84 protein-coding genes and 1 pseudogene are annotated in these 80,781 nt (G+C 64.4%); 57 read left to right on the top strand and 28 right to left on the bottom strand.

All coding sequences use genetic code 11. The features are described from left to right. The 4 genes from N826_RS28725 to N826_RS28710 all read right to left on the bottom strand — a co-directional run. The coding region (locus N826_RS28725; RefSeq protein WP_044434516.1) for a Rieske 2Fe-2S domain-containing protein at nt 1–326 on the bottom strand (326 nt) is incomplete at its 3' end. A gap of 71 nt (nt 327–397) precedes the next feature. After that, complete coding sequence (gene catA / locus N826_RS28720) at nt 398–1,312, bottom strand: catechol 1,2-dioxygenase (protein WP_044434514.1); 915 nt, start codon at nt 1,310–1,312, stop codon at nt 398–400. A gap of 50 nt (nt 1,313–1,362) precedes the next feature. Continuing rightward, nucleotides 1,363–1,659 (bottom strand): muconolactone Delta-isomerase, encoded by a 297-nt coding sequence (gene catC, locus N826_RS28715; protein WP_373866635.1) that lies wholly within the window; start codon nt 1,657–1,659, stop codon nt 1,363–1,365. A gap of 9 nt (nt 1,660–1,668) precedes the next feature. Continuing rightward, nucleotides 1,669–2,829 (bottom strand): muconate/chloromuconate family cycloisomerase, encoded by a 1,161-nt coding sequence (locus tag N826_RS28710; RefSeq protein WP_044434511.1) that lies wholly within the window; start codon nt 2,827–2,829, stop codon nt 1,669–1,671. A gap of 102 nt (nt 2,830–2,931) precedes the next feature. Between N826_RS28710 and N826_RS28705 the strand changes: the two genes are divergently transcribed. The 3 genes and pseudogenes from N826_RS28705 (at nt 2,932) to N826_RS28700 (ending at nt 5,384) form a co-directional block, all read left to right on the top strand. Beyond that, on the top strand, nt 2,932–3,852 hold the full coding sequence (locus N826_RS28705) for a LysR family transcriptional regulator (RefSeq protein WP_044434509.1): 921 nt from the start codon (nt 2,932–2,934) through the stop codon (nt 3,850–3,852). Next, nucleotides 3,809–4,012 (top strand): annotated as a pseudogene (locus N826_RS46015) (hypothetical protein); the annotation flags it as partial. The gene N826_RS28705 and the pseudogene N826_RS46015, both read left to right, overlap by 44 nt. A 76-nt stretch (nt 4,013–4,088) precedes the next feature. Beyond that, nucleotides 4,089–5,384: a M20/M25/M40 family metallo-hydrolase gene (locus N826_RS28700; RefSeq protein ID WP_044434507.1), complete on the top strand. Its 1,296-nt coding sequence runs from the start codon at nt 4,089–4,091 to the stop codon at nt 5,382–5,384. A 136-nt stretch (nt 5,385–5,520) separates the two neighbouring features. On the opposite strand, the gene N826_RS28695 is transcribed toward N826_RS28700, so the two are convergent. After that, entirely contained in the window at nt 5,521–6,219 is a 699-nt protein-coding gene (locus tag N826_RS28695; RefSeq protein ID WP_044434505.1) for a GntR family transcriptional regulator, read from the bottom strand. Between the two features lie 262 nt (nt 6,220–6,481). On the opposite strand from N826_RS28695, the gene N826_RS28690 reads away from it, so the two are divergent. From N826_RS28690 to N826_RS28640, 12 genes are all read left to right on the top strand, one after another. Beyond that, nucleotides 6,482–7,222 (top strand): SDR family NAD(P)-dependent oxidoreductase, encoded by a 741-nt coding sequence (locus N826_RS28690; protein ID WP_044434502.1) that lies wholly within the window; start codon nt 6,482–6,484, stop codon nt 7,220–7,222. Nucleotides 7,223–7,258: 36 nt separating this feature from the next. Continuing rightward, complete coding sequence (locus N826_RS28685; protein WP_044434501.1) at nt 7,259–8,110, top strand: sugar phosphate isomerase/epimerase family protein; 852 nt, start codon at nt 7,259–7,261, stop codon at nt 8,108–8,110. 16 nt (nt 8,111–8,126) lie between these two features. Beyond that, nucleotides 8,127–9,158 carry a TRAP transporter substrate-binding protein gene (locus N826_RS28680; RefSeq protein WP_044434499.1) on the top strand — a complete coding sequence of 344 codons (1,032 nt, stop codon included), beginning with the start codon at nt 8,127–8,129 and terminating at the stop codon, nt 9,156–9,158. A gap of 128 nt (nt 9,159–9,286) precedes the next feature. Further along, nucleotides 9,287–9,556, top strand: a complete 270-nt coding sequence (locus N826_RS43440) for a hypothetical protein (RefSeq protein ID WP_147040652.1) — start codon at nt 9,287–9,289, stop codon at nt 9,554–9,556. 125 nt (nt 9,557–9,681) lie between these two features. Beyond that, nucleotides 9,682–10,704 (top strand): TRAP transporter substrate-binding protein, encoded by a 1,023-nt coding sequence (locus N826_RS28675; RefSeq protein ID WP_044434497.1) that lies wholly within the window; start codon nt 9,682–9,684, stop codon nt 10,702–10,704. Nucleotides 10,705–10,760: 56 nt separating this feature from the next. Further along, the gene (locus N826_RS28670) at nt 10,761–12,050 is read left to right on the top strand and encodes an alpha-hydroxy acid oxidase (protein WP_044434494.1); all 1,290 of its coding nucleotides are present in this window, start codon (nt 10,761–10,763) and stop codon (nt 12,048–12,050) included. Further along, a complete protein-coding gene (locus N826_RS28665; protein ID WP_044434492.1) occupies nt 12,047–12,952 on the top strand; it encodes an NAD(P)-dependent oxidoreductase in 906 nt (301 codons plus the stop codon). The genes N826_RS28670 and N826_RS28665 overlap by 4 nt, the downstream gene beginning before the upstream one ends. A gap of 50 nt (nt 12,953–13,002) precedes the next feature. Then, nucleotides 13,003–13,932, top strand: coding sequence for a dihydrodipicolinate synthase family protein (locus N826_RS28660; RefSeq protein ID WP_044434491.1), 930 nt, complete (start codon nt 13,003–13,005; stop codon nt 13,930–13,932). Between the two features lie 143 nt (nt 13,933–14,075). Continuing rightward, nucleotides 14,076–15,107: a GntR family transcriptional regulator gene (locus tag N826_RS28655; protein ID WP_044434553.1), complete on the top strand. Its 1,032-nt coding sequence runs from the start codon at nt 14,076–14,078 to the stop codon at nt 15,105–15,107. A 215-nt stretch (nt 15,108–15,322) separates the two neighbouring features. Further along, the gene (locus N826_RS28650; protein ID WP_044434487.1) at nt 15,323–15,997 is read left to right on the top strand and encodes a hypothetical protein; all 675 of its coding nucleotides are present in this window, start codon (nt 15,323–15,325) and stop codon (nt 15,995–15,997) included. An 83-nt stretch (nt 15,998–16,080) separates the two neighbouring features. Further along, nucleotides 16,081–17,913 carry a hypothetical protein gene (locus tag N826_RS28645; RefSeq protein ID WP_044434486.1) on the top strand — a complete coding sequence of 611 codons (1,833 nt, stop codon included), beginning with the start codon at nt 16,081–16,083 and terminating at the stop codon, nt 17,911–17,913. Nucleotides 17,914–18,023: 110 nt separating this feature from the next. Continuing rightward, on the top strand, nt 18,024–18,257 hold the full coding sequence (locus tag N826_RS28640; protein WP_147040654.1) for a hypothetical protein: 234 nt from the start codon (nt 18,024–18,026) through the stop codon (nt 18,255–18,257). 21 nt (nt 18,258–18,278) lie between these two features. On the opposite strand, the gene N826_RS28635 is transcribed toward N826_RS28640, so the two are convergent. Beyond that, entirely contained in the window at nt 18,279–19,799 is a 1,521-nt protein-coding gene (locus N826_RS28635; RefSeq protein WP_052832221.1) for an amidohydrolase family protein, read from the bottom strand. Nucleotides 19,800–19,996: 197 nt separating this feature from the next. Between N826_RS28635 and N826_RS28630 the strand changes: the two genes are divergently transcribed. The 8 genes from N826_RS28630 to N826_RS28595 all read left to right on the top strand — a co-directional run bounded on the left by N826_RS28630 (nt 19,997) and on the right by N826_RS28595 (nt 26,004). After that, nucleotides 19,997–20,608 (top strand): TspO/MBR family protein, encoded by a 612-nt coding sequence (locus N826_RS28630; protein WP_052832219.1) that lies wholly within the window; start codon nt 19,997–19,999, stop codon nt 20,606–20,608. 57 nt (nt 20,609–20,665) lie between these two features. Continuing rightward, on the top strand, nt 20,666–21,421 hold the full coding sequence (locus N826_RS28625) for a (Fe-S)-binding protein (protein ID WP_044434484.1): 756 nt from the start codon (nt 20,666–20,668) through the stop codon (nt 21,419–21,421). Next, nucleotides 21,405–22,805 carry a LutB/LldF family L-lactate oxidation iron-sulfur protein gene (locus tag N826_RS28620; RefSeq protein ID WP_044434482.1) on the top strand — a complete coding sequence of 467 codons (1,401 nt, stop codon included), beginning with the start codon at nt 21,405–21,407 and terminating at the stop codon, nt 22,803–22,805. The genes N826_RS28625 and N826_RS28620 overlap by 17 nt, the downstream gene beginning before the upstream one ends. Further along, on the top strand, nt 22,802–23,422 hold the full coding sequence (locus tag N826_RS28615; protein WP_044434480.1) for a LutC/YkgG family protein: 621 nt from the start codon (nt 22,802–22,804) through the stop codon (nt 23,420–23,422). Before N826_RS28620 ends, N826_RS28615 begins: the two co-directional genes overlap by 4 nt. A 72-nt stretch (nt 23,423–23,494) precedes the next feature. Further along, a complete protein-coding gene (locus N826_RS28610) occupies nt 23,495–24,388 on the top strand; it encodes a glycine betaine ABC transporter substrate-binding protein (RefSeq protein WP_063772335.1) in 894 nt (297 codons plus the stop codon). A gap of 24 nt (nt 24,389–24,412) precedes the next feature. Further along, on the top strand, nt 24,413–25,216 hold the full coding sequence (locus N826_RS28605) for a class I SAM-dependent methyltransferase (RefSeq protein WP_044434478.1): 804 nt from the start codon (nt 24,413–24,415) through the stop codon (nt 25,214–25,216). Nucleotides 25,217–25,333: 117 nt separating this feature from the next. After that, the gene (locus N826_RS28600; RefSeq protein WP_044434476.1) at nt 25,334–25,585 is read left to right on the top strand and encodes a type II toxin-antitoxin system Phd/YefM family antitoxin; all 252 of its coding nucleotides are present in this window, start codon (nt 25,334–25,336) and stop codon (nt 25,583–25,585) included. Further along, on the top strand, nt 25,585–26,004 hold the full coding sequence (locus tag N826_RS28595) for a type II toxin-antitoxin system VapC family toxin (RefSeq protein ID WP_044434475.1): 420 nt from the start codon (nt 25,585–25,587) through the stop codon (nt 26,002–26,004). Before N826_RS28600 ends, N826_RS28595 begins: the two co-directional genes overlap by 1 nt. A 277-nt stretch (nt 26,005–26,281) precedes the next feature. On the opposite strand, the gene N826_RS28590 is transcribed toward N826_RS28595, so the two are convergent. Together N826_RS28590 and N826_RS28585 are read right to left on the bottom strand one after the other, a co-directional pair. After that, on the bottom strand, nt 26,282–27,481 hold the full coding sequence (locus tag N826_RS28590; RefSeq protein ID WP_052832216.1) for an MFS transporter: 1,200 nt from the start codon (nt 27,479–27,481) through the stop codon (nt 26,282–26,284). Continuing rightward, a complete protein-coding gene (locus N826_RS28585; protein ID WP_044434545.1) occupies nt 27,478–28,026 on the bottom strand; it encodes a TetR/AcrR family transcriptional regulator in 549 nt (182 codons plus the stop codon). The genes N826_RS28590 and N826_RS28585 overlap by 4 nt, the downstream gene beginning before the upstream one ends. Nucleotides 28,027–28,052: 26 nt before the next feature. Here N826_RS28585 and N826_RS28580 point away from each other — a divergent pair, with 26 nt between their 5' ends. From N826_RS28580 to bchJ, 3 genes are all read left to right on the top strand, one after another. Then, on the top strand, nt 28,053–28,307 hold the full coding sequence (locus N826_RS28580; RefSeq protein ID WP_044434473.1) for an ATP-binding cassette domain-containing protein: 255 nt from the start codon (nt 28,053–28,055) through the stop codon (nt 28,305–28,307). 113 nt (nt 28,308–28,420) lie between these two features. Next, nucleotides 28,421–30,067 (top strand): magnesium-protoporphyrin IX monomethyl ester anaerobic oxidative cyclase, encoded by a 1,647-nt coding sequence (bchE, locus tag N826_RS28575; RefSeq protein ID WP_044434470.1) that lies wholly within the window; start codon nt 28,421–28,423, stop codon nt 30,065–30,067. Beyond that, nucleotides 30,039–30,629 (top strand): bacteriochlorophyll 4-vinyl reductase, encoded by a 591-nt coding sequence (gene bchJ, locus N826_RS28570; protein WP_044434543.1) that lies wholly within the window; start codon nt 30,039–30,041, stop codon nt 30,627–30,629. The genes bchE and bchJ overlap by 29 nt, the downstream gene beginning before the upstream one ends. Nucleotides 30,630–30,765: 136 nt before the next feature. Here the strand turns inward: bchJ and N826_RS28565 are convergent, their stop codons facing one another. The 5 genes from N826_RS28565 to N826_RS28550 all read right to left on the bottom strand — a co-directional run bounded on the left by N826_RS28565 (nt 30,766) and on the right by N826_RS28550 (nt 33,783). Further along, on the bottom strand, nt 30,766–31,419 hold the full coding sequence (locus N826_RS28565; protein WP_044434468.1) for an RraA family protein: 654 nt from the start codon (nt 31,417–31,419) through the stop codon (nt 30,766–30,768). 87 nt (nt 31,420–31,506) lie between these two features. Beyond that, nucleotides 31,507–31,827, bottom strand: coding sequence for a hypothetical protein (locus tag N826_RS28560; protein ID WP_044434467.1), 321 nt, complete (start codon nt 31,825–31,827; stop codon nt 31,507–31,509). 106 nt (nt 31,828–31,933) lie between these two features. After that, the gene (locus N826_RS28555; RefSeq protein WP_044434465.1) at nt 31,934–33,016 is read right to left on the bottom strand and encodes an enolase C-terminal domain-like protein; all 1,083 of its coding nucleotides are present in this window, start codon (nt 33,014–33,016) and stop codon (nt 31,934–31,936) included. A 95-nt stretch (nt 33,017–33,111) separates the two neighbouring features. Next, nucleotides 33,112–33,279 carry a hypothetical protein gene (locus N826_RS43435; protein WP_157599374.1) on the bottom strand — a complete coding sequence of 56 codons (168 nt, stop codon included), beginning with the start codon at nt 33,277–33,279 and terminating at the stop codon, nt 33,112–33,114. A gap of 255 nt (nt 33,280–33,534) precedes the next feature. Further along, on the bottom strand, nt 33,535–33,783 hold the full coding sequence (locus N826_RS28550) for a hypothetical protein (RefSeq protein WP_044434463.1): 249 nt from the start codon (nt 33,781–33,783) through the stop codon (nt 33,535–33,537). A 188-nt stretch (nt 33,784–33,971) separates the two neighbouring features. Between N826_RS28550 and N826_RS28545 the strand changes: the two genes are divergently transcribed. Further along, nucleotides 33,972–34,430: a DUF4112 domain-containing protein gene (locus N826_RS28545; RefSeq protein ID WP_044434461.1), complete on the top strand. Its 459-nt coding sequence runs from the start codon at nt 33,972–33,974 to the stop codon at nt 34,428–34,430. Nucleotides 34,431–34,440: 10 nt separating this feature from the next. On the opposite strand, the gene N826_RS28540 is transcribed toward N826_RS28545, so the two are convergent. Next, the gene (locus N826_RS28540; RefSeq protein ID WP_052832214.1) at nt 34,441–36,039 is read right to left on the bottom strand and encodes a glycoside hydrolase family 88 protein; all 1,599 of its coding nucleotides are present in this window, start codon (nt 36,037–36,039) and stop codon (nt 34,441–34,443) included. 358 nt (nt 36,040–36,397) lie between these two features. Between N826_RS28540 and N826_RS28535 the strand changes: the two genes are divergently transcribed. Beyond that, nucleotides 36,398–36,736, top strand: coding sequence for a hypothetical protein (locus N826_RS28535; protein ID WP_044434459.1), 339 nt, complete (start codon nt 36,398–36,400; stop codon nt 36,734–36,736). A 45-nt stretch (nt 36,737–36,781) separates the two neighbouring features. Here N826_RS28535 and N826_RS28530 read toward each other — a convergent pair whose 3' ends face one another. Next, a complete protein-coding gene (locus N826_RS28530) occupies nt 36,782–37,402 on the bottom strand; it encodes a DUF1989 domain-containing protein (protein ID WP_244619588.1) in 621 nt (206 codons plus the stop codon). Then, on the bottom strand, nt 37,399–38,142 hold the full coding sequence (gene gntA / locus N826_RS28525) for a guanitoxin biosynthesis heme-dependent pre-guanitoxin N-hydroxylase GntA (protein WP_084721256.1): 744 nt from the start codon (nt 38,140–38,142) through the stop codon (nt 37,399–37,401). Before gntA ends, N826_RS28530 begins: the two co-directional genes overlap by 4 nt. Nucleotides 38,143–38,651: 509 nt before the next feature. Here gntA and N826_RS28520 point away from each other — a divergent pair. The 15 genes from N826_RS28520 (at nt 38,652) to N826_RS40615 (ending at nt 54,043) form a co-directional block, all read left to right on the top strand. Continuing rightward, the gene (locus N826_RS28520; RefSeq protein WP_169789428.1) at nt 38,652–39,698 is read left to right on the top strand and encodes an extracellular solute-binding protein; all 1,047 of its coding nucleotides are present in this window, start codon (nt 38,652–38,654) and stop codon (nt 39,696–39,698) included. A 42-nt stretch (nt 39,699–39,740) separates the two neighbouring features. After that, nucleotides 39,741–40,790 carry an ABC transporter substrate-binding protein gene (locus N826_RS28515; protein ID WP_044434455.1) on the top strand — a complete coding sequence of 350 codons (1,050 nt, stop codon included), beginning with the start codon at nt 39,741–39,743 and terminating at the stop codon, nt 40,788–40,790. A gap of 14 nt (nt 40,791–40,804) precedes the next feature. Continuing rightward, nucleotides 40,805–41,902, top strand: coding sequence for an SIS domain-containing protein (locus N826_RS28510; RefSeq protein WP_147040656.1), 1,098 nt, complete (start codon nt 40,805–40,807; stop codon nt 41,900–41,902). A 3-nt stretch (nt 41,903–41,905) separates the two neighbouring features. Beyond that, nucleotides 41,906–42,802 carry a carbohydrate kinase family protein gene (locus tag N826_RS40620; RefSeq protein ID WP_052832212.1) on the top strand — a complete coding sequence of 299 codons (897 nt, stop codon included), beginning with the start codon at nt 41,906–41,908 and terminating at the stop codon, nt 42,800–42,802. 2 nt (nt 42,803–42,804) lie between these two features. Further along, complete coding sequence (locus N826_RS28500) at nt 42,805–43,848, top strand: ABC transporter ATP-binding protein (RefSeq protein ID WP_044434451.1); 1,044 nt, start codon at nt 42,805–42,807, stop codon at nt 43,846–43,848. After that, the gene (locus tag N826_RS28495; RefSeq protein ID WP_052832210.1) at nt 43,845–44,756 is read left to right on the top strand and encodes an ABC transporter permease; all 912 of its coding nucleotides are present in this window, start codon (nt 43,845–43,847) and stop codon (nt 44,754–44,756) included. The genes N826_RS28500 and N826_RS28495 overlap by 4 nt, the downstream gene beginning before the upstream one ends. After that, the gene (locus N826_RS28490) at nt 44,753–45,586 is read left to right on the top strand and encodes an ABC transporter permease (RefSeq protein WP_044434449.1); all 834 of its coding nucleotides are present in this window, start codon (nt 44,753–44,755) and stop codon (nt 45,584–45,586) included. Before N826_RS28495 ends, N826_RS28490 begins: the two co-directional genes overlap by 4 nt. A gap of 36 nt (nt 45,587–45,622) precedes the next feature. Next, on the top strand, nt 45,623–46,750 hold the full coding sequence (locus N826_RS28485; RefSeq protein WP_044434447.1) for an SIS domain-containing protein: 1,128 nt from the start codon (nt 45,623–45,625) through the stop codon (nt 46,748–46,750). A gap of 5 nt (nt 46,751–46,755) precedes the next feature. Further along, a complete protein-coding gene (locus tag N826_RS28480; protein WP_052832208.1) occupies nt 46,756–47,823 on the top strand; it encodes a carbohydrate kinase family protein in 1,068 nt (355 codons plus the stop codon). Then, on the top strand, nt 47,820–48,620 hold the full coding sequence (locus N826_RS28475) for a BtpA/SgcQ family protein (RefSeq protein ID WP_211099410.1): 801 nt from the start codon (nt 47,820–47,822) through the stop codon (nt 48,618–48,620). The genes N826_RS28480 and N826_RS28475 overlap by 4 nt, the downstream gene beginning before the upstream one ends. Continuing rightward, entirely contained in the window at nt 48,617–49,555 is a 939-nt protein-coding gene (locus N826_RS28470; RefSeq protein ID WP_044434445.1) for a polysaccharide deacetylase family protein, read from the top strand. Before N826_RS28475 ends, N826_RS28470 begins: the two co-directional genes overlap by 4 nt. After that, on the top strand, nt 49,552–50,451 hold the full coding sequence (locus tag N826_RS28465; protein ID WP_044434443.1) for a polysaccharide deacetylase family protein: 900 nt from the start codon (nt 49,552–49,554) through the stop codon (nt 50,449–50,451). Before N826_RS28470 ends, N826_RS28465 begins: the two co-directional genes overlap by 4 nt. After that, nucleotides 50,451–51,140, top strand: a complete 690-nt coding sequence (locus tag N826_RS28460; RefSeq protein WP_044434441.1) for an aspartate/glutamate racemase family protein — start codon at nt 50,451–50,453, stop codon at nt 51,138–51,140. The genes N826_RS28465 and N826_RS28460 overlap by 1 nt, the downstream gene beginning before the upstream one ends. Then, on the top strand, nt 51,137–52,675 hold the full coding sequence (locus tag N826_RS28455) for an amidohydrolase family protein (RefSeq protein WP_044434439.1): 1,539 nt from the start codon (nt 51,137–51,139) through the stop codon (nt 52,673–52,675). The genes N826_RS28460 and N826_RS28455 overlap by 4 nt, the downstream gene beginning before the upstream one ends. Before the next feature lie 225 nt (nt 52,676–52,900). Next, nucleotides 52,901–54,043, top strand: coding sequence for a hypothetical protein (locus N826_RS40615; RefSeq protein ID WP_052832207.1), 1,143 nt, complete (start codon nt 52,901–52,903; stop codon nt 54,041–54,043). A 32-nt stretch (nt 54,044–54,075) separates the two neighbouring features. Here the strand turns inward: N826_RS40615 and N826_RS28445 are convergent, their stop codons facing one another. Then, nucleotides 54,076–55,047 (bottom strand): tripartite tricarboxylate transporter substrate binding protein BugD, encoded by a 972-nt coding sequence (locus N826_RS28445; protein WP_044434437.1) that lies wholly within the window; start codon nt 55,045–55,047, stop codon nt 54,076–54,078. Nucleotides 55,048–55,102: 55 nt separating this feature from the next. Next, complete coding sequence (locus N826_RS28440) at nt 55,103–56,179, bottom strand: tartrate dehydrogenase (protein WP_044434434.1); 1,077 nt, start codon at nt 56,177–56,179, stop codon at nt 55,103–55,105. 197 nt (nt 56,180–56,376) lie between these two features. On the opposite strand from N826_RS28440, the gene N826_RS28435 reads away from it, so the two are divergent. Continuing rightward, nucleotides 56,377–57,078 (top strand): GntR family transcriptional regulator, encoded by a 702-nt coding sequence (locus N826_RS28435; protein WP_044434432.1) that lies wholly within the window; start codon nt 56,377–56,379, stop codon nt 57,076–57,078. 218 nt (nt 57,079–57,296) lie between these two features. Continuing rightward, a complete protein-coding gene (locus N826_RS28430; protein ID WP_044434430.1) occupies nt 57,297–57,494 on the top strand; it encodes a hypothetical protein in 198 nt (65 codons plus the stop codon). Nucleotides 57,495–57,807: 313 nt separating this feature from the next. On the opposite strand, the gene N826_RS28425 is transcribed toward N826_RS28430, so the two are convergent. Continuing rightward, nucleotides 57,808–58,971: a Gfo/Idh/MocA family protein gene (locus N826_RS28425; protein ID WP_211099409.1), complete on the bottom strand. Its 1,164-nt coding sequence runs from the start codon at nt 58,969–58,971 to the stop codon at nt 57,808–57,810. Nucleotides 58,972–59,084: 113 nt separating this feature from the next. Between N826_RS28425 and N826_RS28420 the strand changes: the two genes are divergently transcribed. Then, nucleotides 59,085–59,714, top strand: a complete 630-nt coding sequence (locus N826_RS28420) for an SGNH/GDSL hydrolase family protein (protein ID WP_044434427.1) — start codon at nt 59,085–59,087, stop codon at nt 59,712–59,714. 122 nt (nt 59,715–59,836) lie between these two features. On the opposite strand, the gene N826_RS28415 is transcribed toward N826_RS28420, so the two are convergent. From N826_RS28415 to N826_RS28400, 4 genes are all read right to left on the bottom strand, one after another. After that, nucleotides 59,837–60,724: an O-methyltransferase gene (locus tag N826_RS28415; protein WP_052832206.1), complete on the bottom strand. Its 888-nt coding sequence runs from the start codon at nt 60,722–60,724 to the stop codon at nt 59,837–59,839. A 694-nt stretch (nt 60,725–61,418) separates the two neighbouring features. After that, nucleotides 61,419–62,264 carry a calcium-binding protein gene (locus tag N826_RS40610; RefSeq protein WP_147040660.1) on the bottom strand — a complete coding sequence of 282 codons (846 nt, stop codon included), beginning with the start codon at nt 62,262–62,264 and terminating at the stop codon, nt 61,419–61,421. Between the two features lie 148 nt (nt 62,265–62,412). Further along, entirely contained in the window at nt 62,413–62,676 is a 264-nt protein-coding gene (locus N826_RS28405; protein ID WP_044434425.1) for a hypothetical protein, read from the bottom strand. A gap of 144 nt (nt 62,677–62,820) precedes the next feature. Continuing rightward, nucleotides 62,821–63,270, bottom strand: coding sequence for a MarR family winged helix-turn-helix transcriptional regulator (locus tag N826_RS28400; protein WP_044434422.1), 450 nt, complete (start codon nt 63,268–63,270; stop codon nt 62,821–62,823). Between the two features lie 163 nt (nt 63,271–63,433). Between N826_RS28400 and N826_RS28395 the strand changes: the two genes are divergently transcribed. Both N826_RS28395 and N826_RS28390 read left to right on the top strand, forming a co-directional pair. Further along, a complete protein-coding gene (locus N826_RS28395) occupies nt 63,434–63,883 on the top strand; it encodes a hypothetical protein (RefSeq protein ID WP_052832204.1) in 450 nt (149 codons plus the stop codon). A 191-nt stretch (nt 63,884–64,074) separates the two neighbouring features. Then, nucleotides 64,075–64,467: a hypothetical protein gene (locus N826_RS28390; RefSeq protein WP_044434420.1), complete on the top strand. Its 393-nt coding sequence runs from the start codon at nt 64,075–64,077 to the stop codon at nt 64,465–64,467. A gap of 57 nt (nt 64,468–64,524) precedes the next feature. Here N826_RS28390 and N826_RS28385 read toward each other — a convergent pair whose 3' ends face one another. Then, nucleotides 64,525–65,598: an NAD(P)H-dependent flavin oxidoreductase gene (locus N826_RS28385; protein ID WP_044434415.1), complete on the bottom strand. Its 1,074-nt coding sequence runs from the start codon at nt 65,596–65,598 to the stop codon at nt 64,525–64,527. A 109-nt stretch (nt 65,599–65,707) separates the two neighbouring features. Between N826_RS28385 and N826_RS28380 the strand changes: the two genes are divergently transcribed. From N826_RS28380 to N826_RS28370, 3 genes are all read left to right on the top strand, one after another. Next, nucleotides 65,708–66,643, top strand: coding sequence for a LysR family transcriptional regulator (locus tag N826_RS28380; protein ID WP_044434413.1), 936 nt, complete (start codon nt 65,708–65,710; stop codon nt 66,641–66,643). A 177-nt stretch (nt 66,644–66,820) separates the two neighbouring features. Next, entirely contained in the window at nt 66,821–67,531 is a 711-nt protein-coding gene (locus N826_RS28375; protein ID WP_044434411.1) for an SDR family NAD(P)-dependent oxidoreductase, read from the top strand. 51 nt (nt 67,532–67,582) lie between these two features. Next, nucleotides 67,583–67,813: a tautomerase family protein gene (locus tag N826_RS28370; RefSeq protein WP_044434409.1), complete on the top strand. Its 231-nt coding sequence runs from the start codon at nt 67,583–67,585 to the stop codon at nt 67,811–67,813. A gap of 81 nt (nt 67,814–67,894) precedes the next feature. Here the strand turns inward: N826_RS28370 and N826_RS28365 are convergent, their stop codons facing one another. Then, nucleotides 67,895–68,863, bottom strand: a complete 969-nt coding sequence (locus tag N826_RS28365) for a DMT family transporter (RefSeq protein WP_084721253.1) — start codon at nt 68,861–68,863, stop codon at nt 67,895–67,897. Nucleotides 68,864–69,361: 498 nt separating this feature from the next. Between N826_RS28365 and N826_RS28360 the strand changes: the two genes are divergently transcribed. Genes N826_RS28360 through N826_RS28350 form a run of 3 tightly spaced genes read left to right on the top strand, consistent with a single transcriptional unit; the run spans nt 69,362 to nt 72,182 of the window. After that, nucleotides 69,362–70,387 carry an ABC transporter substrate-binding protein gene (locus N826_RS28360; RefSeq protein WP_044434407.1) on the top strand — a complete coding sequence of 342 codons (1,026 nt, stop codon included), beginning with the start codon at nt 69,362–69,364 and terminating at the stop codon, nt 70,385–70,387. Beyond that, the gene (locus N826_RS28355; RefSeq protein WP_044434405.1) at nt 70,384–71,424 is read left to right on the top strand and encodes a FecCD family ABC transporter permease; all 1,041 of its coding nucleotides are present in this window, start codon (nt 70,384–70,386) and stop codon (nt 71,422–71,424) included. The genes N826_RS28360 and N826_RS28355 overlap by 4 nt, the downstream gene beginning before the upstream one ends. Next, the gene (locus N826_RS28350; protein ID WP_044434403.1) at nt 71,421–72,182 is read left to right on the top strand and encodes an ABC transporter ATP-binding protein; all 762 of its coding nucleotides are present in this window, start codon (nt 71,421–71,423) and stop codon (nt 72,180–72,182) included. The genes N826_RS28355 and N826_RS28350 overlap by 4 nt, the downstream gene beginning before the upstream one ends. Nucleotides 72,183–72,658: 476 nt before the next feature. On the opposite strand, the gene N826_RS28345 is transcribed toward N826_RS28350, so the two are convergent. Continuing rightward, the gene (locus N826_RS28345) at nt 72,659–73,258 is read right to left on the bottom strand and encodes a LysE/ArgO family amino acid transporter (protein WP_044434402.1); all 600 of its coding nucleotides are present in this window, start codon (nt 73,256–73,258) and stop codon (nt 72,659–72,661) included. Between the two features lie 96 nt (nt 73,259–73,354). Between N826_RS28345 and N826_RS28340 the strand changes: the two genes are divergently transcribed. Both N826_RS28340 and N826_RS40605 read left to right on the top strand, forming a co-directional pair. Further along, the gene (locus N826_RS28340) at nt 73,355–74,239 is read left to right on the top strand and encodes a LysR family transcriptional regulator ArgP (RefSeq protein ID WP_044434401.1); all 885 of its coding nucleotides are present in this window, start codon (nt 73,355–73,357) and stop codon (nt 74,237–74,239) included. Between the two features lie 142 nt (nt 74,240–74,381). Continuing rightward, complete coding sequence (locus tag N826_RS40605; protein ID WP_052832202.1) at nt 74,382–77,150, top strand: DUF4214 domain-containing protein; 2,769 nt, start codon at nt 74,382–74,384, stop codon at nt 77,148–77,150. A gap of 142 nt (nt 77,151–77,292) precedes the next feature. Here N826_RS40605 and N826_RS28330 read toward each other — a convergent pair whose 3' ends face one another. Continuing rightward, nucleotides 77,293–78,300 (bottom strand): zinc-dependent alcohol dehydrogenase family protein, encoded by a 1,008-nt coding sequence (locus N826_RS28330; protein WP_044434399.1) that lies wholly within the window; start codon nt 78,298–78,300, stop codon nt 77,293–77,295. A 112-nt stretch (nt 78,301–78,412) separates the two neighbouring features. Continuing rightward, on the bottom strand, nt 78,413–79,318 hold the full coding sequence (locus tag N826_RS28325; RefSeq protein ID WP_044434397.1) for a hypothetical protein: 906 nt from the start codon (nt 79,316–79,318) through the stop codon (nt 78,413–78,415). A 136-nt stretch (nt 79,319–79,454) separates the two neighbouring features. On the opposite strand from N826_RS28325, the gene N826_RS28320 reads away from it, so the two are divergent. After that, entirely contained in the window at nt 79,455–80,546 is a 1,092-nt protein-coding gene (locus tag N826_RS28320; protein ID WP_063772334.1) for a serine hydrolase domain-containing protein, read from the top strand. Nucleotides 80,547–80,781 lie beyond the last annotated feature (235 nt).

The following is an 80,781-nucleotide window of genomic DNA, read 5'->3' as shown; positions in this document are numbered from 1 at the left end:
GCCTTGTTGGCCCGCTTGTGGCGGCACAGCATGGCGCCGCGATGGCTGCATGCGTTGATGAAGGCATTCAGTTCGTTGTTCTTGTTGCGGGCGATGAAGATCGGCTGCCGCCCCATATAGGTCGTGAAATAGTCGTTCTTGTTGGGGATCTGGCTGTCGTGGGCCAAGTAAATCCAGTTGCCCTCGAAGATATGCTTCATCTCCAGCTCGAACAGCTCGGGGTCGGTGAAGATATCGCGGCGGCAGCGGTAAAGGCCGTTTTCCTTGTCGTCGACGATGGCCGATTCCAGGGACGCGTCGAGCCGTTCCATGAGATGCGTATCCATGGTGTTTCCTCCGTTGATTTTGTCAGGTCTCGCCCCCTCTCGCCGAAAGCGAGAGGGGTGGTCGCAAAGGATCAGGCGGCGGCCCGAGGGCGATCGATCAGGGTGCAGGGCACGCCTTCGACCGCATGCGGCAGCGCGAAGTCGAAGGTGATCGTGGCGAACGGACCATCCACGCCCTTGTCGCGGATCGCTGACTGGTCGGTGTGGTGCGTCACATCGGGGATCAATTCATCACGGGTAGCAAACGCGAAGTCTTCGTAGATGTACTTGTCGCCCTGGATGTTGATCTGCGTCGTGAGCGTCCGGAAGCCGGGGGCCGACACGAAGAAGTGGATATGCGCCGGGCGCTGGCCGTGGCGGCCGAGCTGATCGAGCAGCTTCTGGGTCGGACCGTCGGGCGGGCAGCCGTAACCGGACGGCATGATGCTGCGGAAGCGGTAGCGCCCCTCGGCGTCGGTGACGATCGAGCGCCGCAGGTTGAAATCGCTCTGGGACTTGTCGAAGTAGGAGTAGTTGCCGAGCGTATTGGCGTGCCAGACCTCGACCAGTGCGCCGGCGACCGGCCGTCCCTGTGTGTCGGTTACCTGGCCGTCCATGAACAGGATCTCGCCTTGGTCGGTACCGTCGTCCAGCCGGGCTTCGCCCTGGCAGACCGGCGCTCCGGCTACGTAGAGCGGTCCTTCGATGGTGCGCGGCGTGCTGCCCGGCTCGATTCCAACCTGGGCTTCCTTCTCGTCGAGCCTGACATCGAAGTAATGATCGATGCCGAGACCAGCAGAAAGCAGCGAATATTCGTTACGCTGACCAAGCTCGGTCAGGTAGCTCAGCGCCGTCCAGAACTCCTCCGGCTGGACGTCGAAGTCATCGATGACGTTGAAAAGGTCCAGCAGCATGCGATCGACGATCGCCTTGACCCGCTGGTTGGGCTCCTTGATCTGGGTGCCGGTGATGCGGTCGACGAGCTGCTTGATCTGTTCTTTTTGCATTGTTTCTCTCCCTTGGATTTGAATTGTTGAGTTGTTGGCCGGATGTGACTTCAGGCGTCGTCGTCGCGGATCGATGAGGGATGGCGGCAGAGGGACGTAACCTTCATTGTCATGAAGGGGAAGAGCGGCAGCGACGTCAGGATCGCGTGCAACTCGTCATGGCTCGCCACATCGAAGATGCTGGTGTTCGAGTAGTGACCGACGACGCGCCAAAGGTGGCGCCACTTGCCGTCGCGCATCAACTGCTGCGCGCGTTCGCGCTCGACGCTTTTCAGTTCGTCGGCGGCGTTGGGCGCCATGTCGTGCGGCAGGCGGACTTCCATTTCGACTTGGAACAACATTGTCATCTACCCTTGTCAGATCCGGGCTTTAGCCGGAAAGCTGTGCGTCCGTGTGCGATCGCGGTCGCGGCGGAAGAAGTCGATGCGGTCCGGGTCCAGCTCGACGCCAAGGCCGGGCTTGTCCGGTACCTTCAGGACGAAATCGCCGTAGCCGAGCGGCTCCGTCAGGATTTCCTCGGTCAGGAGCAGCGGACCGAAGAGTTCGGTGCCCCAGGCAAGCTGGGGGAATGTCGCGAAGAGATGCGCCGAGGCGATCGTGCCGACGCCGGCCTCAAGCATCGTGCCGCCGTAGAGACCGATGCCGGCGGCATCCGCGATGGCGCCGACACGGCCTGCCGCCTGTAACCCGCCGGACTGCGCGATCTTGACCGCGAACACGTCGGCCGCTGCCTGGCTGGCGAGGTCGAAGGCGTCATCCGGCCCGTGCAGGGCCTCGTCGGCCATGATCGGGATGATGAACCGGGCTGCCAGCCGCGCCAGTCCGGAGCGGTTCGCCTTGGCGATCGGCTGCTCGACCAGATCCACCCCGGCCGCTTCAAGCATCGCCAAACCGCGTGAAGCGCCGGCCTCGTCCCAGGCCTGATTGACATCGACCCGCACGCTGGCCTTATCCCCGAGCGCCTTCTTGATCGATGCCACATGGGCGACATCGTCGGCCACGGCGCGCTTGCCGATCTTCAGCTTGAAGATATTGTGCCGGCGTAGGCCCAGCACCCGTTCCGCCTCTTCAATGTCCTTGGCGGTGTCGCCGCTGGCCAGCGTCCAGGCAACCGGCAGCTCATCCCTGTGGCGACCGCCCAGCAGTTCGGAGACCGGCAGGCCGACGCGCTTGCCCATGGCGTCGAGCAGGGCAGTTTCCACCGCCGACTTGGCGAAATGGTTGCCGACGACGACGCGGCCGATCCTGGCCATGGTCTGGCCGATCCGGGAGGGATCGCTGATCTTGAGGATGGGTTCGAAGTATGTGTCGATCGCGAGCTTGATGCTTTCTGGGCTCTCGTCGCCGTAGCTCAGGCCGCCGATCGTGGTGCCTTCACCGATACCGACGATACCGTCCGAGCAATGGATGCGAACGATCACGATGGTCTGGCGATACATCGTCGCCATCGAGAGTACATGAGGCCTGATGGTCGGAAGATCGACCAGAAAAGTTTCTATGTTATTGATTTGTAACATCACTCTGTTGTTCCTTGATCTCCCTGGTGAGCAATAGTTAATCCTTGTATATGGAAAAGAAAAATACCAAGTTTGTCTGATACGATACCCTGGAGGTATGGAATGGAGATTCGCCACCTCCGCTACTTCGTCACCGTCGCCCAGGAGCGGAACTTCACCAGGGCCGCCGAGAAGCTGCACATCGCTCAGCCGCCGCTGAGCCGTCAGATTCAGCAACTCGAGGAGGAGTTGGGTATAGTGCTGCTCGACCGGGACAGCCGCCCTCTTCGCCTCACCGAAGCCGGCCGCCTGCTATACGAGCACGCGGCCCAGGTCCTGGAACGCTTCGACGACCTGCGCACCATGATGAAGCGCTTTCGCGAAGCGGAGCGGCCGCGCTTCGTCATCGGGTTCGTCGCCTCGACCATCTACGCGGCCCTGCCGAACCTGATCCGGCGTTTCCGCGCGGAAACGCCGGGGCTCGATGTCAGCCTCGTCGAGATGGTCAGCCTGGAGCAGATCGCGGCCTTGAAGGACGGACGGATCGATGTCGGGTTCGGCCGCATACGCCTTGACGATCCGGCGGTGCGCCGTGACGTCCTGCGCGAGGAACGGCTTGTGGTCGCCCTGCCGCTGAGCCACGCGCTTCTCGAGCGGGAGGGGCCGCTGAGCTTCACCGAACTGGCGGGCGAACCGCTGATCCTGTACCCGCGGGTGCCGCGCCCAAGCTATGCGGACCAAGTGATCTCGATCTTCCGCGACCGGGGTCTGGAGCCGAACATCGCCCATGAGGCCCGCGAGTTGCAGACGGCAATCGGGCTCGTCGCGGCCGAAGTCGGCATCTGCATCGTGCCGACATCGGTGCAGCGGCTGCGCCGGGACGACGTGGTCTACCGCGAACTCGTCGAGCAGACCATCACGTCGCCGATCATCATGAGCCGCCGTGTCAACGACCGGTCGCCCGAGCTGGCCGTCATGTCGCGGGTGATCATCGAAGCGTATCGGGAATGGGGGTGGAAGATACCCGAAGGCCTCGACACTTAGTCTTGTCGCCGAAGGACACGAGAACGACCTTAGGCTGGCGGACCAACAGACGCTGGCGGCGTTGAGGCTCGATCCGCCGCCGACCGCGATCTTCACGGCGGACAACGTCATGACTCATGGCGCCTATCGGGCCTGCCGCGACCTCGGCGTCCGGATACCCGGGGACCTGTCGTTCGGGACATCCGCCGCTCGCGCGTGTTGCACAGGATCGGCACCTCACCGCGTGGGAGAACGCAATGTCCCGAGGCTCGACAGCCTTCATCACCTTGGCCCTTCTGACTTCCCTGGGCGCCATCTCGTCCGAAGCCAGCGCGCAGCAAGCCCAGCAGCCGAAGCATCCTGCGGTCGAACGCGTCATGGCAAGTGCCGGCTATCGGCAGGCGATGGCGTCGTTCGACAGTGGGCATGACCGGATCGTCGAGGAAAACCTGAAGCTTCAGCAGATCCCGGCTCCCCTCAGGCAGGAGCAGCGCAAGGCGGAAGCGTTCGCCGGCATGCTGCGGGCTCAGGGTCTCGCGGATGTCTCGATCGACCCGGAAGGTAACGTCTTGGCCGTCCGCAAGGGGACGGGCAACGGCGAGATGGTTGCGATCGTTTCCCATCTCGACACCGTGTTCGACATGGATACCGACCTCACGCCGAAACGCGACGGTACGAAGATCAACGCGCCCGGCATCGCCGACAACAGCCGCGGATTGGCGGCGATCCTCGCCATGACGCGGGCCATGGATGCGGCCGGCATCAAACATCGGCACGACATCCTCATCGTCGGCAGCGTCGGCGAAGAAGGACTGGGAGATCTTCGCGGGGTCAAGTACCTGCTTCGCCAGGGACAGTACAAGGACCAGATCAAGACGTTCATCACGTTTGACGGGCTCTATCCGGACCAAGTGATGAATACGGCTGCCGGGAGCAAGCGTTACGAGGTGCGCTACAAGGGGCCGGGAGGCCATAGCTACCGGGCATTCGGGACCGTCAACCCGATGTATCCCCTTGGTGCCGCCATGCAGGGACTTGCCGGGATCGAGGTGCCCAAGGGCACGACCCACAGTGTCGGCGTGATCGGCGGCGGTACATCCGTCAACTCGATCCCTACCGAAGCCTGGATGCTGGTTGATATGCGATCGGCTTCACCCGAGGATCTCGGCGCTTTGGAAAAGCGCTTCCTGGACATCGTGAGCAAGGCGGCCGAGGCCGAGAATGCCACCCGCTCGACGAAGAGCGGATCGATCACGGCCGTGACCGAACTCGTGGGCGACAGGCCATCCGGCAAGACAAGCGAGGACCAGCCGATCGTCGGGGTAGCCGTGGCCGCCGTCGCCGCCCATGGATGGACACCCAAACTGGTCTCGGCAAGCACGGATGCGAACGTGCCGATCAGCATGGGCATTCCCACGGTTACCATCGCCTCGGGGATCGGCGACCGCCAGCACTCGCTCGATGAATTTCTGGATGTCGAGAAGAGCGGAAGCGTTCGGCAACTCGGCATGGCGCTTACCACCTTGCTCGCCCTCGCGGACATGACGGAATAACCGGACAGAACCGTCCTGGGGAAAGTCGGGGCAGGCGAGGGCACTTCCGAAACGTGCAGCGCCGGTTCCGGCCTTTCTGGATCTTGGCCAAGCCCGAGCGCCTGAATGGTGAACAGGCAATCCTCCCCCGGACCGGTCAGCTGCCATGCCTCTGGGCGGCTGTTCCCTTGACCAGTCCCATCCGCGTGGCCTCGCCGTATCCGACGCGCATTTTCATGATGTGCGCCCCAAGCACGGCCTCGGCCCGGATCAAATTCGAAGCGCCGAAGGCGTCCACGATTTCCCGATGCTCTTCGATGGATCGGCTGCGGATCGCCGTCGGATGGAGCAGGAGAACGCGGATGGCGCTGATGCGCCCCGAGATCAGGCCATAAGCCTGTACGAGAAACTGGTTTCCGCAGTTGGCGAAGAAAGCGTCGTGGAACGACGCATCGGCCTTGGCGGACGCTTGGTCGTCACCGGCAGCCACGGCGGCTTCCATGGCATCCGCCGCCTCCTGCAACTGGTGGAGCGTCTGCTTCCGGTCGCGCGTATGGGCCAGCCACATCGCGCGCGTTTCAGTCATGACCCGGAATTCGCACAGCTCGGTGACATCGCTTTCGGTCGGTTGGAAGACGAAGCTGCCGCGTTGCGGCTGAATGTTGATGAGGCCCTGGAGTTGCAGCGAGGTCAAGGCTTCGCGGACCGGGGTCCTGCTTACGCCGAGCGTAACCGCAAGCTTGTCCTCGGATACAGCCTCGCCCAGCCCAAGTTCGCCGCTGACGATGGCATCCCGAATTTTTTCGGCTACGACGACGGCCAGTGACGGCTTGCGATGTAGCTCCAAGGGGCGCATTCGGCTTCCGTCCGTTTCTGTATCCTAGCATTCAGAGTTTAGCACATTGCCGCCGTTCCCAAAAGCCGCATAAGCGGTTGCAAGGCAGCACCTGTTCCCAACTGCCATACAATCATGACTTGATCTGCATCAATATTTACAAGAAGTTACATTCCAGGCGCTGCCAATGCAAAACATAGTCGCAAAAGATAGATTGACAGACAGGTCGTTCCGGCTCATTTCTACTGAGGTACTGTATGGTAGTTGATCGGGAACGACGTAAATGGCAGGGAACATCAGAGGGCAAGCGGCTATCGTGACGGGAGCGGCGCGCGGCATCGGCCTTGGCATCGCGCAGCGGCTTGCCGAGGAGGGGTGCCGGGTCATCCTGTGGGATGTGGACTTCTCGCAATTCGACCGGAGGAAGGCCGGCTTCGAGCCCGTGTTGACCCAGGTCGTCGATGTTTCCGATCGTCTTGCCGTGGAAAAGGCGTTTTCCGAGGCGGTAGAGGCTGCCGGATCGATCGAGATTCTGGTGAACAATGCCGGTATCAATGGCCCCGTCGTCGCTGCCTGGGAGTATCCTCCCGATGCCTGGGACCGCGTTATCGCGATCAACCTGAACGGCGTGTTCCATTGCTGCCGGGCCGCCGTCCCGCATATGCGGCAGCGTGGCTACGGGCGCATCGTCAACGTCGCATCGATGGCGGGGAAGGACGGTGTCCAGTACATCTCGGCCTACTCCGCCGCCAAGGGCGGCGTCATAGCGTTCACGAAATCGCTTGCCAAGGAACTGGCCGCCGATGGCGTCCTGGCGAACTGCATCGCACCCGCCATGGCCGAGACGGACCTGCTGCGCGAGATGACGCCGGAGCATATCGCCGCGAGCAAGGCCAAGATCCCGATGGGCCGCTTCCTTCAGATCCCCGAGATCGCGGCGATGGTCGCCTGGATAGCCGGACCCGAATGCAGCTTCACGACTGGCTTCGTCTTCGATCTGAGCGGCGGACGCGCGACGTATTGAGCAGCGTCCCCGGATGGCGCCCATCAGGATATTTCCATGACAGAACTGCCCGCGACTGGACTGCCGTTGTCTCTATCCCACCTCTCCGCTCTCGACATGGCTCCCCCGGACCTTGTGTCCATCGCGGGCGAGGCCGGATACCAGGCGGTGGGGTTGCGTCTGAACCCGGCCGCGCCGGGCGCCATCAGCTATCCGTTGGACAGGGGAACGGCGGCGTTGAGGGAAACGCTTCGGCGGATGAAAGATACCGGCGTCGCTGTATACGACGTCGAGTTCATTCCACTTACCCCCGATATCGACGTGGCACGGTGCGAACCCTTGTTCGAGACGGCCGCCGATCTGGGGGCGCAACGCGTCAACGTCTCCGGCGACGATCCAGATTCCGCGCGGCTGACGGCTCGGTTCGCCGAGATATGCGAACTCGCCGGCAGGTTCGGACTTGCCGTCGACCTGGAATTCATGCGCTGGAGGCAAGTGGGCTCCCTGACGCAGGCGGTGGAAGTCGTGAGGCGTGCAGGAAGCCCCAACGGTGCCGTCCTGCTGGATGCCCTTCATCTCTTCCGCTCGGGCGGTTCGGCCGAGGATGTGGCGGTGCTTGATCCTTGGCTCATCCGCAGCGTCCAGCTATGCGACGCGCCGGCGGAGGCGCCACCGACCGATCGGATCATCGACGAGGCCCGGAACCATCGTCTGGCTCCCGGAGATGGCGGATTGCCTATCGCCGAACTCGTCGCTGGCTTGCCGAAGACCGTCGCTTTCGCGGTCGAGGTCCCGATGCCGCCGGGCACGGGGACGTCGCCGCTTGCCCATCTCCGCCGTCTGCGCGAAGCGGCCCAGACCCTGCTGGCGGCGCGACATGCCGGGACGCCGACGGCTCAATCAAGATGAAAGTGAGGAAACGACCATGAACAAGAAGATACTGAGCAAGAAGAACATCCGAGCGTTCGGGATCGGCATCGGACTCCTGTTCGCAACGGCAGGAGCACAGGCCCAGGACTTCAAGGAGCGCACCTTGCGGTTCGCGTTCCAGAATACCGCCGACCACCCCGTCGGGCTGGGACTCGCGAAGTTCAGCGACCTCGTCAAGCAGAAGAGCGGCAGCAAGATCACGGTCAAATTGTTCCCCGGCGGCACGCTGGGAGGCGATCTCCAGACGGTCTCGGCCCTTCAGGGCGGCACCTTGGACCTGACGGTCCTCAATACCGGCGTCCTGGCCGGCATCGACAAGAACACGGCGATCCTTGATTTTCCCTATCTTTTCAACAGTGAAAAAGAAGCCGACGCCGTTGTGGATGGCCCGGCCGGGAAGAAGCTGCACGAGTTGCTTTCGAGCAAGGGCCTGATCGGCCTCAGCTACTTCGAGAACGGCTTCCGTCAAGTGACGAACAGCCGCCATCCGGTCGCCAAGCTGGAGGATTTTCAGGGTCTCAGGCTCCGGGTTCTTCAGCTTCCCCTGTTCATCGACATCTTCAAGGAACTGGGCGTCAATCCCGTTCCCTTGCCCTTCCCGGAGCTGTATCCGGCGCTCGAACAGAAGGTCGTCGATGGGCAGGAGAACCCGATCAACACGATTTACTATTCGAAGATCCACGAGGTTCAGAAGTACGTTTCCTTGACGAGGCACGTGTTCAATCCCCAATCCGTGCTGATCGGGAAGAAGACCTGGGACCGCTTCTCACAGGATGAGAAGTCCGCCATCCAGGAAGCCGCCTACGAGGCTGCCGTTTATCAGCGGCAGGTATCGCGGGAACAGACCGTCAAGTCGCTGGAAGCGATCAAACAGGCGGGCGTCGCCGTCAATGACGTTTCCCCGGCGGAGGTCGAACGTATCAAGGAGAAGATCAAGCCGGTAATCGACAGGTACACCAAGGACCTCGACCAGGATCTCGTGCAAGAGGTCAATGCCGAAATCGCCAAGGTGCGCGCTGGCAATTGATGCCGGTTGTTCGGCGCGGGTTTGCGCCGATACTTCCGACCCGAGGGGGTGCGCGGCGCCGACCATTGCGGTGCCGCGTACCCCCCGATGCTTCTCCCGAAGCCCTGGACGACCTGGAACGGGCCTGAATGGCCCAAATCCGCGTTCCTGAAAAATGGCTATTGCGCACAAAAGCCAATGGTGTTAAAGGTCTTCCACGCTTGCAGGGAGTGGTGAATACGTTCCAAACGAATTACATGACAGACCTCTCCGCCAACCGACCAGAAAGTGGATGTGCATCTGCTATGCTGTCGTTTTGCACGAAAAAAGAAAATAAAATCTTCAAAGCGCCTCAGAAACACTTACTTCCAGTGCCTATGAAAGCACTTGTGCTTTATTACTATAAGCAAAGCACCTAATTTTTCTTTTGTTGATACTTCCAGTCGACCGCTCGTCCGAGCAAAAATACCAAAAAATGACAAGCAGATATGGCCGATACTGACTTGTTGATCCAAAAACGAACGCTTCTACGAGGAAACGCCTGATGAACATGACCATTAAGACTGCTCTGGCCAGCCTCTTTCTCGCCGGATCGATGTTCGCAACCGGAACGGCTCTGGCGCAGGACGTCAAGTCACACAACTTCAAAGTCGCTTTCGTCCAGAACATCGATCATCCGCATGGTATCGGCGCGAAGAAATTCGGCGAACTGCTGGAACAGAAAAGCGGCGGCAAGATGAAGGCGAAGGCCTTCGGCGGCGGCTCGCTGGGTGGTGACGCCCAGGTTATTTCCTCGCTACAGGGCGGCGTGGTCGAGATGACGCTGGTCAGCCCCGGCCTGTTGACCGGATTGATCAAGGAATTCTCGGTCTTCGACTTGCCGTTCATGTTCACCAGCTACCGTGAAGTCGACGCGGTGATGGACGGGCCGGTCGGTACCAGGCTCCTCGGCATGCTGACGGACAAGGGACTGATCGGCCTGGGGTACTGGGACCATGGCTTCCGGAACATCACCAACGCCCGGCGCCCGATCAACAGGATGGAAGACATCAGCGGCCTCAAGGTCCGCGTGATCCAGATCCCGATCTTCATCGACACGTTCTCCGCCCTCGGCGCCAATCCGGTGCCACTGCCGTTCCCGGAACTCTACACCGCGCTGGAAACTGGCACGGTCGACGGTCAGGAAAATCCCTTCGCATCGATCGAAACCAGCAAGTTCTACGAAGTACAGAAGTATGCCGCCACCACCGGCCACGTCTACAATCCGCTGGTCGCCATCTTCAGTAAGAAGATCTGGGACAAGCTTACCGAGGACGAGCGCCGCATCGTCCAGGAAGCCGCGACCGAAGCCGGCCTTTACGAACGCAAGGTCTCGCGCGAGGCGAACGAGAAGTCCATGCAGACCCTTCGCGGCGAAGGCATGCAGATCACCGAGCTTTCGGTCGAGGAGATCGATCGCATGCGCCAGAAGGTCAAGCCGGTGACCGACAAGTACACCCAGAGCATCGGCCCCGATCTCGTCGCGGAAGTGCAGGCCGAAATCCAGAAGGTGCGCGACGGCAAGTAAGGGTTTCATGGCGTTCGACAGGGACGACGGCACCGGGCGGGTAATCAGAGAGCGAGATGAAACGGCGGCTTTACAAGGGCACGGACTACAGGCGGGCCCATAGCATCGACGAACTGCGGGAAGTGGCCCGCCGCCGTGTCCCCAACTTCTGCTTCGAGTATGTGGAAGGCGGATCGGACGACGAGGTCACGCTGAAGCGCAACCGTTCGGTGTTCGAGGAAATCGGTTTCGTACCGCGCACACTGGTCGACGTTTCCGCGCGCAGTCAGGCGATCGATCTGTTCGGCAAGCCGTCCGCCGCTCCCTTCATGATCGGCCCTACCGGCTTCAGCGGCCTGCTGACCCGGGAAGGCGATCTGGCGCTCGCCCGTGCCGCGGCGTTCGCCGGTATCCCGTATATCCTCAGCAACGCCTCCACGATGCGGCTGGAGGACGTGGTCCGAAGGGCGGGAGGGCGCGTCTGGATGCAACTCTACCTGTACCGAACGCGCGACTACGCGGCACGTCTGGTGGACAGGATGAAGGCCGTCGGCGTCGAGGCGCTGGTGGTGACGACGGACAGCGCGATCTTCGGCAACCGCGAATGGGACCGGCGCAACTATGCCCGGCCGCTGAAGCTGGACCTGCGCAATACGATCGACGTGATGCTTCATCCCCGCTGGATCTTCGACGTGCTCGTGCCGCATGGCGTGCCGCGTTTCGCCAATCTCGGCGACATGCTGCCGCCCGGCCAGGACAGCGTCCAGGGTGCGGCGTCGGCGATATCCAAGGAACTCGATCCCTCGCTCAACTGGTCGGATATCCGGTGGCTTCGCGATATCTGGCCGGGCAAGCTGATCGTGAAGGGCGTCATGTGCGCCGAGGATGCCGTAACAGCCGTGAATACGGGCGCCGACGGCATCGTGCTGTCCAACCACGGCGGCCGGCAGCTGGACGGGGCCGTCTCCTCCATGGAGATCCTTCCCGAAGTGGCTGCCGCGGTCGGCGGCCGGTTGACCGTGATGCTGGACGGCGGCTTCCGGCGCGGTTCCGATATCGTGAAGGCCCGTGCGCTGGGAGCCGACGCGGTGCTGCTCGGACGTGCGACCACCTATGGTCTGGCGGCCGGCGGGGAAGCCGGGGTCGCCCATGCGATCAACCTGCTGAAGACCGAGGTCGACCGGGTCGTCGGCCTCCTCGGGTGCTCCGACCTGTCCCAGCTCGACGCCGGCTATATCCGCTGGCCCGGACATCCCGAGGTTTCCGGCAATTCCGCCCCTCGCTTCGAGGAGAAGAAACGCGTGACACTGGCGCCGGTGCGGCGGTTCCCGGCGGAAACGCCTCTTGAAAAGGAAGTGCTCTCATGAGCCAGACGACGCGGGTAGGCTTCATCGGCCTCGGACTGATGGGCGCCGCCATGGCGACGAACATCCTCCGCAAGGGTTTTCCGGTTACCGTTCTGGCGCACCGCAACCGCCAGCCGGTCGAGGTGCTCCTGGCGGAGGGCGCCGTCGAGGCCGCCAGTGCCGCGGATCTGGCTCGCGGATCGGATGTGGTGATAGTCTGCGTTACGGGCACGCCTCAGGTGCGCGACGCGCTCTTCCGGGAGAACGGCATCCTGGAAGGCGTGCATGACGGACTGATCGTCATCGACAGCAGCACGGGAGACCCCGATTTCGCCGCCGAGGCGGACGAAGCGATCCGCGCGCGGGGCGGGCTCTTCATGGACGCTCCCGTCAACCGCACGCCCAAGGAAGCGGCCGAAGGCCGGCTCAACGTGCTGGCCGGCGGGAACGAGGCGGTTCTGGACCGGGTGCGCCCGGTGCTGGAGACCTATTCCGAAACCATCCACCACGTCGGTCCGCTCGGCTCCGGCTACAAGGCCAAGCTGATACACAACTTCATCGCCCAGGGTACGACCGTGCTGCTCGCGGAGGCTTTCTGCACCGCCGCCAAGGTCGGTCTGGACCTGCGCGCCTTCGCCGATCTGTGCCGCCTCAGCGGCGCCCACAGCCGAACCTACGACCGGGTCGTCCCCTTCGTCCTGGACGGCGACGATTCCGGGCAGAAGTTCACCCTGCGCAATGCGGTCAAGGACATGCGTTCCTACACCCGCCTTGCGGAGTCGGCGCCGACGACGGCCTTCGCGGCCCAGGCCGTCCACCAGACCTATCTGCTCGCCGCCAATCTCGGGCATGGCGACAAGTACGTTCCTCACCTTTTCGACGTCCTCGGACAGGTCAACGGCGTCAAGGTACGCGCCGACTGACCGATACCCCGGCACCGGCAAATCAATTTCAGCAAGGATGGGACGACCCCATGACAGCAGATCCGCAACCTCGTTTCCGCGGCGTCTTTCCGGTGATGCCGACCACTTTCGACGATCGCGGCGAACTTGATCTGGACAGCCAGAAGCGCTGCACCGACTTCATGATCGATGCCGGGTCCGACGGCCTCTGCATCCTCGCCAATTTCTCCGAACAGTTCGTTCTGACCGACGATGAGCGCACGCTCCTGATCGATACCATCCTCGATCACGTGGCCGGTCGCGTTCCGGTGATCGTGACCACCACGCATTTCAGCTCGAGGGTCTGCGCCGAGCGCAGCCGCAGGGCGCAGGAGGCCGGCGCCTCCATGGTCATGATCATGCCGCCCTACCACGGGGCTACGATCCGCGTGCCGGAGCGAGGCATCTTCGACTTCTTCCGGATGGTGTCGGACGCCATCGGCATTCCGATCATGATCCAGGACGCACCGGTCAGCGGCACGGCCCTGGCCGCGCCCTTCCTTGCGCGGATGGCGAAGGAAATCCCCAACGTCGCCTATTTCAAGATCGAAGTGCCCGGCGCCGCCTCCAAGCTGCGCGAGCTGATCGAGCTTGGCGGCAGCGCGATCGAGGGACCATGGGACGGAGAGGAAGCCATCACCCTTCTCCCCGACCTCGATGCCGGGGCCACCGGAGCGATGACCGGCGGCGGCTATCCGGACGGGATCCGCCAGATCGTCGATGCCTATCGGGACGGACGCCGCGAGGAAGCCGTTGATGCCTATAACCGGTGGCTGCCGCTGATCAACTATGAGAATCGCCAGACCGGCCTGATCGCCGCCAAGGCCCTGATGAAGGAAGGCGGCGTGATCGCATCGGAGGCGGTGCGTCATCCCTTGCAGCCGCTTCATCCGCAGACCCGTGCCGGCTTGATGGAAACGGCCAGACGCCTCGATCCGCTGGTTCTGCGCTGGGCGCGGTAGGGCCGGGGCGGCAAATTACGGCTTTCGGCTGATGCCGTGTCGAGGATTTTGCTGATGGCAGGCGTTCGTTGCAGGTATGCTGGCCGGATGGTGGTCCTCGCACGACTACTGCGACAGGAGATTCGAAGGGCCGTTTGAAGACGATGCTGACGACACCGACGCAACTGCAAACCACCCGTCTGGCGGCGAAGATCAAATCGCTTCTGCGCGACGCCATCGTCTCCGGCAAGCTTCCTAAGGGACAGCTTCTGTTGGAGACGCATGTCGCGAACCTTACGGGATCCAGCCGGGGGCCGATCAAGCAGGCTTTCGCGGAATTGCATGGCGAAGGGATGATCAGCCGCTTCGATGGCAGGGGCTTCGTCGTCGGAGGCAGCGCGGACAGCGTGATCCGGGAACCGATCACCGCCCGCTCCCTCGGGCTGGACGACCGGGAGGCCGGAGGGCTCAAGGAGCGGGCATGGGAGAACGTCTACGACCCCGTCGAAAGCGAGCTGATCCGCTGTGCTCTGTATGGCCACTTCCGCATCAACGAGCATGAGCTGGCCAGCCACTACGGTGTCAGCCGGACCGTAACGCACGACGTGCTGATGCATGCCCAGGTCAACGGACTGATCGTCAAGGACGAGCGTTCCCGCTGGTACAGCGTCTCGCTCGATGAGAACCGCGTCAACTATCTGTACGAACTGCGCGAGCATCTGGAACCCGTCGCCCTGTCCAAGGCGGCCGAGGTGATCCCGACGAAGGAACTTGAACAGGTCGACGGTCGGCTGGTCGACGCTTTGCGGCGCTATCCCAACCTGCCGGCGGACGGCCTGGACGAACTGGAACTGGACCTGCATGTCCGCTGCCTGAGCTATTGCCCCAATCCCGAGCTGGTGGAGGCGCTCAAGCGGACCCGCTGCATCATGATCTTCGGCAAACACCTGTTCGGCCGGGAGATCGCCTTCCCCAACGAAGAACCTTTCTTCAACGAGCACCGCCGCATCGTCGATGCCATGATGCGGCGCGACAAGGCGGACGTTGCGCAGGAAGCGCGTGCCCATCTGCTCAAGGCGCGCGAAAAGGTACTGGACCGGGTACGCTATTCCCGCTCGATGAAGACGACGCTTGACCTTCCCTACATCAAGGAAGTGGGGCCAGAAGGTTTGCTGCGGGACGAGTCCAGGCAGTAAACCGACTTCGACCGCAGCCTTGAGAGCAGTCGCAGCCAAAGTTGGCACAGGAACCTGGACGGGTTTCCAGCGTCCACGATAGCCTCGATTCAACTCCCCCTCCTAAATCAACTCTTTGCAGGTAGACAAGACTGTCTGATGATTGAACTGGCTGCGAAATCGGCCACAAAAACAGAAGCCACAGAAACAGAAGAGTGAAAAAAGGGGGGAACGAGATGAAGAGTATTGCACGATTTGGCTTGCCGGCGGCGCTGCTGCTGGTAGGCCTGGGTGCCTGCGCGATGGATCGCCAGGCCGAGGCCGACGACGGCATGAGCTTCTTCGTCACGAGCGTCGGGAGCGGGCGGGGCGCCGATCTCGGCGGGTTGGAAGGCGCCGACCGGCACTGCCAGAAACTGGCTCAAGCGGCGGGAGCCGGAGGCCGGACATGGCGTGCCTATCTCAGCACGCAGAGCATGGGCGGAAATCCCGCCGTCAATGCGCGTGACCGCATCGGGCAGGGACCTTGGCAGAATGCCAAGGCAACGGTCATCGCCCGGAACGTGAACGATCTTCACGACGCCAACAACCTTACCAAGGAAACGGCGCTCACCGAGAAAGGGGATGCCGTCAACGGGCGTGGCGACACTCCGAACACGCACGACATCCTGACCGGATCGCAGCCCGACGGAACGGCGTTCGCCGGGACCGAGGACAGGACCTGCGGCAATTGGACGAAGAGTGGCGCCGACGGCGCCGCAATGGTCGGCCACAGCGACCGCAGGGGGCTGAACGAGGACCCTCCCGCCAAGTCCTGGAACTCGTCCCATCTGAGCCGGGGCGGGTGCAGCCAGGAGGCGCTGAAGGGTACCGGAGGCGCCGGACTGCTGTACTGTTTCGCGGCGTATTGATCCGATCCGACGCCCCGGAGCAGCCGCTCTAGGACGAGCGGCTGCTCCGGGGCGCAGTGTCCCACGACAGAATATGGGGAACCATGCAGAGAACTCACCGCGACAGTGACGACCGTGTCCATGGCCCCTGGAACCCGGGCATACGGTCGGAACTCACCCGCGAACTGCTGGCGCTGTCGACCATCTTCCGGCCGGAGAATGTCTTCCACGATCTGACCCGGGCGATGGAACTCCGGGACGTCACAGGACTTCCTCTGGAGGTCCTCGCGATCTTCCGGCCCGAACGGCTGACGCTGCATGAGCTGCTGGTGCGCGTCACCGCCGATTACGAAATACCGGACCCGGAGGACGCCAGCGTCGGCAGTCTTGGTTTGAACCTGCGGCGCATGGCGCAAACGCTGTCGGAGCGGGCCGTCGATCCGAACCGGTCCGAGATCGACGAACTTTACAAGCGGACGCGGAGCGACCTGGAAACCTTCATCAAAAGCGAACTCGCTTCCGCCTTCGGCCGTCCTTCGGTCAGCTCTTCCAGCCCGTCCAGCGGGCAAGGCAAGGCGTCGCGCGGTCTTTGGTCATGGTTCCGCGGATCGGCCGCGAAACCGGATCGGCCTGCGGTGGAAAGCCAGCGCGACCGCGATGAGCGGATCGTCGGCCAGTGGGCGGTGCGGGCGCATGCGAGCGACGCGGCCTTGGAAAGGGCGGCTTACCGTTCGCTGGCAAGGGTCGCCTCGGCCGTCCGGTTGCATCATGGCCGTATCGTGGGTGAAAACACGTTTCTGGCGTCGCTCGCCACCGACCTCGCCTGCAACGACCATGGCGCCGAGGTCATCAGCCGGTATCTCGAACCGAAAATTCATGAAGTAGCACAGCAGCAAGGATTTCGGGAGCTTCCCCATCAGGCCAAGCCCGTCACCATGCTGACCAAGGGAGCATCGGCATCCGGAAAGAGCACGATGCGGCCGCTGCAAAGGAAGCTGGCCGCGAAGCTGGGCATACAGTGGAACGACTTCGCGCTGATAAGTCCCGATACGTGGAGACGGGCTCTGCTCGACTTCGGTTCGCTGGGACCGCTGTACAAATACGCGGGGATGCTCACCAGTCACGAAGTCACGATCATCGACCGCAAGCTCGACGTGCATCTGGTCCGCAAGGGCGACAAGCAGCAGACCTCGCACCTCATGATCGACCGCTTCCGGTTCGACAGCTTCGCGCTGGATTCGGATGAAAGCAAGCACCTGCCATCCCGTTTCGGCAACCTGCTGTGCTACTCCCTGATGGTCACGCCCCCGCAGGAAACCGTCGAACGCGCGTGGCAGCGCGGCCTGGAACTTGGCCGCTACAAGGCCGTGGACGATCTGCTGGCGCATAACGTGGAGGCGTTCACCGGCATGCAGAACATCCTGTTCGGGCGGGCGCTGAACCCGGACGTTCCCGTTCACTACGAGTTTCTGGACAACAGCGTCCCTCGTGGAGAAGTACCGCTCACGGCTGCCTTCGGCTGGAGCGGCGAGATGAATATCCTCGACGTGAAGTGCATACTCAACCTGGAGCGATACCGGAAGATCAACATCAACGCGAAGGGGCCGGAGGAGGTTTATCCGGACCAGACGGCGATGGCCGCGGAAAACAACACCGAATTCCTCAGCCGGTGTATCCGGAAGTTTCCCGTGGTCAACATTGCCGACCGGGAAACGGGCCGCATCCATGTCCGCTTCGAGGCGGGCCAGCTCAAGTGGATCGATCCGGACGCCCTTGCCGAGGCGGGCAAGGATGAGGAAGTGAGGGTCGCCCTGAGCGGGGCCGCGCCGGAAATCTTCGAGGGAACCGTCCTCGCCGCGACCGTCCCCGAGTTCCTCGATCCTGCTAGATATCACACGATCGGCCGCTGGGCCGCGAAGGCCGGTTCCCCGACATGACGGGGTGTCCGGGGTCCCGCACCGGTATCCGTCAATCATATCTTAAGCGCGCCGTCCGAGAATGGGTGCCTCTCGCCAAGCCACCCATTTACGCTCCGGAACCGATGCGCATGTCCCCGGCTTTCCACTGCACCCTCAAGCGCCTGCGCTTTGGCGCGAACACCGTTGCGATCGCGGTGACCCTGCTGTCGACCGTTGTCACGATCTGCCTCAACGACGAGACGAAGTCGCCGGCATCGGCCCTCCTGGCGGTCGGCTTCTTCTCGTGCTTCGCTCTGCTCTGGCAATTCGTGCGTCAGGACCTTCAGGAACGTGATACCGGCGACGCTCGCGACATCACTTGAACCTCGCCGATAGGCGGGATCTCAGCCGGGTGCGGCGCTCCTGACGAAATCGCTGGCGGCGGCGGCGCGGCGCTTGACCTCCTCCGTGTCGATCGCGGTCAGCCGGCCGCCCTGCTTCAACACCCTCCCGTCCACGATCACGGTATCGACGTCTCCGGGACCGGCCGAGTGGACGATCATGTGCGCCATGTCCGTGACCGGCGTCATCGACAATCCCTGGGAGCGGTCGTGGATCGCGGTCATGATCAGGTCGGCCCGCTTGCCCGCCGCCAGCGACCCGGTGATTGCGGACAGGCCGAGCGAGCGCGCTCCCTCCAGCGTGCCGAGTTCCAGCATCCTGCGCGCGGTCGTGCCGAATTCCGACATGGCCTGACCGTTGAACAGGTTATGGGTGACCTTCATGATGTCCATCATGTCGGCATCTCCCGTCAGCGGCGTGGTGTCCACCGACAGGCCGGTCGCAACGCCCGCGTCCAGGAACGCCCTGACGGGAGGGACGCCGTAGCCGATCGTCATCTCGGAGAAGGGCGACAGCGTCACGACGGCGCCCCGCTTGGCCATGGCCTCGACCTCGGCCGGCGTGATGTGGGTGGCGTGGACGACCTGGAACCCCTCGTGCAGCAGCCCCAGCCGCTCCAGCGCCGCGACGTGGCCATGGTCGGCGGGGGTCGAGTTGGCATGGAGGGAAACGGGCAGGCCGCGCTCCCGCGCCGCGTCGAAATCGGCGCGGTAGACGGCGGGATCGCCCGGCACCAGCTTGGCTGTGCCGCCCGGTTCCTGGACGACCGACTGGACGCCCCGCCAGCCTAGCCCGAGGCTCAGCAGCCCGCCGTTCTCGTAATCCTGCCACTGGTCATGCAGCCGCGTGAAATCCGCGACGTCCAGCGGTTGCCGGGGCGACAGCGGGCGATAGGGACCGTAGGAAAAGCGCCCCCGGATGCCGGCATCCTTCAAGGCCTGGACATCGCTGCGGGCGTGTTCGGGCGAGCGGATGTTGTGGCACCAGTCATGGACGGTCGTGATGCCGGCGTTGATCGCCTCCGCCGCCGACAGCAGCGTCCCGGCATACATGTGCTCGGGCAGGAACGCCGATCCCGTTCTGGTCACCACCAGGAAATAGCCGCTGCCGGGAACGCTGTTGGCCATGTTCCGCATCAGCGAGGTCCACATGTGCCAGTGGGTGTCGACCAGACCGGGCGAGACGATGAATCCGGCGCCGTCGATCACCTCGGCGCCGGGCGCCGCGAGGCTCTCGCCGACCGCGACGATCGTCCCGTCGCGGACATGCACGTCGCCCCTGGGCAGGTCGGCGGCGCCCGGCTCCATCGTCAGCACATACCCGCCGCGAATGACGAACTCGCCCTGCGGCGGCTGCCGGACGAGCGGCCGGGACGACGGCGCCGCTGTCTGGGCCGGAGCGGAGCGCCAGGGCAGCACGGTGGTGCCCAGCGCCAGCCCGCCGAGCGCCAGTCTGCCGAGGAGAGAGCGCCGGCTGACGGCCAGCGGGCTGGAGCCGGTGGGGATGCGGTGATCGTGCGGCATCGCGGGCCTTTCGACGGTGCGGGGCGGAAACGCCAGACCCTTGATCTGAAACTCGACCGCCGCTTTTCCAGTGCTCCGATTTCCAATCCATCGGATACGGCCTGACGACGACGGATGATCCGGCCCGGCGCGGAAAGGCGGAACCAAGACTCCGGGCGTGCTGTTCCAACACGACGATTTGGCTTCTGGAGTTCACGATGGTCACGCGGCAAGCACGTTCCGACGTCGGCAGCGACCGGCGGTACCGCAAGGCGTACCGTGACAAGGATCATGCCCTTTCGCCGGGCAAAGCGGCCCTGATCGTCGGCGGAGTCCAGGTTCTCAGCGGACTGTTCAGCCGGCGCTACAGTCCCGATCCGACCCATCCTGACATCAAGGACTGGTATGAAAGCCTCGAAAAGCCATCCTACAAGCCGCCGGACCCGGTGTTCGGCGCGGCTTGGCCCGTCGTCACGACGCTGCTGGGCATCGGGGCGTACCGGCTGATGCGGCAGCCTCGCAGTCCCGAGCGCGATGCGGCGCTGGCGCTCTGGGCGGCCAACATCGCCATGACGAGCGGCTGGGGCAAGGTCTTCTTCGGTGAACGCAGCATTACCGGCGCCACCGCGGTCGCCGCGGCCATGGTCGGCACCGGCGCCGCCTATGTCGAGCGCGCTTCCCACGTCGACCGGTACGCCGCGGCTCTGGGAGTGCCGTTCACCGCCTGGACCCTGTTCGGCGGCGCTATGACGGAGGACCTGCGCGAGCACAACAGGAGCCTCGACGGCGCTGACCCCGACGGCGCGGACCCTGGACCACAGCACTCCTGACCTTACCTGAGCCGGTGAGATCAGCACCTTGTCCGACAACCCGAAGGGAAACCGCCCGTGCGCGTAGCGCTGTTCATCACCTGCTATAATGACACGCTGTTTCCGCAGACGGGGATCGCCACCGTCAGGCTACTGGAGCGGCTTGGCCATACCGTCGAGTTTCCGGAGAACCAGACCTGCTGCGGCCAGATGCACTCCAACACCGGGTACGGCGACGAGGCCATTCCCCTGATCCGCCGTTTCGTCAAGGCGTTCCGGGATGCCGAGGTGGTCGTATCGCCATCTTCGTCGTGCGTTTCCAACATCCGCACTGCCTATCTTCGAAGCCTTGTCGACACCGGCGACGAGGCATTGAAGCGCGATGTGGCCGATCTGGTGCCGCGGGTGTTCGAGCTGTCCCAGTTCCTGGTCGAGAAACTGGGCGTCGAGGATGTCGGGGCCTATTACCCCCGGCGGGTCACCTACCATCCGACCTGCAATTCGCTCCGCGCGCTGAAGGTCGGCGAGGCGCCGCTGAAGCTGCTGCGGGCGGTACGCGGCCTCGACCTGATCGAGTTGCCCGATGCGCAGGAGTGCTGCGGTTTCGGAGGCACCTTCGCGGTCAAGAACGAGGATACCTCGGTCGCGATGCTGTCGGACAAGATGCGGACCGTCCTCGGCACCCGCGCCGAAATCTGTACCGCCCTGGACAGCTCGTGCCTGATGCATATCGGGGGTGGACTTCACCGGCTCCGCAGCGGCGTCCGCACCGTTCACCTTGCGGAAATCCTGGCATCCACCGAAGGGGACTTCATCCATGGCGAGCGCCGCTGAACGCCACACATTCCCGGAACTGGCGAAGCGCGCCGTCGCGGATACCCAGCTCCGGCGCAACATCGGCAACGCGACGCAGACGATCCGCGCGAAACGCGCCGCCGTGGTCGCCGAGGTTCCGGACTGGGAAGACCTCCGCGAAGCCGGCCGATCGCTGAAGGAGCATACGCTGCGCAGCCTGGACCGCTATCTGGTCCAGCTTGAGGAAGCGGTGACGAAAGCCGGCGGGCAGGTCCACTGGGCGCGCGACGGCGCCGAGGCGAGCCGCATCGTCATCGAGATCGCCGAGCGTCATTCGGTCAAGGAGGTGATCAAGGTCAAGTCGATCACGACCGAGGAGATCAAGCTGAACGAGGCGCTGGAGGCAGCCGGCATCCGGCCATTCGAAACCGATCTGGCGGAACTCATCATCCAGCTCGGCGACGACGTTTCCTCGCATATCCTAGTGCCGGCGATCCACCGCAACCGGGCGGAAATACGTGAACTGTTCATGCGGAAGCTCGGCCTGACCGAGCTGTCCGACCGGCCGTCGGACCTGACGGCCGCGGCGCGCACTTATCTCCGCGAGAAGTTCCTGACCGTTCCCATGGCGGTCAGCGGTGCTAATTTCGGGATCTGCGACACCGGCACGATCTGCGTCGTCGAATCTGAAGGCAATGGCCGCATGTGCCTGACGCTGCCCCAGGTCCTCGTCAGCGTGATGGGCGTCGAGAAGCTGGTGCCGACATGGGAGGACATGGAAGTCTTCCTCCAGCTGCTGCCGCGCTCCTCGACCGGCGAACGGATGAACCCCTACAATTCCTTCTGGACGGGGGTGATGCCCGGCGACGGTCCGCAGGAATTCCATCTGGTGCTGCTCGACAACCGGCGCACCGACGTGCTGGCCGACAGGACCGGACGCCAGACGCTCAACTGCATCCGGTGCAGCGCCTGCCTGAACATCTGCCCGGTTTATTCCCGGACGGGGGGCCATGCGTACCACTCCGAGTATCAGGGGCCGATCGGCGCGATCCTGACGCCTCAGCTCCATGGGATGGAATCGGCCGCCTCGCTGCCCTACGCCTCGTCCCTGTGCGGCGCCTGCTACGAGGTCTGCCCGGTCAAGATCAACATTCCCGAAGTGCTGGTGCATCTGCGGACCCGTGCGGTGGCCCAGAGCGGCTTCACCCTGGAGAAGCTGGCGATGGGAGCGGCGATCCGGATGTTCGACAATCCGCGACTGCTGGAAACGGCGCAGAAGATCGCGCGGGTCGCCCAGCGTCCGTTCGCCAGCGACGGCTACATCACCGGCGGGATCGGGCCGGTGCGCCAGTGGACCAAGGCGCGCGACCTGCCCGCCGTTCCATCCCAGAGTTTCCGCGACTGGTGGAGGACGCGCCGGTGAGCGCCGCACGGGAGGAAGTTCTTGGCCGCATCCGTCAAGCCTTGTCCCGCGACCCGGCGGGCGAGATCGACATCGCGCGGAGCTACCGGCGAACCGCCGCTCTGCACGGAGCCGAACTGGTCGACCGGTTCGCCGAGCGTGCCGAAGCCTACAAGGCGACCGTGCTGCGGGTCGACGCTGCCGGACTGGCGGACGCGCTCGAACGGCTGCGGGGGCGCTTCGTCGTCCCGGACGATCTGCCGGAGGAATGGCTTCCGCCGGAGTTCATCCGCGATCACAGACAACTTGGCCACCGCGACCTGGATGCCGTGGACGGAGTGGTCACCGGCTGCGCGCTCGCCATCGCGGAGACCGGGACCATCGTCCTGGATGCCGGCGTCGGACAGGGGCGCCGGGCGATCACCCTGCTGCCGGACTTCCATGTCTGCATCGTTCCCGTGGAGCGGATCGTCGCATCGGTGCCCGAAGCCGTGGCGGCGCTTCGCACCTCGCTTCCCCGCCCCCTGACCTTCATGTCCGGGCCGTCCGCGACATCCGATATCGAGCTGAACCGGGTCGAGGGAGTCCATGGGCCGCGCAGGCTGGAGATCATCATTCTCGGAGAGACACCCGATTAAATCCGGATGAAGTCTTCAGCATCGTCGGCGAGCGCGGGAAACACATCGTAGATCTATTGGAGGATGCTTGGGATGGGTAGAATAATGTCGGTCGTCGCCGCGACGATCATGGTCTTCGGCCTCCTCGTGCATCCCATTAACGTGCATCCCGTAAGCGCCCAGCAGCGGAACATGACCATCGGCATGACGAACTGGGCTGAAAACATCGCGGTCGCCAATCTCTGGACGATCCTCTTGGAGGAACGGGGCTACCAGCCCGAGCTGAGGTCCGTCGACCGCGTTCTGGCGTTCAGCGGACTGGCCCGGGGCGACATCGATCTTGGCCTCGAGACATGGCTTCCCAAAACAGACAAGTCGGTCATGGACCGCTTCGGCAAATCCATCGAGGTCCATGACTCCTGGTACAAGGGAACGCGGCAGGGGTTCGTCGTCCCCTCCTATGTTTCGATCGACAGCATCCGCGAATTGTCCGAGCACGAGACCGACTTCCCCGCGGCGGGGGAACAGGCGGCCATCGTCGGCATAGATCCCGGTTCCTCTCTGATGCAGATGGCCGAGAAGGTCCTGAAGACCTACGACCTGGACATGAAGCTGATCAACTCGTCCGAAACGGGCATGATGAGCGCACTGGCCCGGGCCTACCGGGACAAGGCCCCGATCGTCGTTACCCTGTGGAGCCCGCATTGGGCCTTCGCGCAGTACGACCTCAAATATCTTGAAGACACCGAGAACGACTTCGGCGGCAGCGACGACATCCATCTCATGAGCCGCGCCGGCTTCGGACAGGATTTTCCGGAAGTCCTCGGCTGGCTGAATGCCTGGGATATGAGCGACGCCCAACTTGGCTCCCTCATGCTGACGATCGAGCAGGCTGGCAATGCCGAGGCTGGCGCCCGCAAATGGCTGAGCGAAAACCGATCCCTCGCCGACGGCTGGCTGGCGGCGAACTCAAAGACCAATCCGTGACCGTCAGGTTCCGGGAGTCCGGCCATGGATGACGCATATCGGGACATCGGCCGGCTATATCTGGCGCTCCTTTCGCCTGAGCAGGTGAGGGGAGATCGTCTTGGCGACGACGCGATGAACCGCTGGATGCTCGACGTCCCGCCCGGTGCCGCTGTCCTGGATGCCTGTTGCGGCATCGGCAACGATGTGCTTGCCCTGCACAGAGGCGGTCCGACGGTCGGAAAGGGCGGTCCCTGGACAGCCTACGGCTCCGATCTTTCGGAAGGCCTGCTTGAGGCGGCCCGGGCCATGACGTCCGATCATGGACTGTCCGGCGACCGCTTTCGGTGTTCGTCCTTTGCAGACCTCGCCTCGATCCCGGAATGGCGTCGGAAGTTCGACGTGGTGATCGCCGCGCACGCGATCTACACGGCTCCGGACGGGATCGGGCAGGGATCCTACGATGACTACCTCACCACGTCCCTGCACGGCATGAAGGCCGTTCTGAAAACCGGCGGATATCTGCTGACGAACACCCGCGATTGGGAAGCTCTTTATGCTGCGGGATTCCTATCGGCTACCGTCGAAAACCGGCATGATGGTGAGGCATTCCGATGCCGCTACGACTGGAAACCAGGACCCACGCCTCATTCGCTGCACCTAGCCACGCTGACCTTCGAGCGCGAGAACTCGGACGAGCGTTCCACCTCGACTGTCCGCTTCATCGGCCGCGGTGTCGAGGATATGCAGAGGCTGTTTCAGTCCGCGGGCTTTCGGGTTGCCCGAACCGGCAGGAGCGGCAGCGCCGCCGATCCGTTCATCAGCTTCATGCTGGAATCCGACGCCTGATCGGGCAGGGATCATCGTCGATCGCAAGCCGATCGTCGGTTTCAGGGCGCGACTTGACCGAAAGCGGGAACGGCACCATGATATGACCAGAAATTCTGGCCAGATTATGGTGCGGCAATGACTTCATGGTCGATCCAAGATGCCAAAACTCGATTCAGCATGGTCGTCGCGGCGGCTCGTCATGAGCCTCAAACAGTCACGAAGCACGGCAAACCCACGGTTGTCGTAATCGATGCCGTGGAATACGACCGCTTGAAGCGGCTGGATCATTTTACGGTACCAGGCTTTACCGACCATTTGCTTGCCATGCCGGCTGACGACGGCGGGTTTGAAAAGCTGAATGGCGCGCTCCGCGATCCGGATCTTTGATGTATCTGCTCGATACGGTGGTGTTGTCGGAATTTCGCAAGCGCAATCGCGACATTGGGGTCTTGACGTGGATTCGATCGGTGGCGCCATCGGACCTGTTCATCAGCGTGGTGACCATTGGCGAAATTGAACTCGGCATCGAGAAACAGCGGGAGATCGATACCCGCTTCGCGGAGGAGCTTAGCCGTTGGCTCGACACGACCTTGCGGATTTATAGCAACCAGATTTTAGGCATGGATATCGGTGTCGCCAAACGTTGGGGACGGCTGGCAGCACGGATCGGTAACAGGGGAATGGATCTCGCAATCGCGGCGACAGCACTTGAAAGCGGGCTGACGGTGGTGACGCGCAACGTTTCCGACTTCGCACCTACCGGAGTCGCGATGCTTGATCCCTTCAGCGGCGTTCGACAGGCCTGATGCTGAACAGCGGGCGCAAGGGGTTCGAAGGAAGAATATAGCGTTCGGCTTTGCGCCTTCTTTTACCAGGAGCCGAAGAGTTTGACCGGCGGTCGGCAAGTGTTGGGCCACGGCCCAACTTACGAAGCAGGAGCCTGTAGGTTGGGCCGTGGCCCAACAAGCACTGTCCACGCTGGTCAATGTCTTCGGCCCCTGGTATTACTGCTCATTGCGAACTCCGCCTCTGCCATCGGCAAACCCAGTCCGCCGGCAGGCGGAAAATGATCCCCCGCCGTCTTCAACGACAATCCGCCGGCGTCTCGGGAAGGGACGTCATGTTCCCAGGCCGGGCAGCCTCCTGTTCGCCCGTCAAGGCAGCGTTTGGCACCCAAAACGCGGCGCTTGCCATGATCGCGGCGAAGGAAAGAAGCGCCGTCCCGCTCCCCGCCGCATCCAATACAATTCCGAACAGCGGGGCTCCCGCCGTCTGGCCCAGCGCTACCATCAGGAACGGCAGGCCCAGGCCGAAATCGGGGCGGTCGGAAAACAGGGCGATTCCCCACAACAAGAAAGCGCCGCTCGATACGATATAGGCGACGCCGAATAGTCCCATCACGCCGAAGGCCATCATCGGAGCGAGGGGTGCTGCGGTAAGCCCGATCAAGGCCAGGGCCATGACGAACGATGCCATGCGATGGACGGGACCGATCCTGAAGCGGAGGGTGAGAAGCCCGGTTCCAGCGCCAAGGAGACCGGCGGCACCCAGGACGCTCCAGGCGAGCGCAATCCGGCCATCGGCAAACCCGAGGTCGCTGCGCAGGATGTTGGCGCCGAAGGTCCAGATCGCGGTGCTGGCGGCGCCCATCAGGAACGCGCCGGCGCACAGCCCCCCGACGCCGGGACGCGTCAGGCCTTCGACGGACAGGCCGCCCGATCTCCGTTCGCCGGAAGCCGCCGGCATGGCGAACCAGAGCCAGACCGTCACCGCAGCGCCGATCACCGCGAACACAGCGTAGAGTTCGCGCCAGCCGCCGGGGAACGCCGTCACCGCGAGGCCGGACAGGATGATCCCGGCCGCCGTGCCGGCGTTGATCGCGCCGTTCGCCTTGGGACGCTCCGCCTCTTCCACACAGTGCGCTACCGCCGCCGCGAGCGGAGGAGACGTCAACCCCGTGCTCAGCCCCGCGAGCGCTATCGCCGCCCCTAGGCTCCAGCCCGATGACGCGATCGTGACGAGCGCCAGCCCCGATGTCGCAGTAAGACCGGAGAGTACCGCAAGACGGCGTTCGCCGAGCTGGCCGCCGACCGCGAACGCCAGGACGATGCCGAAGCAATACGTCGCGAATGCGCTGCCCCCGATCCATCCGGCCGCCGTGGCACTCAGGGAAAGGTCCTGCTGGATGTGGGGAAGCAGGAGCCCATAGGCGAAGCGCCCCAGACCATAGGTCAGAGCGGTGAGCGCGAAGGCGGCCGCGATGAAATTGATCCGCTCCCTCATCGCGACCGGCTTTGCGCCGCCGCCACCAGGACGCCTGCCGCCTGTTTGGCCGCGCCTACGACGGAGAGATCGGAAACGCTCGCGGCCGCGGTCGCGCCCTCGAACAGAAGCCAGATCTGTGTTGCGAGGCGGCCATCGGCGTAGCCCAGCACCGTCTCAACGCGCCGGGCTACCTCCCGTTCGAACTCTTCCTTCTGCCGCCGCACGAGAGCGACGACATCCTCGTTAGCAGCGGCGTATTCGCTGCGGGCTCGCAGGAGCATGCAGCCTCGTGCCCCATGCTCGGTCAGCCAGTGCTCCAGCGTGTCGAACAATTCGCCGATGGGGTCGGCGTGTCCGCTACGCGGTTTGAGCCGGTTCATGAAGTCGCGGTGCCGTTCTTCCAGCACCGCCAGCACCAGCCCGTCGCGCGAGCCGAAGTGCTTGTAGAGCGTACGGGTCGAGGCTCCGGAGGAGGCAAGGATCCCATCGACGCCGATGCCCCGGAAACCCCCGGCATCGAACGCGCGGACCGCCCCGGCGATCATATCGTTGCGCTTGTCCATGACGCACGACTGTATGACCATGGCGGGTGGATGTAAAGCGATCGTTTTACATCTTCCGACGCACGGCGGACGAGTTCGGGAAGACCATCATCCTGGTGCTGCACGACATCAACTTCGCCTCCTGCTATTCCGACCGGATCATCGCCATGCGCGACGGCCGCGTCGCCCGCGCCGGCACGCCGGAGGAAATGATAACCGCCGACGTCATCCGCGAGATCTACGGCATAGAAGCCGATATCCACGAGATCGAAGGCCGCAGGATCACGCTGTATTACAGATAGCGGATGCGATCGCCTCGCCGCACCGGCATCCTGCCGCTCCGCAATTGATCCATGTCATTTATAGCTTACGAATTCATGTGTCATTTTTAGATGACACATGGAGGAGATGACCGTTGCGTATCCTTCTCATTCATCCGAACTACCATTCCGGCGGAGCCGAGATCGCCGGCAACTGGCCGCCGGCCTGGGCTGCCTACCTCACCGGGGCGCTGAAGACTGCCGGGTTCTGCGACGTCCGCTTCATCGACACCATGACGAACGATCTGTCGGATGCGGATCTGCGCGCCATCCTGGCGGACGAGAAGCCCGATGTGGTCGGCGTCACCGCGATCACCCCGTCGATCTACAAGGCGGAGGGCGTGCTCAAGCTCGTCAAGGACCTGCATCCCGGCGCCGTGACCGTCCTGGGCGGGATCCATGGGACGTTCATGTACCAGCAGGTCCTGAGCGAGGCGCCCTGGATCGACGTGATCGTCCGGGGCGAGGGCGAGGAGGTCCTGATCGATCTCATCCGCACGATCGACGAGGGCCGGTGGCCGATGGAGCGTCAGGCCATCAAGGGCATCGCCTTCACGGAGGCAGGCCCGGATGGGACCCGGATCGTCGCGACCCCGGCGGCTCCCACGATCAAGAACCTCGACGCCATCGCGCCGGACTGGAGCATCCTGGAGTGGGAGAAATACAAATACATCCCTCTCAACGCCCGTGTCGCCATTCCCAACATGGCGAGAGGCTGTCCCTTCACCTGTTCCTTCTGTTCGCAGTGGAAGTTCTGGCGGGACTACCGTGTCCGCGATCCGAAGAAAGTCGTCGATGAGATCGAGACGCTGTACCAGCGCTATGATGTCCGGTTCTTCATCCTTGCCGACGAGGAACCGACGATCAACCGGAAGAAGTTCGTCGAGTTCTGCCACGAACTGATCGCGCGCGACCTGCCCGGCAAGGTCCTCTGGGGGATCAACACGCGCGTCACCGATATCCTGCGCGACGAGAAGTTCCTGCCGCTCTATCGCGAGGCGGGCCTGATCCATGTGTCGCTGGGCACGGAAGCGGCGGCTCAGATGAAACTCGACCGGTTCCACAAGGAGACCAAGGTCGCCGACAACAAGAAGGCGATCCGCCTTCTGCGGGAAGCCGGGATCGTCGTGGAAGCCCAGTTCATCGTCGGACTTGAAAACGAAACGGCGGAAACGCTCGAAGAAACCTACCGGATGGCCTTGGATTGGAAGCCGGATCTGGCGAACTGGGCGATGTACACCCCGTGGCCCTTCACGTCGCTGTTCCAGGAACTGCGGGACAAGGTCGAGATCTTCGACTTCGAAAAGTACAATTTCGTGACGCCGATCATCAAGCCTGAGGCGATGGACCGGACGGAACTTCTCGACCGCGTCATGAACAATTACCGGCGTTTCTACATGCGGAAAGCCTTGTTTTCGTATCCCTGGTCGGGAACGGGACAGCGGCGGCGGTACCTGTTCGGCTGCCTCAAGGCTTTTCTCAAATCCGGCTTCGAGCGCAAGTTCTACGATCTGGGCAAGGTCGGCTACTGGGGACCGCAGTCGAAGAAGAGCGTGGACTTCCATTTCGACAAGAGCCGCACCGGCATGCCGATCCAGGCGGCCGATTGGGAATCGAACGCCGAGCGGAGCGAGAAGGCCAAGGCGGCCAAGGGCGCGATGAGGACGGCCGTCAAGGCTTGCGGCGGCGGCACGGAACAGATGGAGGAGGTGGATGAAACCGGCGCCGGCCATCGGACCTAACGCGGTCACCCAGCTTGTTCCGGCGCTGACGCGGCAGGGGTTCGACGGGATGGTGCCGCAGGTCTTCGCCGGGGCCGGAGTTTCCGGGTGGCTTGCCGACCCGCCTGCTGTCATGGTCGACGAACGGCAGGTGGCAGCCCTGCACCGGACACTCCGCGCCGAACTGCCGGCGGAACAGGCATCCCTGGTGCTGGCCGAGGCCGGTCGCCTGACGGCGGACTATCTGCTGGCAGCCCGGATCCCCGCATTGGCGCAAGCCATCCTGAAGCTGCTGCCGGCATCCCTTTCCGCGTCGTTGCTAGTCGGTGCGATCAAGGCCCATGCCTGGACCTTCGCCGGCTCGGGGCGTTTTTCGGCACGCAGTGGAAATCCGCTGATCCTGGAGATAACCAACAACCCGCTCTGCGCGGGCGAACATGCGGCGACACCTATCTGCTTATGGCACGCCGCGGTGTTCCGCAGGCTGTTCGAGGTGCTTGTGTCGCATCACGTGAGGGTCGATGAGATCGACTGCGAGGCCTGCGGCGACGATGCCTGCCGTTTTTCGATCGACTGGTCCTGAGGTGTCGGGCCACTTCAGCCCGACACCTCTTCCGGAATTCAACGGGCAAGCTTAAAGGCCGCTGTTATCAGATCGGCGTTTGGCCAACGGTGGGCGTGTATCCCGTGAGAATGCGGGCAGGCTGCCTGCGGAGCGATCAAGGCAGCCCGAATATCTCGCCGACCCTATCGCCTGCCGTCAGTCGCGCCGTCCACTCGGCCTCAAGCGCCAGCTTGGCTTCCGCCGCGTCGATCAGGCTCGCCAAGTTCGCCGGCGTCAGCGCCGCCAGGCCGTCGCCGTCGCCGATGATCAGGTCACCGGGGTTGACGGTGCAGCCGCCGATATCGACGGCCACATTGACTTCGCCCTTGGCGGCACCCGTCGGCCCACGCGGATTCACGGCGCGGGAGTAGACCGAAAACCCGGTCATGGCCGCCAGACCCGCCGTGTCGCGGATGGCGCCGTCGCAGACGACGCCTGCGGCACCTTTGCGATGAAGATACCCTCCGAGCACGTCGCCGATCATCGCGTGGGCTGCGTGGCCTTCCGCCGCGATCACGAGGACGTTTCCCGGCTCGACGAATTCCAACGACTGCAACACGGAACCGAAGTCCGGCGGATCACAACGGGCGGTGACGGCCCGTCCGAACAGGGCAGGCTGAAGGTCCGCCGGACGCAACGGCTTCACTCCCGGATCGATCTGGCGATCCGGGGCAAGGTCGACGATGACGGAAACGGGAATCCGCCGCCAGCGGGCAAGCAGGCCCTCCGCCAGCGGAGCCGGCTGAGTTGGATGGACGGTCACGGTCATTCGGCGGTTTCCTCCGATTTTTTCAGCTTCATTCTTTTCGCGAATGGTCAGCCCACTCTACTTGGGAAACAGCGGGAAACCAGGGCTTCATGAGCCCGGCGGGTGAAGGGCGGCGAACTCCTGCGGCGACATCGCCGACTGAAGGATTTCCCCGTATTCCGTCACCGGGGAGCCTGCGGGATGGTAGACATAGGCCTCTACCGGCCTGCCGTCCCTGAGTGAAACCGTCGTCAGCGTCATGAGATAGTCGCCGCCCGGCGCCAGCAATTCATGCTGGCGCATGTACAAGGCGACATCGCGGTTGGGGATCCAGGTTCCCTGCCGCTTGACCTCGTTGGCAATGTCGATCGAGGTGAACAGGGCCTTGCGGCCCGTGAACTCCCGCAGCACGGTATCGATTTCCTGCATCAGTCCTCCTGGATCAACCGGATCGTCGATCGCTTCGGTCAGCTTACCGCATTTCCTGCGGCTTTGAACGGGTTGAGGATGAAACCGGCGACCCCGGTGGACAGCTTCAAGCCACCAGGAAGCGTGCTACGGCATCCTCGTTCCATGCCATGCCCAGCCCCGGTCCGCGCGCCGTGATCATGCCGCCGGCCAGAGGCGCCGGTTCGGCCATGACGGCTCCTGCCATATCGAGATGTTCGAGGAAGTGGCAGGTGGGACTGACGGCCAGCACGTGGGCGCTCGCCTCTATGAACAGGTGACTGGAAAGCGGCAGGCTGGCCGCTTCGGCCAGGGCCATCGCGCGCAGCCATCCCGTGATCCCGCCGATCTTGATGAGATCGGGCATCGCCATGTCGCAGGCACCGGCCGCGATCGCGCGGGCCATATCAGACGGGAACCACCAGTTCTCGCCGGTCTGGATGGGAACCGGCGATGCGGCGCGGACGCGCGCGTGCCCTTCCAGGTCCTCGGCGGCAACCGGTTCCTCGACCCAGGTCAGGTCACAGTCGGCCAGCCGGTCGATGCGGCGGATCGCATCGGTGGCGCTCTGCGACTGGTTGAGATCGACCATGAGCTGGATGTCGGCCCCGATGATGTCCCGGACGGCGCGGACCATGGCCGCGTCCTCGGCGGCACCGCCCTCACCGATCTTGATCTTGATGGCCCTGAAGCCGGCGCCGATGGACTGCTCCAGCATCGCCCGGTCGGCGACCGGATCGACAAGGCCGAAGCTGTCGTAGGCCGGTATGGGCGTGGCGGTCCCGCCCAGCAGTTCGACGACCGGCCGGTCGGCGGCGCGGCCCAGCGCGTCCCACAATGCCATGTCCAGCCCGGACAGCGCCATGCCGACGAGGCCCTGTCGCCCCAGCAGGCGGAACGTCCGTGACAGATCGTGGAAGCGGTCGGCAGGCGCTACCGGTTTGCCGGCGATCAAACCTTCGATCTCTTTCAGGATCGCCGAAACCGGTTTCAGCATCAGCGGCGTGTAGCAGAAGACATAGGCGCGTCCGACGACGTCCTGATCGGTTTGAACGTCGATCAGGACCAGGGATGCCGCCGGAATCGCACCGGAGGCCGTTCGCAAGGGTCGCGGCATCGGGGCCAGCACAGACCGCGCGCGGAGCGATCGAATGGTTGGCGGCGTGGTCATGGCTGGCTCCCTGGAAACGTTGATTAATCCGGCTTCGGGAAATCAAATGCCTTGCGGGGCCTTCGTGCAAGCGCCGATCAGGCGCAGGGTCTCTCCTACTCGGCAAATCTCTGCCAGAGAAGCGCCGCGACCGCCATCGTCATCACGGACCCCCAAACCCCGACCATCTTGTTGTTCTTCTGAAGCGAAGCCTTCATCAGCACGAAGATCGAGCCGAGGGCGACAAGAATGAGGACCGTATCGATGATCCAGTTCGTGGTCATTGGCTATCTCCCATAGTGATTGGGGCACCGGCGGTCTTGACCGACTGCCGGTCTGAACAGCTTCGGAAGCGGCTGTTTCGGTCTCTACATAGGTCGGGATCGATGCATTGCTGGAAAAAACGGCCCTGTTTCGAACATGCCGTTCATCACCAAACCATAAGCAAAAAGAATGAAAACACTATGAGTGGTCGAGCGGGCCGGGCGTAGGCGGCCATAGAGCGCCGATGGGTGCCGTAAACGACGTCGGCGAACGGATCAGCGGACGAGCGCATCGAGACCGAACCGAAGGGCGGCGAAAAGAGCCGATAGGGTTGCCGCCATCGCTGCCTGGCTGTTGAGGATCTGGGTTCGGTTGATCGCCACGATGATCCGGTTCAAATCGGCGGCATCGAGTGTCTCGGCCCGGCTGATGCGGCGCACCCGCTGCCGGCTGGACATGAACCAAAGCCACGACGCCGCAAGTGCCGCGACCATGGCCGAGAGATCGAGAACAACGAAAAGCATTCATTCCCCTTGGTAGGTAAATATCTTGATCGTGAACGCGGCGCATACCCTTGTACAGGAGATTGGCCATGGCCATCTCTCGGTCAATGGCTCCGGGCCCCTCTGGCGATCGGCTTTTTATGCTGATCGCGATGTCGGAGCCCTTCACCTGAGCGGATGGTTACTCCATCCCCATCTGGAGGGTTCAAATGACTGCTACCTTTTTATTTTCCGATCAGGACGACTTCAATAGCATATCGGACAGGCGCGCAGCGCGTGAACGGCTGGAGCGGCTTGCCTGGGCGATGGACTCGGCCATCCGCGTGCCGGGCACCAATTTCACCATCGGCGCCGACGCGATGCTCGGCCTCGTGCCCGGTGTCGGCAATCTCGCGACCACCGCCATCTCGGGATACTTGATCCGGGAAGCCTGGCGGCTGGGCGTTCCGCGGGCGACCATCGCTCGCATGATCGGCAATGTGGCCGCGGACAGCCTGATCAGCGCGATCCCTGTCGTCGGCAACCTTGCCGACGTGTTCTGGAAGGCGAACCGGAAGAACATGGCCATTTTGGCGGAGCATCTCGACCCTGCCCGGATGCCGAGGTCCGGAGTGTCCGGCCACGCCTTCGACCGTACCTTCGACCACAGGGGCCGCAGGATGTCATGACCAGCCCCGTCTATCGCCAGTTCTGCAACATCGACTGCTCGTACATGGTGAGGAAGGCGCCCAATCCGTGGATCTCGTTGGTGATCCGGGGACGCGCCAGATAGAAGGCCAAGTTGCCGACACCTGTTCCGGTGCAGATGTTCAGAAGGTTGGTGCGGCCGTCGGTGCCAAGGGAGATCTGGGACAGGACGCCCTGGAACCCCTTGCGCGCCGCGGCCGCCGCGGTGGCGGCCGTGGCCGTGACGTAGCGGCGCTCCAATGCCTTGGAGATGATGTAGACATACATGCAGGAGCAAGACGTCTCCAGCCAGTTGCCGCTGACGGTCGCCTTGTCCACGACCTGGTACCAGCGGCCGGTGGCGGAGTCCTGAAGGCGGACGAAGGCGGCGACGAGACCCTGCACCAGGGTGATCAGCTGGCCGCGCTGGGGATGGTCCGTGTTCAGGACGTCCAGCACGTCGATCAGCGCCATGCCGTACCAGCCGATCGAGCGCCCCCAGAACTCGGGTGAATGCCGGCTGACCGGGTTCGCCCAGGGTGTGTCGCCCTGCTCGTCATAGGCATGGTAGAGCAGGCCGTTGGACGGGTGCTTCAGATGGGCGGCATAGACCAGGAGCTGGTTCACGGCCTCGTTGAAGGAACTGGGGATGGCTCCATACATCTTGCCATAGCGGACCAGGAATGGCAGCGCCATGAAGGTGCCGTCCAGCCACAGCTGGCCGGTGAAACCGGTCGTATGCCAAAATCCTCCGTCGGAGGTTCGGGGATAGGTCTTCAGGGTGTTCTTGATCTTGTCCGCCGCCAGCCGGTACTTGTTCAGCCCGGTTTCGCGGTGAAGGATCAGCAGCAGGTTCCCCGACTGTATGTTGTCGAGCTGGTTGATCGAAATGTCGATATTGCCATCGGCGTCGACATGCCGGTCGACCCAGGCCGTCAGGTATTGCAGGTACCGGCTGTTGCGGGTGCGCTGGTACACTTGGTACTGGCCGAGCAGATAGTAGCCCCTGTAATAGGTCCAGGACCCGAAAGCCGCCGGATCGGGATTGCGGGCGATGGTGGAATCGACCAGGGCCTTGCCCCAGTCGGTCCCGTCGTTGACGTCCAGCAGGTCGATGTTGGGTGCGCCGTTCGCGGTGTTCGACGTCAGCCTGACGGTATTGGAGCCGGCATGAAGCGGCGCCGTCAGGCTGCGCACCGCCCAGCGCGGCCAGCCGCCGGTGGGCGGGAAGGACAGCGCCGGATCGACGACGGCGCCGTTGACCCGGACCGTCATCGGCCGGTTGGCGGTCGTGCCGTTGGCGAAGCGGACGGCAAGGGTTGCCGTTACGGCTCGCGGCACGGTCACCAGCCATTCCACGTAGCTGCCGGCTTCCTGGAAGGTGTTGACATAAGCGGTGCCCGAGAAGCCTGCATGGATGGATTCGAGAACCGCACGGAAGATCCTGGCGGTTTCCGCCTGATACGTGGTCGTCGCCGCCATGGCGGGGGAGGCGAGGAACGGCGCTCCGAGATAGCTGGAGGCGACCCCGAGAGCGGCCGAGCCGCCCGCGGTCTTCAGGAAGCCGCGGCGCGGAATGCCGGCCGGCGGCGTCGAACGCGAGCAATCCATGGCATTCCTCCTCGGCCCGAATTGCGGAAAGCCCGCGTTGCATCGGGAATCTTCAGAGGATTTTACCGCTCCGGCTGGAAACCTGTCGTTGTCTCGACAGGTACATGGCCTTGCTAGACGAAGCCACGGATCGCATGATCAATGCGTTCTGCAGCATAGCCGGCGCATTATCCCATCGAATCGCTGTTCATATAAGATGCAAATAATGTCCTCTTACTGAAGACAATCACTTTCGACATATAAATTTTGACTAGATATTCTTTAGAGATCTTTAGTGTCGTGAACTGATTGTTGAATCATTATTCCTGCACGCGTCACATGGTTGCGCTTATTCGATAACGATTATGAAGCCTGGCAAATGGAGACGAAAAGGATCTACGCGGCGGTGTTGTTGATACTTGCCACCGCTGGACCGGCCGCTGCCCATGACATGTACGAGGGGCTGACGACACGGAACGGCCAAGCATGCTGCAACGACCGCGACTGCCGTCCGGTCGGCCACAGGTATACCGCCCAATCCGGGCATGAAGTCGAGATCGAAGGACAGTGGGTTTCGGTTGCACCGAGCGTAATTCTGCCGACTGCCTCCCCGGATGGTCAGAACCACGCGTGCTACTACCCGGTCTGGTCGACTTACCAATCCACGACCACGGTGACTTATGTCCTGCGTTGCGTGATCCTTGGTGGTCAGTCGTAGGATGGTTGCTGGAACGTCAGATGCCGGACCTTCCTGTATCCGGCATCACTGCGAGTCCTCGGCCCTCCTGACCGAATAATGGATCGGCTTGAAGCTGCCGCCGTTGCTCGCCGGGGCTGAGCAGGCCGTCAGTCCGATGACGAGGTCCATCCGCGCCTTGAAGACGATGCGATCACCTGCCTTGCTCAGGGGCGGCAGCACCCTGAACTTGCCGGTCTGGCCGTCCACCGGCACGTTCATGAAGCAGTTGAAGGCGACGGGGATGGCGTCTTCCTCGATCCCGTAGGGCCGCAGGGCCGCCGCGAGGTTGCCGTGACAGCCCGGATGCGGCGGTTCGTTGTCGTAGCAGAGCCGGAAGGTTGCTTCGCTGCACGGCGTCAGGAGGAAGTCATGCCGTCCGACGGTGTCCTCGACGATCTCCAGCATCACGTTGGAGCGGTTGGAGTAGAGCTTGTCGTGCGTCGTCAGGTAGATCCGCTCGGCATAGTCCAGGGTTCTCCCCGACGAGAGCATCTCGCGGATATCCTCGCGCGAGACCGCAAGAAGGTCGGCGACCTGTCCTCCCTCCGGGTCGATCACCGTCAATTCGTCGCCCGCCTCGAGTTCGAACGCTGCGCCGCTGCGCGGCGGGATGATGCCGACGGGTTCGTTGGATTCAAACATCATGTCCGCCCCAGGAAAGAGTTCAAAGCGGCGAGCGGATCGGGACGCGCTTCCGTGGCAGGCGTCCTGCTGTAAGGGCATGCCCATTCCGGCTCGATGATCCGGCCGCTGTATTGCCGTGCCTCCGAGATCTCGCCATGCCGGGCGAGCATCGGATTGACGTCGCCGGCAAGCTTCACGTCGCGGTCGAGAATGGCCTCCCGCAGCTTCTCGTAGCGGTTCTGGCCGCGCAGCATCTGGAACTGGTCATGAAGGTTGAAGACCATCGTCGGATGGGTAAATCGGCGAGCCGGCCGGCTGGCCTGCGGATGAAGGCCGACGACGAAGAACGCCTGCCCGCCGAAGCTCAGCGCGAAATGAGGATCGTCCGGGTCGGCGCTCACCCGGGGGTCATGATCCTGCCCACGCCAGGAATCCTTGTCGGTCAGCGACTGGACGCGATCCCATAGGCTGCTCTCGAACTCCTCCTCGCCGAGGTGGTCCGGGCCTTCGAAAACGACGGCGAAACTGGTGAAGAGTGCCGGTTCCTGCGTGTAATCCCAAGCAAAGCGCATCAACTTTTCCTGGATGGCGACGTCATCCCATGAACTTTCGATGCTCCGGGCAACGTAAACCGTTAACCTTCCGTTCTGAACGGCCGATTTTGCTCCGACGCACGGAAAGCTCCGCTCCAGGATGAATTCCCTGATACCTTCCTCCAGGGCAGGTCGGTTGATGTTTTTCTCTGAGCTTGGTTGAGGCAACTTTAGAGTCCTTGATCGTGGACACTATAAACTAGTTCGTTCCTAAGAAGTTCCAAATCGGCCGTCGGCAGCCCTGTGTCCCTGCACGATCCGCAGGCAATTGCGGCCCCATAAATGGGCAAAAATAATCGCAAGACTCTCTTGCATGGCTTGCAAGTCTATGCAAGCATCGTCGCTATGAATCCGACGCTCGCACCTGTTGAGATGACCAGCCTGCCGCGCCCCGCGCGGCTTCCCGGCTGCTCGTCCAAACGGCGGCGCAGCGCCCGGTGGCAGTCGCGTTCGAGCCGGCTTTTCGTCGTACTGCTCTCCGCCATAGCGGCGTCGAGACCCTGATATCAAAGGGTTGGCGGATCTTCGATCCGGCCGGACTTCAACTTTCCCTATCGATCCGGGCATCCGCACACCGATCTCTCGACCGATGATCCGGTCCGCCCCTGCTTTACATCGCCCGGCTTCAACTGCCGCGCATGAAGGCCCATGCTTACTTCGTTTCTGGAGAATTCCGCATGGATATTGGTAGAAGGCACGCTCTTTACTTGCTCGGCGCCGGTGCGGCAGCCACCTTCGGCGGTCTGAAGCCGGTAGCGGCACAGGATGCGCGCGAGCTGGTGATCGTGACATATCCCGGCGCCCTGTCCGCACCGCACCGTTGGCTTGCCGACCGGATGGAAGCGCGGCATCCGGGGCTGTCCATCCGCCTCGTGCCGTCGGACAGCCAGGATATCGTCGCCCAGATCAAGGCCGCGCAGGGCTACTCGCCGTTCGACGCCGGGCCGAACGACGAGCCGCCGCATCTGATCGGCATCGGGGAAGGCTACCTTTCCAAGCGCGACGACGCCGCGATCCCGAACCTTGCCAATGCCTATCCTGAGCTTGTCACGAAAAGCGGCGGCGTCGGCGTGCCGGCGACATATTCCCTGGTCGGCATCGCCTACAACACCGATCTGGTGAAAACCCCGCCTGCCAGTTGGGCGGACTTGTGGAAGCCCGAGTATCGCGGGCAGGTCGGGATCGCGCGGACATCCTCCAATCTCGGCCTCGCGACCCTCGCGATAGCCGCCAGGACGTTCGGCGGGTCGGAGGGCGACCTGGAGACGGGCTGGACCAAGCTCAAGGAACTGGAGGCCAAGGCGGCCCGGTCGCCGGCGGCACTGACGCAAATGCTGGAGCGGGAAGAGATCGCCATAGCGCCGCTCTGGAACAACAACACGGCGGCAGCCGCCGGCAAGGGCCTGCCGGTCGCCTTCGTCAAGCCCGCTCCGGGGCCGGTGGCGATCATCTCCTACTTCTCCGGCTTCGCCAGATCCCGCCACCCGGACCTCGTCGCTGAGTGGATGAACGGCATCCTCAGTCCCGAATACCAGACGCGGGCCGCAGCGGCGCCGTTCTACTTCGGGCCGACGGTGCGGGGCGTCGAGATCCCGGCCGATGCCGCACCCTATACCCCCTCGACGCCCGAAGAGGTCACGGCGCTCCAGACCGTGGACTGGTCGAAGATCGTGCCCGTGCGCGGCCAGCTCGTCGAGCGCTTCGACCGTACTTTTGCTTTCTGAACCGCGCCTGCGCCCAGCCCAAGACCTTCCCGGAGTTCCGCCATGTCCCAGATCATCAATCGCCGCCGCTTCCTGCACGGCGCCGCAACGGCAGGCGCCCTTCTCGCGGCGCCCGGCATCGTCCGGGCGCAGGGCGCCCGAGAACTCGTCATCGTCAGCTTCGCCGGATCCCTTCAGGAGCCTCACCAGTGGCTCGCCCGCCGTATGGAGCAGAAGCATCCGGGCCTGACCATCCGGCTGGTCCCCAGCGAGAGCCAGGACGTGGTGGCGCAGATCAAGGCCGCCCAGGGCTATTCGCCGTTCGACGCGATGCCCAACGGCGAGCCGCCCCACCTGATCGCCATCGCCGACAAGAATATCGAGCGTCTCGACCCGGCCAAGGTGCCCAACGCGGCCAACGTCGTTCCCTCCCTGATGGAAAAGAGCCAGGGCTACGGCGTGCCGGCCAGCTATTCGCTGATCGGGATCGCCTATAACTCCGATCTGGTCAAGGCGCCACCGGCATCCTGGAAGGATCTTTGGGCCAGCGAGTTCAAGGGACAGGTCGGGATACCGCGCGCGTCCTCCAATCTTGGCCTCGGCTTCCTGGTGGCGGCGGCCAAGACGTTCGGCGGGTCGGAAACTGATCTGGCGCCCGGCTGGACGAAGCTGAAGGAGCTTCAGCCGCAGGTCGGGCGCTCCCCGACGCAACTACTTCAGATGCTGGAACGCGAGGAAATCGTGATGGCGCCGATCTGGAACAACGATGCGGCGGGTGCGGCGGCCAAGGGCCTGCCGATCCGCTTCGTCAAGCCGGAACCGGGTCCGATCGCCGTCGTATCCTTCATGTCGGCGATCAAGGGGACGCGTCATCCCGATCTGGTAAACGAGTGGATGAACGAGATCCTGTCCGCCGAGTATCAGGCAATGGCGGCCAACGCGCCCTACTTCTTCGGGCCGACCGTCGCGGGCGTCGAGGTTCCCGAGGCGGCACGCGATTACACGCCGGCCAACGCGGGTGAAGTGGCGAAACTCCAGACGGTCGACTGGTCGAAGATCGCGCCGCAGCGCGGCGCCATCGTCGAGGAATTCGACCGCTTGTTCGCATCGTGACCGGCAGTCCCGCCATGAACCCGTCACCGATGCCGGCCCCTATGCTGGAGGATGTCGCACGCCAGCCGGACGTCCTCGCCAGCATGATCGAGCGGTCCGGCGAGTTCCGCCGGGCCGGCAAGGCCCTGGCGGTGGGAAGCGCGTGTCCCCTCCGCCGCGTCCTGGTGACCGGGTGCGGCGACGGGCTGTTCGCGGCTCAGGCGGCGTCGGCCCATGCCGCCGGCCTTGGCCTGGACTGGCGCGCCGTCGGCCCGATGGAGCTTCTGGTCGGCGCCGACACCTTGCATGAGAGCGACCGGGTGGTTGCGATCTCGATGTCGGGCAACGTGGACCGCACGGTGGAAGCGGCGACCCTGGTCCAGGCCAAAGGGATTCCGCTGCTGGCGCTAGTTAACGGTGACGGCGGCAAGCTTGGCAAGCTGGCGGGAACCAAGGTCTCGCTCGACCTTGCCGACGTCGCCGGCTTCCTGTGCGGAACAGCCAGCTACACCGCCACATCAGCGGCTTTGCTGAGCATCGCGGACGGTATCGCCGATGCGGCATCGCCGGCGTTGTCCGACGGGTTGGTCGAAGCGCAGCGGGCGGTGCTCGCGGCTTCCGAAGCCGTGCTGCCCGCCGTGACCGGCATGCCGTTCACGGGCGTCCGGCTGCTCTCGGCCGGCGCCGACACCGGCACGGCGTCCTACGGCGCCGCCAAGCTGGTCGAGCTGACGCGGCTGCCGTCGTGGTCGGCCGATCTGGAGGAGTTCGCCCACAGCCAGTACTGGTCGATGCCGGCGACCGATCTGGTCGTCGTGATCGCCGCGCATCCGGTCCTGGCGGACTACGCCGCCGAGTCCTGCCGGGCGCTGTCGGCCCTCGGCGTCACGACGCTCGTCATCGACACGGCGGCGTCTCCCGTCGAAACGGCGACGCACAGGATCACCCTGCCGCCGATCCATCCGGTCCTGGCGCCGCTGGTTACGGCGCTGCCGCTGCAACTGCTGGCGTATCGCCTTGCCGAAGCGTCGGGGTTGAACCCGAACACGCGGCGGCACCTTAAGGACGACGAGACGCGCTTTCGCGTCAGCCGCCTGCTGACCCGGCGTTCGCTGCTCGGAACGGGGCTCTAGGCGATGGCTGCGGACAAGCTTCTGGTCGTCGGATACCTGTCGATCGACACCGTGACGGATATGGCGGGCCACAGCCGGCGCATGCCGGGAGGTGCCTGCCTTTATGCCGGTCTGGGTGCGCGCCATGCCGGAGCCGAGGTGGCGCTCGCCGCTTCCGTCGGCGCCGATTATCCGGGTTATTGGATCGAGGCGCTGGCATCGGGCGAACTCGACCTGACGCACCTGAGCCGTAAAAGCACCCTGTCGAGGCATGCCGATATCCGGCATTTCGCCGACGGCCGCCGGGTCTCGACCCATTACCGGGACCCGGAATGGTGGGTATCGAGCGCCGAGCATGCGCCGGAATGGCCAGCAGACCTGTCCAGTTTCGGCATGATTGTCGCCGGCCCGATGCCGGTAAGCCAGCTTGCCCGTCTTGTCGAGGACGCGCGCGTGCAGGGCGTTCCGGTTGTCGCCGACACCAGCGAGGCCTTCGCCCGTGCCGACCCCGGCGGCATTCTTCAGCTCGTCCCGGCCCTGCGCGTCTTCGCGCCCAGCCGCGAGGAAACCCGCCTGCTGTATCCCGGCATGGGGGACGAGGATGCGGCCCGCCGCCTTGCCAGCATGGGTCCGGCTGTCGTCCAGAAGCTTGGGGCGGACGGGTTGCGCGTCGTCACGTCCGGCGGCGGCAATATCCTCCACCTGCCGTCGCTTGCCGCCGAAATCGTCGACCCGACCGGTGCCGGCGATGCCACGGTAGGCGCTCTCGCTGCCGGTCTGCTGGCCGGCCTTGATATAGCCGATGCGGCGCACGCGGCCCTGGCGGCCGGCGCGCTGGCGGTTTCCGGCGAGGGGCCAAGCGCGCTGGGTATAAAGTTCTCATACGCGGCACCGCAGGGTGCCACACTGGAATTGGAGTGACCATGAGCCAGTTGGTCATCGAAAACGTGTCGAAAGGCTTCGGCACTCTGAAGGTCCTGCGGGATTGCAGCCTTTCCATCGCCAAGGGGTCGGTCGTGACCCTGCTGGGACCATCCGGCTGCGGCAAGACGACCCTGCTGCGCTCGATCGCAGGCTTCCTCATCCCCGATGCCGGGCGCATCCTCGTCAAGGGCGAGGACATCTCGCACCTGCCGCCCAACCGGCGCGATGTCGGCTACGTCTTCCAGAACTACGCGCTGTTCCCGCACCTGACGATCCGGGAGAACATCGGCTACGGGCTGAAGATCAGGCGCAAGCCGAAGGCCTTCATCCGCCAGAAGGTCGAGGAAGCGCTCGGCCTGATCGCCATGACGCCCTTCGGCGACCGCTACCCCAAGCAATTGTCGGGCGGCCAGCAGCAGCGCGTCGCCATCGCCCGGTCGCTGGTGCTGGAACCCGAGGTCCTGCTGCTGGACGAGCCGTTCAATGCGCTGGATGCCCAGCTCCGGCTGTCGATGCAGATAGAGCTGCGGAAGCTGATTGACCGCGTCGGCATCACCTCGATCTTCGTCACCCACGACCAGCAGGAAGCGATGACGCTGTCGGACCGCATCGCGATCATGCGCGGCGGCCGGATCGAGCAACTTGGGACCCCGCTGGAAATCTACGATCATCCCCAGACGCCGTTCGTCGCCGACTTCATCGGGCGGGCGAACCTGATCCCGGTCGCCATCCGCTCCGGCCGCACAGACAGTCCACAGCCGATCCACTCGGCCATGCCCGACGGCCCCGGAACGCTGGTCGTCCGGCCGGAGAACTTGAGCATCGCCGAAGGTCCCGGTCCCGGCTGGGAGGGCAGCGTCGGCTTCGCCACGGCATTGGGCGCCACGATCGAGTACGAGATCGACTGCGGGGCGGGCGAGCCGCTGCGTGCCGTCCTGCCGCGCCGGCCGGGCGTCGCACCGCTCACCCCCGGTTCCCGCGTCACCGCCCGTATCCGTGATGAAGCCGCCGCGATCCTCCTGTCGGGGAGTCCCCGGCCATGACCGACGCGGTGCTTGCCCAGCCGACCCGGCTGTCTTTGGCCCGGCGCGTGATCGACGGCGGCGGCCTGTGGCCCGCCGTACCGGCGCTGGTCTACCTCGTGCTGTTCATGGTCCTGCCGATCGTTACGCTGCTGACCTTCGGCTTCGTGACGATCGACCGGGGCGCCATCACGGATGGCGGCTTCACCCTGACGCATATCGCGGGCGTGCTCGGCGATCCGCTGGTCTGGAACCTGACGTGGCGGAGCTTCTGGATCGCGGTCGTCTCGACCTGCCTGACCCTCGTCCTGGCCTATCCCATCGCCTATGCCTACGGCCATTTGAAGGGCGTCTGGCGGACGCTGCTGCTGGTCGCGATCATCTCGCCGCTGCTGACCAGCGCGCTGGTCCGGACATATGCCTGGATCGTGATCCTGGGCGGCCGGCGCGGGTTGCTGAACCAGACGCTGCTGTCGCTCGGCGTGATCGACCAGCCGCTCCAGATCCTCAATACCTCGACCGCCGTGGTCATGGGCATGACCCAGATCCACCTGCCGTTCATGATCCTGCCGCTGCTGGCCGTGCTGTCGGAACGGGACCGGCGGTTCGAGGAAGCCTCGCTCAACCTCGGCGCCAGTCAGGTCGAGACCTTCTTCCGGGTCACGATCCCGATGAGCATGCCGGCCATCGTCGCCGGCTTCGCCCTGGTGTTCGCGGTGTCCTACACCAACTTCATCATTCCCCAGCTGCTCGGCGGCGGCAACTACTCGACGCTGGCGGTGCAGGTCTACGAGCAGACCATCGTGGTGCTCGACTGGTCGCGGGGTGCTGCTCTCGCCACCCTGCTCCTGACCACCTGCTTCGCCTTCGTCCTGGCCATCGTGTCGGTCGGCGGCAGGCTGACGCGCTGGAGCGAGGTGCGCCGATGATGCGAAAAATCAAGGCGTCCTCCGCCCAGGCCATGCTGCCGATAGACCGGTTTGCCCGCTGGGTGCTGATCGCGGTGACGGCGTTCTCGATCCTGCTGCTGATCGGTCCCAGCCTGATCGTGATCGCGATCTCGTTCGAACCGCGCGCCTACATCGCGTTCCCGCCGTCCGGCTTCTCGACCCGCTGGTACCAGGCGGTCTTCGCGAACCAGCAACTGCTGGACTCGATCCTGGTGTCGGTCCGGATCTCGCTCGCCGTGATGGCAATCTGCCTGCTGATAGGAGTGCCCGCCGCCTTCGCCAGCATCAGGGGAACCTTCCGGGGCAGGGCGGCGCTGAACGCCTTCCTGCTGTCGCCGCAGATGATGCCGGGCATGGTGATCGCCATCGCCTCCCTGTTCTTCGGCGCCTACATCGCGTTTCGCGCCTCGGACCTGATGCTGATCCTCAGCCTGTCGGTGTTCTGCCTGCCGTTCGTCGTCCGCATCGTCATGGCCCGGCTGGCCGATCTCGACCCGCTGCTGGACGAGGCCAGCGCCAATCTGGGGGCCGGGAAGCTCGAGACCTTCGTGCGGGTGACGCTGCCCCAGCTGGCGCCGGCCATCTGCGCCGCGTCGGCCTTCACCTTCATCGAAGCGTTCGACAACGTCACGGTGTCGCTGTTCACCTCGGACGTGCGGGCAAGGCCGCTGCCGGTCGAGCTTTACTACCTCGTCCAGTTCGACAGTTCGCCGATCATCGCCGCGATCTCGTCGCTGGAGATCGGGCTGTCCTTCGTCGTGATGCTGATCATCGCCAAGGCCGTGGGTCTCGAGCGCCTCGGGCGCTGAACTCCCGCTGCCGATACCTCTTGAATTGGAACCGACATGACCGACTTTGCGAGCCGCCTCAAGGCGCTCACGTCAGAGCCGTCGCGCGACACCCCCGCCGACCCGCACCGCCTCGCCCGCGTCGAGCGGACGGGGGACGAGATGACGGGGCAGGGAGCCGCCATCCGCGCCACCTTGGCGGCGGCTTCCGCCAGTATCCGGGGAATCGCCGAACGGGCGGACCGGTGCGCCATCGACCGCATCGTCATCGCCGGCTGCGGCGATAGCTGGTTCGCCGGAGCCGCCGTCCGTCACGCGCTGGAAACGATGACCGGTCTTCCGGTCGAGGCCGCCCAGGCGCTCGACTTCGCGGCCTACGGTTCCTCGACCGCCGATGCCCGGACCCTGGCGATCGGCATCAGCTCGGGCGGCAATACGCCTGCCGTGATGAAGGCGCTCCAGGCCGCCTCGGCGCGCGGCGCCTTCGCGGTCGGCATCTCGAACACGCCGGATAGTCCCATCCTGACCCAGTTCGACGCCGGACTCATCGTCCATGCTACCCGTAAGGGCTGGCCGACCCAATCCACCAGCGCCACGATGGTGCTGATCACGGCGCTGGGCGCCGAACTCAGGACCGACGCCGGCGACGCGACGATGCGCGACGCGATCAAGGCCGAACTGTCCCGCATGCCCGATACGATGGACCGGCTGTGCCGCGACCTCGACACCCAGATGCGAGGAGTGGCGGAGCGGTTCGCGGCTTCCGGCCTGATGCTGTTCGCCGGGCTGGGGCCGAACTTCGCGGCGGCGGCCATCGGCGCCGCCAAGGTGAGGGAGCTGTCGCCCATCCACGCCTACGCGATCCCGCTCGAGGAATATCATCACTACCGCTCCCAAAAGGCTGGCGATCCCCTGTTCCTGCTCGCCAGCGACCCCGCCAGCGCCGAACGGGCGCTCGACACTGCCCTGGTCGGCGAGGCGGTCGGCGGCAGGATCGTAGCAGTCCTGTCGGAAGCCGCCCCCGACATCGAGGCACGGGTCGAGGAAGTCGTCCGCATTCCCCCCACGCTACCGGCGCTGACGGCGCTGCTCTCGGTCGTCCCGCTGCACCTGTTCGCCTATCATTTCGCCAAGGCGCGTGCCGCCCTCCAGCTCGGCGCGCCCCAGGCGCTGCCCAGCGCCTGACCGCCATGGTCCGGGTCTTCACGGCAGGCGGCATCATCATCGACAACGTCGTCGCGGCCGATGGCCGCGTCGGCCGCGACGCCATGGGCGGCAACGCCGTCTATTCGGCGGCGGGCGCCCGGCTGTGGCTGGACGAGGTCGGCGTCGTCGGACGCATCCCGGCGAACTACCCGCTGGAACTGCTGCGGCGCCTGTCCGCCCATGGCATCGATATCTCCGGCATCGTCACGGTCGATGAGGAAGTCCGGGAGGCGGAGTGGTTCCTGTACCGGGCGGACGGCAGCCGCGCCGACCACCTGCACGCACCGATCGATGCGCCCGGCCTGCCCCTGCACGGCGACCGGCTTTCTGCAAAGGAATGCCGCACCCTGGAAGCGCACTTGCGCGCCATGCCGGCGACATGGTCGGATTTCGCGAGTTTCCGGCGGCGCAGTCCCGTGCGGATCGAGGATGTCCCGGTACGCTGGTCCAGCGCCAGGGGCGTCCACCTCGCGGCCAACCAGCCGGCCAGCCAGCGCGCGATGGCCGAGGCGCTGTTCGCCCGCGGGCTTTTCGTCACCGCCGATCCCGGCCCGAACGCGCAGGCGATAGCGGAAGGCGGCCTGTCGTCGTTCCTCGCCGCCGTCACCGCCTTCCTGCCGAGCGAGAAGGAATTGGCGGTGCTGGCGCCCGGTCTCGACCCGGCAAGCGGTCTGGCATCGCTGCGGCGGCAGGGTGCCGGAACGGTCGTCGTCAAACTGGGCGCGGACGGCGCCATGGTCGCGTCAGGGGCAGGGCACACCGATGCCGTCGCGGTTCCCGCCTTCCCGACGGCAGCAGTCGATCCGACCGGAGCCGGCGACGCCTTCTGCGGCGGCTTTCTCGCCGGCCTCGTCCTGACCGGCGATCCTCGCGCCGCCGTCTGCCTTGGAACCGTCTCCGCCTCCTTCGCGGTGGAGGATTTCGGCCCCTTCCATCTCCTCGGCACGGCACGGCACAGCGCTGCGGAACGCCTGTCGCTGCTGATCGGGACCCTTAGTCCCGACCTTCGCTCCCATCTTCTCCCGATCCTGAACCGGATAATCATCACATGAACAGGATGTTCGCAGACCACACGGGCGACCCGATGATCATCGCGGCGCTGCATCTCCCCGATCTTTCGACGGCATCCGACACGTCGATGGCCTTCCTCGAGGACTACGTCCTCGCCAACACGGAAGTCTTCACCGGGGCCGGCATCCGCAGGATCATGCTCCAGGACCAGACACGGCGACGCGGCGCCGCGACGCCCCAGACCGTCGCGATCACCAGCGCGCTCGGCCGGGTCATGAAGCGCCAGTTCCCCGACCTGACGCTCGGCATCATCGTGCAGGCGCACGACGCGGTGGCGCCGCTTGCCATCGCCCATGCCTCGGGCGCGGACTTCGTCCGGCTCAAGGTCTTCGTCGGCGCCGCGATGACGATGGAGGGCAGCCGAGAGGCGCTGGCGGTCGAGGCGCGGACATACCGCCACCAGATCCGCCGCGACGACATCGCGATCCTGGCCGACGTCTTCGACCGGACCAGTGTGCCCCTGATCGACGTGCCGCCGGAAGAGGCCGCCGTGGCCGCCGTCAAGCTGGGGGCCGACGCGCTGGTGCTGACGGGCTCTTCCTTCGCCGACAGCCTCGACCGGATCGCCAAGGCGAAACGCGCGGGTGTCAAGCGGCCGATCCTGCTGGGTGGCAGCGTCACGGCGGACAACGTCGCCGAGGCGCTGGCCACTGCGGACGGCGCGATCGTCTCGACCTCTCTGATGCGGAAGGACGCCGCTCCCGGTGACCTCCTGTTGTGGGATGCCGATAAGTCGCGGGCTTTCATGGACCGGGCGCTGGCGGCCCTCCCGGCATGACGGCGCCGCGCGACTTCGCGGGATATCGCGGCGGCGAACCCGATATCCGCTGGCCCGGCGACGCCCGGCTCGCGCTCTCGCTCGTCGTCAACGTCGAGGAAGGGGCCGAACTCTCGATCGGCATGGGCGACGAGCGGAACGAGGCGATCTACGAGGCGGTCGAAGCCGTCGAGGGAGCGCGCGACCTGTGCATGGAAAGCCATTTCGAGTACGGCACCCGCGCCGGCTGGCCGCGCATCCGCCAGTCGCTGCGGGAGCGCGGCATCCGCGCGACCCTGAACGCCAACGGTCGCGCGCTGGAGCAATCGCCCTGGCTCGCCGAGGAAGCCGTCGTCGACGGCCACGAAGTCGCTTCCCATGGCTGGCGCTGGGAACGCCACGTCCATATGGACGAACCGACGGAACGCCGCGCCATCCAGCGCTCGGTCGAGGCGATTACTAAGGCGGCCGGTGTCGCCCCGGTCGGCTGGCATACCCGCTCCGCCACCTCGGTCAGGACGCGCGGGCTGCTGGTCGAGCATGGCGGCTTTCTGTACGATTCCAACGCCTACAACGACGATCTGCCCTACATGGAAACGGTCGACGGACATCCCCACGTCGTCCTGCCCTACGCTTTCGACACCAACGACATGCGCTTCTTCAACCGGGGCGGCTTCACCTTCGGCGACGACTTCGCGCGCTACTGCATCGACGCCTTCGACCGGCTCTACACCGAGGGCGAGCGGCATCCGCGCATGATGTCGGTCGGCCTTCACCTCCGCATCATCGGCCGTCCCGCCCGGATCGGCGGGCTGGAGCGGTTCCTGGACCACGCGTTGAAACACCCCGGCGTCTGGTTTGCCCGGCGCGACGAGATCGCCCATCGCTGGCGGGCCGGGCTAGGATTGCCGGAATGGCAACCTAGGCCCACTCCGGCCGGGTTCTCGCCGTCATGAGCCGCGATCTCGTCGGCTATGGCGGCCAGTGGCCGGACATCGTCTGGCCCAACGGCCAGCGCCTCGCGGTTTCGCTGGTCGTCAACTTCGAGGAAGGTGCCGAAGAGCAGGTCGGCGACGGCGACCCGCGCTCGGAACGGATGGGCGAGGTGATCAGCGTGGTCGAGCCGGGCAAGGCCGATCCGGGACAGGAGCAGATCTTCGCCTACGGCACCCGCGCCGGCCTCTGGCGCATGGCCGAATGCCTGCGACAGCATCGGGTCCCGGCGACGATCTTCTTCTGCGGCCGCGCGGTCGAGCGGGCGCCTGATCTGGCAAGGATGCTGGTCGAGGACGGCCACGAAGCGGCCTGCCACGGCTGGCGCTGGCGCCCGCACGCCGACTATGGAAGCGCCGAAGTGGAAGCACGCGACCTCGACCGGGCAGCCGCCGCCATCGCCTCGGCGACGGGAGAGCGCCCGCAAGGCTTCTTCTGCCGGGGAGCCGAAAGCCTATGGACGCGGGGCCTGCTGCGGGAGCGTGGATATCTCTACACCTCGAACGGCTTCGACGACGATCTTCCCTATTGGGACGCCGGCGGCCAGCCGCCGCTCCTGGTCGTGCCCTACGCGCTCGACACCAACGACATGAAGTTCTTCCATCCCAATGGCTTCGTCAGGGCCGGCGACATGGTGGACTACGTCGCCGACGCGCTCGACGTATTGGAGGACGAGGCGGCGAATGGCCAGACGCGCCTGCTGAACATCGGCTTCCATCTGCGCATCGCCGGCCGCCCGGCCCGCTTCAAGGCATTCCGGGATATCGTCGCGGAACTCGCCCGCCGCCGCGACCGGTTGTGGATCGCCCGCCGCATCGACATCGCCCGCGCGTTCCGCGAGCGGGTGGCGCCGCCCTGATGCGCCTCCTCCTGGTCAACCCGAACACATCGGTAGCCACGACGGCGGCCATGGTCGAAATTGCGCGCGATGAAGCGGCGGGATGCGCCGTCATCGACGGCCTGAGCGCCCCGTCCGGCGCTCCGCTGATCACCGACGAAGCGGCGCTGGAAGCGGCTGCCCGCGCGGTCGCCTCGCTTAGCCCGGAGATCCTTGCCGACGGCCCCGACGGCGTGATCGTCGCCGCCTTCGGCGATCCCGGACTGGACGCCCTCCGCGCCGTTCTACCCATGCATGTGACAGGCATCGCCGAAGCCGGAATGGCCGAAGCGGGGCAGGGCGGGCGGCGCTTCTGCGTCGTCACGACGACTCCAGACCTGAAGGCCGCCATCGAGCGCACGGCGCGGCGCCATGGTCATGCCGAAAACTTCGCCGGCGTCTGGCTCACTCCGGGCGATCCCGCCGCTCTGATGGGCGATCCGACACGACTGGTCGAGGCGCTCCTTGAAGCCTGCCTGCAAGCCATGCGCGAGGCTGATGTGGCGGCGATCGTCATCGGCGGCGGCCCCCTTGCCGTCGCGGCGCGAGCCTTAAAAGACGCGGTCGGTGTGCCGCTGATCGAACCCGTCCCGTGCGCAGTCCGCCTCGCCCTGAAGCGCGCGGAGCAGTACCGGAAACCACCGACCGATCTGCCGGAGACGTCCCCATGAGCCAGAAACTCGTCAGAGCCGACACCATCCTGTGCGGCTTCCACCCCGACGGTTCGCCCGACCTCCGCCCCGATGCCGCCGTCCTCGTCGAGGACGGATCGATCCGGGAAATCGGCGATGCCGATGCCCTGGCCGCCGCCAACCCGCAGGCCGAAACCGTCGGCGGCGCCGGGTTCGTCGCGATCCCCGGCTTGGTCAACGCCCACCATCACGTCGGCCTGACGCCGCTGCAACTCGGCTCGCCCGACCACCCGCTCGAACTGTGGTTCGCAAGCCGGCTGGCCTTGCGCGACGTCGATCCGCGCCTCGATACGCTCTATTCGGCGTTCGAGATGATCGCGTCGGGCGTCACCACCGTCCAGCACCTCCACAGCCGGGCGCCCGGCGGGCCGGAGGCTGTCCTGGCGACGGCGGAAAGCGTGATCGGCGCCTATCGCGAGATCGGCATGCGGGCATCCTATTCCTTCGCGATGCGCGACCAGAACCGCCTGGTCTACGAGGCCGACGAAGCGTTCCTCGCACGCGTACCAGCCGAGGTCAGGCCGGCCCTAGCCGACTACTTCCAGCGTTTCGCCATGTCGCTGGCCGAGCAGATCGGCGTCTTCCACGAATTGCGCCGCCGCTACCGCGACGACCCGTCGACCGCCATCCAGATCGCGCCGTCGAACCTGCACTGGTTGTCCGACGCCGCACTTGCCAGCGCTGCCGAGATGGCGGCCGAGACGGGGGCGCCGGTCCACATGCATCTGCTGGAGACGCCGTACCAGAAAGCCTACGCACAGAAGCGCACCGGCGGTTCCGCCCTGGCCTGCCTGGAGCGCTTCGGCCTGACGGGACCCGGTCTCACCATCGGGCACGGCGTTTGGATGAGCGAGGACGACATCGACCTGTGTGCCCACACCGGCACCCATATCTGCCACAACTGCTCGTCCAACTTCCGGCTCAAGAGCGGTCTGGCTCCCGTCAACCGCTTCACGGCCAAGGGCATCCCGGTCGCCATCGGGATCGACGAGGCCGGCATCAACGACGACCGCGACATGTTGCAGGAAATGCGGCTGGTCCTCGACGCTCACCGGGAGCCCGGCATCGACAGCCCGTTCCCGACGGCCGCCGGCGTGCTGCGCATGGCGACGGAGAACGGCGCTCGGACCACGCCCTTCGCCGGTCGGATCGGCAGGATCGAGGCGGGGAGGGCGGCCGATATCGTCCTGATCGACTGGAAGAAGACGACTTGGCCGTACCAGAACCCCGACATCCCGCTGATCGACGTGCTGGTCCGCCGTGCCCGCCGCGAGGCGGTCGATACCGTGATGATCGGCGGCGAGGTCGTCTACCGGCAGGGCCGGTTCACCAGGATAGACCGCGACGCCGTCCTATCCGAGATCCACGCCCGGATGGCCCAGCCGCTGACACCCGCCGAAGAGGCGCGCCGCCAGTTGGCGACCGACGTCATGCCCTTCGTCCGGCGCTTCTACGACGGCTATCTCGACGGCATGCCCCGCGAACCGCACACGATGCTGAACTCCCGCTTCTGAGTACGGTGCGTCGGCAGAGTCATACCAGGAGCCGGCATCATCATGATCTGAGGGACGATGCCGTCCTATCCCATTTGGTTAATTGCCGGGTTCCGCGAACCTGTGTAGTGTCGGCTTCGAAAGAACAAAACATGAACATTTGTTGTCGTCGAGACCACGCTCCCCCTGCGGTCTCGATGCCCTGACGGACTTCGGGCAGACCGGCCCGACGACGGAGGAAGCGTCATGAAGGCAATCCACTACCCCTTGAAGGACCTCTTCGTGAAGCCTGCCGGTACCGGAGCAATCGGTATCGGGGCGTTCTCCCGACGCGGCTCCAAGCCTTTCGATCTTCCGGCGGCATATGCCCGGCGGGCAGCCCTGACCCTGGTCGTTCTCGGCGCCTCGATCGGTGCGGCCCAGCAGGTCGGCCGGATGGCCTCTCCTGACCAGGATGGGACGATCTCGGCCGAGATGCTGGCGGAAAGTCCGGGGCAAGCCAGGACACTGGACGACATACTTGCGGAATCCGGTGAACGGGAAGACGACTCGTTCGGGTTCGCCGAGGAAACGGTCGATCTGCATAGGGCGCTTTCCCACCGGAACGCACCAGCGGAGGTGAAAAGCGCCGGCGCGGATAGGACCGATATCGGGAACCTCATTTCCCGCCTCGACCGGCAAGCCCGAACCCTCGCGATGATCGACGAGGCCGCCGCCACGGTCGGCGCTCCGGCCCGCCTGATGCGTGCCATGGCCGGATTGGAATCCGGCTTCGACGCCACGGCCAAGGCGACGACGAGTTCGGCAACGGGACTCTACCAGTTCATCGAAGCAACCTGGCTCTCGAAGGTCGAGAGCGACGGCCACAAATACGGACTTGGCGGGCTTGCCCGGCATATCCGCCGAGGCTCGCTGGACGAACCCATCGTCGACGATCTCCGCATCCGCGAACGGATCCTGGCCCTGCGCAACGATGCGAGACTGAGCGCCTTTCTGGCGGCGGAGCTGACCGTCGACAACACGCGCCGCCTCGAAAATCTGCTGGGGCGGCCCGTCACGGAAACGGAGGCCTATCTGAGCCACTTCTTCGGCGTGACCGAAGCGGCGCGCTTCCTCAGGGCGGCCGAGAGCACGCCGGACTTGACCGGTGCCTGGATGTTTCCCAAGGAGGCCAAGGCAAACCCGGGGATCTTCAAGATAAGAGGGCGTCCGGCGACGCTCGGCGAGATCCGGAGGCGGTTTGCCGTGAAGATGGCCAAAATGGGTATTCCCGATCGGCCGGCCCCCGCCGCTAGCCCGGCTCCGATGCCGGAAACCGACATGGATCGGGATGACGGGGTGATCCAAGTGGCCGACTGGCGCGATGCGAACCTACCGGCACAGCGTTGAACATACGCCCCGCCCGTCGTCAGTGGTAATCGTCAGTCGGCGTAGATGCCGGCTTCCTGGATGACCGGCTTCCACTTGGCGATCTCCGACTGTAAATGCTGGTCGAGCACCGCCGGGGTCGCGCGTTCCGGACTGACCGGTTCGATGCCGAGCTGGGCAAAGCGCTCTACAACCCTCGGATCCTTGAGTGCCGTCTGGAGCGCCGCCGCGAGCTTGTCGACGATATCTCCGGGCGTTCCCTTCGGGGCGAAGAGACCGTGCCAGATCGTCACTTCGAAACCCTTGAGACCGGATTCATCCAGTGTCGGCAGATCGGGCAGCACGGAAAGCCGGCTTTTGGTCGTCGCCGCATAGGACTTGATCTTGCCGCTCTTGATGTGGCCGACCGTATTGGTCGTCTGATCGCACATCACCTCCACCTGTCCACCCAGGAGATCGGTCATCGCCGGGCCGGTCCCCTTATAGGAAACGGTGGTCATCTGGACGTCGATGGCGTCCTGGAACAGCATGCCGCACAGGTGGGAGGCGGACCCCACGCCGGCATGGGCATAGGTCACCTGATCCTTGTTGGCGCGGATATAGTCGAGGAGTTCGCCAATGTTATCGGGCTTCAGATCGGCCTTGCCGACGATCGTCATCGGGACATCGGTGATCAGGCCGACGCCGACGAACGAGGTGGCGGGATCGAACGGAAGCTTGCGGTACAGCGAGGCGCTTGAAGCCAGCGCCACGTGGTGCAGAAGCAGCGTGTACCCGTCCGGGTCAGCCCTGGAGGCGCGGCCGGTTCCCAGCGTGCCGCCGGCGCCGCCCTGGTTCTCGACGACGAGCTGCTGGCCAAGCGTCCGCGTCATCGACTCGGTTACCAGGCGCGCCACGGTGTCGGTCGGGCCTCCGGCGGCGTGCGGCACCATCACGGTTATCGTCTTGCTGGGATAGTCGGCGGCGGCGCCGGCCGTGGTTCCTGCGACGAGGAAGGCGGCGGCGGCAAGGGCAAGGCGGTGCATCGAGCGGAACTCCCCTTCACTTATTGTTGATTGCTGATCTCTACTCGCGGCTGCTTCAGGTGTTTCTGCCCTGGACGGCCGCTATCACGGCGTCCGTGACCCGCCGCGTCGTGGAGGTGCCTCCCAGGTCGGGGGTGTGCAGCGCCGGGTCCGCCGTGACCATTTCCACCGCCCGCATGAGCTGAGCGGCGGCTTCCCGCTCGCCGAGATGATCGAGCATCATGGCGCCGGTCCAGAACGTGCCCACGGGGTTGGCGATACCCTTGCCGGTTATGTCGAAGGCCGAGCCGTGGATCGGTTCGAACATCGACGGATAAGTGCCCTCGGGGTTGAGGTTCGCGGTCGGCGCGATGCCGAGCGACCCGGCCAGGGCGGCCGCCAGATCGGACAGGATGTCGGCGTGCAGGTTGGTGGCGACGATGGTGTCGAGGGTCCCGGGCTTCATCGTCATCCGCATGGTCATGGCATCGACCAGCATCTTGTCCCAGGTCACGTCCGGGAACTCGGCGGCGATCTCCTCGGCGATCTCGTCCCACATCACCATGGCATGGCGTTGCGCGTTGCTCTTGGTGACGACCGTCAGCAGCTTACGCGGCCGGGATTGGGCCAGCTTGAACGCGAAGCGGATGATCCGCTCCACGCCGGGCCGCGTCATGATGGAGACGTCCTGGGCGACCTCGATCGGCAGCCCCTTGTGCACCCGGCCGCCCACGCCGGAATACTCGCCTTCCGAGTTCTCGCGGACGATCACCCAGTCCAGGTCCTTGGCCCCGACATCGCGCAGCGGGCTCTGGATGCCGGGCAGGATGCGGGTCGGACGGACATTGGCGTATTGATCGAACGGTTGGCAGATCGCGAGCCGAAGGCCCCAGAGCGTGACGTGATCGGGAACGTCGGGTGCGCCGACGGCACCGAAATAGATGGCGTCGAACGGCTTCAGCTTCTCCAGGCCGTCGGAGGGCATCATGACGCCATGCTTCTTGTAGTAATCCGAACCCCAATCGAAGGATTCGAACTCAAACGAGAAACCGCCGTTACGGGCGGCCAGGGCATCCAGAACCTCGATGCCCGCCGCGATGACTTCCTTGCCGATGCCGTCTCCGGGAATTGCGGCGATGCGGTACTGGGACATTCTCATCCTCCTAGGCGATTCTTGTTGAACGATGCCGCACCGTGTCTTCCATGTGACATCGCATTTCATCTTGTATGCAAGCTCGTATAACAGCCCTTCTAAACGCCTCGGCTTAGGATGTCAATCTCCCATTCATGCTTGCATGCAAGCATCTACGAGGTATTGTGCCGTGTGCAGAGTTTTTTCCCGGGAACCCGATGATGCTGGGCGTTACCGACAATTCGCGTGTGCAGCCGAAGTCGTCGCTTGTCGATGACGCTTACCGCGCCCTCAAAGAGGCGATCCGCGAGAACGCGTTTCCACCGGGATATCAGGGTTCGGAGATGGAGATCGCGCAGAAGCTCGGCATGAGCCGGACGCCGGTCCATGAAGCGGTGATAAGGCTCCAGGAGGAGGGACTTGTTCGCGTCCTGTCACGCCGCGGCGTGATCGTGTGCTCCATCTCGCCCGAGGATATACGCGAGATCTATGAAGTGATCATCGCTCTGGAGTCCGCCGCCGCCGAATTGCTGGCCAGCAAGCCTCCGTCCGAAAGGCTGCCGATAGCGGCGGAATTGGAAAGCGCCAATGCCGCGATGGAGAACGCGCTTCAAGCCGACGACCTGGACGCCTGGGCAAAGGCCGACGAGGCCTTCCACCGTCTGCTTGTCGAAAGATGCGGCAATCGGCGCCTCGCGCGCATGCTCTACACCATCATCGATCAATCACATCGCGCACGCATCATCACTCTCCGGCTGCGTCCCAAGCCGGTGGATTCGGTTCCGCAGCATCGTCGGATCGTTGAAGCCATCAGGGCCGGCGATGTCGCGGCCGCTCAGGGATTCACGAAGGCACACCGTACCGCCGCGCGTGACCTCGTGGTGCCCCTGCTTGCCCAATACGGCATGAAATTCCTTTAGGTTCCGGCAAACACGGTGCTTGCTCCGCTGACGCCGCCCCGAAAGCCAGCCGGTTCCCGACCCCGGCCGTGGCAGTCAAGCCTGCCCGCAGAAGGGATGCAAATCCCCATGGTGCATCCATGCGCCGTTCTATCGTGAATATGGCCGGGGAACTACGGCGGTGCGGCTCCTGTTGGTCCTTGCCTAATCCTTCTCAACCCCGTTCAGGGAGAAAAACGATGCACGAGGATCGCGACGATTTCCATCGGGTCGGCGGCAACACCGACCCCAAGGCCAACCCGCCCAACGATCAGGGACCGGATGCCGTCCATAACCCCGCCGAGACCAACCGCGGCAACAAGCCCGGTCAGGTTTCCCAGGAAGCCGGCACCACCGAGAAGCCGCAGCCCAAGACCGGCTCGGGCGCGCCGGGCTGACCGATCCGGTCGGAAAAGGCTGACGCCGCATACTGCGGATCGAGGCGTCAGCCTTTGCCACCTCCGATCCGTCTCATACCAACGGCACGAAGATTGACCGGTGAGTTCCGGCAAAGATGTCAGGCCGAAGAGGTCCGACCTACAAGAGTATGCCGGCAAAAGCACGCTGACGTAGGTCGGGCCTCTTCAGCCCGACATCTAACGCTCCAGGCCGGTCAATGTTAACGCCATTGGTTCAGAAGCCAAGAGCCCTCCGTCCCGGCGCCTCAGCCCTGCTGGCTGGGTTCGGGACCGTGTGTCGTGTCCCGTCCACTCACCGGTGCAAGCGAGACAGGCGTCCCGGTTTCGGCTGACCGGTAGAGCGCCTCATCAAATGATGGTCCTGAAGCCCTTCTTCTCCCGGCGTCCGAGGAACCCTGTTTTCCTTGACGCACGCCGCCATATGGTCGATTTCCAGGGAGAACTGGTTCTGCTGCGGCATGCGCACGGTGTCGATCACCTCCGCCTTGCCGCCGCGTTGCGCGACGCGCATCTGCTGACCTTCGTAGGCGAAGGCGTTTTCCAGGTCGATCCGGCCTTTCTCCAGCCGCACCCGCAGATCCTTGCTTTCATGAGCGCCGTAGCTGGAAGAGCAGTTGGCCATGGTGCCGGATGGGAAGCGCAGCATGAAGGCGATGGTCTCCTCGACCTCGCGATAGCGGTCGTCGGCCTGGGGATTGAAGATGCGGGCGAAGACCTCCACAGGTTCCTCGCCGGTGATCGCGCGCGCCGTATTCAGGCAGTAGAGGCCGATATCCGGCAGGGCGCCGCCGCCGGCCAAGGCTTTCCTGAAGCGCCACTGGTCGCCCGGCCCCATGACCTGGGTGTTGGTCGCCTCGATGATGCGCGCGGCGCCCATGTCGCCGGACCTCACCCGCTGGATGACTTCCCTGTTGTAAGGCTCGTACTGGCAGCGATAGGCCACCATCAGCCGCACGCCGGCCTGCTTGCAGGCGGCGATCATGTCGCGGGCTTCCTGCGAGGAGTTCGCCATCGGCTTTTCGCACATCACGTGCTTGCCCGCCTTCGCGGCCCGGATGACGAAGTCCCGGTGCAGGCCGTTGGGCAATACGACGTAGACGACCTGAACCTCCGGATTGTCGGCGATCCGGTCGAAGTCGTCGTAGGAATAGACGGACGATTCCTTGATGCCGTGCTGCGCCGCGACCACCTTCGCCTTTTCAGGGGAGCCGGAAACGAGGGCGACGGGACGTGCCGTCTTGCACTCGGCGAAAGCCGGCAACAACTCCTCCAGCGTAAGGCGGCCGAGCCCGACGAACGCGAACCCGACGCGCTCGCCGGGAGGCAGCGGTGCCGGTGGCGGCGGGGAAGGCCGGTCCGCCTCGCCCCGCCAGTTCGGAAAGGTCACCGTCCCGCCCTCCACCTTGCCACCGTCCAGCGGCGTCGGTCCGGGCAGGCCGGAGCCGGTGGCGGCCATGGCGGGTCCAGCCCAAGGGAATGACGCTCCTCTCCCTGGCTGCCGCCGCCATGACGATGACCGGCGCCGCGATGGCCCCATCCCTCGAAGGTCCTTGATATTGGAACATGCCCATGAGCCACCTGATCCTTCTGGGAGATTCCATATTCGACAACGCTGCCTATGTCGCGGGCGGGCCTGATGTCGTACGGCAGGTGCGTGACCGCCTGCCCCCCGGCTGGACGGCGACGTTGAGGGCTGTCGATGGCAGCGTGACGGACAGGGTTGAGCGGCAACTCGGCCGGCTTCCAGCGGATGCCGGCTACCTCGTCGTCAGCGTCGGGGGAAACGATGCCCTTGGATACGCAAGCACCCTGGAAGCGGGCGTCCATTCGGTGGCCGAGGCGGTGGACAGGCTCGCCACCGTCAGGGAGCGGTTCGGGGAAGATTATGAGACCATGCTCGACCGCGTGCTGGAGCATGGGTTGCCCACTGCCGTCTGCACGATACACGACACCCGTATCCCTCCGCCCCGATGGCGATTGGTGGTGACGGCTTTGTCCGTGTTCAACGATTGCATCACCCGAAGCGCCTTCTCCCGCAGTTTGCCGGTCATCGATCTGCGCCTCATCTGCGATCGGGACGAAGACTACGCCAATCCCATAGAACCGTCCGTGCGCAGCGGAGAGAAGATCGCGGCGGCGATCGCCGGGCTGGTGATCTCTCCGCCCGGTGAACGATCCCGGTCGGTGATCATAGCTTAAGGGCAACGCATGAAGTCACCGAAGTCCTAAAATAGAAGCCGTACTCACATCGACGATGGACTTTCTGCTCGGATAGCCGAGATACTTAAAGTGTCGCCGCTGGGTCTGAGCAGGCACTGCTATCACGCTGCGGAACCCGCTCCCGCAGCGATGCAGACGCCGAAATCGCCGACAGACAGGGAGCGGAGGACCCGCGGGTCGTTGCGAATGGCGTTCCATGCCCGGGCCATGCCGTCGGACCAGCGGATGTCGTCAAAGATGACAAGCGCGTTCGACGCTAGATATGGCGTCACCTGTTCAAAATAATTCATTGTAGCCCGCTCGTCGTGATGGCCGTCGATGAAAATAAAATCTACGGGTTGCTGGGTTTGCAGCGCGGGCGTCAGTACTTCCTCGAACCTGCCGACCCGGACCTCTACATTGTCCATCGCCACAGAGTCGAGGTTCCGACGCGCCACCTCCGCCAGTTCGTCTGAGCCCTCCAGTGTGATCAGGCTTCCACCCTCGCCATTGATCCGCAATGCGCTGGCAATATAGGCGGCGGAAATGCCGACGCAGGTGCCCATCTCGATGCAGCGCTTCGGTTTCGCCTGACGGACCAGATGAAACAGCATGGACGCCCAAGGCGGGGGCTTGCTCGACACGCGGCACATGGTGGCAACGGAGCGCTCTTCGAGAACCCCCTCTGCCATTTCTTCGGCGCTCAACGTCGCGCGAGGGCTGCGGGCGCCGTAGTCTCGAAACAGGATTTTCTCGTCCGAACTTTCGGTCTCATGACGCACGCGCTCGACTTTGCGGATTAGCGAGGATTCCTGCGTCGTGAGGGAGCGTTGGATTGTTTTCTGTATAGCGACCTGTATGGGCGCCATGCTCGCGTCTTGCGTCGGAAGGTGCTGCTGCGCCTTTTTCGCCTCGTCGGTGAAGGCCTTCCAGAGTTCGTAATCAGACGGGCGCAACACGGACAGGATTTTTCTCGGTATTTTATTCAACTTCACTAAGAATTCATTCATACTTAGTCTTCTCCAACGGGGCGACGCATGAAAGGGTGTAGTCGTCTTCGCAGAAACAAAAACAACTCTTCAGAACTAGCTTTCGCGGCAGGAAACATGTCACTGGCACCAGAACTCTTTCGGGCGGAATAAGAATTCCAAAGTCTTCGCTTGTCAACCAGGCCGTTAGGGTTGCCCATTTGATTTCCCCGGTGCATTTCAGCACATGATCATCCGAGCAACCATGCACCACACGGGCAACAAATGAAAATATTACCCTATCCGTAGAGTGTAAAGGCCGGTCCTATACCAGCGGCATTAAACATTGACCGGTCTGGAGCGTTAGATGTCGGGCTGAAGAGGCCCGACCTACGCCAGCGTGCTCTTGCCAGCGTATATTGTAGGTTGGGCCTCTTCAGCCCGACATCTTTGCCGGAACTCACCAGTCAATCTTCAATGCCGTAGGTATTATTGTTATAAGCGTTTTCGGCGTTCCAAGCGAAAGTTTTGGCATCGACGTAAGTGCGGTTCCTATTTTAGGACTTCGATGGCGGAAGAACGTAGACGCGGCTTCCAGCCGCGTTCACTCCACCAGCCTTCGACTTCGAGGGAAGCATCGACGTATCGCCAAGTAGGGTGCGCGTATCCGCGCACAACGCGGCTGGAAGCCGCGTCTGCATCGTCGCCAACTCATCAAAATCTCTGTGCGAAGCCCCTAGGTGAGAACCTCGGCGGACCAGCCGCCGGCTGGTCCTGCCGAAAGCAGGAGGCCGGGCGATATGCCTGCAAGCAGGACGGTATGACCGCCGCCGAGATCGAGCAGCGCCGATCCCGCCAATTCCTGGGCATCGCTGACGAGCCGCTGCCCTTCCTGCGTGTCGAATGAAAGCCGGTCCCGGCCGATCTCGAAATCCCGGACGATATCCATTCCCGACCCGGCGCCGAAGACGAAGATGTCGGCGCCTTCTCCGCCGGTCATGATCGTGGCCTTGAGCCCGCTCACCAGGATGTCGTCGCCTGCGCCGCCGTTCAGGATATCCTCGCCGGAACCGCCATACAGGATATCGTCGCCGTTGCCGCCCATTGCCGCCAGATCGGGCGTCCGGCGCATTTCCCAATGACCGTAATGAAGGATGTGGAAGCCGCCCTCGACCGCGCTGCCATGGGCTTCGACGACGTCGGGACCGAACACGCGCCAGGAATTATGACCGGCTTCGGTCCAGACCGAGGGGTGAAGGGAGTTTTCCTGCGGCAGCCATGTCCAGGGGTACAATTCGGTGGAACCGACACCGCCATCCAGAACTTCCCACTGGCTGATCTCGAAGTGAAAGGTAACGGGCGTTTTGCTGAACGCCAGTGACGGAGCCGAAACGTCGAACGAGGCATAGCCTTGATACGGGCTCGGTCCGCTTCCGGACCACTGCTCCTCGAAATCGGCTCCCCAGTAGGACCATTCACTCCTGCCGGGTATCCAATCGAAGGTCAGGGTATTGCTCGCGGCGATGACATCGCCGCCGGCGCCGCCCAGTTCGACCACCATGTTTCCTGTATCGACACGCATGCCCGGACTCCTTTCAACCGCCGCGATGCACGTGACGGAAGGCTATGTCCTGCATGGTTGCCATCCGATGAATCATATTGCAGAGTTGTATCGTGGAACTCAGGCCCAAGCGCCGCGCGGCATGCCGTGGTCGACACGGCAGCTGACGCTAAGCGGAAGCGTCGTCGCGACTGCGTAACTCCGGCTTCGAATGGGCTCCCTTGTCCAGGATCCGCCGCATGATGGACCGGCTGGTCGTCAGCCGCGTTCTTTTCCTGGTCTCGATCCGGCGTGCCTCGCAGACCGCATGACGAGCTTGGACGATCATGCGCTCCAAGGCAGGTCTGTCCTCCGGCGAAAGGCGTTTAGCCAGTTCGACCAGATCGGCAAGCCGATATAATAGGGCGCACAAGGTATCGCGATCGGTTTTCATTCGATGGATCATCTCCGGTGATGAGCCTCTGATCGGGTCGAAACCCTCCCTCTCTTGAACAGACCGGACAGTATCACCGAATGTTGCAGTGCAGCAAGAGAATGCTGCGGCTCAGGCCGATCGCGCGAAGAACGATCCTGGCGGTCAAGCGTCCTCCGCCGCCTTGATGAGGTTGTCCCGGAGGTTGGAGACCTCTCTTTGCAGTCTTGAGAACTCCTCGACCGGCAGGCCGGTTTGCTTGACGAGCGTCATGTTGAGGCCTTTCTCGCGCAGGCGGCGTCCGGCTTCGGTAAGGCTTACCCGGACCTGACGCTCATCCTCGGGATCCCGACGCCTTGTCAGGTATCCCGCAGTCTCCAGCTTCTTGAGAATAGGCGTGAGCGTATTCGATTCCAGGAACAGCTTCGCGCCAAGGGCGCTGACCGTCAGGTTGTCCTCCTCCCACAGCGCCACGACCGCGATGTACTGCGTATAGGTGAGGCCAAGCTTCTCAAGGATCGGCTTGTAAGCCCTGCCATAGGCGAGATTGGCCGAGTAGACGGCGAAACACAGGAAGTCGGCGAGCTTGGGATCGGCTGGATCGGGCGGATTCATCGGCGGCCTCGGGCTATCACGGTAAGTTGATGTCTCGCAACCTGTATAAATCGCATGCGATTAAATCGCAAGCTTGACACCTTGGGATCGTTCAAACAATATAAATCGTACACGATCTAATCGCTTACGATTTTAAATTTGGTCATCCAGAAAGGGCTTCCGCATGTCCACGACATCGACGCGCCTCTTCCTCGGCTTCCTTGCCGGGTCCCTCTCGCACCTGATCTTCCAGGACGCTCTCCTCGGTACTCTCTACATCATGCATCTTGCGCCGGCTTTGCCATGGAGCCTCATGCCGGTGCCGCCCCTTGGCGTGCCGGTGAGCCTCAACCTCGCGTTCTGGGCCGGACTTTGGGGTTTGGCCTACGCCCTTGTGGAGCGGCGGCTGACGACTCGCTTCGGATGGTGGTTGGGCGGGCTCGTCTTCGGCATCGCCCCGCTGGCCGCATACTGGTTCGTCGTGCTGCCGCTCAAGGGGTTCGGCATCGGTGGCGGCTTCCATCTCGCAATGGTGCCGCTCCACGTCGCCCTTCACGCGATCTTCGGCATCGGCACGGCGATCCTCTTCCGGTCCGGCCTCCTCTTCGCCGGACGGCAGGTCCGGAGGACGTAGCGGCACCGTGTGCGGAATGGCCACGGATGCCGCACAGGCTCGAGAAACGGTACATCACCATCAAGGGCATCTTGCGCGACGACGGCCGCTGAACCGATGTGTCTTCGGATTGCATCGACGCGCCAAGTCATGCAGTTCGAAGTCACGCAGTCCCCAGTGACTTCGCGCACGACAGTATCCAGGAGATATACATGACGGGTCTTCGCAGTTCGTTCAGCCAATGCTCGCCGATACCGGCTCTGCTGGCCGCAATCGCCCTGTCGGCATGCGCGCCGCTTCCCCCCAGGCTTGAAGCCCCCAGCCAGGCGACGGTTTCGACGCTCACCAGGCTGAACGGCCATCCCTGTACCGGAACGGTCGCGTCAGCGCTCGATGCCTATCATGTGCCGCCGCAATCGGTGCGCGACCTGTTCTACACCCAGCGTTTATCCGGTGAAAGCCGGCTGCTCGGCTATACCGCATGGATGCACCTGATCGACCAGCCGGGCTCCCTCGTCATGGATGTCGACAGGTCCTGCCAGTTCGAGCAGGCCTATACCCGCGGTGGAGCCGAGCTTCCCGGCATCTACCGGTCAGCTTTCTGAACCGGGGTCCTTCTCGATCGGCTTCGTTCCCGGGTTGCGCATCGGACCCTCGCTCGATCAGGCGGCCTTCGTTTCGGCGGCGAGCACCGCGACGAGGTCGGCCGCCGGCAGCGGGCGCGACAGGGGGGCTCCTTGCCCCGCCCACTGCGCGCCGAAGCCCGGCTCGCCGGCCGATTTGCCGGCAGCGTTCAGGGCCTTCCCGGCGTCGTACGCGATCGGATAGGCCGGGATCTCGTCAGCGGCAATGGCGGCGCCCAATACGGTGAAGCGGTTGGCGAGGCACCGCGCCGGACGTCCCGAAATCGCTCGCGTCATGACAGTGTGAAATGCCGCATCGCTTGCCAGGGCTGCCCGGTAGCCGGCATCGGCCTGCGACTCCGGGCACGCGATGAACGCCGTGCCGAGCTGTGCGGCACCCGCCCCAAGCCGCAACGCGGCGGAGATGCCGGCGCCGTCCATGATGCCGCCGGCGGCGATCACGGGAACGTCGATCTCACGCACGAGCAGGCGGATCAGCGCCATCGTGCCAAGCCTGTCGTCGCTGGCGTCGGGGTTGAAGACGCCGCGATGGCCGCCGGCCTCGTAGCCCTGCGCCACGACGGCATGCACGCCCGCGGTCGCGAGCATCCGCGCCTCGTCCACGCTGGTCGCCGAGCCGAGAAGGACGATTCCGGCGTCCCGCAACGCCTGTACCCGGTCCGGCGACGGCGCGCCGAAATGGAAGCTCACGACCTTTGGCCTGTCGGCTAGGAGTGCGGCGAGCATGTCGTCGTCCTCGACGAAGCTCTTGTAGATCTCCGACAGGGCAGCCGGCGGTGCGGCACCGAGACGGTTGAATTCGGGGCGCAGCCGATCGATCCAGGCGGCCTCGACCGCGGGGGCCGGTTTTGCCGGCTGGTGGCAGAAGACGTTGACGTTGAAAGGACGGTTCGAGCGCTCGCGGATCTCCGCGATCATGGTGCGGGCACCGGCGGCGTTCGTGGCGCCGACCCCGATCGAGCCGAGTGCCCCCGCATTCGCGACGGCGGCGGCCATGGCGGGCGACGACACCCCGGCCATCGGGGCCTGGACGATCGGCAGCTCGATGCCGAGCAACGTGAGCAGCGCCTGCGGTGAAGCTGAGGATGGCATGCCGGCTCTCCCATGGGTTTTGGTCGAGACTATTATCGCAGCGGACTGGCCTTGAACATAGTCGGCGCATGAGCGACTTTCAGGCAGTCGGCGAAGCTTCGGACGCTGCATGGACCGCATCGACGCAATGAGGGTGTTCATCGCCGCCCTGGACGAGGGAAGCCTCGCCGGGGCCGGCCGGCAGCTTGGCCGGTCACCGGCGGCGGTCAGCAGGGCCATCGCGTTCCTCGAGCAGCAGGTCGGCGCTCCGCTGCTCCACCGCACCACCCGCACGATCAAGCTGAGTGAGATCGGCGAGCGCTATGCCGCCGCATGCCGCCGCGTTCTGGTCGATCTGCAGGAAGCCGAAATGGTCGCGGCCGGCGAGCATGCGGCCCCAAGGGGTACGTTGACCGTGACGGCGCCGCCAATCAGCGGCGAGGAAATCCTGCGCCCCATCATCGATGCCTATCTCGAAGCCTTCCCGGCCGTATCGGTCAATCTGGTCCTGCTCGACCGCAACGCCAATCTGGTCGAGGAAGGGATCGACGTCGCCCTGCGCGTCGCCGAGTTGCCGGACTCCTCCATGGTTGCCGTTCGGATCGGCGGCGACGTAAGGCGGGTCGTCGTCGCATCCCCACGCTATCTCGCCCAGCACCCCCGCATCGACGAGCCTGGCGATCTGGCGAAGCATCGCATCGTGACCACCACGTATTTCGGGCGGGATGCCTGGGTCTTTCCGCCGGCAGCGGGAAGTTCGATCGCCCGGTCCGTCCAGTTCAAGCCGCGGCTGGTCGTCAACAGCGTCCGCGCGGCGCTCGCCGCGGCGGTCGGCGGGCTCGGCGTGACCCGCCTCTACACCTATCACGTGGCGGAGCGGGTCGATGACGGGTCGTTGCAGCTCCTGCTGCGGCATGCCGAACCTCCGGCCATGCCGGTCAACCTCCTCGTGCCGCAGGGGCGCATGTCGACTCCCAAGGTGCGCGCCTTCGTGGACTTCGCGGTCCCGCGCCTGCGCGCCGCGTTCGCAAGGCTGTCGACCGACGCCGTTGCCCTGAAACCCTGATCGCCGGTCCCGATAGGCCAGTCCCGATAGATGCCCTCATTCTTCCGGCTGCGGGAAGGATGTCTGCCGGACGTCGGGCATTCAGTGATTCCCCGGTCTCTCACAAAATAAGTCTCAACAGCCCGGACGGCTGTCAGCCGCAATCCCGCAGGCTGATGAAATCATCGAGGGTTAGTCATGAGCAGCGAACAGAGAGTGGCCATCGTCACCGGCGCATCGCAGGGCATCGGCGCCGGCTTGGTCAAGGCGTTCCGAGACCGCGACTATCGGGTCGTGGCGACCTCCCGCTCGATCGAGCAGACCGGCGACCGCGATATCGTGGCGGTTCGTGGCGATGTCGGCGATCCGGCGACCGCCGAAGCCGTGGTCGGGCAGGCGATCTCGCGGTTCGGTCGGATCGACACGCTGGTCAACAATGCCGGCATCTTCATTTCCAAGCCCTTCACCGACTACACGGCCAAGGACTTCGACAACAAGATCGCGACCAATCTTGCCGGCTTCTTCCACATCACGCAGCGCGTCGCGGCGGAGATGCTGAAGCAGCGGTCCGGCCACATCGTCAGTATCACCACGAGCCTCGTCGATCATGCGGTCGGCGGAGTGCCATCCGTGCTCGCCAACCTCACCAAGGGCGGCATCAACTCGGCCACCAAGGCGCTGGCGATCGAATACGCGGCACAGGGCATCCGCGTGAACGCCGTCTCTCCGGGTATCGTCAAGACCCCCATGCACACTCCGGAAGCCCACGAGTTCCTGACGGCGCTCCACCCGATGAGGCGCATGGGCGAGATCAGGGACATCGTGGAGGCCGTGATGTTCCTGGACACCGCCGCTTTCGTAACCGGCGAGATCCTGCACGTCGATGGCGGCCAGAGCGCCGGTCACTGAAGCCGGCCAGCCAAGCCGGCTGCCGAGTCAGTCCAACCGAAGGAGGCCATCATGCCTATCGTCACCATTCAGGTCACGCGGGAAGGGTCCGGTCCCGGCCGCACTTCCGTAACGGCCGATGAGAAGGCGTCGCTCATCGCGGGTGTCAGCCAGCTCCTGCTCGACGTGCTGCACAAGCCGCTCGATTCCACTTTCGTCGTGATCGAGGAGGTCGAGCCGGAGAACTGGGGTTGGGGCGGTTTGCCGGTCCCCGAGTTCCGCAAGCGGCGATCTTCCGGATGAATCCGCCATCCGCGCACCCGGATCAGCAACGGGTTCCGGATCGCCGGCTCGCCCCGTCCGTCCAGGGCGACAGGCGTCTCGTTACTTTGAGCAGTTCATGTCCTCCGGTCCATCACGGCTCCCTTTGACGTGGGGGGTAGCGCCGCCGGCGAAGGCCGCAACCGCAGCCGCGGCGACGATCACGACGGCGCCGACGAGGCTGATCGGGGCTGGAAGCAGGCCGAAGACGAGCATGTCGAAGGCCAAGGCCCAGAGCATGGCCGTATACTCGAACGGCGCCAGCGTCGAAGCCGGCGCATGGGCCAGAGCCTCGGTCATCGCGATGTGCGCCAGTCCTCCGGAAATCCCGGCGGCAATCATGAAGACAAGCGCGGTGCTTGTCGGTGAGGCCCAGCCAAAGGGGAGGGTAGCCAAGCCGGCGATAGCGCAGACGACGGCAAAGTAGAAGGCGATGGTGCCTGGCGGCTCCGTTTCGGTCAGTGTCTTGATCTGGATCTTGGCGACTGCTGTGGTGGCCGCCATCGCCAAGCCGGCGGCTACGCCGATCAGGGTACCGGCTTCGAGCGACGGTCCCTCGAAGGCCGGGGCAAGCATCAGGGCGACGCCGGCAAAGCCGCCGAGTGCCGCGCCGATGACGACGCCACCTGGACGTTCCCGCAGGGCAAGTATCGCAGCCGGCACGACCAATAGGGGCGCCAGGAAGCTGAGTGCCGTGGCGAGGGCCAGAGGCAGGTAGGCCAGCGAGACGAAGGAAAAGAACATGGCGGTGCAGCCGAACAGGCTGCGCATCAAGTGCCCACCCGGCCGCCGGGTCCTCAGTCCCCATGGGAACTGCCGGCGCCAGAACAGGTAGGCGACGATCGGCGGAAGGGCCAGGGCACTGCGATAGAAGACGATTTGCCCCACGGGAGCCTCGAAGGACGCCAGCCGGACGCAGAGTGACATGACCGCGAACAAACCCGTTGCCGCCAGCCTGAGCGCAATGCCGCTTCCGGCGCCCGAGGCCTGCCGCCTGGATGGAGCACGGGCAAGTATGTTCAGCTTACTCATCGGCGTGATCCACTGATTGGTTTCCCTCCCGTTTCGCATCCCGGTGCCGCATCGGGCATTTCGCACGGGGCATTTCCCTGCCTGCGTGCGACCGGGTCACTGCCATTCGATCATGGTCGGCGCAAGCAACTCTGAAGGCGCGCGTCATCGCCGCTGCCGAATTCATAAAGGTGCTGCCGTTCTCGACAAGCCGACGAGGCCAGTTCAAGCCGTCGCCGGAAACAGAAACATCTTGTACTTGCGACGCATTCGCATTATTGGTGGCGCGCTTCCGGGCGGAAACCTTGGAAACGCGTCCGCTTTCTCGGCACCTGGCCCGGCCGGGTGCGGCTCAGCCAGATCATCCAACGGGGAGTTCCAGTCGGGCGAAAACCGGGAGGGGACACGTCCAGGGACTTTGATGAACTTGATCACTCTTCGGGTCCGACAGTTCCGCCCACGACGACAAGCAGGCCATTGTCGACGAACCATGAAGACCATCCGGCTTAGGACGCTCCGATGAACGTACTGAAATCGCTACTGACCCTATCCGGCCTGTTTGCCGTGATCGGTCTTGCCGCGTCGCCGTCCCTGGCCGACCCGACGCGCTATCCGCTGACCATCGAGAACTGCGGCACGCAGGTCACCATCGAGAAACCGCCGAAGCGGGCGGTCGGCCTCGGCCAGAACAGCGCCGAAATCCTTCTGCTCCTCGGCCTGCAGGACAGAATGGTCGGCACCGCCTTCTGGCCCAGCAAGGTCATGCCGCAGCTGGCCGAGATGAATGCCAAGGTCAAGCTCCTGACCGTCGAGTTCCCAACCTTCGAATCGATCCTCGTCGAAGACCCGGATTTCGTCGCGGCTGCGCTGCCCGTCCTGCTCGGCCCGAACAGCAAAGTCGCCAAGCGCGGGGATTTCGACAAGGTTGGCGTCCCGACCTATCTGTCGCCCAGCACATGTCTCGACACCAAAAATGCCAAGGATGTGTATGGCAGCCGTTCGCAGCTCTGGAGCATGGATCAGCTTTACCAGGAGATCGATGAGCTGTCCCGGATCTTCGACGTCGCGGATCACGGCCAGGCATTGATCGCCGATTTCAAGGCACGCGAGGCGGCGCTCCGCTCCAATGTCCCGAAGGACGCCCGGAAGCTCTCCTACGTCTTTTGGTTCTCCAGCCCCTCGCCGTCCGCCGACGCCTATCTCGGTGGCAAGAACGGCGCGTCGGGATTCATCGCCGACCTTCTTGGCGGCACGAACGCCATCGCATCTGAGTCGGAATGGCCAACGCTGGGCTGGGAGGGCATTATCGCCGCCAATCCCGATGTCATCGTCGTCGCCAATCTCGACCGTAACAGGTGGGAACTCGATAGGCCGGAAGCCAAGATCAAGTTCCTGACTACCGATGCGGCCGTCAGCCAGATGCCAGCGGTCAAGAACAACGCGATGGTCGTCATGGACGGCCAGGCGATGAACCCGACGGTACGGACCCTTTACGGTGCCGAGCAGGTGGCCGGGCAGTTGAAGACGCTCGGTTTGCTGAAGTGACCGAAACGCGGCATATGGTCGGCAGGTTGACCGTCCTCGGGGCTGTGCTTTCGGCCTCTCTGCTGGCTATCGCCCTCGTCATCGGGGTCAGCGTCGGTATCGGCGATCTGCCGATACCCCTCTCCACGACACTGTCCGCCGTGACCAACCGGCTGGGATGGACATCGGTCGAACTGAGCCGCATCCACGAGACCGTGATCTGGGACTACAGGCTCAGCCGGGCGCTGGTCGCGGCGTTCTGCGGCGCCGGCCTTGCGCTGTCGGGGGCGATCATGCAGTCGCTCCTGCGCAATCCGCTCGCCGAACCCTATGTCCTCGGCATATCGGCCGGCGCCTCCTCCGGCGCCGTTGCGATCGTCATCCTCGGCATCGGGTCCGGCGCCGTCTCGCTGTCGGCGGGTGCCTTTGCCGGAGCCTTCGCGGCTTTCTTCTTCGTCGCACTCCTGTCGAACGGCACGCGCGGCGGCGCCGACCGGACCATCCTGGCCGGCGTCGCCGCATCCCAGCTTTTCAACGCCGCCACGTCCTATATCGTGACGACCTCGGGCAACGCGCAGCAGGCACGCGACGTGATGTTCTGGCTGCTCGGCAGTTTCGGCGGCGTGCGCTGGCCCGAGTTCGTGCTGGTATCCACCGTCGTGGGCTTCGGACTTGCCGCCTGTCTGCTCGCCGCGCGGGTTCTCGATGCCTTCGCCTTCGGCGACGAGGCGGCGTCGTCGCTCGGGGTCGATGTCGGACGGGTGCGGATCAAGCTCTTCGCGCTGACCGCATTGATGACGGCCACCATCGTCAGCATGGTCGGCTCGATCGGTTTCGTTGGCCTCGTCGTGCCGCATGTCGCCCGTTTCCTGGTCGGGCCGACGCATATCCGGTTGCTGCCGGCCTGCGCGATCGGGGGAGCGATCTTCATGGTGCTGGCCGACATCGCTTCGCGGGTCCTGATCCCGCAGCAGACCCTGCCGATCGGCGTCGTCACGGCGCTGGTCGGCGTGCCTTTCTTTTCGATCATTCTCTACCGGTTCCAGCGTGCATCATGAGCATCAGGGCTGAACAGCTGACGTGGAAGATCGGCGGCAAGACCGTCCTCGATACGGTCTCGCTGGAGGCTGCACCGGGTGAGATGCTCGGTCTGCTCGGACCGAACGGGTCCGGCAAGACCTCCCTCCTGCGCCTGCTCGCCGGGCTGAAGCCGCCGCATTCCGGCCGGGTCATGCTTGAGCGGGAGGATGTCCGGTCGATCTCCCGCCAGTCGATCGCGCGGCGTGTCGCCTTCGTCGAGCAGCACGCGACGACGAACGCAAACCTGAAGGTCATCGATGTCGTAAAGCTTGGCCGGTTTCCGCATCGCTCCATGTTCTCGGGCTGGTCGCCGGCCGACGAGCAGGCGGTCGAGGACGCGCTGGAGAAGGCGGGCATGACCGGGAAGCGCGATGACTACTGGCATAGCCTGTCGGGCGGCGAAAAGCAGCGCGTCCACATAGCCAGGGCGCTGGCGCAGACGCCGAAGGAACTGCTTCTCGACGAGCCGACCAATCACCTCGACATCCAGCATCAGATCGGTCTCCTGAAGCTCGTTTCCGGTCTTTCGGTGACCAGCATCATCGCTCTTCACGATCTCAATCACGCTGCCATGTTCTGTGACAGACTGGTCGTCCTGAGACAGGGCAGGGTCGTCGCGTCCGGGCATCCGGGCGATGTGCTGACCGAGGATCTGTTGAAGGATGTCTTCTCGGTCGAAGCGCGCGTCGAGCTGTCCGCCCATCATGCGCGCCCCCATATCCATTACCTGCGTTGATCGCTCCGATCGGCGACATCGGTGCTGATGAGCGATGTCGGTCCGCGATAGGGTAAGACCAACGGGTAAGACAGCTATCAATGAGCGAGATTGCACAAGCCAAGTATTGATGTACATTTTAGCAATTCGTCTTCAGCTCTGGCGCAATGCATTGCTCACCAACATCATCAAGGCTCAAACCGGCAAACTGACGGATCGCAGGGTGTGCGTCCTTGCCATATCAGTTGTGAGCCTGCTCATCGTATACGCATTGACGATGCACTTATTCGCCGGAGCAAAGGCCGAGCCGCCTCGAAGTGGTTCACTCGATGCAAAGGAATGCTTGGCCGGCAGCGGTTGTGGCTATGCCCATCCAGTAGTGACTCTGCCGCCCAGAGCCTCCCGTACAGGCGTCTGCCAACTGGCTCCGATTTCCAGCCACTGCTGAACCGTGCCGGAACGACCGCAAGCATGGCTGCCCGCCTCCGGCCCAGGGGTCAGGCCACCAGCGCCACCGAAATCGTGCACATGACGATGCCGATGCCCAGTTCCAGCACCCGCCACGCACCCGGCCGGGCGAACACGGGCCGAAGCAGGCGCGCACCGTAACCCAGCGAAAAGAAGAAGACGAAGGAGGCCGTCATCGCTCCAGCAGCGAAAAGCCCCTTGTTCGCCGCGAACTGCGTGGACACGGAACCGAGCAGCACAACGGTATCCAGGTAGACATGCGGGTTCAGCCATGTCAGCGCGAGACACGTCGCCAGCGTGGCGCCCAGGCTGACGGGAACGGTATCGGCCGGCGCCAGCGCACCGCCCGAGCGGGCCGCGGCCCAGAAACTGCGCAGGCCGTAGACGAGCAGGAAAGCCGCACCGGCATACCGTGTCGCCGTTTCGAGCCACGGAACCCAATTGCTGGCTTGGGCGAAGCCGCCGACGCCGACCAGGATCAGCACGGCATCCGAAACCGCGCAGGTCAGACAAACCGCCAGGACGTGCTCGCCGCGCAATCCTTGACGGAGTACGAAGGCATTCTGTGCGCCGATGGCGACGATCAGGCTGAGACCTAACAGAAGGCCGGGGAAGAAAGCAGACAGCATGACGGGCCACCTCGTTTGCGAATGGCGGCTTCACTAGCATGCCAGGCGGCGTTAGCATCCTTAAAGATAGTTACCTTAGTTAAGGAGTGCTAATTCGTGCTGGATTATGCCCTGCTGTCCGCCTTGGCGGCCGTCATCCGCACCGGCAGCTTCGAACGCGCTGCGCAGCAGCTTCACGTCACTCCCTCGGCCGTCTCGCAGCGCGTCAAGCTATTGGAAGAGAAGCTCGGGACGGTCCTGGTGGTTAGGGGAACCCCGTGCACCGGCACGCCAGGGGGCCAGCGTTTGTGCCAGCACGTCGAACAGGTGGCGCTGCTGGAAAGCGAACTGCGCCATGAGCTTCCAGGCATCCGGGACGCGGGGCCGCAGGTGACGGTACGCATCGCGGTCAATGCCGACAGCCTCGCGACGTGGTTCGTCGCCGCCATGGCCCAGACGCAGGACTGCCTGTTCGACCTCGTCATCGACGACCAGGAGCACAGCGCCGACTGGCTGCGCCGGGGTGAGGTTCTGGCAGCTGTCACATCTGGGGCCAAGCCGGTACAGGGCTGTGACAGCACGCCGCTGGGCGCCCTGCGCTACATTGCGACGGCCAGCCCGGAGTTCGTCAGCCGGCACTTCGCCGACGGGGTGCACGATGCTTCCCTTGCGCGGGCGCCGCGCCTGACCTTCAACACCAAGGATAGCCTCCAGACGCAATGGATACGGCAGGCCTTCGGAACGGACATCGCGTCGCCCACGCATTGGCTGCCCTCGTCCCAATCGTTCATCGATGCGGCCTTGGTCGGCCTCGGATGGGGAATGAACCCGGAGATGCTGGTCGCCGAGCATCTGCGCAACGGCCGGCTGATCGCCTTGATACAGGACCAGCCGCTCGACGTGCCGCTATTCTGGCAGCGCAGCCGCATCGTAAGCAGCCGCCTCGGCGACATCACGCGGGCGGTTCTCCGCACGGCGGGGACCCTGCTGCAACGGCCGTAACTCGGCCCAAGCATCTATAACAGTCGCAATAGGACCAAAACAATATCTCCAATGCGTCGGTACCCAGTCCAATTACCAAATCGATATTTCCATCAAGTTGTGCATAAATGATCTGCATTCATCAGGAACGTTGTTCAAAAACATGACTATCAGAACTGTATTTCGAACGACCAATACATGGGACCAGGGGTTCGCGGCGGAAATCGACGTCTTTAACGATGGAGCCGAGGCCGTCACCGACTGGCGGCTCGGCTTCACCGCCCCCTGGGCTATTCAGTCCTTCTGGAATGCGGCGGCCCTAATCGCACCGGCGGGCGCTACCCGCTTCGGCAATGTCGACATGAACGGCACGCTGGCGCCCGGCCAGAAAGCCACCATCGGCTTCACGGCGGCCGGACAGCCGACGCCGCCCGTCTTTTTCGACACCGACGGCCCATCCTCGGAAGTGCCGCCGGCGCTCACCGTCACCGACGCCTGGACGGTCGAGGGCGACACCGGGACCTCTCCGCTCGTGTTCGAGCTGACGCTGTCGCACGCTTCCGCGACCCCCGTCAGCATCCGCTGGGAGACGGCATCGACCGCCGGAGCGGTCGCCGGCACCGACTTCACCAGCACGGGCGGAACCGTGACCTTCGCCCCAGGCCAGACCCGCGCGACCGTCACGGTGGAGGTGACCGGCGACACGACGCCCGAACTCAACGAAGCCCTCAAGCTGGTCCTGTCGGAGCCGGTGGGCGTCATACCGGCGCGGTGGGAGGCAAGCGGACGCATCCACGACGACGACGGCCCCTCGCCAGCCGCGCCTGACCACCAAGCCGACGGTTTCCTATCGACGCGCGGCAACGAGATCATCGACTCCACGGGCGCGGCCGTCCGGCTGGCCGCCGTCAACTGGTTCGGACTGGAAACGTCGCGCGCCTCGCCGGACGGGTTGCACGTCCGGGCCTGGCAGGACATGATGAAGCAGATGGCGGATCTTGGCTTCAACGCCATCCGTCTGCCCTACTCGTCCGAACTGCTCGACGGCAAGACGCCGACCAATATCAGCGAAACGCTGAACCCCGACCTGATCGGGCTGTCAGGCCTCGAGATCATCGACAGGATCGTCGATTACGCGGGTCGGCTCGGGATGAGGATCATCCTGGACCATCACCGCAGCAGCGCCGGCGACGGCCCCAACGCTAACGGCCTGTGGTACGACGGCGCCTTCACCGAACAGGGCTGGATCGACGACTGGGTGATGCTCGCCCAACGCTACAAGGGCAACGCCACGGTCGTTGCGGCCGATCTCCACAACGAGCCGCACAAGTCGGCCACCTGGGGCGACGGCGTCGCCGCGACGGACTGGAAGGCTGCGGCGGAACGGGCCGGCGCCGCGATCCAGCAGGTCAATCCCGACTGGCTGATCCTGGTCGAAGGCATCGAGAAGTACAACGACAGCTATTACTGGTGGGGCGGCAATCTCCAGGGCGTCGCCGACCACCCCGTCGTCCTGCCGGTCGGCGGCAAGCTGGTCTATTCTGCCCACGACTATCCCAACTCGGTCCACCCCCAGCCCTGGTTCCAAGGCGACGACTTCGCCGCCCGGCTCCCGCAGGTGTTCGACACCCAGTGGGGCTACATCGTGCGCCAGAACATAGCGCCTGTCCTGCTCGGTGAGTTCGGCACGCGGATGCAGGATGCCAAGGACCTGGAATGGCTCTCCAAGCTCGTCCTCACCCTGAACGGAGACCTTGACGCCGACGGTGTGACCGACGCCGGCATGCCCTCGGCCGGTCAATCCTGGGCCTACTGGTCGTGGACCGACAATTCGGTCGATACCGGCGGCATCCTCGACGCCGACACGCGCACGCTGGTCCAATCCAAGCTGGAGGCCCTGGCGGCGATCCGCGGCACGTCCTTCGCACCCTCGGACGGCGGCTCCTACGGCGGTACCGAACCGGCGGGTCTTATGCTGAACGGCGGCGGCGGCAACGACGTTCTTCGGGGCGGCATCGGCGACGACTTCGTCTATGGCGGCCCCGGCAGCGACACCGCCGTCTGGAACGCACCGCGCCGCGCCCATGACGTGACGCTGGATGTCCAGGGCCACAGCACGGTCGCCGGACCGGAAGGGACCGACACCCTCCAGAGCGTCGAGGTCCTCTCCTTCACCGACGGCCGCCTGATCGCCGACACCGGACATGCCGCGGCGCAGATCTTCCGGCTTTACGGCGCGACCCTGGACCGCGCGCCGGATGCCGGCGGCCTCAAGTCCTGGGTGACGGTGCTGGAAAGCGCGTCACTGACCCTCCGTCAGGCAGCCGACGGTTTCACCGGCTCGCCGGAGTTCCAGGGCCGATACGGCCACCTGGACGATGCCGGCTTCGTCGATTTGCTGTACTGGAATGTCCTCGACCGCGCTTCCGATCCGGCCGGCCTCGACAACTGGCTCAACGCCATGGCCGGCGGAATGACTCGCGCCGAGGTCGTGCTGGGTTTCTCGGAGGCTGCCGAGAACGTCCAGCTGACGCGGCCGGCGGTGGAGCAGGGCATCTGGGTGCGCGACGATCAGGCGGCTGTCGTGGCAAGGCTGTACGACACGACGCTGGATCGCTTGCCGGACGCCCTCGGCCTCGCCAATTGGACGGCGGCGCTCAAGGACGGCATGACGGCGCAACGGGCGGCCGACGGCTTCGCCGGCTCGCTGGAGTTCCAGCAGAAATACGGCGCCCTGGACGATACGGGCTTCATCCGCCAGCTCTACCGCAACGTTCTCGATCGGGAAGGGGAGGGCGCCGGCGTCGAGGCGTGGCAAAACGGCATGCAGGGCGGCATGACCAGGGCGGAGGTCGTGCTGGGCTTCTCGGAATCGGCGGAACACCAGGCAAAGCTGGCGCCCGCCATCGACGATGGGATCTGGCTGTCCTGATCTCAAGACTCAGGGGCCGTAGAGTCTGACTGGCGGTCGGCAAGTGTTGGGCCACGGCCCAACCTACGAAGCAGGAGCCTGTAGGTTGGGCCGTGGCCCAACAAACACTGTCCACATAGGTCAATGTCTTCGGTCTTTGGCCTCAATACTCCAGGCAGATCTTGCCGAAATGCCGTCCCGCTTCCTGATGCCGGAAAGCGTCGGCGATCTCGGCAAGCGGAAAGCTCCGGTCGATCACTGGCCGCGTGCCGGTCGCTTCGATCGCCCGCACCAGTTCCCGCTGATGGCGCCGACTGCCGACGATCAGTCCCTGAAGGCGGGCCTGCTTCGCCATCAGCGCGGCGGTCGGGACCTCGCCCGCCCGGCCGGTCAGCACGCCGATCAGCGAGATGTGCCCGCCGACGCGCACCGCATTGATCGACTGCGCCAGCGTGCCCGGCCCGCCGACCTCGACGACATGGTCGACCCCGCGGCCGCCGGTCCAGTCGCGAGCCCGGACGCCCCAGTCCTCGTGCTGCCGGTAGTTGATCGTATGATCGGCCCCCAGGCTGCGCGCCCGTCCCAGCTTCTCGTCGGACGACGACGTGACGATCACCGTGGCGCCCATCATCTTGGCGTATTGAAGCGCGAAAATGGAAACGCCGCCGGTGCCGAGCACCAGCACGACGTCGCCCGCCTTCAGTCCGCCGTCGACCACCAGGGCGCGCCAAGCCGTCAGCCCGGCCGTGGTCAGCGTCGCCGCCTCCGCGTGGCTGTAGCCCTTGGGCGACGACGTGAACCAGCTCGCCGGCCGCACCACGGTCTCGCAGGCATAGCCGTCGATCCCGTCGCCGGGAGTGGACTTGAAGTCTCCGATCGTCGCCGGACCGTCCTGCCAGGTCGGGAAGAAGCAGGAAACGACGGCATCGCCCGCCGCGAACTCCGTCACGCCGCCGCCCACGGCTTCCACGACGCCGGCGCCGTCCGACATCGGAACGCGTCCGTCCGCCGCCGGCATCCTGCCGGTCACGACCCCATAGTCATGGTAGTTGAGCGAACTCGCATGGACCCGGACCCGGATCTCGCCCGGACCGGGCTGGCCGGGATCGGGCATCTCGACCGATTCCAGACGGTCGAGCCCGCCCGGCGAGCGCAAAACAATTCCCTTCATGTCTCTCACTGATCCTTTTCGGTGCGGCTGCGGTGTGCACCACGGCAGAGGGAACCGCCGGATGTCGCGTGGAGTTCCCGGCTTTCCGCATTCCGGCACCGCGACCGTCCCATCAGGCCTCGCTCGACGACCTTCTGTCCGCCGATCCCATCCGGCCGATCACCGCCTGGGCGGACTGCTTGATCTGATCCTGGTACACCCATGCCCCATGGGCGGCGGACCACGTATCGAAGGCTATCCTGGGATCGTTGATCACGTCGCCCAGCACCTTCGAGGCAGCCGACGGATAGGCGCTGAACGGGATATGGCGGAACGGTCGGGTGTAATCGTGGCTGAGGCTGGACCGCGTGGGTTCATCCTCGGTGCGCTTGACGATCTTCTCCACCAGCTCTTCCTGGGATAGCGGCATCTCGTATCCCGGCGGCGAGACCAGCAGCGCCTTGAGGGCGTTCTGCGGGGCCAGTCCAGGGTCTTTCGGCCGCTTCAACTTGTCCTTCTGCGCCAGGAAATAGTAAGCAACTGTGAAGTGCTGGGAAGCATTGGTAAGCGCATCCCGAAGGACTCTGTTCGGTAGATCCGGATCGTCTTTCCCGAACAGATCGTCGGAAAGCGGCAGTCCTGACCGCACCAGATTTTCGAGCCACAGATAGTCGATATAGAATTTTTCGACCGCAATGACGGCTTTCCCGTTCACTTCCAGCTTGTCTCTCTGGTTCGCTTCATCGAACGCCTTCATGATATCCTTGAGCCGGGTCCGTTCTTCGAACAGCTTGTAAATCCCGGTTTCCGACTGAGGGTCACGGGCACGTGCCGGCATGTCCCGGTGAACGACGATTTCCAGCAGGCCAAGGATATCCCGGTAGGAATGCGACTCCGTGTCCATCCCGACCAGCCCCCCCTCAAGAACCCTTCCGATCTCGTCTTCAAGTTCCTGGAGGCTCGCCGCTTTCTTCCCATCGTTCAGACGCGACGCCAGGACGTAAGTCTTGGGAAAGCGGGACCAGTTTCGAGTGGCCATGGTTAACTCCCTCTAAAAGCCCATCATAGACCGAAGACCGGTCTTTCAGAACCCCCCGCGCGCATGGCCGGTTCCGCCAGTGCGGGAGTTCGCGGCGGCGCTTGGATCGGCACCGTCGCGGTCCAAATAGCTGCTCATGAAACGTCCCGCTCAGATCGCTCCCCCCGCTCCAAACTTCCACCGGCGCGACATACTGAAGGTGGCTGCCCTGGCTTCCTTCGGCGCGGCGCTGCCCTGGAACCACTTGGCCCAAGCCGCCGAGGCACCCGCCTCGGTCCCGGTAACGTCCCTCGATCCCGCACTGCTGGCCAGGGCACAGGCGCGGGCAGCGCGCCTCGACCAGCTCAACGGCTTGATCGTCGGCTTGAACGGCGACATCGTGCTCGGGGAGGCGTTTCGCGGCCCCGCCCTCGACCGCCCGGTAAACGTCAAGTCGGTGTCCAAAACGATCGTCGCCACGCTTGCCGGCATGGCGCTCGACCGCGCCGTCCTGAGCGGCGTCGATCAGCCCCTTGCCGACATCATGCCCGAGCTGGTTCCGTCCTCCGCCGACCCAAGGGTCCGCAAGCTCACCGTCGCCCAGCTCCTGACGATGCAGGCCGGCCTGGAGCCGACCTCCGGCCCCAACTACGGCCGCTGGGTCGAAAGCCCGAACTGGATAGCCTTCGCGCTCGGCCGGCCCTTCGTCACCGAACCCGGCGAGCGGATGCTGTATTCGACGGGCAGCTATCACGTGCTGGGTGCCGCACTGGCCCGGGCCTCCAAGCGGAGCCTGCTCGCGCTCACGCGCGACTGGCTCGCCGATCCTCTCGGCATCGCCATCCAGCCCTGGACACGCGATCCGCAGGGTTTCTACATGGGCGGCAACAACATGGCGCTCTCGCCGCTCGCCCTGTTCCGGTTCGGCGAGATGTGGCGGAGCAACGGCCTCTGGCAGGGATCGAGGGTCCTGAGCACGGCCTGGATCGAAACCTCATGGCAGCCGCGCGCACGCTCCCCGTTCTCCGGCGACGACTACGGTTATGGCTGGTTCCTGACGGAAGCGCGGGGCAGGGCGGTGGCCTACGCTCGCGGCTACGGCGGCCAGATGGTCTACGTGGTGCCCTCGTTGGGCCTGACCGTCGTCGTCACCTCCGACCCGACGCGGCCGGCCCGCTCCGGCGGGTACATCAGCGACCTGTACTCCATCTTGGCCGACGACATAATCCCGGCCGCAGAGGCTGGGTGAACCGGAAGCGCCCAGTCCCGTAGGGTCGAGTTATCACTAGTGTTCTGATCCAAACGAATGATCCCCGTTCACATGCGGGCAGTTGTTGGGCCACGGCCCAACCTACGAAGCAGGAGCCTGTAGGTTGGGCCGTGGCCCAACGACAACTCGCCATTGCTGGCGGGAATCAGCCGTTTCGGCCATAACACTAGGGCGCTTCTGCAAAGTTCAGAGCCATAGAAGAATGGCGGCAATG

Origin of the sequence: Skermanella aerolata KACC 11604, assembly GCF_000936425.1 — a bacterium.
In the GTDB taxonomy this organism is placed as follows: domain Bacteria; phylum Pseudomonadota; class Alphaproteobacteria; order Azospirillales; family Azospirillaceae; genus Skermanella; species Skermanella aerolata.
The sequence above is the reverse complement of the archived record's forward strand: the minus strand, read 5'-3'. Positions and strand labels throughout refer to the sequence as shown.

Coding starts and splice junctions, on each gene's coding strand:
- N826_RS28485 (WP_044434447.1), top strand. CDS start 45,623: ATGACCGACTTTGCGAGCCGCCTCAAGGCGCTCACGTCAGAGCCGTCG.
- bchJ (WP_044434543.1), top strand. CDS start 30,039: ATGAAACCGGCGCCGGCCATCGGACCTAACGCGGTCACCCAGCTTGTT.
- N826_RS28620 (WP_044434482.1), top strand. CDS start 21,405: ATGGCGAGCGCCGCTGAACGCCACACATTCCCGGAACTGGCGAAGCGC.
- N826_RS28350 (WP_044434403.1), top strand. CDS start 71,421: ATGAGCATCAGGGCTGAACAGCTGACGTGGAAGATCGGCGGCAAGACC.
- N826_RS28520 (WP_169789428.1), top strand. CDS start 38,652: ATGGATATTGGTAGAAGGCACGCTCTTTACTTGCTCGGCGCCGGTGCG.
- N826_RS28380 (WP_044434413.1), top strand. CDS start 65,708: ATGGACCGCATCGACGCAATGAGGGTGTTCATCGCCGCCCTGGACGAG.
- N826_RS28635 (WP_052832221.1), bottom strand. CDS start 19,799: ATGCCGCACGATCACCGCATCCCCACCGGCTCCAGCCCGCTGGCCGTC.
- N826_RS28425 (WP_211099409.1), bottom strand. CDS start 58,971: ATGGCCGCCACCGGCTCCGGCCTGCCCGGACCGACGCCGCTGGACGGT.
- N826_RS28455 (WP_044434439.1), top strand. CDS start 51,137: ATGAGCCAGAAACTCGTCAGAGCCGACACCATCCTGTGCGGCTTCCAC.
- N826_RS28605 (WP_044434478.1), top strand. CDS start 24,413: ATGGATGACGCATATCGGGACATCGGCCGGCTATATCTGGCGCTCCTT.
- N826_RS28325 (WP_044434397.1), bottom strand. CDS start 79,318: ATGGCCACTCGAAACTGGTCCCGCTTTCCCAAGACTTACGTCCTGGCG.
- N826_RS28535 (WP_044434459.1), top strand. CDS start 36,398: ATGGAGACGAAAAGGATCTACGCGGCGGTGTTGTTGATACTTGCCACC.
- N826_RS43440 (WP_147040652.1), top strand. CDS start 9,287: ATGGCCCAAATCCGCGTTCCTGAAAAATGGCTATTGCGCACAAAAGCC.
- N826_RS28480 (WP_052832208.1), top strand. CDS start 46,756: ATGGTCCGGGTCTTCACGGCAGGCGGCATCATCATCGACAACGTCGTC.
- N826_RS28475 (WP_211099410.1), top strand. CDS start 47,820: ATGAACAGGATGTTCGCAGACCACACGGGCGACCCGATGATCATCGCG.
- N826_RS28330 (WP_044434399.1), bottom strand. CDS start 78,300: ATGAAGGGAATTGTTTTGCGCTCGCCGGGCGGGCTCGACCGTCTGGAA.
- catA (WP_044434514.1), bottom strand. CDS start 1,312: ATGCAAAAAGAACAGATCAAGCAGCTCGTCGACCGCATCACCGGCACC.
- N826_RS28630 (WP_052832219.1), top strand. CDS start 19,997: ATGGTCACGCGGCAAGCACGTTCCGACGTCGGCAGCGACCGGCGGTAC.
- N826_RS28320 (WP_063772334.1), top strand. CDS start 79,455: ATGAAACGTCCCGCTCAGATCGCTCCCCCCGCTCCAAACTTCCACCGG.
- N826_RS28670 (WP_044434494.1), top strand. CDS start 10,761: ATGAAACGGCGGCTTTACAAGGGCACGGACTACAGGCGGGCCCATAGC.
- N826_RS43435 (WP_157599374.1), bottom strand. CDS start 33,279: ATGACCACGAACTGGATCATCGATACGGTCCTCATTCTTGTCGCCCTC.
- N826_RS28595 (WP_044434475.1), top strand. CDS start 25,585: ATGTATCTGCTCGATACGGTGGTGTTGTCGGAATTTCGCAAGCGCAAT.
- N826_RS28550 (WP_044434463.1), bottom strand. CDS start 33,783: ATGCTTTTCGTTGTTCTCGATCTCTCGGCCATGGTCGCGGCACTTGCG.
- N826_RS28660 (WP_044434491.1), top strand. CDS start 13,003: ATGACAGCAGATCCGCAACCTCGTTTCCGCGGCGTCTTTCCGGTGATG.
- N826_RS28490 (WP_044434449.1), top strand. CDS start 44,753: ATGATGCGAAAAATCAAGGCGTCCTCCGCCCAGGCCATGCTGCCGATA.
- N826_RS28460 (WP_044434441.1), top strand. CDS start 50,451: ATGCGCCTCCTCCTGGTCAACCCGAACACATCGGTAGCCACGACGGCG.
- N826_RS28415 (WP_052832206.1), bottom strand. CDS start 60,724: ATGAATGAATTCTTAGTGAAGTTGAATAAAATACCGAGAAAAATCCTG.
- N826_RS28495 (WP_052832210.1), top strand. CDS start 43,845: ATGACCGACGCGGTGCTTGCCCAGCCGACCCGGCTGTCTTTGGCCCGG.
- N826_RS28395 (WP_052832204.1), top strand. CDS start 63,434: ATGTCCACGACATCGACGCGCCTCTTCCTCGGCTTCCTTGCCGGGTCC.
- catC (WP_373866635.1), bottom strand. CDS start 1,659: ATGACAATGTTGTTCCAAGTCGAAATGGAAGTCCGCCTGCCGCACGAC.
- N826_RS28540 (WP_052832214.1), bottom strand. CDS start 36,039: ATGGATTGCTCGCGTTCGACGCCGCCGGCCGGCATTCCGCGCCGCGGC.
- N826_RS28515 (WP_044434455.1), top strand. CDS start 39,741: ATGTCCCAGATCATCAATCGCCGCCGCTTCCTGCACGGCGCCGCAACG.
- N826_RS40615 (WP_052832207.1), top strand. CDS start 52,901: ATGAAGGCAATCCACTACCCCTTGAAGGACCTCTTCGTGAAGCCTGCC.
- N826_RS28445 (WP_044434437.1), bottom strand. CDS start 55,047: ATGCACCGCCTTGCCCTTGCCGCCGCCGCCTTCCTCGTCGCAGGAACC.
- N826_RS28655 (WP_044434553.1), top strand. CDS start 14,076: ATGCTGACGACACCGACGCAACTGCAAACCACCCGTCTGGCGGCGAAG.
- N826_RS28680 (WP_044434499.1), top strand. CDS start 8,127: ATGAACAAGAAGATACTGAGCAAGAAGAACATCCGAGCGTTCGGGATC.
- N826_RS28705 (WP_044434509.1), top strand. CDS start 2,932: ATGGAGATTCGCCACCTCCGCTACTTCGTCACCGTCGCCCAGGAGCGG.
- N826_RS28365 (WP_084721253.1), bottom strand. CDS start 68,863: ATGAGTAAGCTGAACATACTTGCCCGTGCTCCATCCAGGCGGCAGGCC.
- N826_RS28555 (WP_044434465.1), bottom strand. CDS start 33,016: ATGACCACGCCGCCAACCATTCGATCGCTCCGCGCGCGGTCTGTGCTG.
- N826_RS40610 (WP_147040660.1), bottom strand. CDS start 62,264: ATGCGTGTCGATACAGGAAACATGGTGGTCGAACTGGGCGGCGCCGGC.
- N826_RS28600 (WP_044434476.1), top strand. CDS start 25,334: ATGACTTCATGGTCGATCCAAGATGCCAAAACTCGATTCAGCATGGTC.
- N826_RS28510 (WP_147040656.1), top strand. CDS start 40,805: ATGAACCCGTCACCGATGCCGGCCCCTATGCTGGAGGATGTCGCACGC.
- N826_RS28435 (WP_044434432.1), top strand. CDS start 56,377: ATGATGCTGGGCGTTACCGACAATTCGCGTGTGCAGCCGAAGTCGTCG.
- N826_RS28560 (WP_044434467.1), bottom strand. CDS start 31,827: ATGCAGGAAATCGATACCGTGCTGCGGGAGTTCACGGGCCGCAAGGCC.
- N826_RS28665 (WP_044434492.1), top strand. CDS start 12,047: ATGAGCCAGACGACGCGGGTAGGCTTCATCGGCCTCGGACTGATGGGC.
- N826_RS28370 (WP_044434409.1), top strand. CDS start 67,583: ATGCCTATCGTCACCATTCAGGTCACGCGGGAAGGGTCCGGTCCCGGC.
- N826_RS28345 (WP_044434402.1), bottom strand. CDS start 73,258: ATGCTGTCTGCTTTCTTCCCCGGCCTTCTGTTAGGTCTCAGCCTGATC.
- N826_RS28465 (WP_044434443.1), top strand. CDS start 49,552: ATGAGCCGCGATCTCGTCGGCTATGGCGGCCAGTGGCCGGACATCGTC.
- N826_RS28690 (WP_044434502.1), top strand. CDS start 6,482: ATGGCAGGGAACATCAGAGGGCAAGCGGCTATCGTGACGGGAGCGGCG.
- N826_RS28585 (WP_044434545.1), bottom strand. CDS start 28,026: ATGGACAAGCGCAACGATATGATCGCCGGGGCGGTCCGCGCGTTCGAT.
- N826_RS28650 (WP_044434487.1), top strand. CDS start 15,323: ATGAAGAGTATTGCACGATTTGGCTTGCCGGCGGCGCTGCTGCTGGTA.
- N826_RS28385 (WP_044434415.1), bottom strand. CDS start 65,598: ATGCCATCCTCAGCTTCACCGCAGGCGCTGCTCACGTTGCTCGGCATC.
- N826_RS28405 (WP_044434425.1), bottom strand. CDS start 62,676: ATGAAAACCGATCGCGATACCTTGTGCGCCCTATTATATCGGCTTGCC.
- N826_RS28500 (WP_044434451.1), top strand. CDS start 42,805: ATGAGCCAGTTGGTCATCGAAAACGTGTCGAAAGGCTTCGGCACTCTG.
- N826_RS28645 (WP_044434486.1), top strand. CDS start 16,081: ATGCAGAGAACTCACCGCGACAGTGACGACCGTGTCCATGGCCCCTGG.
- N826_RS28700 (WP_044434507.1), top strand. CDS start 4,089: ATGTCCCGAGGCTCGACAGCCTTCATCACCTTGGCCCTTCTGACTTCC.
- N826_RS28420 (WP_044434427.1), top strand. CDS start 59,085: ATGAGCCACCTGATCCTTCTGGGAGATTCCATATTCGACAACGCTGCC.
- N826_RS28610 (WP_063772335.1), top strand. CDS start 23,495: ATGGGTAGAATAATGTCGGTCGTCGCCGCGACGATCATGGTCTTCGGC.
- N826_RS40605 (WP_052832202.1), top strand. CDS start 74,382: ATGACTATCAGAACTGTATTTCGAACGACCAATACATGGGACCAGGGG.
- N826_RS28430 (WP_044434430.1), top strand. CDS start 57,297: ATGCACGAGGATCGCGACGATTTCCATCGGGTCGGCGGCAACACCGAC.
- N826_RS40620 (WP_052832212.1), top strand. CDS start 41,906: ATGGCTGCGGACAAGCTTCTGGTCGTCGGATACCTGTCGATCGACACC.
- N826_RS28360 (WP_044434407.1), top strand. CDS start 69,362: ATGAACGTACTGAAATCGCTACTGACCCTATCCGGCCTGTTTGCCGTG.
- N826_RS28400 (WP_044434422.1), bottom strand. CDS start 63,270: ATGAATCCGCCCGATCCAGCCGATCCCAAGCTCGCCGACTTCCTGTGT.
- N826_RS28545 (WP_044434461.1), top strand. CDS start 33,972: ATGACTGCTACCTTTTTATTTTCCGATCAGGACGACTTCAATAGCATA.
- N826_RS28695 (WP_044434505.1), bottom strand. CDS start 6,219: ATGCGCCCCTTGGAGCTACATCGCAAGCCGTCACTGGCCGTCGTCGTA.
- N826_RS28530 (WP_244619588.1), bottom strand. CDS start 37,402: ATGATGTTTGAATCCAACGAACCCGTCGGCATCATCCCGCCGCGCAGC.
- N826_RS28440 (WP_044434434.1), bottom strand. CDS start 56,179: ATGTCCCAGTACCGCATCGCCGCAATTCCCGGAGACGGCATCGGCAAG.
- N826_RS28565 (WP_044434468.1), bottom strand. CDS start 31,419: ATGACCGTGACCGTCCATCCAACTCAGCCGGCTCCGCTGGCGGAGGGC.
- N826_RS28685 (WP_044434501.1), top strand. CDS start 7,259: ATGACAGAACTGCCCGCGACTGGACTGCCGTTGTCTCTATCCCACCTC.
- N826_RS28470 (WP_044434445.1), top strand. CDS start 48,617: ATGACGGCGCCGCGCGACTTCGCGGGATATCGCGGCGGCGAACCCGAT.
- N826_RS28590 (WP_052832216.1), bottom strand. CDS start 27,481: ATGAGGGAGCGGATCAATTTCATCGCGGCCGCCTTCGCGCTCACCGCT.
- N826_RS28375 (WP_044434411.1), top strand. CDS start 66,821: ATGAGCAGCGAACAGAGAGTGGCCATCGTCACCGGCGCATCGCAGGGC.
- N826_RS28640 (WP_147040654.1), top strand. CDS start 18,024: ATGTCCCCGGCTTTCCACTGCACCCTCAAGCGCCTGCGCTTTGGCGCG.
- N826_RS28710 (WP_044434511.1), bottom strand. CDS start 2,829: ATGTTACAAATCAATAACATAGAAACTTTTCTGGTCGATCTTCCGACC.
- N826_RS28675 (WP_044434497.1), top strand. CDS start 9,682: ATGAACATGACCATTAAGACTGCTCTGGCCAGCCTCTTTCTCGCCGGA.
- N826_RS28390 (WP_044434420.1), top strand. CDS start 64,075: ATGACGGGTCTTCGCAGTTCGTTCAGCCAATGCTCGCCGATACCGGCT.